Origin of the sequence: Campylobacter sp. 2014D-0258, assembly GCF_008000495.1 — a bacterium.
In the GTDB taxonomy this organism is placed as follows: Bacteria; Campylobacterota; Campylobacteria; order Campylobacterales; family Campylobacteraceae; genus Campylobacter_D; species Campylobacter_D jejuni.
Map to the genome: position 1 here is coordinate 1 of NZ_VOAR01000015.1, position 115,343 is coordinate 115,343.

Consider the following 115,343-nt stretch of genomic DNA (forward strand, 5'->3'; position numbering starts at 1 on the left):
TGATTTTAATAAAGCTGCAGGATTGCCTGAAGATTTTAAGATACATAAATCTACTTTGGATGAGATTAAAAAAGCTGCCGAAAATGATCCTGTTGTTTCAAGTACAAAAGAATACTTAGGAGTAAGCGAGTATTATACTAATATCGATATGGCTGAAACCATAAAACAATACTACAATCTTTTTTCTAATGCTTTAGGTCAAAGTTTTCCAAATAATAAAACAAGTTTTAGTGAAGCAGATATAAATTCTATGCCTAGTGGTTATGGTGTAAGTGGAACGCAATGGATGGACTTTAATGATCCAAGCAATAGAATGAATATTACAGGTTTAAAAGATTTTTCAAATTCTTTAATTTCAAATGTTTATAAAACCCCTGAACAAGCAAAAGAAGCTGATGAAATTTGGCTTGATTCAGGATGTATGATCAAAGGATTATCATCTGAGACTTTAGGTTTATCCTTAGAAGAAATCAAAAATGTTTCTAAAGGTGAAGATTGGCAGTTTAATCCTGATATGTCAGTTTATCCACAAAATGAAGATGGAAGCTATTCTAAAGAAACTTTGTTTATGAGTTTTTTAAAATCTCAAGGTGGACAACCTGTTGAGAGTCTAAAAACCACACTTAATCCAAAAGTAGAAGCTTATAATAGAGCTATGGCTAAAGAGAGTTTTAGTGGTCCTGCAATTAACATTGATAGTATTATGACAGGTAAAAGTGACTTTAAAAGCTTTTTTAGATACTGGGCAGAGCGTGGCATAGAAGAAGGTGATTTATATATGTATGAAAATAACATTCCTAAAGAATCTGCTATGGGTAATTGGGCTTTAGATGCTGAAATTAAACAAGCTCTTGCTAATGGCTGGAAAGCAAAACCTAGCACTATTGATTCCTACGCTGATTCTATAATGGATAGACTTAATAATCTTTTGGGACAAACTAGGGTTTAGAAGTTTTAATTTTTTAAGTTTGAAGCAAATTGCTAATAACAAAATAAGATAAAATTAGTATAATTTTTTTACAAAAAATTTTGAAAGGAAATTATGAAAAAAATTATTTTGATTTTTATCTCTTTTTTTGCTTTAAATTTGAGTGCAAAAGATTTGGTTGTAGGAATGGAGCTTGGATATCCGCCTTTTGAAATGAGCGATAAAACAGGCAAAGCAAGTGGAATTAGTGTGGATTTTTTAGAAGCTTTTGCAAAGAAAAACGGCTATAAACTTGTAGTAAAAAATATCGCTTGGGATGGTTTGATACCTGCTTTAAAAACAGCCAAGATAGATCTTATCATGTCTTCTATGACAATTACCGATGAGAGAAAGAAAGTGGTGGATTTTAGCATTCCTTATGCTAAGGCAAATTTGGCTATTTTAACTCCTTTAAACTCTGATATTACAAATATCAAAGATTTAGATAAAAAGGGTAAAGTTTTGGCTTTAAAGCGTGGTTCTACAGGGCATTTATATGCGGTTAAAAATTTAAAAAATGCAACTATTAATTTATTTGATAAAGAAAATGCTGCTATTTTGGAAGTGATTCAAGGCAAGGCTGATGGATTTTTTTATGATCAACTTACGATTTATCGCACTTGGCAAAAACATCAAGATACAACTAGAGCCATTTTGACACCTTTTCAAGAAAATCCTGAGTTTTGGGGTATAGCAGTGCAAAAAGGTAATGCAGAACTTAAAAAAGAGCTTGATGAATTTATTGCAGAAAGCAAAAAAGATGGGCTTTTTGATTCTTTAGGAGAAAAATATCTTAAAGATGTTAAAGATACTTTTAAAAAGAATAATTTAGAATTCTTTTTCTAAGAAGGATTTTCCTTCTTAGGTTACAAAGCTTTCCACAAGCCTTTGTACTAGCAAATTCCATCCATCCACTAATACAAAAATTAAGAGTTTAAAAGGTAAAGAGATCATAGTAGGAGGTAGCATCATCATACCCATAGCCATTAAAACTGAGCTTACAACCATATCTATGACTAAAAAGGGTAGGTAGATTAAAAACCCTATTTCAAAAGCAGTTTTAAGCTCTGAAATCATAAAAGCAGGAACTAAAACCGTAAGGGGAACATCATCTATGGTTTTGGGATTGGGTAGATTGCGTATGCGATAAAAAAGGGCTAAATCTTTTTCTCGAGTATTTTTAAGCATAAAATCTTTAAAAGGCTTTGCTCCTTTTATAAAAGCCTCTTCATAGCCTATTTTTTCTGCTAAATAAGGTTTTATACCTTCATTATAGGATTTTGTAGCTACAGGTTCCATGATAAAAAAAGTTAAAATTAAAGCCAAGGTTACTAAAATGGTATTAGGTGGCATACTTTGCGTCCCCATAGCTTGTCGCAAAAATGAAAATACCACAATAAGACGCAAGAAAGAAGTCATAACAAAAACTATACTTGGAGCGAGCGCAAGTATGGTTAAAACAATCACTATATTTAAAGTAGTAACAAGCTGATTAGGTGTATTGGGTGCACTTAAGCTTAAATTTACTGTAGGGATACTTGCTTCAGCAGCAAATAAGCTCATGCTTAAAAGTAAAAATAATAATATTTTTTTCAAAATTTAAAAACCTTTTTTTTGTTTTTTATTTAAGAAATTTAAATTTTATCTTTTGATGACTAAAAACTAGTTTAAGGGTATTAGGATTTTAACTTTAAACTGCTAAAATAGTCTTTTAGACTTCTTAATAACAAAGGTAAAAAATGAAAACTTCTATTTTGATTTTAGCGGCAGGATTAGGCACTAGAATGAAATCACAAAAGCCAAAGGTTTTGCAAGAGCTTTGTCAAAAAAGTATGATTTTACACATTTTAAAAAAGGCTTTTGCTTTAAGTGATGATGTAAGTGTAGTTTTATCGCATCAAAAAGAACGCGTTGAAAAAGAAATTTTAGAATATTTTCCAAAAACACAAATTTTAGAGCAAGACTTGCAAAATTATCCAGGAACTGCGGGAGCTTTAAGGGGGTTTGAGCCTAAAAATGAAAGAGTGTTGATTCTTTGTGGCGATATGCCTTTGGTTGAGCAAACAAGTTTGGAAGCTTTGTTGAGTAATAATGCAAAATTAAATCTAGCAGTTTTTAAAGCAAGAGATCCTAAAAGTTATGGCAGAGTGGTGATAAAAAACGATAGCGTTGAAAAAATTGTTGAATTTAAAGATGCAAATACACAAGAAAAAGAGATAAATACTTGCAATGCTGGGGTTTATGTGATTGACTCTAGGCTTTTAAAAGAGCTTTTACCTTTGATTGATAACAATAATGCGGCAAAAGAGTATTATTTAACCGACATTGTAAAACTAGCAAAAGAAAAAGATGTGATGATTAAAGCGGTTTTTGTAGATGAAGATGAATTTATGGGGATCAATGATAAATTTGAACTCAGTATAGCTGAAAATTTCATGCAAGAAAAAATTAAAAAATACTGGATGCAACAGGGTGTGATTTTTCATTTACCGCAAAGCACTTTTATAGGTACAGATGTTGAATTTATGGGTGAATGCGAAGTATATGAAAATGTAAGGATAGAGGGTAAAAGTAAGATTATAAACTCTATCATTAAAAGTTCAAGCGTGATAGAAAATTCCATTGTAGAAAATAGCGATGTGGGGCCTTTGGCACATTTGCGTCCAAATTGTGAGTTAAAAAACACTCATATAGGAAATTTTGTAGAATGCAAAAATGCAAAGTTAAATACCGTAAAAGCAGGGCATTTGAGCTATTTGGGAGATTGTGAGATAGATAGTGGAACCAATATAGGCTGTGGGACTATTACATGTAATTATGATGGGGTAAAAAAGCATAAAACCATCATAGGAAAAAATGTTTTTGTAGGTTCGGATACGCAATTTATCGCACCTGTAAAAATCGAAGATGAAGTGATCATAGCAGCAGGAAGCACAGTAAGTGTCAATGTAGAAAAAGGTGCTTTGTTTATCAATAGAGCAGAGCATAAGATGATAAAAGATTATTATTACAAGAAATTTCAAAAATGAAAACCATACTTTTAGCCATTAGTGGCAGTATAGCTTTTTATAAATCTTACGAGCTTATTTCTTTGTTTAAAAAAGAAGGCTTTAGGGTGAAAGTTTTGCTTTCTAATAGTTTGTTAAAATTTGCTAGCAAAATGAGTTTTGAAGCCTTGGCTGATGAGATTTTATGCGAGGAAAATGAAAGTTGGCAAAATTCAAACAATCACATAGCTTTTAGCAAGGATGTAGATCTTGTTTTATTTGCTCCTGCAAGTGTTAATTCTATCAATAAACTTGCTTTTGGTATAGCGGATAATCTTTTTATCCAAACCTTAATCGCAGCAAATAAACCTCTTATCATTGCTCCTGCGGCAAATACAAATATGTTTCATCATTTCAGCACGCAAAATTCTTTAAAGATACTTAAAGAAAATAAAGCTTTGATTATAGAACCTATTTGTAAAGTTTTAGCTTGTAAAGATGAAGGCGTAGGAGCCTTAGCTGAAGTTAAGGATATTTTTAATATCACCAAAAGAGAACTTTTAAAAGAAAAGTTTTGGTGCGATAAAAGTGTAGTTATCACAGGTGGCGGCACAAGGGAAAGAATCGATGATGTGCGTTGTGTGAGTAATTTTTCAAGTGGAAAAATGGCAAAGGCCATAGCTGATGCTTTTTATTTTTTAGGAGCTAGGGTAAAACTTTTAAGCTCTGTGGAATTTGATACGCCTTATGAGCTTTGCAAATTTGAAAGTTCTAAGGATCTAAAGGAGCTTTTGGATAAAAATTTAAGTCATGACTTTTTGATTATGACGGCTGCGGTGAGTGATTTTATCCCTCAAAGTGTAAAAGGAAAAATTAAAAAAAATGAGCATTTGCAGGGTTTAAATTTGTATCTATCTTTAAATGAAGATTTACTTAAAACTTGCAAATTTCAAGGTAAAAAGATAGGTTTTAAGATGGAATTTGATTTTCAAAATGCCTTAGAAAATGCGAAAAAATCTCTAAAAGATAAACAACTTGATATGGTTTGTCTTAATATCATTGATCAAAAAAATTATTTTGGAAGTGATCAAAATGAGCTTTATTTTATCACTTTAAACAATGAAAATAAAAGTACTTTGCAAAGCAAAGAAAAATTAGCATTTGAATTAGTAAAATGGTGTGAAAAATTATGAGTATGATTAATTCTACCCTGCCTATACAAATGAAAGTTTTGGCTAAATCAGGCTATGGACATTATACGCTTTTATTAAATCACAAAAAGATTCAAACCAAAAGCATGATAGAGCTTGAAATTGGCGCTGAATATTTAGCTGAACTTTATATGCAAAATGGTGGAGTTATACAATTTAAACATCTTTCAAAGCGTCCTAATTTTAAACCTTTTGAAGAGGGATTGGCTTTGATAATCGCTATTTTAGAGGATAAAATTTCTTATAAAAAATTCATCATACAAAATCTTTTAGATTGTAAAGATATAGAGCGTTATCAGATATTAAAAGAAATGCTTTTTGCAAGTTTTGAAAATATTTATCATATTCCTTTTATCTTTGAAAATAAATCTTGCTTGTTTCAAATGCGTAAAAGAGCAAAATATTTAGAAATTTACTTATATTTTAGTGTTTTTGGAGCTTTGAAAATTTTAATAGATTCACAAGGTGTTAGTGTTTTTACACCTTTTGCCAAGGTGCAAAAATTTTTAAATGAACATTTAGATTTTAATGTATCACAAGAAAACAAGATTGAACCTTTGTTTGTTTTTAAAAGGCTTTTTGATTTTAAAGGATGAAAAATGAATGAATTAAAACACCTTGCTGTTGTTATGGATGGCAATAGGCGCTGGGCTAGGGCTAAGGGTTTTTTGGCAAAACTTGGATATTCCCAAGGAGTCAAAACTATGCAAAAATTGATGGAAGTTTGCATGGAGGAAAATATTTCAAATTTAAGCCTTTTTGCTTTTAGTACGGAAAATTGGAAGCGCCCTAAAGATGAAATTGATTTTATTTTTGAACTTTTAGATCGTTGTTTAGATGAAGCTTTAGAAAAATTTGAAAAAAATAATGTGCGTTTAAGAGCTATAGGTGATTTATCGCGTTTGGAAGATAAAGTAAGAGAAAAAATTACCTTAGTTGAAGAAAAAACAAAGCATTGTGACGCACTTTGTGTTAATTTGGCTATAAGTTATGGTGCAAGAGATGAAATTATAAGAGCTGCTAAGCGTGTGATTGAAAAAAAACTTGAGCTAAATGAAGAAAATTTAACGCAAAATTTAGATTTACCTTTAGATGTGGATTTGATGCTTCGCGTTGGAAATGCTAAAAGACTTTCAAATTTCTTACTTTGGCAGTGTTCATATGCTGAAATTTATTTTAGTGAAACTTTATTTCCATCTCTTACCAAGAGAGAATTTAAAAGGATTATTAAAGAATTTAGAAATAGAGAAAGAACTTTTGGAAAATGATATTTTTCATAATAATTCTAGGGGCTTGTTTGGGTTCTTTTTGCACAAGTTTGGCAAGTAGGATAATTGAAAAAAAGCCCTTTTTTATCTCGCGCTCTTTTTGTTTTTCTTGTGATACAAAATTAAAATACTATGAAATTATTCCTATTTTTTCTTATATTTTTTTAAAGGCAAAATGTCAAACTTGCAAATGTCATTTGCCTATTTCTTTGTTAATCAATGAAATTTTAGGCATAATTTTGCTTATTTTGGTTTATTCTTTAAGTCAAAATTTTTATGATTTTTTATTTTTATCTCTATTTTTATTTAATCTTTTCTTACTTTCTTTAATTGATATTAAACTCAAAGCCGTGCCACAAATTTTACTTTGGAGTGCTTTTTTATTTGCTTTTTTTTACGCCTTTAGGGAAAGTGAAATTTTACATTTTTTGATTTTTAAAGAGTTTAGTGGAGGTTTTTTACTAAATGCTTTTAGTTTTGGAGGATTTGTTTTTTTATTAAAAAGTTTGGTTTTTTTTCTAATGAATTTCCGAAAAAAAGATGAAATTTTAGAAAATTTGGGTGATGCTGATATTATCATTATGTCTTGTATAGGTGGAATTTTAGGTTTTGAGTATGGATTTTTAGTATTACTTATAGCTTCTATTTTAACTTTGCCTTTTTTTATTTTTTTTAAAATTAAAGCAATAAAAGAGCAAGAACTTGCTATGATACCCTTTTTAAATATCGCTTTTGTGGCAGTTTTATTTTATAAAAACTTAGGATTATTCTAATGAAGCTTAGTTTAAGATATGTTTTAAATCAATTTTTAAGTACGAATTTGTCTATATTTTTCGTACTTTTTGCTATTGTATCTATGGTGTTTTTTATTCAACTTGCAAAACTTACTTCAAGCATAGAGATTAGTTTTTTGGATCTTTTAAAGCTTTATGGGTTTATGTTGCCTAGAATTTTAATTTTTACCTTGCCTATATCTTTTTTTATTTCTTTAACTTTGGCTTTGTTTAGGCTTTCTAAGGAAAATGAAAGCATAGTGCTTTTTACTTTGGGATTTTCACCAATGATTTTGGCAAAATTTTTCCTTAAAATTGCAAGCTTGATTAGTGCTTTTATGCTTGTTGTAGCTTTGGTAATGATACCTACAGTATTTGAACTTCAGGATAACTTTGTAAACTATAAAAGCACTCAAGTGAAATTTAACTACAAAACAGGAGAATTTGGACAAAAATTTTTAGACTGGATGATTTTTATAGAAAAACAAGATAGTGATAAGTATGAAAGCATAATTATGTATCGCCCTAAACATAAAGCAGATGATAAAGAACAACTTATCATAGCCAAAGAAGCGCATGTGCAAAGAAAAGATGATAGCTTTGCTTTTAGCTTAAATCAAGGCAAAATGTATAATTTTGAGCAAGGTCAAAGTATTTTTAGTGGAGAATTTGACACTTTAGTAGTAAATACTCAGTTTAATACAGACAATCTTCAAACAAAGAAATTTTATGAATACTGGAATGATTTAAACGAAAATCCACAAAGAGCAAGAGAATTTGTGATTTATACAACTATAGCCTTGTTTCCACTTGCTAGTACGCTTTTTGCGCTTTGTTTTGGTTTGGTTACTTATCGTTATGAAAAAGGCTATGTGTATTTAGGTATGTTTGGAGTGATTGCTATATATTTTGGACTTTTAAGTTCTTTTTCTCAACCTCCAATTTTGGCTTGTCTTGGAATTTTTTCTTTAAGTTTATTTGTTTCGGCTTATTGTTTTAAGAAAATGATTTTGAGTCGATATTGATGAAAATAAAAATTATATTTTCTTATGATGGCTCTGCTTTTTTAGGTTCTGCTACTCAGCCTCATAAAAAAGGTGTTCAAGATGCTTTAAGTGGGGCCTTATCGCATTTGGGTATTTTTTCACCTCTTTTGATGGCTTCTCGTACAGATAAAGGAGTACATGCAAGCTATGCTGTAGCTAGTGTGGAGTGTGGAGATTATTTTACAAATTTAGAATATCTTCAAAAACAACTTAATAAATTTTCCCATCCTTTTATCCATATCAAAAAAATTGAAAAAGTAAAAGATGATTTTGAAGTAAGATTTGATGTAAAAAGTAGAGAATACCGCTATATATTTTCTCACGCTTCTTATAGTCCTTTTATGGCTTCTTATGTACATTTTTATCCTAAATTTGACCTAGGTAAAGCTAATGAACTTTTGGGTTTTTTTGTAGGAAAAAAGGATTTAAAGTTTTTTTGCAAAAGTGGAGGGGATAATAAAACGACTTTAAGAGAAATTTTTATTGCTAGAGCTTATGCTTATAAAGATTTTAGCATTTTTCATTTTAAAGCTAATGGTTTTTTAAGAGGGCAAATTAGATTAAGCGTAGCAAGCGTTTTAAAAGTTTTAGAAGGAAAAATGAGTGAAAAAGAACTCAAAGAACAGATTGAGGCTAAAAAGCAATACAATCACTTTTTAGCACCGCCAAATGGGCTTTATTTAAGCCGTATATGTTATTAAAAACTTTCATAGAAATTAAAAGCCTTTTGGGTTAAAATTTTTCTTATTTCTTCTTGATGTTCTTTACCTTTGGTTTCTAGAGTAATTGAAATCATCGCATCGCCATAATCAAGCTTGGTAGAAAATCTATCATAGTCGATTTTTACTATATTTGCATTGGCTATTTTTAAGCTGTCTGTAAGGTGTAATAATGCCCCAGGTTTATCTACTAAAGTAACATAAATTTGCATTTTTCTGTAAGATTTAAATAAACCTTTTTCTATGATGATATTTAGCATTTGTGCATCGATATTGCCTCCGCTTAAAACTACGCCAATTTTTTTATGATTTTGTGTATTTATTTTTTGATGAAGCAGGGCGGCTACACTCGCAGCTCCCGCACCTTCGACTATGATTTTATGTTTTTCGAGTAAAAACAATACCGCATTAGCTATTTCTTCATCATCAACTTGGATAAAATCATCTACACATTCTAAGATAATGTTAAAATTTATAGGATTTGCATCACGCACAGCAATACCATCGGCTATAGTGCGTACGCTTTTCGCATTTTTGATTTTTTTAGCATGAAAACTTTCATACATTGCAGGAGCTCCTTTGGCTCCAACTCCGATGATTTTAATGTTAGGATTGATTTGTTTAGCTGTACTTGAGATACCGCTTATAAGTCCTCCGCCTCCAACAGGTGCAATAATCATATCAAGATCGCTTATTTCATCAAGCATTTCAAGCATTAAAGTTCCTTGTCCTGCCATTACAAATTCATCTTCAAAAGGATGGATAAAGCTAAGATTATTTTCTTTAGCATAAGAGGTTGCAAAAGCATAGGCTTCATCAAAATTATCTCCTCTGAGTATCACCTCTGCTCCTAAGGCTTTTGTAGCAGAAACTTTTAAGAGTGGAGTGGATTCTGGCATTACGATAACTGCTTTAATGCTAAATTTTTTTGCACTAATGGCCACGCCTTGAGCATGGTTTCCCGCACTTGCTGCAATGACTCCATGTTGTTTTTGTTCAGTGCTAAGATTGGCTATTTTATTGTAAGCTCCACGAATTTTATAAGCACCTGTAATTTGTAAATTTTCATTTTTAAGATAAATCTCACTTTGACAAATATCACTTAAAAAAGAAGAGTATATGAAAGGAGTTTTGTTTACAAACCCTGAAATTTGTTGTTTTGCTTTGTAAATTTTATTAAGCTCTAACACTATTTTTCCTTTGTTTTAAAATACGGATATTCTAGCATAATGCAACGATTTTGTATAAAATTTATATCTAATTTTTTACATTCTTCTTTGGCTGTTTCATTACTAATACCAAGTTGAAGCCATAGGTTTTTAATATTTTTTTCAACAAGCTTAGGAAGAATTTCTAGTGCCACTTCGCCTTTTCTAAAAAGTATAAGTGTATCGATTTTTTCTTCTATTTGATCTAAATTTCTATAAACTTTTTCATTTAAAATAAACTCTTCTTTAGGATAAATAGGAAAAATTTTATAATTTTTTCTTTGTAAAAATTCTGCTACCCTATAAGAAGCTTTTGTCTTATCTGGACTTAAAGCAAATATGGCAATATTTTTACTTGTATTTATAATATAAGAGATAGTTTCTTTTTCATTCATTGTTAACCTTTGTTTTGGTATTTTATCTTAAATGATTAAAAAATTAACTAAAGTGAATTTAAAAAATGAAAAAAGTGTTATAATATAGCAAATTCCGAAGTTTAATAAGGAGGGAAAAATGGAAGAATTTTATCCATATACTTTAACAATCCATCTTCTTTGTGCTATTTTGTTTATAGGTTATTTGTTTGTTGATGTATTTGTTTTGGGTGTAGTTAAAAAGAAAAATCCTAATTTTGACAAAAGTCTTTTTAGTGCTACTGGGGTTAAAATAATGCCTTTTGTGGTTCTTTTGCTTTTTTTAAGCGGAGGTGCTTTGGCAGGTTTTCATTTTAAACCTTTAAATTTACTTTTTGCTGTAAAAATTATTTTGGCTTTTGGAATTTTATCTTTAGTTGTTTTTTCTTTATTTTGTCATTTTATATTAAAGAAGAAAAATCCACTCGGTGTTTTTATCCACCCTTTTGTATTTGTGCTTTGTATCGCGATAGTAATACTGGCTAAATTAATGAATTATTTTTTTATACCTTGCTAAGAAATACTCCACATTCAAGATGTGGAGTATTGACAAATTGATCAAACAGAGCAAACTCTTCCGCTCTATGTGTTAGGCTTAATTCTTTTAAATTTTCTTTTAAAGTGATAGGATTGCAAGAAATATAAATAATATTTTCATATTTTTTTATTAAGTCAATTACGCTTTTATCAAGTCCTGCACGGGGTGGATCAACTAAAACATGAGAGAAATTAAAATCATCTAATCGAATATCTTTTAAACGAAAAAATTCTCTTTCTTTTTTGATAGCAAGACTTAATTCTTCGCTTGAAAGTCTTGCAAAGTGGATATTTGTTGTATTGTTAAGCTCGCAATTTTTTAAAGCAAAATTAATATTGCTTTTTGAAATTTCAGTGGCTAAAACTTTAAAAAAGAATGGTGCTAAAGCTAAAGTAAAATTTCCATATCCACAGTAAAGCTCAAGTAAATCCATTCTTTTTTGAGTGTTTAAAATTTCACACACCCAAGTAATCATTTTTTCATTTATAGTAGTGTTAGGTTGAATAAAACAATCGTTGTTAAATTCATAAAATATTTTTCTACCTTGAATATTTAAAGTTTGTCTTAGATTTTCTGTTTTAAAAATAAGCTTTTTGCCTTTACTTCTTGCTATAAGGTTGATATGAAGAATATTGCTTAAATTTTCTAAATTTGACTTTATATCTTCTATATTTTTATGATAGAGTAAAGTTACGCTAAGTTCTTGCTTTGTGGTTAAAAACTCCACGCCAAAAAGTTTTTCTTTTAATTTATTATCTTGACGCAAGTATTCTAGAAGTTTTGGCATAAAAGTACAAATTTTTTCATCAGCAAAATCTAAATATTTTATAATGTACTTTTTTTTGTTTTTTGGATCAAACATCGCATAAAAAAGCGTATCGTTTTCATGATAAAATGAAAGTTCAGCTCTTGTACGATAATGCTTATCTTTTGAAGCAAAAAGTTTAAAATCCTTTGTATAAAATTCTTTAAAATATTTTTTTATGAAAGAATGTTTTTCATCTAAAGTGAGAAAATTTCCAAAATTTTCAAGACTCATGGAACTTTCTTTCCGATGAGTCTTAGTAAAAGTGCAATAAGTATGAAATTTAAAGGCAAGACAAACCAAACGCTAAGTCCTAAAGATACAGGAATATATCCAGCGATTAAAGAAATGCCACAGATAAATAAAGCATAAGGAATTTGTGTTCTTACATGCTCCATATGATCGCATTTTGCACTCATAGATGAAAGGATTACATTGTCTGAAATTGGTGAACAATGGTTTCCAAAAATCGCACCTGTTAAAACGCAGCTTATATTAATAACCATATAATGATGCATAGCGTTTGCATCCATGCCATTGATTTTAGCGATTTCATGAGCTAAAGGCACAGCCAAAGGCATTAAAATCCCCATAGTTCCATAGCTTGTTCCTATGGCAAAAGAAATGGCTGAAGCAAAAGCAAAAATAGTAGCAGGCAAAATAAACTCAGGCAATTTGTCTGCAAGCAAACTAGTGATAAATAAAGAAGTTCCTAGATCTTTTACTATGCTTGAAAGTGACCAAGCAAATAAAAGCAATACTATGGTAAAAATCATGGTTTTCCAGCCATATATCCAAGTTTCTACCGCTTCTTTAAGATTGAAAATTTTACGACGCACCCCGATAAAAATCGCTACAATAGCAGCAAACAAAGCAGCTTGGAATAACACCACAGAAGAATCAGCATTTCCAAAAGCAGCTCTAAAAGTTTCAAAAGACAAAGGATTGACACTTGCTTTTGCAAGTTCTTCGCCTTCTAAAGTGCTAAGTCCATTAAAATAAAATCCTAATATAGCTAAAATGATTAAAGTAAAAATAGGAACAATAGCATCAAAAGCACGAATTTTAATACCTTCTTTTGGCGCTAAAAACTGATCTTCTAATTCAGCAGTATTTAGTGTGCCTGATTTAGGTAGAGGTGCAATTTGTCCTGTGGTTCTTGCACGCACTTCAGCCTTGTACATAGAACCAAACTCACGTCCCATGATTGCAGTCATGACTACAAAAAAAAGCATGAAAATATTATAAAAACGATAAGGTATGGTTTCGACAAAAATTCCAAAAGCACTAATATCGCTAATGCCTATGTGTTCATAAGCGGTTTTAATTAAAGAAACTTCTAAGCCTATCCAAGTAGAAATTACAGCTATTCCTGCTACAGGAGCTGCGGTAGAGTCGATAATAAAGGCAAATTTTTCACGAGAAATTTTAAATTTATCTGCCAAAGGACGCATAATTGGACCTACGATCAGTAAATTAGCATAATCATCAAAAAATATTAAAAGCCCTAAAAACCAAGTGTTAACTTGAGCTGATACAGCTGATTTGGCTCTTTTGGCAAATTTTAATGCTACAGCTTTTGCACCACCCATTTTTGTGATGAGTGCCACAAGACCACCTATACAAAGAATTTGTAAAATGATTCCTGCATTTACTGGATCTGAAGTTGAACCTAAGATATAGGAAATAATTTTTGAAAAAGATTCTACTGTAGTATTGTAATAATTTACAAAAGCTAAATGTTGTGCTTTGAAAATATTTGCAGAAAGACTGAGCAGAAAAGTTCCGCTTAAAACTCCAGCAAAGAGTGACAAAATAACATCTTTTGTGATAAAGGCTAAAGCAATAGCAACTAAAGGCGGTATAAGCGTAAAAGCTCCAAATAAATTAGCATTTGCAGCTGCTTCTGAGGAGTTTGCAAATGCAACTAAAGGTAAAAACAATAAAACTAAAAATTTATTCATTCATCTCTTTCTATATAAAATCCATTCCAAGTTTGTGTTACCGGCATAAGCTCGATTTCATTAACATTAATATGGCTTGGTAGGTTAATGATAGACATTACCACTTTGGCAATATCATTAGCACTGATAAATTGCGTATTTTCATACACTGCATCAGCTTTTTGGATATCTCCTTTAAAACGCACTTCACTAAATTCAGTTTTGCAAAGTCCTGGAGCAATGTTTGTTACTTTGATATTGCTTCCTCTAAGATCATTTCTTAAGGCCAATGAAAATTGTCCTACAAAGGCTTTGGTTCCACAATACACATTGCCTCCAAAATAAGGATTTCTTCCTGCAACCGAACCTAAGTTAAAAATATAAGCATTTTTTTGTTTGCGAAGTATAGGAATAATAGCTTTTGCAACATATAAAAATCCTTTGATGTTTGTATCTACCATAGTGTTAATATCTTCAAGGTTTAATTTATCAAATTCATCTACCCCTAAAGCTAAACCTGCATTATTAAAAAGCACATCAATTTCTTGAAATTCTTTGGGTAAATTTTCAATAGCCTCAAAGATTTCTTTTTGATTTCTTACATCTATGCAAAGCGTGTAAATCTTATCTTTGTAAGCATTTTTTAACTCTTCTAGACGCTCTTTGCGTCTAGCAAGGGCGATTGCTTTGTAGCCTTCTTGTATAAAAGCTTCAACGCAAGCTCTACCAAAACCTGAACTAGCTCCTGTAATAAATGCGGTTTTCATTCTAAACTACCTCCGTAAAATAGATTTTCGTTTGCTTTTAAACCCAAGCTTTTTAGATAATCAGCATTTTCTTTTTTACCTGCTGATAGCGCAAAGTCGAGTGCATTAAAACCAAGATCATCAACAGCATTAAAATTTGCTCCTTTTGAAATAAGAAGTTTTAAAATTTCAACATTTCCATAGGCTGCAGCATGCATTAAAACATTTTTTGAAGTGTGCTCTAGAGCACAAAATGTAATAAAATAAGGCGTATTTGAACCTATGTTCGCGCTTAATGCTAATTTTTCATTGTTATTAATATATTTTTGATTAACATTTGCTCCATTATCAAGAAGTAGTTTTATGATATCAAGACGATTAAACTCTATGGCATAAAAAAGTGGGGTTTTACCAAAGGCATTGGCTTGATTAACATTTGCTCCATTTTGGATTAAAAAGTTTGTATTTTCATAACTTTCCAATGCATAAAAAATAGCACTTTCATAACCTTCGTCAATCCTAGCGCCAAAACGAATCAAAAGTTCTAAAATTTCTTTTTCTCTTTGATTTAGAAGCGCTGCTTGCAAGGCTATAGTAAGGTCATCTTGGCTTGGATTATTTGAAAAAATAAAATCTTGTATATAAGATACTGAATAATTTTTATTTGACATGATTTTTACTAAAGGACTAATGTCTTTGTAAATTTTTGTTTCACCAACAGCCCAATTTAAAAATTCGTTTAAGGCATTGCTAGTATAGTAAATATTACTACCTTTGTCAAAATTAAAATTACTTTCAAAATACTTTTCTAAAGGTTCTATAGCATTGTTATATTCTTTCCAAAAAGCTTTGTAAAGTCTAAAATTTCCTATACTTTGATATGCCCAATATCTAAAATAAGATTTTAAAATATCATATTTTTTTTCTAAATTTTCGGGTGTATCTAAAGTTTTTTGATAAGCGATGGGATCGATAGCTATTTTTAATAATAAAAAATCAAATTGTTGTAATTTTGGCAAATAAGCCACACCATTACAAGAGCTATTGCTTCCGCGAATTTCATTGGAAATTGCATAGAGTTTTTTTGTAAAATCTTGATTTTTTAAAGATTCTTTACAGCTTGAAGTTATATTTAAATAATCTAAATTTGAACTTTCATTTAGCAATGTTTTATTATTTTTAATGTTGTCGCAGTTAATGGCATCGCTAGCCATTAAACTTGCAAAACAACAAAAGGAAGTGAATAATAACTTCAATATTTTTCCTTTGAAAATTTTAATTTTGTTATTTAATCCAAATAAGTATTAAATTTGAATTAATTTTCAAGTTTGAAATTTTCAATCTCATTAAAATTTAAATATCTATAGATATTTGCCTTATGCTCATCACTTAGTTTTTCGCTGACAATTTGTAAGTATTCTTCCTTGCTTGGAATTTTACCTAAAATCGCACAAACTGCCGCAAGTTCTGCACTGCCTAAATATACTTTAGCACCCATTCCCATACGGTTGTCAAAATTTCTTGTAGAAGTTGAGAAAACTACAGCTCCATCATTTACTCTAGCTTGATTACCCATACACAAAGAACAACCAGGAACTTCTATTCTAGCACCTGCTGCGCCAAAGATGCTGTAATAACCTTCATTGATAAGTTGTGCTTTATCCATTTTTGTTGGAGGCACTACCCAAAGTCTGGTTTTAAGTATGCCTTTATCTTTTAAAATTTCTCCCAAAGCTCTATAATGTCCTATGTTTGTCATACAAGAACCTACAAAAACTTCATCTATATTTTTTGGACGCTTATCATCGGCTAAAATTTCGCTTAAGGTTGCCACATCATCAGGGTCATTTGGACAAGCTAGGATTGGCTCTTTAATGTCATTAAGATTAATATCTATAATATAAGCGTATTTTGCATCTTTATCTGCTCTTAAAAGAGTAGGGTTTTTAAGCCATTCTCTCATTTTTTCAGCCCTTCTAGCAAGGGTAGCTTTATTCTCATATCCTACTTCTATCATAGCTTCAATTAAAGAAATATTGGATTTGATATATTCGCTTACACTTTCTATGCTTAAATCTACACTACAAGCAGCTGCAGATCTTTCAGCACTTGCATCACTAAGTTCAAAAGCTTGTTCGACTTTTAAGTTTGGCAAGCCTTCTATTTCTAAAATTTTTCCTGCAAAAATATTTTTCTTATTTTTCTTTTCAACGGTAAGTTGTCCTTGTTTGATTGCATAATAAGGTATAGCATTAACCAAATCTCTTAAGGTAACTCCAGCTTGTAATTCCCCGCTAAAACGCACTAAAACACTTTCAGGTACATTTAAAGGCATAGAACCAGTAACCGCAGCAAAAGCCACAAGTCCACTTCCTGCAGGGAAAGAAATTCCTATAGGAAAGCGTGTGTGAGAATCCCCACCCGTTCCTACGGTATCTGGCAATACAAAACGATTAAGCCAAGAGTGAATAACCCCATCACCTGGTTTTAAACTCACCCCACCACGACTTGTCATGAAATTGGGCAAGGTTTTATGTAAATTTGAATCGCTTACTTTTGGATAAGCAGCTGTATGGCAAAAGCTTTGCATCACAAAGTCTGCATTAAAACCTAGGCTTGCAAGTTCTTTAATTTCATCTCTAGTCATAGGACCTGTAGTATCTTGAGAGCCTACGGTTAAAGTCATAGGTTCTATATACATACCTGGACGCACACCTTCAACTCCACAGGCACGACCTAGCATTTTTTGAGCTAAGGTATAACCACCGCTTGAAGATTTAGGTTGTTCAGGTTTGGTAAAGATATTTTCACTTTCCATGCCTAAAAATTCTCTAGCCTTAGCACAAAGCCCACGACCTATGATAAGTGGGATTCTTCCTCCTGCTCTAACTTCATCTAAGAGAGTGTTTGGACTGAGTGTAAATTCTGCAATTGTAGAGCCATTTTTTATGATTTTTCCCTCATAAGGATGAATTTCAAACTCATCGCCCATTTCTAAGTTTGTTACATCACAGATGATAGGTAAAGCCCCGCTATCTTGAGCAGTGTTAAAGAAAATCGGTGCTATGGTTGAACCCATTACTATACCACCGCTGTGCTTGTTTGGTATCCCTTCTATTTCTTTTCCTAAGTGCCATTGTATGGAATTTATTGCCGATTTTCTACTTGAACCTGTTCCTACAACATCACCTACATAAACCACTTCACGACCGCTTTTTTTAAGCTCTTTGATTTTTTCTAAGGATCCTGTTTGTCTTACCTTTAGCATGGCATTTGCATGTAAAGGAATATCACTTCTTGTAAAAGCATCTCCTGCAGGGCTTAGATCATCGGTATTTGTTTCCCCTGCTACTTTAAAAACTATACATTTAATTACTTGTGGTAATTTTTCTTTTTTATTAAACCAATCTGCATTTGCCCAGCTTTGTAAAACTTCTTTAGCGTGTGGATTGTTTTTGCTAAGTTCAGCTATGGTATGAAAATTATCATGTACAAAAATAATATTTTTCAACACTTCTGCAGCATCTTTGGCTATGTTTTCATCTTTTAAGGCATCGATTAAAACTTTAACATTATATCCGCCTAGCATAGTTCCAAGCATTCTTAAGGCTCTTTTTTTGTCTATATTTGGAGTACTGATTTTGCTTTTAAGTATAGAATCTAAAAATTCACATTTTACTAAAGCTGCATCATCAACACCAGGATTTACTCTATTTTCTAAAAGATTTGCAAGCTCTTCATTATTTTCATTTTCAAGTAGTTTACAAAGTCCTTTAGTTTGATTTGCATTTAAAGGAAGGGGTGGTATACCCAAAGCGGCTCTTTCTTCAACAAGTTTATTGTATTCTTGCATAAAAGACATTTTCTACTCCTTAAATATTTTTTATTATAATTGTAGCTCTTTGAAGGATAAAAAATGTTTAAAGTTTATTATAAAATGCCTTTATGTTACCTATCTTTACATAGTGATGGAAAATTTTTAACTAGAGTTGATTTTTGTGATAATAAAAGATCAGAAAAAAATTGTAGTTTGCTTGACTTAGCAAAATATGAACTTGATTTATATTTTACTCATAAGCTTAGAAAATTTAGCATTCCTGTTTTGATACAAGGTACAGATTTTGAATCAAAGGTTTATAGGGCTTTAATGAAAATTCCTTATGGTAAAATAGCTACTTATAAAGATATAGCCCAAAAAATCAATCATCCCAAAGCTTTTAGAGCTGTCGGAAATGCAAATTCTAAAAATCAAATTCCTATTTTTATACCTTGTCATAGAGTTATTGCAAGCAATGGCATAGGAGGATATAATGGAGGGCTTGAAATAAAAAGATTTTTGCTTGAAAATGAAGGAGTGAATTTAAAATAAGCTTGGGGTTTGATTTTCTTTGTTTTCAAATTCTTGTTCAAAAATATCATAATTTTCAAGAATTAAACAATATTTAAAATTTTTTAATTTTCTTAAATCTGAAAGCTGATTATAGGAAAAATCGCAAAATAAAGAATTTTTAGAAGCAATTTTAAAGTCTTTTATGTTTTTAAATTTTTCTTTCCAGAATTCAAAGGTATTTTGGTTGTTGCTTACAATAAACGCTTGAGAGCTTGAACCAAAAGGAGTGATTTCAAATTTATCATCAATAAAATAAATTTTAAAATCATCAATCTTATTAAAGTCAAATATTATTTTTTGACTTTTTTCTTTTAAAAAAGAAATAATTTTTGCAAAACTATTTGCGTAAAAAAAAGGCAAATTAAGATTTTTAAAATATAAATTTTCACAAATCAAAGTTGTAAAAAAGAAGCTAGATCGCGATAATAAGGTAAAATTAGCATCTTTTAGACTATGAGAATAGGTGCAAAGTTTATTTAAGTAATTTTCTTCACAGTAGCAAAAAATTTCACCCTTTTTTGCTTTGATTAGTTTTTCAAAATCAGCAAAAATATTTCCTTTTAAAATGTTAAAATAAAAAGCCTTGCAAAGACTTAGTTCGTAAGATTTAAAAAGTAAAAATTCACATTCTTTATCTTCGCAAAAAAAGCGTAAAAATCTTACAAGAGCTCGTTCTAGATTTTCTACTCTAAAGTAAAAAATTTCTTTATCTTCAACAGCAATGTCATTTTCTGTAATTATAGCATAAGCGCCTTTTTCTATAGCTTGGGCAATTTCTTTTTTATCGTTATTAAAGAAGGCAAAGCCTGTTTTAAGTTCGTTTAAATTTATGGCAAAACCTTCCACGCTTAAAACACTACCTTCATGAATTAGTGTTGCGTTTAACAGTTCGCCTAAATTGCTAATTTGCATATTTTAACCCACTAAAGAGCCGTTTTGCACAAGTTGTTCAGGGGTGATTAAAACAAGTTTATCTCCGCTTTTTGCAGAAAGTATCATACCATCGCTTTCATGTCCAAAAATTTTAGCTTTTTTAAGATTGCTTATAACGCAAACTTGTTTACCGATTAAATCACTGGCCTTATAGTATTTTGCTATGCCTGAGAGTACTTGACGGATTTCTTTATCGTCAAGTTCGAGTTGAAATTTTAAAAGTTTTTCACTCCCTTCTATATTTTGACAATCAAGTACCTTAGCAACTTTGATTTCAATTTTTGCAAAATCATCGATTTTTATTTTAGGACTTTCTTCTTTTTTAGGTTCTTCTTTAATTTCTTGTTTTAAAAGAGCTTTTTCTACTTTTGGAAATAAAGCTTCGCAAGGATTTGCTTTAAAATCTAAAAGTTCATTATCAAGTATCATTTTTGCATAATTTGTAGATGAAATTTCAAAATTTAAAGCTAAGGCCACCTTTTGACAAGACTTTGGTAGAGTAGGGCTTAATAAAAGGCTTGTTTTGGCTAAAATATTTGCACAAAGTGCAACTAAAGCGTTAGCTTGTTCGTGTTTGTTTTCTTTGATTAAATTCCAAGGTTCGTATTTACTAATAGCTAAATTTGCTACACTTAAGGCTTTAAAAAGTTCTTCTAAATAACGATTACACTGTAAGTTTTCTAAAAATTCTACCGCTAAAATTAAGTGTTCTTTTGCTTGATTTAATTCAACATTGTGAAATTTTAAAACACCTTCTTTTGAAATATTTCCTTGAGAATATTTTGTACTCATACCTATAATGCGATTAAGTAAATTTCCAAATTCATTGCTAAGCTCTGCATTGATACGATTTATCAGCATATTTTCGCTAAAATCCCCATCGTTGCCAAAAGGCACTTCTCTAAGTAAAAAATATCTAAAAGCTTCGCTTCCATAGATATCAACCACTTCTTTAGGTTTTACAACATTGCCTTTAGATTTGCTCATTTTTTCACCTTCTTTAGTCCACCAGCCATGCGCACCTATGAATTTAGGTAAAGGTAAATCCACGCTCATTAAAAAAGCTGGCCAATAAATAGCATGAAAACGCAAGATATCTTTTCCTACTAAATGCACATGCGCGGGCCAAAATTTAGCATTTTCTCCCTTGCTTTGAAAATCAAGCGAACTTATATAGATAAAAAGTGCATCAAGCCATACATAAATAATATGTTTATCATCATTAATTTCTTGAGGCAGTTTAATCCCCCAATCAAAACTTGTTCTAGTAATAGAAAGATCTTTAAGGCCACTTTGGACAAAATTTATAAGTTCATTTTTTTTGTTTTTTGGCAAGATGGGATCTTTTTCTTCATACCATTGTAAAATTTTATCTTGGTATTTTGAAAGTTTGAAAAAATAGCTTTCTTCTTTTAAAATTCTAGTTTGTTTGCCGCAATCTGGACAAGAACAATCGTTAATAAGCTGACTTTGAGTAAAAAAGCTTTCACAAGAAATACAATAGTGTCCTTCGTATTCATCTTTATAAATATCGCCTTTTTGCCACATTTTTAAAAACATAGTTTTAACAAATTCAATATGCCTTATATCAGTTGTTCTTGCGTAAATATCATAGGTGATTTCAAATTCATCCCATAATTTTTTAAATTCAAAACTGATTTTATCAGCATATTCTTGAGGAGTGGAATTTCTTAGTTTGGCAGCTTCTTCGATTTTTTGTCCATGCTCATCTGTTCCTGTTAGAAATCTTGTTTCATGTCCTTGCAAACGATAAAATCTTGCTAAAGTATCGGCTATGATGGTAGTATAAGCATGACCTAAATGAGGTACATCATTTACATAATAAATTGGTGTTGTAATATAACGCATTTTTTTCCTTTAAAAGTCAAATCCGCCTTCGGTTTTACCCTTAGACATACTATTATAGACTGCATCAACATAATTTTTTCTAGTTTGGCAGTTAAAAATTTCATCGCAATTATAACAAGAGTTTAGTTTTTTTGAGTTTTGACATGAGAGTAAAACTTCTTTTTTTTTATCCATATCAAGCTCAAATTCATCTCTAGGTTCATTCATTGTAAGCCTTTAAAAGTTTTGAAATTTCATATTCTGAGCCAAAAAAACAAGGAGTTGTCGCATGGATTTTATCAAATTCAAGTTCAAGTAAGGAATGGTTTTTTCCATTTGTAGTTTTTCCGCCTGCTTTTTCTATGATAAAGGCTAGAGGAAAGACTTCAAAAAAGGCGCGAAGTTTACCATTAGGTGCATCTTGTGTTGCAGGATAACTAAAAATCCCACCCCCTTTTAATAAAATTTGATTGATATCGCTTACCATGGCTCCAGAATATCTTAAGCGATATCCTTCATCAAAAAGACTTTTGATAAATTTAGCGTGTTTTTCTTCCCAAAATTTTTGCGTCCCGCCTGTAGCATTAATCTTGCCTTTTTCATTCATTTTAAGATCTTTTATAAAAATAAATTCATTATTTGCATTTAAGCGATAAAGTTTTGGCTGATCTTTGCAAATCACAAGTTCTAAGCGCGCTCCATACATACTATAAAGTGCAGCTCTTAAATTTTTAGCATTTGCTTTTTCTTCATAGATAGCAAAAATAGAACCTATGGCAAAATTAACATCCATTAAGCTAGAACCATCTAAAGGATCATAAGCTACGATAAAATTTGCCCTCTCGTTAAGCGTTAAAATTTCGTCTTTTTCTTCACTTATGATGGCTTTAATGCTTGAACATTGACTTAGGGTTTTTGTGATGATTTCATCACTTAAAACATCAAATTTGAGTTGGGTATCGCCTGTAAAATTTTGATTTTGACTGTAGCTTGTATCGGGAAATTTTAAAGCGTTAGAAATTTCTAAAACCGCTTTTTGTATATAAGAAATCACTTCTTGCATTTTATAATTCTCCTTGTAAATTTTTAGCATTTTTAAGTATGTATTGGCAAATAGCTTGTATATCGTTTAAATCAAGCCAAGTAAGATAAGGGTGAGAAATTTTTTCATAGCTTGCAATGGCGTTTGAAAAAGTAAAATAGCTTTCATCAATTTCTTTACAAAATACGCTAATGCGTGGTAAATCAAGAGTTTTTAATCCTTCAACCAAACAAATGTCAAAATTGGGTGCTAATTTTAAAGCTTTTAAAATATCTCTATTTTCATGAGAAAAAAAAGTTGTTCTCGTAGGGCTTAAAACCATGACTTCAGCCCCACTTTGAAAAAATTTAAAACTATCTTTACCGTTAAAATCAAATTGAGCTTTATCGGCAGGATCATGTTTAATGATTAAAACTTTTAAATTTTGTTGCAAAAAATTATTAGCTATTTTAGTGATGAGTGTAGTTTTTCCTGAATTTGAAGGCCCGCTAAAAGCCATGATAAGTTGTTTCATAAAATATACTCTTAATTTTTTTGTAAAATTATATCTTTTTAAACCAAAAAATAGGGTTAAAAGGCTACAATAATACTAAAAAATATGGAAAAAGAATGAAAATTTATAGTGTAATTTTAGGTGCTTTTTTGCTTGGAGCTTGTTCTTTAAAAGATCAGGCGATTGTGGATACAAATTTAAAATCTCAAACTTTAATGTTTACTCAAAAATACAAAATCACACAAGATAAGATTAATGCCATTATAACTATGTCTTATTTAAACCCAATTCTAGATAAGACAAGTAAAGATGATGTATTGGCCTTGTCTTTTACTCCAAATACATTAAAAATTCAAAATTTAGAAGTTTTTATCAATAATAAAAAAGCCAATATTGAAAAATTGGATGATGAGTATTTAAAATATATAATACAAAACAACTATACTGATTATTTTAAAGTATCTCTTCCTAGTGTCAAGGAAGAGACTAAGCTTGTAGCTAAGATTTGTTTAGATCATTTGCCTTGTTTTGAATTAAATTTTCAAAAATATCCGAAATCTTTATACTATCGTTCAGAAGATGTCGATACACAATATAATTAGCTAGAACTTTTTTTCCGTAAATTCGGCTTTCTTGATAAGGAACTAGCTCCATAGACAAGAAAGGTTCAAATTTGCCTGTCTTAAACATATCATTTCTTGCAAGCATACGGTTAGTAAATCCTATACCGCCATTATAAGCATAAGCGACAAAAAGTGGAGATTTTAAACGCGATTCAAGGTAATTTAGATGATAGTTTCCAAAGTAATATGCTATTTCAGGTTTAAACATAAAATCTTGATCGAAATTTGGAATTTTTAATTCTTTTTCCCCTATGTGATTGGCTAAAAATGGCATAAATTGCATCATGCCTAAAGCATAAGAAACTGAAATAGCAGTTGGAATAAAACGACTTTCTTGTCTGGCAATAGCCAAAATTAAAGCTTGTCTTGTTTTGTTATAGTCTTTTATATTGTCATAATAAGGCATTATAAAATAATGTTTTTTAAAATTATTTTTGCGTTCTAATATGTAAGCATAAATAGGCAAGGTTTCTTGTGTGTCAAATTCTTTTGCCAAGACATCTAGTTGACTTGCGTTAGCATCGCGAATTTGTTTGTTTATTTTTTGCCAAGCAAAAGGATCTTGCATGTTAAAATTATTTTTTTTCTTGCTTGGATTAAGGCTTTCTATCTTTGGAAAAGGTGTGCTAGTAAGTTCTTTTGCGTAAAGACTATAAATATTTAAAGAAGAACTTTGTGATAAAGTTTTTAAATCTTCTTCATTGTTTTTAATCAACCACATCCAAAATATAGCATTGTCTTTATTGCTTTGCGATTTAAAACTTTGTGCCGCCTTTTTAAAAAAGTCATAAGCAAGCTCTGTTTTATCATAAGTTAAGGCATTGACTCCTAAATAGAAAGCAGAATCTTCACTTACATTTTCAGGATTTATTTCTAGTATAGAATGTCTAAATTTTGGATTTTCTTTTTTAATAATAATATTTTGTGCAAAATCTTTAAAACCAATGTGATTTGGTAGTTTATTGACTAAACTTGTATTTAAATCTAAGTCGTATTTTTTAGAATAATTATAAAGTTTAAAAAAACCATTAATATCTTCTTTTTGTACTATATAGCTCATAGGATCAGAAGTATTAAAAGCTAGCAATAAATTTGTCAAATCAGGTCTTTGATTTTTAAAGGTTTGAGCTAAAGTCGTTCGGTCTTTGGAATTTAAACTCACTATAAAAACTAATGAATTTAAGCGCACACTTTGACAAGTTAAATTTGCATCTAAGATAGTATTTGCTGTATAGGTATAGCATTTAGCATATTTTGGGTTGATATAAGGCTTTAAAGGGATGATTTTTTCAAGTTCGGATTTAATTTTTCCTATATAGCGAAAAATATGAGAATTTAAATCCTGTGCATCTTTTTTACTGATTTTATTTTTTTCTAAAAGCCTATAAATATAATAATCCTTAGCAAGTGAATTTTCTTCCTTTTTGAGTTTTTCTATGCTATATTGTGTAGCATTTAAACTTGAAAAAATAAATAAAAAAACGAGTATTTTTTTTATCACAATATACTCCTTAAGATATTCCCAAGAAAAATGCCAAGAAACTGCAATGCTAAGACTATAATCAAAGGTGCAAGATCAATATTACCAATGCGTGTTGGAATTTTTCTAACTAAGGCGTAAGCAGGATAACTTAATTTATATAAAATTTGCACTATGGGATTATAAGGATCAGGGTTTACCCAGCTTAAAAGTGCTGTGATGATAATAATCCAAGTATAAATGTTAATGACAATTTGTAGTACTTGAAAAATAGAAATAATAAAAAAGTCTATAACCATAATTAAATCCTTGCTAATTCGTGAATAAAATTTTTAATATAAGGATAAAGATCGCTAAGCTCAGGTCCGTGGATATTTCCTGTTAAAATTATCCTTAAAGGCATGAAAAATTTTTTACCTTTTAAGTCGCTTTTGCTTAAAAGTTCATTTTTAAAATCTTCATAGTTTTCAAAAAGTTCAATATCTTTTAAGAGTTCTTTTAAAATTTTACATTCTGTTTCAAACTCGCCAAAATCTTTTGTGCTAAAAATAGCTTGCATTTTTTCTTTAAGTTCTTTTATGGTGCTTGCTTCTTGAGTGTAAAATTTAGCAAGCTGTGCAAGATCTTTGTTTAAATCTAAAATTTTATTAAGCTCATCATCTTTGATCATTTTGATATGTTCACGATTGATTTGTAAGAGTTTTTTAAGATCAAATCTTGCGGGAGCTTTTGAAACTTTAGAAATATCAAACCATTTTATAGCCTCTTCTAAGGTAAAAATTTCACAAGGAGTTTTATTGCCTAGCATGATCAGATAATTTGCGATTGTGCTAGGTAAAATTCCACTTTCAAGTAGCCATTTTACAGAAGAATGTGCTTCTCTTTTACTCATTTTAACACCTTCTTCGTTTAAAATGATAGGCAAGTGTGCATAAGTCATGGCTTTATTATAACCTAAGCTTGCGCGGATATGTTCTTGTTTTGGAGTGTTTGAAACATGATCTTCTCCGCGTATAATACAAGTGACATTTTCAAGCATATCATCAACCGCACAAGCAAAATTATAAGTTGGAGTTTTATCCGTTCTCATAATCACAAAAGAGTCTATGTTTTCAGGCTCAAAACTAAGCTCGCCTTTGATAAAATCAGTAAATTTCATAGTATGAGTAGGTTTTTTAAGACGGATAACAAAGGGTTTTTCACATTCTAAAACATCAATATCGGCTAGTTTTTCACAAGTGCCATCGTAGCGATAAGCTTTACCTTGTTTTTTAGCCAGCTCTTTTTTTGCTTCAAGTTCTTCTTCGGTGCAAAAACAAGCAAAAGCTTTTTTTTCGCTTACAAGTTTTAAAGCCATTTGGCGATGGAATTTTAAATTTTCACTTTGTATATAGTAATGCTGCCATGAAATACCAAAAAGATTTAAAATTTCTTTGATTTCTTCTTCTTTTCCTGCTATATTTCTAGCCTTATCAGTATCTTCAATGCGTAAGATAAAATCCATATTTTTTTGTCTTGCACAGATATAATTAAAAATTGCTGCGCGTAAATTTCCTATGTGCATATCACCTGTGGGAGAAGGTGCAAAACGGTACATCTTATAGCCTTTAAAATTATTTAAAAGCTTATTATAACAGAAAAATTTATACGGATATTTAATTTTACTTGGTTATAATACTTTTATGATATTTTTAATTTTTTCTTTCATTGTGTTATTGATTTTTGGCTTAGCAAATGTTTATATTTATAAAAGATTAATCAAGAAAATTACTCTTTTTAAGTATTTTTATAAAATTTTTTCCTTTATTTTTATTGTGCTTTTTTTAGCTCAAGCTGTGTTTTTAATATTTCGTAGAGATGAATATTTAAGTGATACTTGGTATGAAATTTTAGCCATGTTTTATGCGCCGACTTATTGTTTGTTTTTTATGACTTTAGCTTGGGATTTTGTTAAATTGATTTTAGCTCTTATGGGTAAAAGAGATAAAACATATAATCTTATTTTGCGTTTGATTTTTGAACTTTCTCTTATAGTTTTAAGTGTGTTTTTAATTTATGCAAGTATAAATAATGCTCTAAAAACACCTGAAGTAAAGAGTGTTGATGTTGAAATACCAAATCTTAAACAAGATTTAAAAATTGCCATGCTTACTGATATACATTTGGGTAAAAATTTGCATGAAAATTTTTTAGACAAGCTCATCACTAAAGTGAATTTGCAAAGTCCTGATATGGTTGTAATAGTAGGGGATCTGATTGATACTAATCCTAAAGATTTAAAAAATTACATCTCAAAACTTAATGATTTTAACTCCACTTACGGAACTTTTTATGCTTTGGGAAATCATGAGTATTATCATGGTATCAATGAAGTTTTGGATTTACTTAGAAAACATACTAATATGAAAATTTTAGTCAATCAAAATTTAGATTTGGGTTTTATAAATATTGCTGGACTTGGAGATTTAGCCGGACTTGATAGGGGTTTATATGCTCCTGATTTAGCAAGAATAAAAGTGGATTTAAATACAAGTAAAGCTAGTATTTTACTCACACATCAACCTAAAACAGCTTTGCTTTATGATTTAAGTGATTTTGATCTTGTTTTAAGTGGGCATACACATGGAGGGCAAATTTTCCCTTTTATGTTTTTAGTTAAACTTCAGCAAGGTTTTGTTCATGGGCTTTATGATTTAGGAGAAAAAACTAAGCTTTATGTGAGTAGTGGAGCAGGATTTTGGGGGCCAAGTCTTAGAGTTTTTGCTCCGAGTGAAATAGTGATTTTAAATTTAAAAGGAAAAAAATGAGTTTTTCAAAAGAAAGTTCGAGACTTTTTGGTTTTGTAGCGGGGATTAAATTTCCTAAAATGATACAAAAAGTTATTAATGAAAATTATGTTAAGTATTTTAATATCAATATGAGTGAATTTAAAGCTCCTTGTGAATATGAGAGTTTAAATGCTCTTTTTACAAGAACTTTACAATTTCCAAGAAAATTTGAAGAAGGTTTTATCAGTCCAAGTGATGGTAAAATTTTAGAGTGTGGAAGTACTTTTTTAGCAAATGAAGAACATTTTGCTTTTTCTATAAAAGGACATGCTTATAGCGTTGAGGAGCTTTTAAAAGATAGCTTTGAAAAAGATGAACTTAAAAATGGGCTTGATTATGTCAATATTTATCTTTCTCCAAAAGATTATCATCGTTATCACAGCCCTTGTGATATGCAAATTTTAAGTGCAACTTACACAAGTGGAGTGCTTTATAGCGTAAATGAAAAACATTTAGAACGCATTAGTAATTTATATGTAAAAAATGAAAGAGTGAGCTTGAAATGTCAAAATGAAAAAGGTATTTTTTGGCTTGTTTTTGTAGGAGCGCAAAATGTAGGAAAAATGCGTTTTAATTTTGATGCAAGCATACAAACCAATGCTAAAATTTCTCATAATTTTACTAGAAAATATGAAAATTTAAATTTCAAAAAAGGCGAAGAACTAGGAAATTTTGAGCTAGGTTCTACTATAGTTTTAATCTCTCAAAAAGGACTTTTAACTTTTAATTTAAAAGTAGGGCAGGGTATTAAATTTGGAGAAAAAATAGCGGATTAGTTTTTAGGAGTTTTATTTGCCATTTGATAGATAAAGGCAAAAACTTCAGCTACAGCTTTATACATATTAGGTGGAATTTCATCACCTAAGTCAAGCTTGCTTAAAATTTCTATTAAATCTTCATCTTCTTTAATAGGAACTCCGTGTTCCTTGGCTAAAGAAATAATTTTAGCAGCACTTTCTCCTTTGCCACTTGCAAGCACTTTTGGTGCAGAGTTTTTTTCTTTTTGATAGCCTAGAGCTACAGCTTTTTTAATCGATCTTTTGATTTTGCTCATACTTTTTTATCCATACCCATTTCAAGATCTAAATTTTTCATATTTCTAGTATCAAATTTACTTCTTATGATATCACCTACAAAGAAATTTGCACTTAAAAGTCCTGCTTTATTGATATTTCTTTTAAGCTCATGGGCATTTTCATAGATGGTTTTTCTAAATTCAATATTTTCTGCCATAATATTAATATCTATATATTTTTCATTATTTAAAGAAATAAGAATTTCTAAATCCCCAAGTTTTGCAAATTCGAGTTTAATCTGAGCAAAAAATTTGTCCTTTTTTCCGCGTCTAAACATAATTTTAGAATCATTTAAATCATCCCAAGAAAAAGGCAGATAAGTATTGATAGAATCATTAGCTAAAGACATAAGCTGATTGATTTCAATTTGCGCTAAAAGACGATTAGCTTGATTGTATACAGCTTCATTGCCTTCATTTTTAGCTAAATTTGAAATTTGCAAAAGTGTTGATTTTACATCATGATGTAAAGATTCAGCTATATCTTGTTCTGTTTTTGGTTTAATTTGCGCTAGATCTTTGATAGAAAGATTGAGTTTGTGTTCGAGATTTTTAAGTTCTGCTTGATTAAGCTTGGCATTTTGAGTATAGGGTTCAAGTTCTTTTAAGCTTTCATTAAGTCTACGAGAAAGATTGCTTAAATTTTTACTTAAATCTTGCACTTGTTCTAGATCTAAATTTTCTACATTAAATGCTAAATTTTTTACAATATTTTGTTTTATAAATTCCTGATTTTTAAAAATATTTTGCATAGTTTGGTTATTGTTAGATTGAATATTTTGAGTATTATTTAAATTTTGCGTATTGTTTGTGTTAGGATTTGAAGTGTTGGTATTTGTATTGATTGAAGTTTTGTTTTCTGTTTTTGTTTCATAAAATTTTGGATTTTCTTTGATATTTTCTTTTGATTTTTCTTGTTTTTCATCTTTAATTTTTTCTTGGTTTGGAGTAGAATTTTTTATATCATTGTCTGGCTTATTTTCTGTTTCATTATTTTGAATATCATTTTTTGTATCTTGGGTATCTTCTTCATGGGTTTTTACACCAGAATCTAAATTTTCATCTTCTTTTGATGCTTTTATATGTTTTTCTTCATCTTGGTTTTTTGTATTATGATTAAGTTTTTCTTCCTTGATATTTTCTTTGTTACTTAAAATATTTTCTAAAATATTTTCTTTATCTTGTATTTTAGAAGCTTGATTGCCTAGTATATTTTTTAAAGTATTTTCAAGTTTTTCAAAGGCGGTAGCAGTTTGCTTAAGGATGTTTGGATCTTTTATCATTAAATTTTCTGGCTTATTAAGAGCTTTGAAAAAATCATTTTTGATGGAATTTAATTCTTTTAAAATTTTATTAGCTATAGGGGTGATTTTTTCTTGAGCATGACTGGGATTTTTACTTATATAATTTTTAAAATTTTCCAATTTAGAACTTAAATTTAAAAGTGCTTTAAAAGAACTTTGATTTAAAATTTGCTTATTTTCATTTTTGCTAGAATTAATAATATTTTTTAATTCTTTTAAAGTGTCTTTTGGGCTTAAATTTGTATTTGCAAGCTGGGCTATCTGAACGCTTAGTTTTTCGCTACTAAGACCTTTGATTGTACTTAAAAGAGAGTGAAAACTTTTGGGTAGTAATTCTTCGTTTAGGGCATCTTTTAATTTAGCTTCTAAAAATACGCCTGAATTTTTAAACAAAGGAGCTAAGTTATTGTTTTTTATTTCACTGGCAGGTTTTAAAATTTGATTTAATCTGTCTAAAACTTGTGTAAAAGTATCACTTTTTGCAAGTTCTGTACTTAAGATTTTTAATTCATTAGCAAAATTAGGAGCTAAATTTAAATTTTTTCCTTGTTTAAGCACAGGGGAATCGGGATTTTTTTGAGCATTGATTTGATCTAAAAGTTTATTAACAAGTTCTTTTAATTTGGTACCTGTTTCATTTTGAACAAATTTTGCTAGTATTTCCTCACTACTAGCGTCCTTGCTTAAACCTAAATTTTGCTTTAAAGCTTGTGCAAGTGCTTCTTTTGGATTGTCTTTTAAATTTGTTTTATCTTTTGAAGCAGAGTTATCTACTTTTAAATCATTTTTTTGCGTATTGGCAATTTGACTTGCTAGTTGAGTATTAATCATCAAATATCACCATATTTCCAGGCTTTTTCTTAAATTTTTTATTTAAAATATTTGGTTTATTGATAGCAAAAAGAATTAAAAATGCTAAAGAAACTATATAAAACCATATAAAACCTTTGATTTCAAAATATTGCATTAAAAAACCTAAAATTAAAGGGCCAAACAAAGAGCCTAAAGAATAGCAAAAAAGAACACCACGACCTAACTCTACGCCTTTATTTTTGCTTATTAAAACATCATTTGCTCTAGCAAGTGCTAAAGCATATAAACAAAATATTCCTATACCAAGAGTAATTCCTAAAAAATATTGCATATATAAATGAAGTTTAAAAAAGATAAATATAAGCATAGTGATAAATCCTATACTTGCACAAGTGATAATGGCAAATTTGCGACCAAGTTTGTCTGAAATAGTTCCTATGATGGTTTGTGCAATAAAACCACCTAAAACCCCACAAAATATAAAATAAGAAACCGCTTTTGTATCAAAACCTTGCAAAAGTATAAATAAAGATGCCATAGAAAAAAAGCCATTTATAAGCATTCCAGCTATAAAGCTTGTGACGATAGCTAAAGGAGCTATATCAAAAATTTTAGGTATAGAAATAGGACTTGATGCGGGTAAAACAGGTTCTTTGATTTTAATTAGATTTAAAGGTAAAGATGAAAGTAAAATTAAAGTTGCACTGAGAATAAATACACTATGTTTGCTCAAATTTAACGCTATGATTAAAACTCCAATACCAAACGCAAGATAAAAAACAATTTCATAAAAACCTAAAATTCTAGATCGAATGGCATTTTTGCTTTTTTCATTAAGCCATGATTCTATGACCATTAAAAGTCCATAGTAGCAAATTCCTATGAAAAATCTTAAAATAGCCCAAAAAATAAGATTTTCGCTTACTGTATGAAGCATAGCTGAAATTCCAAAAATAGCACCAAATAGCCCAAAAGAGCGTATATGACCTATACGAGAAATAATTTTATGAGCACTGATAGTTCCAACAAGAGCACCTACAAAAAAACAAGAACTTACTACTCCAACAGCTAAAGAACTTTCTCCGTTTTCTTTTAATATAACACCTATAGAGCTTACTATCAAGGCATTACCTGCAAATAAAAATGCCATACCAGCAAAAAGTGCCGTCATTGATTTAATAATTTTTTTTGGACTCATACTTTTTTATATATAAAATAAAAATAAACACACAAACTAGCAAGGATGAAATTCCACAAATATAAGCAAAGATATCTAATTTATCTTGGCGATGTAAAAATAAAAATCCAGCAACCAATATTACATAAGCCATCAATTTAAAGAGAGTAAAAAACATAGCAAAAAAATGGATTTTCTCTTTAACATTTGGCTTTAAATCGTCTTTTAGAACTTTAAAATGAATAATTTTTGATAAATTTTGTTTTTTTTTGATAAAAAGTGATGAAATGAAATTAAAATCTTTTTCATAATTTTTTGATTTTTTTATAATGACTTTTTTATAATTTAAATAAGAAGCAAAAATAATCAATAAAACACTAAAAAAAGCTATTTCATAGCTTAAAAATGTATCTAATTTAAAATGATTTAACGATGAAAATATGATCCAAAAAAATAAATGAATAATGGCAAAAATACAAAATAGAGCTTTTTTATGTTCCATTATTTGTTCTTTTCTTTTTGAATTTTTTCTTTGATCAACTCATCTCTTTCTTTAAATTCTTCATAGCTTTTTACTTGAACTTTATAAGCTTTGCAAACATTAAGTATAGCAGCACTGATCCCCCAAAAAACTCCAAGCCAAAAAAGCCAAGGATAAGGAGTAAATTTTTTAAGCAAATATCCTATTCCCACACCTATAAATACAGCAACAACCATAGAGATGCCAAGACTTAAACCATCCGCAGCTTCAAGAGTTTTGCGAATGATTTTTTGTCTTTTGCTGTTGGAATTTTCTAAGTGATTTTTTTCTTCTTTTAAAATATTGCTCATATTCTTTTAAAGCTTTCCCTAACAGCCTCTAGTGTTGTATCTATAATTTTATCATCCATTTTTGAACATATAAAGCCTGTTTCAAATTGAGAAGGTGCTAAATAAATTCCATTTTCAAGCATATTTTTGTGAAATTTTGAAAATAATGCTAGATCAGATTTTAATGCATCTTGGTAGTTTGATACAGGATCTTTGGTGAAAAAGTATCCAAACATAGAACCTACATGACAAGCTTGCAGCGGAAGTCCTTTTTCATCTGCTAATTTTTTCATTCCCTGGGTAAGTTTTTTTGCTAATTTTCCAAGTTTGTCATAAAGCTTGGTTTTCTTTTTGGCTTTTGTAAGACTTGCTATACCTGCAGCCATTGCCAAAGGATTTCCACTTAAAGTTCCTGCTTGATAAACTCCACCCAAAGGACTTAAAATATCCATAATTTCAGCTCTAGAAGCAAATGCTGCTGCAGGTAGACCGCCTCCTATTACCTTACCAAAAGTAATTATATCTGCTTGGATATGATTGATTCCATAGGAACCAAGGTAAGATGCTCTATATCCACTCATTACTTCATCAAAAATCAGCAGAGTTTGATTGTTTTTACAGATCTTAGCAAGTTCTTCTAAAAAATCTTGTTTAGCTGGAACTAACCCCATATTTCCAGCAATAGGCTCAATGATAACACATGCAATATCTTTATTTTTTTCAAAAAGCTCTTTAACGCTGTTTATATCATTATATTTTGCTACTAAAGTGTGTTTAGCTATATCTTTTAAAACACCCAAAGAACTAGGAGAGTTAAAAGTAGCAGCACCACTTCCTGCGCTCACTAATAATGAATCAGAATGTCCGTGATAACATCCTTCAAATTTTAAAATTTTATCTTTTTTAGTGAAGCCACGGGCAAGACGAATAGCACTCATAGTTGCTTCTGTTCCACTGCTTACAAAGCGGATTTTTTCTAAATGAGGAAAATCAGATAAAATAAGCTTAGCAAGTTCAGTTTCTAATAAAGTTGGAGCTCCAAAACTTGAACCTTTGTGAAGTGCTTTTTGGCAAGCTTTTTGTATATCTTTATCGCAATGTCCAAAAAGTAAAGGCCCCCAGCTTTGAACATAGTCTATATAAGAATTTCCATCTATATCGAAAATATAAGCACCTTTTCCATGGGAAATAAATTTTGGCTCACTTTGAACATTTGCAAAAGCACGAACTGGGGAATTTACACCACCTGCGATGAATTTACACGCTTCTTTAAAAGCTTTTTTGTTTGTCATTTTTCTTCCTTGCTAAATTGCTTGATGTAATTATATAAAGTTACAATTTCATCATTTGTTAAAGAGTAATTTGGCATGATTGATTTTGCGTCTTTACTCTGATTAAGAGAATTTTTAAAATTCTCAAAACTAAGATTTTGTATACTTGGAACTTTATAAGCTATTTTAATACCATTTTTCATATAATATCCTAAAATTTGTTCGCTTCCATCTGCTCCATGACATTCTTTACAACTAATGCCCCTTGGATTTTCATAAAGCATTTTAGAGTATTCTTTAAGAGTGATAAAATCAGCACCAAAAAGACTGATACTAAATAAAAAAAACATTAAAACAATTTTCAAAGTTTCACCTTGTTAATGAAGTTTTAATATGATACAATTTTTACTTTAAAAAAGTGATTAAATTTACAGAAGGAAAATAATGACTTTGCTTGATGGTAAAGCTTTAAGTGCAAAAATCAAAGAAGAATTAAAAGAAAAAAATCAATTTTTGAAAAGTAAAGGGATTGAAAGTTGTTTAGCTGTTATTTTGGTTGGAGATAATCCTGCAAGTCAAACTTATGTAAAATCTAAAGCCAAAGCCTGTGAAGAATGTGGAATTAAATCTTTAGTTTATCATCTTAATGAAAATACTACACAAAATGAACTTTTGGCATTGATTAATACCTTGAATCACGATGATAGTGTTCATGGAATTTTGGTTCAGCTTCCTTTACCTGATCATATTTGTAAAGATTTAATACTTGAAAGCATTATAAGTAGTAAAGATGTTGATGGCTTTCATCCTATTAATGTAGGATATTTAAATTTGGGCTTAGAAAGTGGGTTTTTGCCTTGTACTCCACTTGGAGTTATGAAGCTTTTAAAGGCTTATAAAATTGATTTAGAAGGAAAAGACGCTGTTATTATAGGTGCTTCAAATATAGTAGGTCGTCCTATGGCTACTATGCTTTTAAATGCTGGAGCTACAGTAAGCGTTTGTCATATTAAAACCAAAGATTTGAGCCTTTATACTAGGCAAGCTGATTTGATTATAGTAGCAGCAGGTTATGTGAATTTACTTCGATCGGATATGGTAAAAGAAGGAGTAATTGTTGTTGATGTTGGAATTAATCGTCTTGAAAGTGGAAAGATAGTTGGAGATGTGGATTTTGAAGAGGTATCTAAAAAATCTAGTTATATAACTCCTGTTCCAGGTGGAGTAGGTCCTATGACTATAGCTATGCTTTTAGAAAACACAGTTAAATCTGCTAAAAATAGACTTAATTAAGGAAAATCTATGGAAATTTTAAAGAAATTATATAAATTTTCACAATCTTGGACTGGAACTGTAGTTATTGTTCTTTTGGTGATTTTTTTCTTTATACAAGCTTTTGTTATTCCTTCTGGTTCTATGAAAAACACCTTATTAGTGGGGGATTTTTTATTTGTTAAAAAATTTAGCTATGGTATCCCAACTCCTCATATTCCTTGGTTGGAAATTCCTGTTTTGCCAGATTTTAATAAAGATGGACATTTGATAAAAGCACAAGGGCCACAAAGAGGAGATATAGTTGTTTTTAGAAATCCTAGAAATGAAAAAGAACACTTTGTAAAGCGTTGTGTAGGTACAGGAGGAGATAGGATAGTTTATGCAAATAAAACACTTTATGTAAGAATGCATGAAGGCGATGCTTTTATGAGAGAACATTATCCGAATGATCTTGTTACTCTTGGAGGGCAAATTTATGTAAAAGAACCTTATAAACAAAAAGGTATTCATTATGATCCAAAAAAAGATATAGAAAGTGATATTTTACGCTTTCTTAGTATAGGTGATTTTGCTATGTCTCCAACTTATATTAAAGAACTTGGAAATCATATAGGTTTTAGCGGCGGAAATGCTTATGTTTTTGATGTACCTGAAAATGAGTATTTCATGATGGGCGATAATCGTGATTATTCTTATGATAGTCGTTTTTGGGGTTCTGTTCCCTATAGATTGATAGTAGGTAAACCTTGGTTTGTATATTTCTCTTGGGATAAAGATAAAAATGTTCGCTGGGAAAGGATAGGGCGTTTTGTTGATACCTTAGAAAATGATGAGCAATATATCCATGATCATGATGATGAGGATAAATTAAGCTAATGTTTGTGAAAAACACAAACATTATATTTTTAAAAGCGTGACTTCATCACCTTTTTTTAATTCACTTGTATTTTCTTCACTTATAAGTAAAAACTCACTTTTAACAAGTGGAAGTATCATACCAGAGCCAAATTTATTTTCATTAAATGGTGTAAAAATATCTTTTTCTAAATTTCCTAAGATGAGATTATTTCTTCCACTTTTAAGCTTTAAATCCATACCCATTGTGGCATGAAATTTTAAAGCATTTTCTAAATTTCCGCTTAATAAAGCAACAATTTTTTTAGCAAAAATAAAACAAGAAAGATAAGCTGCCATAGGATTTCCTGGTAAAATCAATACGAAATTTTCACCTTTTCTATAAAGCTTAGTAGGTCTTGCAGGGCGTGCTTTTAGTCCTTTAAAAAGCGGAGTAAAGCCTAATTCATCTAAAGCTTTTTCCATAAAATCAGCCTCGCCAACACTTGCACCTCCTGAAGTGATTAAAAGATCAAAATTTGTATTTTCTAAAGCCTCTTTAGTGCTTTTAAAATCATCTTTGATAATACCTAAATAAGAAGCATTTTGAAACATGGTTAGCAAAGGTAAAGCATTGGCATTATAAATACTTTCTTCATCGCATTCTTGCCAAGGTTCTTTAAGCTCATTTCCGCTTGAAAAAATTCCTATGCGAATTTTTCTTATGACTTCTATTTTATAAAGCCCTTGAGAAGCAAGTAGGGCGATATGTTTATCATTAAGTTTAGTGCCTTTTTGAAGCAAAAGTTCGCCTTTTTTTAATTCTTCGCCTTTGTAGCGATAGGCATTGTATTGTTTAGGGGCTTTTTTAATGATGAGTTTATTTTCTTCTATATACTCATCTTCTAGCATTAAGATAGTATCAGCATTTTTGGGCATTTTAGCCCCTGTCATAATTTTATAGCATTCATTTTTAGCAATTGTATAAAAATTTTTATCTCCTGTGAAAATAGTCCCTTTAATCTCCAAAGCCTCATTGATATCAGTATAATTAAAAGCATAGCCATCAAGAGCAGCATTGTCAAAACTAGGTAGATTTTTTCTAGCGTATAAATCTTTAGCTAAAATTCTATCTTTTGCTTTTTCAAGGTTAATAAGCTCACTTTCATCTAAATATGAAATTTGATCCTCTAAGTCTTTTAAGGTTTCAAAGATATTTTTCATTCTTCAAGCCTTGCGATTTTCACACCTAAACTTTTAAATTTTTCTTCCAAATTTTCATAACCCCTATCAAGATGATAAATTCTATGTACTTTGCTTGTACCTTTAGCTGCAAGAGCTGCTAGGATAAGTGCTGAAGAAGCACGCAAATCTGTAGCCATAACATCAGCAGCATTAAGTTCTTTTCCGCCTACTATAGTAGCAATATGACCATTTAGCTTAATATCTGCACCCATTCTTAAAAGTTCACTTACATGCATAAAACGATTTTCAAATAGTCTTTCATCGATAATGCTAGTTCCATTAGCCTTTAAAGCTAGCGCCATAAACTGTGCTTGCATATCGGTTGGAAAGCCTGGATATTCGCTTGTCATGATTTCTATGGGTTTAATTTCTTTAGCAGGAAGTAGAGTGATACTATTTTCTGTATTCAAAGTTTCAAAACCCATTTGATGAAGTTTTGCTAAAACTGCGTTTAAATGTGAAGCATTAACTTTATCTAAAGTGATTTTAGAATTTGTAATGGCTCCAGCACAAAGATAAGTTCCTGCTTCAATTCTATCAGGTATAACACTAAATTCTTTAAATTCTAAAAGTTCTCCATCAGTGCCATAAATTTCAAGCTCATCTGTACCTATGCCTTTGATTTCAAGTCCTGCGTCTTTTAAAACTTCGCAAAGTTGAACAACTTCGGGTTCTTTTGCAACATTTAAGAGTTTGGTTTTGCCCTTAGCTAAAGCCGCTGCCATGATGATGTTTTCACTACCTGTAACCGTGATTTTATCAAAAAGAATTTCATTGCCTTTTAAATTTCCGCTAGCTACAACATAGCCTTGCTTGATTTGTATATTTGCCCCCATTTTTTCTAAGGCTAAAAGATGTAAATCAATAGGCCTTTGTCCTATAGCACATCCTCCAGGCAAAGATACTTCACAATGCCCAAAACGAGCAAGTAAAGGCCCTAGGGTAAGTATGGAAGCACGCATTTTGCGTACAATGTCATATTTGGCTATGGTTTGATTAAGGATGTTTGTGTTTAATAAAGCACTATTATTTTGAAAATTGACTTTAGCTCCTAAATTTTCTAGCAAAGATATAAGAGTTTTTATATCAGCAACATTAGGAACATTGTTGATTTTTACTTCGTTTTTAGCAAGTATGCTTGAAACGATCAAGGGTAGGGCGGCATTTTTTGCCCCGCTTATTGCAACATTTCCGCTTAAATGATTTGTGCCTTCGATTTCTAGATAAGTCATAAAACAGCCTTGATTTTAAATTTTTTAGAATATTATACACTTTTTAAGCTTTGCAAAAGTTTATTGATCTCGATTTTATAATTCTTAGATATATGTTTTGATAATATTTTGTTTAGGACGCAAAGCCATAATGGCTTTGCTAGGAGAATTCTACTTTATAGGATTAGAATTGGTATTTAAGTCCGATGTTTCCACTTAAATAAGTTTCGCTTTCGTCATTTACTTTACCACTTAAAAGATGTTTAACACCTGCTGAGAAAGTAAATGCCCATTGATTTTTTATATTAACATCTCCACCAACTATAAATGAGCCATAAGTTTTTTTCTTATCACTTCCATTGATAGTAAATGAAGTAGGGCTTCCTAAAAATCTAGCTGTGTAATCATCTCCTGAAGTGATTATATATTGCTCGATTTTTGGTGTAGCATAAATATAGCTTTCTTTTGATAGATATTTTCTAAATTCAGCACCTGCTTCTATACTAGTGTCAAAACTAGATTGTGATTGAACATGTTGAGCGTATGCACCATTTTCATTGTAATCAGGTGTAAAAGAATAATAAAGATTAAGCCCTGCTAAAGGTTTAATATAAAAATCATTTCCCATATCAAATACATAACCATAAGTTCCACTAGCACCTAAGAATTTTCTAGTAAAATCAGATGAATTGACCGTTCCAGCTATAAATCTATCTTGATCAGTCCAGCCAAATTGTGCATAGCCTTTAAAGTCAAATTCGCTATTTCCATAAAGTGTTCTTGAGTATAAACCAAGTTGCAAATTATCACTTTCTTGATTTACCATGCTAGTTTTAATTTTTGAATCAGCATAAGTTAAATAAGCACCAAGAATAGTATCTTCACCTACTAAGCGATCATAACCCACGCTTACACCATATAAAGCACCGCTTTTACTATCGATGATATTGGCACCACCGATTACATTTGCCCATACATTATTATCATAGCTTCTTGCTCCATAAGCGTATTGAGAATCGCTAGCGATTCCATTTCCTGCTGCAAATTTTAAGCCTTCTAAAGAAGCTACATTTACAGTTGAATAAGGATTGCTAAATTTAGCTAAACGATTTGATATAGCCATATCGTTTGACATATTGATAGCACCAATAGGAGCATTTAGAGCTGAATTTCCTGCATTTGATTGCGCTGCTCTTTCTACATCGTTGATTACTTTACCATTAGCAAAGATATAATCAGCTGTTCCAGCTAATTTACCACCTACATTAGATTCAGCTAAAGAAGCAAAAATTTGTCCTTTTTGTCCTGCTCTGATGTCGAATTTGGCATTATTGATTTTATCATTTAGATTGGCTGTTTTGTTTTTAATGTCTTCGATAAGTGCATTGTATTCTGCTAAACGGTTGTTAAGTTCGCTTAGAGTTTTTTTATCGTCTTCAAGTTTTTTTACAGCTGCATCATAAGCTTTTTGAGCTGTTTTAATTGCTTCTTGTTCACCTTTTTTATTGGCTTCATCAAGTTGAGTTTTAGCGGTATCAACAGCTTTTTGAGATGTTTCAATAGTACCATCTTTTCTATTGTATTCAGTTATTTGATCATTAACTGCTTTTTTATTTGTTGCAAAAGTTCCAGTTTCAGATCCTTTTTCATTTTTGTAAAGAGCTTCTAAAGCTGTTTTTTGCTTTGTAAATTCTGCTTTGATAGCTGTGTTTAATGCATCAAAATCAACTCTATTGCCTCTGGTGGTAGCAAGATTTCCATTTACATAAAGACTATTGCCTTTTTGAACAAGTTCTGTTGCATAAAGACTGCTTAGATCGGTTGTTGGTGCAATTTGATCAAAATTAGTTATAGTGCCTACTCCACCTGCGTAATCTTGATTCATAAGATTAGAAGAAATATTTACTAATGGATTGTGAAAAACTAAAGCTCCTTTGTTACCACTGCTAACATCTGTAAAGCTTTTATCTGAACTTGCTGCATTTTCAAAACCCTTAGTAGCACTCATGATATAAAAACCATTGCTAGTTACACGACTTAAATCCAATGCTTCAGCTTCAAATGTTGTTTTTTGAGCACTTACTTTTCCATTAACATTAAAATTAGCTTGTCCAAAGTTTGTAACACTACTATCAGTAAGTTTTAAATCTCCATTGATGGTTAAAGAGCCATTAAAGCTTTGATTAAAGAAAGTTCCATTACCTACTTGTATATGTCCTTTGTTTAATTCTACGCCATTTTTAGCATTGATAGTGCTTGCGCCATTAGTGGCAATAATATTTGCATCACCTATAGCATCTCCTGTAAATTTTAAGCTGTCTGCCGTAAGATCAAAACTATAGCCATTACCCAAAGATGCTTCTTGACTAGTAGCTCCTTTAAATTCTAATCCACCACTTTGATCTTTTCCTGCTTTTATAGTAAGATGTTTGATTCTATTTTCATCATTTGTAAGTTTAGTTTTGCCAAGTTCTGTTTTAACAACATCACCTGTGCTAAATTCATAGGTGTAATGACTCTTATTGTCTTTATTTTGCGTTAGCTTAGTATCGTTATTGATATCTTGCGCATAAAGCCCCCCCCCCGTGGGCAACTATAAAACTTGCTGCGATTGCAGAAAGCATGATTGATTTATGATGTCTCATAAATAAACTCCTTTGTAAAATTTAAATTTGCAATCGTATAATATCATATTATTAAAAGAAAAACAAGGTTTATTCATATAAAATAAACATTTATTTGTCGGTGTTTGTCATTTTTTGAGTAAGTTTTGCAATTTTAGCTAAAATTTCAGCTAATTTTGCTATTAAAGCCTCTAATGCGGGATTTACGCCACCTTTGCTACTTTGAATGGAATTTTGGTCTTTGTGGTTTTCTATTTTTTCTTGACTTATTTTGATTTCATATTCTTTTTCATTTTTTGAATTTGCTTGACTTAAATTTCTTGCTTCATCTGAAAAATTTGAATTTTAACCACATTGTCACTATGAACATTACTTGCTAAATCATTGTTTTTGTTTATTTGTGTTTGATAATTGCTAAAATTTTTTGTCAAAGTATCTATTTTCATCTTAAATCTTTTTAAATTAATTTATATTATTATCGGTTAAATTTATATTAATGATAATTATTTTAAGGATATTTTATTTTAGATTTTCATATTTATATTTTAAATGCAAAAAAGACTAAAGTTTCATAAAGTTTTTAAGTATTTTTTTACCTTTTTGAGTTAAAACCGCTTCAGGGTGAAATTGCAATCCATAAATAGGATATTTTTTATGTTTAATTGCCATAATAATATTTTCTGAATTATGAGCTAAAATTTTGCATTTTTTAGGCATAGAGCTAATATGTAAAGAATGATATAAACAAATTTCAATTTCTTTTTTAATACCTTTAAAAATAGGATCTTTTTTAAAATAAAGTTTAGAAATTTTACCATGCATGGGATTTTGCATTTTAGAAACCCTACCGCCAAAAATTTCAGCTATACACTGATGCCCTAAACATATACCTAAAATTTTTTTATTTTTTTTAAAATATTTGATTGCTTTTAAGCTTAATTTAGATTCCTTAGGAGAATGAGGCCCAGGAGAGATGATAAGATGAGTAAAATCAAATTTTTCTAATTCTTTGGCTTTTTTAAAGGCATCATTTTTTATCACTTTACATTCAAAACCAAGTTCTTTAAGATAATAGATGATGGTATAACTAAAAGAATCATAATTATCTATAAATAAAATTTTCTTCATTGTAATTTTACCTTTTTTAAACCACGCACGGAATTAATGCAATAAATATTTTCTGCTTCAAATAAATCTTGTTTAAATAATGCTTTTTCTTTTATCAAACCAAGATTGACTAAGAAATTTCTATATACGCCATTTAACATACCACTTTGAATTTGTGGAGTATAAAATTGAGCGTTTTTTTCTAAGATGAGATTGGTTCTTGAGCCTTCGCAAAGTTCATCTTTTTCGTTAAAAAAAGCTATGTCATAACACAAGTTTTGCTGCCATTTGTATGAGTGTTGATTATAAAAAGTACGCAAAGAGCTTTTGTGATAGAGATTGTCACTTTTTGAGTTAATTTTATCATCACTTAAAAGCAAAATATCGTTTGAATTTTGTTTTGAGGCACTTTGTTGAAATTCGTATCTTCCGTCTTTGTATAAAATAAGCTTTAAAATTCCTTCTTTATGTGGATTTTTAAAGGGTAGGGGAAAATTATAAAATAAAGAATGTTTTTTGTGGAAAATTTTCTCATCGAGTTTAAAAAGTGTAAAATTTTGATATTCTTTATAAGAACTTTTTTGGTTTAAAATATTATAAAAATCTTTAAAGAGCTTGTGAGTATTAAAATTAAATTTAAGAGCTGAATTTATAAGCCTTAATAAATGTTCTTTTAAAAATAAAATTTGAGAATTTTTAAAATACATGGTTTCAAAAAGATGAAAATCACAAGGATTTAAGATCGCGCTTTTAAGTTTTAATTCTTCAAATTCATCTTTGAATTTTGAGTCCCAAACCAAGCCACTACCCGTGCTATAAGTATAAATTTCATCTTGTTTTTCTAAGGTGCGTATGGCTACGCTAAATTTATTTTTATTTTTGTGTATTAAACCTATAGTTCCGCAATAAATACCACGATCTCTTTGTTCTAATTCTTCAATAAATTTAATGCTTTCAAGCTTTGGAGCACCTGTAATAGAACCGCAAGGAAAGAGAGCTTTAAAAATTTGATATAAAGAAATATTTTTTTTAAGTTTTCCTTGTACGCTTGAAGTCATTTGATGTAAAGTAGGGTGACTTTGAATTTCAAAAAGTTTGGTTTTTAAGCTTTTTTTTGTGATGATTTTTGAAAGATCGTTGCGTAAAAGATCGCAAATCATAACATTTTCACTTAGATTTTTTGTATCATTTTGCAAGAAAATTTTATTTTCTTCATCTTTTATAGGATCTTTATCACGCTTAATTGTGCCTTTCATAGGTTTTGTAAATATTTTTCTTTTTTTGGTCTTGAAGAAAAGTTCAGGAGAGAAGGACAAAATTTCTCTTGTTTCATCTTTTATAAAAGCTTTAAATTCAGTATCTTGTCTAGAAAGCAAAAGTTTAAAAAGTTCAAAAGAATCCATTTTGCTATGAAATTTAAAATTTTGAGTGAGATTGATTTGATAAACTCTTCCTTTGGAGATTGCCTCTTTAACCTTGATGAAATTTTCTTTGTAATTATCTTGATCTAAAAAATTTATAAATTCAGGAATAAATTTTTCTTCATCAATATCTTCTTTTTGAAATTTTTTTCTTTTTTTAAAAGTAAAAACGGACAAACAAGCTTTTTTACTTGTGAAATTTTCATCTTGAAAATATCTATATAGCTCATAATCAGCAAGCATTAAAATATAAAAATCATTTTTATATTTTTCTATAAATTTAAAGCATTTTTTACTTTCTTTGTGGTTAAAGGCTTTTAAAGTATGTTTTAAATCATAGTAAAAATATTTACCAAAAATAGCATAGTTTTCAAGAGTCACTTAATTCCTTTGCAACCTGTGCGGCAAGTTTTAATTTATCATTATCAAAATGAGTGTAAATTCTTGAAGTGTTTAAACTTGCATGCCCTAAAGCTTCTTGAACTAAAACTAAATCTTTTTGCTTTTTATAAAGTAGGGTGGCAAAAGTATGACGCAACATGTGAGCACCATTTTTTTGCTTGCGAATTCCTGCACGAAATAAAAGCTGTTCTACTATGCGACTGACATAAGATTGAGTCAGTGGAGTGCCTTTTTTATTGACAAAAAGTAGGGCGTCTTTACTCATATAATTAATACTTACATTTTTAAGCAAATCGTAAATAAGTTCTTTTTTTATCATTACAACACGATATTTATTGCCTTTAGCTCTTATTCTTATGATATAAAGATCGTTTTCTTCGCTAATATCACCCATTTTGATATTGATAGCTTCGCTTACCCGTATGCCTGTAAAAATGATGATTTTAATAATAAGTTTATTGCGTATAGTATTGTTTCTAAAATCTGCATTTTCAATAGCATCAAGAAATTTTTTAAGTTCTTCTTCACTCATAAATTCAGGTAATTTTACCCCTTTAGAACCCGCTATACCTGCCCAGTTTTTAAGATTGATATCGAAAATATGTGCTTTTTCATCTTCTTCATTTTGCTTGTCTAAAAAATCAAAAAAATTAATCACAGCAATACGGTAATTTTTTTTACTTGCATCTGATAAAGCACCTGTTATACTTGCCAAAACTTCTACAATGAGTTCTTCATCAATCTGTTTTAAAGAATAAAGCTTGTAAAAATTTAAATATTCAAATACTTTTTTTAAGGGGTTAAAATAAGTATTAACTCCACTTAAACCAGCATTTCTTGCTTTTTTTGCTAGAGCATCAAGTTCATCAATATTTTTTACACCTTTTGTAAGAGCAAAATTAACTTCTGCTAAAGCTTGTGGATTTTTTAGCTCTTTGTTAGATAGCGAATTGAGTTTAAATTTTACATATTTTGCTAGCCAAAATAAGAATGATTTTTCAAAATTTTCTTCACAATCTAAAGGGTATTTCATAAAAACTTTTCCTAAAATCTAAAATTTTTAGCTTTTTAACTATAAAAGGTATTTTAGTATTAACTTAGTAAAAAAAAGCTTTTTTAGGAAAAAGTTTGTTTTTATATGCAAGGCAAAAAGATTGAAATATTTTTATTAAATAAATCTTATATCAATCATAAAAAGATATGATAAAAGGTAAAAATATGTAAAATTTATAATTTTGTATTGAAAACTGTAATTTTCAAACTTTTTTATATACACCTAGATTATTCTACTTTGATATAGATTAAGCTACTATTTTTACATACTTTTATGATTTTACCTTTTGAGTGAAATAAACTTATCCATAAAATATAATGTAAAAAATTGATAATTTTATTTTGTAAATTAAAATTATATTTTACTTTTCTTGAAAACTATAAAGAATATTTAAAAATTAAATTATTTTATATTATTATCAAAATATACATAAAAATGATAACTTGTGCATTAAATTTTTTAATCCCCTATTCTTGATTTTTAGTTAAAGTAAATATTCTTAGTTATAAAATTTTTTAAGAATATTTTTATTTTAATAGTTTTATAATGGTTATTACATAAAAACTTAATAAAAAGTTTTATCAAAACCAAATTTCAAGGAGAAGGTAATGAAATTTCCAGTAAAATTAGCAAGATCTATTGTTGTATGTGCTTTTTTAGCAGGTATAAGTGCTAGTGCATTAAGTGAAGGTAAAGAATATGTAATTCTTAAAAATCCTATTGCTAATGCTGATAATTCATTGATTGAAATTTTTTCTTATCGCTGTACTCATTGTTATGATCATCACAAATTTAATACCATGGGTAAAGTTAAAGAAAAATTACCTAATTTAACTTACAAATTTTATCCTGTAAGTTCTATGGGAGATTATGGAAGGCAAGCTAATGAAATTTTTGCTTTTGCGGCATTTAAGGATGGTGTAAATAAAATTGATCCTACGGATAAAAATAGCTTAACTCATAAAGTTGCTGAAGCTTATTTTAATGCATATTTTAAGAAAAAACAAAGATGGGAAAATGGTAAAAATCCTGAAGCTTTTTATAGTGTCGGTTTAAAAGCAATGAATGTGAGTAAGGCTGATTTGGAAAATTTCTTAAAAACTCCAGAGGCTGCAGAGCTTTTAAAAAGTTATGAAATTGCCAATCCTATTTCGCAAAATTATGGCACCCCTGCTTTTGTTGTTAATAGAAAGTATCAAATCATTCCAAGTGCAATCAACTCTCCAGAGGCTTTGATTGAAATTACTAAAGAACTTAGCAAGCAAAAATGAGTTGTATAAAAATGAAAGATAATTGCAGAAATTTTTCACTTTCCAAATGGCAAGATACGCGTGAACCTTGGTTAATTTTGATTATAGTTGCTATAGGGCTTACTTGTATAGCACATTTTTTATTTCAAGAATATCTTTTTATGGAACCTTGCGAACAATGTGTGTATATAAGATTTGATATGCTTGTTATGGCTATAGGCGGTATGATTGCATTAATCAACCCTGCAAATAATATTATAAAAATTTTTTCTTATAGTTTAGCTTTTTATGGAATTTGGCTTGGCTTGGAGCATTGTCTAACTTTAAATCATATTCATGAAGTGGTTCATTCTGAAAATCCTTTTGCAGGTGTAGATGGATGTCGTGAAATTCCTATTTATCCATTTAATTTACCTTTGCATGAGTGGGCTCCTAGTTGGTTTTTGCCAACAGGAAAATGTGGGATGGATACCCCTGTAGTTCCAGAAAATGCTTATAATCATCTCAATGCTTTTCAAAAATTTTTTATAGGAACTCCACCTGATTTTGAAAATGGGCTTTATAGCAATGGTTGGTATTTGATTCCTAGTTTAAAGTTTATGAATATGGCAATTTGCTGTCTTATAGCATTTTTATGTTGTTTTATTGTACTTTTTGCAATGTTTATAGCCTATGTTTTAGATAAAAATAAATCTAATGCTAAAATTTTTGCATTGGCGATTGTTATTTTGGTTTTGGTGCTTAAATTTATAGGCGAACCAAAAAATCCAAATCAAAATATAGCTAGTTTAAATCATTTAAATCAAGTTGTTTTAAGATACTCTTAAAATACGCAACAAATTATTTTTGTTGTGTATTATTAAAATTTTATTAAGCTATCTTAGGATGGCTTAAATAATTTTAAAGGATTGATCATGAGACTTAGCAAAACTCTTTGCATGGCACTTTTGGCGGGTTTTACCCTACTTGCACCTAATGCTTTAATGGCCATGGGTGGTCCTAGTGGAGTGAAAATAGATTGGCAAATTCAAGGACAAATAGGTGCGATTAAAATGAATCCTTATGGATTGTCTCCTTTGACCGCTATTATTATGGATAATGGTTATGTCTTAAGTGATATAAAAGTAACCATTATTCCTAAACCAAATGGCCAAACTATCTCTTATAATGTGAATTCTAAAATGGCTAAGACTTATGGTGGAATTCCTATTTTTGGACTTTATCCTTCTTATTTAAATACAGTAAAGGTAAGCTATACTAAAACTGCAAATGGTAAAAGTCAAAAAGTCATTGATGAGATTTATAAAATTACAACTCCAGGGGTTAGCATAGAACCAAGTGGAAGTACTGATCAAAGAGGAACTCCTTTTGAAAATGTGAAAGTATTAAAAATGGATCCAAAATTTTCAGATAGGTTATATTTAGTAAATAATGCTCCTGGAAAACAATCTGGCAAAGGCTCACAATCTGTATGGAATAATCCTGTAGGTGGTGCTATGGAATGGGATGAAAATTCAAATGTCTTTATCATAGATACTAAGGGTGAAATCAGATGGTATTTTGATAACGATAAACTAATGAACTGGGATAATATTTACAATCGTGGAATTATGATGGGTTTTCATCAAAACAAAGATGGAGCTTTAACTTAGGGATTTGGTCAAAGATATGTAAAATACGATATCTTAGGAAGAGAAATTTTCAATCGCAAATTACCTGCTGCCTATATAGATTTTTCTCATGCTATGGACAATATGCAAAATGGGCATTATTTATTAAGAGTAGCTTCAGCAAATACTTTGCGTCCAGATGGTAAGCATGTACGCACAGTGCGTGATACTATTGTAGAAGTAGATGAGAATGGTAATGTTGTTGATGATTAGAGATTGTATGAGATTTTAGATCCTTATAGAAGTACCATTATCAAAGCTTTAGATCAAGGTGCAGTGTGTTTAAATATAGATGCAAGCAAAGCGGGTAAAACTTTAAGCGATGAAGAGCTTGTCAAAATGGATGAAAGCGACAAATTTGGAGATATAGCAGGTACAGGTATAGGTAGGAATTGGGCTCATGTAAATAGTGTTGATTATGATCCAAGTGATGATAGTATTATTATTTCTAGTCGCCATCAAAGTGCTGTTGTTAAAATTGGTCGTGATAAAAAAATAAAATGGATTTTAGGGGCACATAAAGGATGGAATAAAGAATTTCAAAAATATTTATTGCAACCTGTAGATAAAAATGGCAAAAAAAATGTTTGCGATGATGATTATAGCAAATGCCCAGGTTATGAAAATGAAAATGGTGGATTTGATTTCACTTGGACGCAACATACAGGCTGGAGAATTGATAGTAAATCAAACAAGCGTTATATTTATATAAGTGTTTTTGATAATGGTGATGCAAGAGGAGCTGAACAACCTGCGTTTGCAAGTCAAAAATATTCTCGTGCTGTAATTTATAAAATCGATCAGCAAAATAAAACTGTGGAGCAAATTTGGGAATATGGTAAAAATCGTGGAAATGAATGGTTTTCTCCTGTAACTTCTCTAACTCAATATGAACCAGATAAAGATTCTATTATGGTTTATAGCGCAACAGCTGGAATGGCTTTTGATCTTAGCAAAGGTGTAAGTCTTGGGGAACCAAAACCTGAAATTGATGAATTTAACTGGGGTGCTAAGGAGCCTTCGGTTCAAATTCAATTTAGCGGTTCAGGCACGGGTTATCAAGCAATGCCTTTTAGTGTTGATCAAGCATTCAATCCTAAAAAATAACAATAAGCCCAAAAATAAATTTGGGCTTATTTATTTTTTTTAAATAAAATTATCTTTGAAAATTTTATTTAACCAAGGATATAATATGCGTAAATTTTTTTGCAAATTTGTTTTAGCTCTTGTATTTTATTCAAGTTTTGCATTAGCAAATAATAGTTTTATTACTCTTAATCCAAGTTTACCCAACTCTGAAAATAGTGTAATAGAAGCATTTTCTTATAAATGTATACATTGTTATAATCATCATAAATTTGGAACTCTTGAAAAACTGAGAGAAGCTTTTCCAAATTTACATTTTAAACTCTATCCTGTAAGTTTAATGAATGGGGGATTTTCCAAAGAAATGAATGAGCTTTTTGCCTTTGCTCAATACAAAGATGAGCAAAATGGTAAAGATGCGAGTTATTCTGATAGTTTATCTCATAAACTTGCTGATGTTTATTTTGTTTCTTATTTTTTAAACAAGCAAAGAAATTTTTCAAATTTAGATGAATTTTACGACATAGGTTTAAAGGCTATGAATGTAAATAAAAATGAAGTATTAAATTTTTTAAATACCCCAAAAGCTAAAGAAATTTTAAGCGAGTTTCAAAGAGCTAATGATATAGCTAAAACCTATGGCACCCCTGCTTTTGTTGTTAATGGAAAATATCAAATTAACCCAAGCGCAATCAATTCAATGCAAGATTTAGAAGATCTAGTTAAAAAATTAAGCAATATGAAATAATAAATTTTTAAGGCAATAAAAATTGCCTTAAAATTATTTTTTGATCATATTTGTATAAGGTCCATAGCGATGTTGGGTTGTAGAAAAGCTATCATCATAAGGTTCTACATCCATATCTAAAGGCTTAACTTTTCTATCTGGAAAGTCTTTATCTCTATTTGCTTTAATAGGGCGAGCTTGTGAATTCATGTAAGCTGCTACATCATAAGCATCTTCAAGACTTAAGTCAGGCGCACCTTGAGGCATATTTTCTTTAATATAAGAAGCAGCTTTGATAAGACGATACATTCCAGCTCCTGTATTATAACTATCATCACCCCAAAGTGGTGGATAAAGATAATACGCCCCTGTGCTATCCTCATTTTTAAGCCCTAATCCATTTTCTTGATGACAAACGGCACATTTATCCATATAAATTGCCTTACCTTTTTTAGGATCAGCTGCTCTTAAGATGAAATCTATCTTCTTAAGTCCCTGTCCTTCTATCTTAGCTCCTACTGGAACTCCTTGAGATAACCATTGCATATAAGTTAGCATAGCTTTCATTTCAGGTGTATCACTAGGCATTCTTTTGTCATTCATAGAGCGTTCAAAACAGCCATTAATCCTATCTGCTAAGGTAATTACTTTATTTCCTCTTGCATTATATTGTGGAAATCTTGCCTAAATTCCTACAAAACCCGATTGATTTTGCACACTTCCACCATTAGCATGACAGCTTGAACAAGAAAGATTATTTCCCGCAAATCTTTTTTTAGGATCTTTGGCTTGTGGACCCACATACTTGCTTGTTTCATTAAGAATTTTATTTCCCAAAATAACCATTTTGCTATATTCTGAATTTTTTGGCATTTTAGTTTCATCTATAGTGCCATCTTCATTTAATTCCTTAGGTAAATTCCATTTGGCAGTAGGCAGATCAATACCTGTTGCACTCTTAGTTTTTTTCCAAATTTGGATCTAAGGCTAAAGCACAACTTTCACATAACAACAAAGTTAAAATTATAGAAAATTTATTCATCAATTTTCCTCCTTATTTTGCGTAATTTAAATTCAGTATAAGACTTTATTTAGAAAAAGTCAATAAAACCTAATTACATTTTAAGAAAAAAGCTTTAAACCTTAAAATAATATTCGTTTATATTTAAAATAGAACTTATATATTTAAAGCAAAAATAAAGTTTTTTCGCTATAATAAAATCTTGCAATATTTTTAAAGGTTGGGTTAATGAAAAATTTAAGCATTCAAGAAAAAAAAGACTTAGACAACTGCGTTTTTCAAAATCTTGGAAGGCAAGATACTTTTACTTTAAGTGTGGTTTTTAAAAATTTTTATTTAAAAATTAAAGCATTTATTTATTCTAAATAATACCACTTAAAATCCTTTTTTGTGTAGGAAAGATCTTTAAAAGAAGGTGATTGGATAAATAGTTTGCACTCTTTATCCAAATTTTCTATCCCGTATATTTTCATAGCCATTCTTGAGTTATGTCTTGTAAGTTCTATTCCAACGCAAGCTTGATTGTTGATTTTGTAAAGTAAAGTGCCACCATCTTTTTCATCTATATTTAAAATATCCAAATTCTTATTTTTACTCATATCTTTTACATCTTTACTAAAAGAATATCGGAGTTTATAATATATCATAATATCCTGCATGGTATTTTTCAAATTTTGTAAATTTTCATTAATCAAATATCCATTATTTTTATAAAGTTTTAAAAAATCTTCATTAAGAAATTTTTGAAAACTTTCATCTTTAGATAATTTTTGACAAGAATTATAGCTATTTAAAATTCTAACTTGACCAGCTTCTATTAAAAGTTCAAGGCAATCTTTATTTTCTTGTGAAAATTGCACTAATTTAACTTCTTGAATCTTAAAATCTTTATTTGGTTTTTTTTCATAAGCAAAATCATTTAATTTTTCATAAATATTAGCAAAACTTAAAGAATATAAACTAAAAAAAATTAAAATACACTTTTTCATTGAAAAAAATCTTTGTATTTATTTTTTAGAAATTCCACCACTTCTAAAATTTCATCAACCCCTTCTTTGTTGGAATTTTCGAGTACATTATCTATATTATCAATATAAGCTTCTATTGCATTTTCTAATTTTTCTCTTTTAACTCCAGCGTATAAAAGCATAGCTTCTAAAACTATGCTAAGCTCATATTGTAAATCTTCTAATTCATTTTTTAAGGTTTTATTATTGTTTTGATTCATTGTTTTCCTTTTTAAGTTCTTTGCTTTTAATTAAATCAATAATTTGAGCCTTAATATAATTATAATTTGCTCCATCTTTAAATGTCGCAAAAAGTCCACCACTAGCATTTTTATGTCCGCCACCACCTACTAAATTTTTAGCCATTAAACTTACATCTATTTTTCCATTTGCACGAAAACTTAAGGTTTTTCTAGAACTAACATCAATAAAAAAGTCATAATCAGGATTTTTTACTAAAAAATCATTTCCAATAACAGAAGTATTGCCTATATTTGAAGTTAAGATGCCTTTATGGCCTTCATATTCTATGCTGAAATTTTCTTTTAGCTCACTTAGTTTTTCAACTACAAAATAAGAAATTAAATTAGAAAGAGTATCATCATTTTTTCTGGCAAAATAATCCTTTTTTATAAAATGAGTAGCATTATCGAGTAAAATATTCGCATTTTCTTTTCCTATAAATTTCCAAGCCTTATCAAGCAAGAAAAACATATAATCGATTTGAGATTCTTTAAACATCACGCGATTTATTTCTTTTGCATTGGCAATCAAGCCTAAAAAAACCTTTCCAAGTTCAAAATTTTCATCCTCGCTTAGCCAAATATCAACAGCATTAACCACATCAACAAATTTTGAAAGTTCTAAAACAGGAGTGCAGATTTTAGAGAAAAAATCATAAACGATTTTAGTTGCACATCTTTTAGAATCAAGTAAATACCAAGAATATTTTTGAGCACATTCTTCGCCACTTTGATGATGATCAAGAAGAAAAATTTTAATATTTTTCTCTTTGCAAATTTTTTCAAATTCTTCACATTGATTTAAATTTAAATTTAAATCTGTTATTAGAATAATAGCTTTTCCGAAATTTTCATCTTTTTCTATATCGCCTATAATAGAGTTAAAATTTTCATTAATTTCTTTACCATAATTAGAATTATAAAATTTCACATTTTTAAAATAAAAATTTACTATAAATTGACAAGCATAGCCATCAAGATCTGTATGTGAAAGATGATAAATTTTCATTATATTCCTTAAAGTTCTATCCTAATAATACCCTCGGTATTAAAATTTGTATTTTCTGCAATTTCTGCAAAACTTAACACTACTATATTAATGCTAAAATTATAACAAATATCAGCAATGAATTTTCTAAGCTGCGGTTCAACGCAAAGTATAAAAGGCTTGATACGACCATTTGCTACTGCGGCAACTTCAGCCCTTAGAGTATCTACTAAAGTACCTGTTTGAGCTACACTTAAAGGCAAGTGATAACTTCCATCTCTAAATTGTACATTTTCCATTAAAACCGCAGAACTAGCAGAGTCTAAGATAAAAATATCCAAATTTCCTTTATCATCTAAATACATATTTGTAATCATCCTAGCTAAGGACGCCCTTACATGTTCAATAATCATATCAAAACTCTTGCTTACTTCTGCTATATCGCTTACAGATTCTAAAATAGTAAGCATATCTTTAATTGGTATGTGATGCTTAAGCAAGTCTTTGAGAATTTTTTGAATAAGACTTACAGGTGCAACACCTAAAGCACCTTCTACGATGATTGGATAATCATTTTTAACCTTATCAAGAAGATTTTGTACCTCTTGGCGTGTGAGAAGTTCGCTTGCGTGCGCTTTGATAAGTTCGCTCATATGTGTTGAAATAACACTTGCAGGATCTATTACTATATAGCCATTTAATGTTGCTTCATCTTTTAAATTCGCATCAATCCAAAGTGCATCAGAGTTAAAAGCGGGTTCTTTTGTAGCAATCCCTTCTATCTCTTCTGTGATAAAACCACTATCCATGGCTAAATATTTATCCGGATAAATTTCAGCACTTGCTATAGACACGCCCTTGAGTTTAAAACTATACTCATTTGGTTTAAGTCTTAAATTATCTCTTATTCTTATTTTTGGCATTAAAAATCCTAAACTTTCAGCAATACTTCTTCTCATTGAGCGAATTCTTTCTGTAAGTTCGTTTTCAGCAAGCTTAATAAGTCCGTATCCAAGTTCAAGTTCTAAAATTTCAACTTTGAGTATATCGTTAATCTTGTACTCTTCTTCTTTGAGAATTTCTTCTTCGCTTTTCTTAGCAGGCGCTGCCGTTGTCCCACCTGCTCCACTTTGAGATGCAGCTGCGGCACTTGGTTTGCTTTTTTTAACTGTAGTTATATCAATTTTACCTTCCTTAACCTGCTTGGTAAGATAGCCAAGGCTTAAAAATACTAAAGCCATAAAGCCCAAGGATAAAGTTGGCAAACCAGGCACTAACGCAAAGATAAAAAGTACAAAACCTACTATTAAAAGCGTGCGATATTCGCTTAAAAGTTGAGTTAAAGTTCCTTCTGCAAAATTTTCCTCATCTTTGCTTGCACGAGTGATAATTATAGCGGTTGCAGTAGAAGTAATAAGCCCTGGAATTTGAGATACAAGTCCATCACCTATGGTTAAAATAGTATAGGTAGAAGCAGCATCGCTTAAAGCCATATCGTGCTGAAAAGATCCTATTAAAAAACCACCTATGATATTTATAATAGTTATGATAATTCCTGCAACAGCATCTCCTTTGATAAATTTAGAAGAACCATCCATTGCACCATAGAAGTTTGCCTCAGCAATAACTTCTTGACGTCTTGCTCTAGCGGTTTGTTCATCAATAAGTCCTGCATTTAAATCCGCATCAATAGCCATTTGTTTACCCGGCATCGCATCAAGTGTAAATCTTGCTTGTACTTCAGAAACCCTTGTACTACCTTTTGTTACAACCATGAAATTAATCAATACTAAAATACAAAATACAATCACGCCAATGACCATATTTCCACCAACAACAAATTCTCCAAATGCTGCTATAATCTCACTCACAGCTTCAGGGCCGTTTTGCCCTTCGCTTAAAATCATCCTTGTGGTAGCTATATTTAATGAAAGCCTAAATAAAGTGATAATCAAGATTAAAGTTGGAAAAGTTGTTAAATCTGTCGGTTTGGGTATATAAATAGAAATTAAAATAATTAATACCGATAAAGCTATACTTAAAGCCAAGAAAAAGTCCAAAATAGGACTTGGTAAAGGAACTATAATAATAGCTAAAATACAAACTAAAAAACCAACAATAGTCAAGCTTTTAGCTTTTAAAACAGGAGCGATTAAAGGCCCCAAGAAAGGAAAAACTAAATCGACTATTTTATTTTTTGCCATTATTTTTCATAATATCTTCTAAAGTAATAGAATCTAAAAATTCATCTACTTTATTTTGTAAATTTACTAACATAGGCATTAAGGTGCAATTTTCTTCTTTATTATTTGGACAAGTGCCACCACTGCATTCAAATACACTGATATCCTTTTTTTCAGCACTATTAACAATTTCTTTTATAGTATATTGACTTGGTTCTTTGATTAAAACAAAACCGCCTTTTGCCCCTTTAAAGGATTTTAACAAGCCATCTTTAGCTAAAGTTTGTAAAATTTTAGCTAAAAAACTTTTAGGAATATCAAGCTCTAAAGCTAAAGAATCTACATCTTGAGGTGTTTCTTTTTGAGAAATATAAATTAAAGAAAGTAAAGCGTATTCGCTAGCTTTGGTAAATAGCACAGATTCTCCTTATTATAACTACAGAAATAGCTGTAATTATAATAAATAATTCTTAGAAAAAGACTTAAATTTTAACAAAACCTTCTAAAAAAGATAAATTCAGTTTATTTTTTGCTTTTTAAGGTAAAATTATAGTTCTTTAATTTTATTATTTTACCAATCAGGAGGTCTATCATGGCTTTGGATTCGGCCAAAAAAGCAGAAATAGTTGCGAAATTCGCTAAAAAACCAGGTGATACTGGTTCAACAGAAGTTCAAGTAGCTCTTTTAACTGCAAGAATTGCAGAACTTACAGAACATTTAAAAATCTACAAAAAAGACTTTTCATCAAGATTAGGACTTTTAAAACTTGTAGGTCAAAGAAAAAGACTTTTATCTTATCTTAAAAGAAAAGATTATAATTCTTATAGTAAGTTAATTACCGAATTAAATCTTAGAGATAAATAATTTTAAGCCCTTTTTATGGGGCTTTTATCTTTATAAATTTCTTCTTTTGTAATTAGTTTTTATATTAAAATAAAAAGAAAATCTTATAAAATTTCCCTTTGTCCTTTGGCATCAGGTTCACTTAAAACTCCATTTTGCGTAAGTTGTTCAATAATATTTGCAGAGCGGTTATAGCCGATTTTTAAACGGCGTTGCAAATAAGAAATGCTTGTTTTTCCATCTTCTAAGATTACTCTTTTAGCTTCTTCATAAAGCTCATCTACTTCCCCATCAAAGCTTTCATTTGTTGTAACACCTACGCTTTGTTGATCCTTTAAAAAGCTTTCATCATATTCTACGCTTTGTTGATCCTTTAGAAAATCCACGATTTTTTCTATTTCAAATTCGCTTGCAAAAGGCGCATGCAAACGCACTATAGAGCTTGTTCCAGGAGGAGTAAATAAACAATCCCCTCTTCCAAGTAAACTTTCAGCACCCATAGCATCTAAAATAACTTTAGAGTCAATTTTTTGCCCTACTTTATAAGAAATTCTACTTGGCAAATTCGCTTTAATTAGTCCTGTTACAACATCAACAGAAGGTCGTTGTGTAGCTACAATCAAGTGGATTCCACTTGCTCTTGCCATTTGCGCAAGTCTTCCTATATAAAATTCTACATCTTTACCCGCAGTCATCATCAAATCAGCAAGTTCATCGATAATTACTACAATAAAAGGAAGTTCTTCTCCGCCTAATTCTTTCATTTTTTCATTGTAATTTTCTATATTTTTGGTTTTTGCATCAGCCATTAAGCGATAGCGTCTTTCCATTTCAGCTACCATATTTGAAAGTGCATTGACTGCTTTTTTTGGATCTGTGATAACAGGAGTTAAAAGATGAGGAATGTCATTATAAATGCTAAATTCAAGCATCTTAGGATCTATCATCATCAAACGCAAGGTTTTTGGAGAGTTGCGATATAAAAGACTTAAAAGCATAGAATTTATCCCCACACTTTTACCACTACCTGTCGTTCCTGCGATGAGTAAATGCGGAAGTTTTTTAAGATCGGTTACAAAAGCATTGCCTACTATATCTTTACCTAAAGCTATGGTTAAAGGACTTTTAGCGTTTTTAAAAACTTCACTTTGTAAAATTTCTCTTAAATAAATGGTTTGAATTTCATCATTTGGAACTTCTATACCTACAACATCTTTTCCTGGTATTGGAGCTTGAATACGGATTGATTTTGCCATTAAAGCCATAGTTAAATCATCTTGTAAATTTAAAATACGACTTACTTTCACATCTGCACTAGGACGAAATTCAAAAGTAGTTACCACAGGACCAACATAAGTGCTTATAACATCGCCGCCTATTTTAAAACGACGCAATTTTTCAAGAAGATTATAAATTTTTTTATCTATTTCACTTTCATTGATTTCTTGTTTGTGTTCTTTTGGATTAGCTAAAAAATCTAATGGCGGCAAGGTGAAATCTTTTGGTTTTTCTACTTCGCCCTGCTCTATTTCACGCAATAAAGCTTGGTTAATAGCAATTTCTTTGGCTAAAACTGCTTTTTGAAGTTTAATTTCTTGATCATTTGTTTTTTCATTATCGATTTTAGTTTCTGTATTTTGGATAAAATCGAGTGTATTTTTTTCTTCTATAACTATTTCATTTATATTTTTTATAGGAGTAGGTTCTATATAAGGATGATTTAACTCTTCTACAATGGGAGCAAATTCAAAGATATTGTCTGCTTTATCTAGATTTTTATTTTCATTTATTTTGTCTGATTCTTCTGTTTCTGTTTTAATTGTTTTTGGGCTATTAAAACTATATTTATTCCCTTCTATAATATCGCTTGAATTTATCGCATCATATTCTTCTAATTTTTTAATTTCTTGTTTTACTTTATTTTCTAAAATTTCATTTTGATAGGCTTTGTATTCTTGTTCTAGTTTTTCTTTTTTTATCAAATTCTCTCTAAGTTCAAGCTCTTTTGTAAAAATTTTTGGTTTAACTTCTTGATTAGAAACTGGAATTTCAATATTTTTACGTTTATAACTTGGCTCATCTAAATTTTTATTTGTATCTATTTGCTTTATATCTTCAAGTTTTTTAGGTTTTAAAAAACGTTCAGGAATCATATCTACCTCTTCTTCTGAAATAAAATTAAAATCTTCATCAAGACTAATGCTCATTTTACTAGCCTTTTGTGCGAAATTTCGCACTTGTTGAGAATGCTCATGAACAAAACTTCTTGATTCTTTTAAACTTTGTTTATCAATCTCTATGGTTTCATCTAAAATTTGATTTTTTAGTTTTTCAAAATTTTCCTTGGCCGTGGTAATTGAATTTTTACTTGCATTGATATTGCTATCTTTAATTATCTGTCCTAAATTATTGGTTTCCCCTTTTTTGTTTATTTGTAAATTTCCATAAATACTATCTTGCAAAATATTTAATTTTGGAGCTATAGGTTCTGATTTACCTACATCTTCTTTCTCGTTTTCTCCACCAAATACACGCATAAGTAAAGATTTAAAAGCTTGCTCTACTTTTAATAAATAAGTAAAATCTAATTCTATTTTTAAAATTTCTTTTGCAAATTTTGGAAACAATAAAACCAAAGAAAATAGCAAAAGCAAAAGAGCAAAAATTCCACTCCCTGTACGCCCTAAGATTATAGAAAAAAATCCATATACAATTTCTAAAATATACCCAAACTCTCTATAAAAGACAGAAAATAAAAGCAAGGTAGAAAAAAAGGCCAAAGAAAAACCAAAAAGCTCCCTACGCTTAAAATTTTCTATTTTATATTTTTTTTTATAGTAGAGATAATTTAATATAAGCAAAGAAAATGGATAATAATACCCAAATTCTCCAAATAAAAATAAATTAGCCTTGTAAACCCATTCTCCCATGCCAGGTGCTAGCATACAAAGACAAAGATAAAAAATAACAAGCGTGGAGCTGGTAAAAATGGCTTCTTTTTTAATATTCTTTCCTTGAAAATAAAATCAAAGCCAAATTATACCATAAAAAATTTTACATATAATTTAATAAGCTAAGTTGAGAAATTGTTGTGCTAGCTTTAAGAGAAGCTTGATATGCAAGTTGAACTTGCATTAAATTCATCATTGCCTCACCATAATCTACATCAATCACATTTGATTTTATACTTTGGACATTAACGCTTAAAAAGGATGTGCGTGTATTAACACCTTCGATAGTATTATGATATGCTCCCATAGTTGTATTAAGCTTGTTAACATGATCTGCTAAATGATCAAGTCTTTCTAAAGCTCCTTGCATACCTGTATTTCTAGGGTTTTCACTTTCGGAGTCTGCTCTCATATTGCCTTTTAAAACAGCATCAATCATTGAATCTAAATCTTTAATAATATCCACATTTGGCTCATCTATAGTTAAAGAATTATTCGCGCTAAAACTAAAATTTGGACCATTTTGTACAGTAGAAGTTGTGGTAAAAGGAGGTGCTGGAAATTGGCCACTTTGAGAATCACTAAGAGAAATTTCTATATTAGTGCCTGAAGAAAGTTTATCAGTAACACTAATACGACCTTTATAATCCATACTTACATCAACAGTAGCTTGTGAATCTTTCATGAGTTGTTGTATTTGGGTATAATCTGCATTATTAATTTGACCATTATTGGCTTGTATGGTTGTTGTAGGAATTTTATCTGCAGCAAACATACCTATAATATCATTAATTTGACCATAAGTAATATCATTTGATCCTGTAACAACCCCACTATTTCCAGTTGCAGGATTAGTATGCATAATAGGAAAGCTTATGGTTTGACCTGGATTATTAGGATCAAGATAGCTTACAGTTGAAGTTTGTAAATTTATAGTAACATCGTAAGAATTTCCACCTTTGGAATTGACTTTTAAATTTAAAGTAGTACCATTTAGGCTATCTCCTGCCATTACCTCGCTAAGTTTGGTTGAATCAGTGGCATAAGCATTGCTTCCTTTGATAACTTGAGAAACATTACCATAAACAGTATTGCCATTTTTTTCAAAATACACATTATCGTAATCAGCTCCATTAGCAGCATTTCCATCTGTATCTGTCATTTTACTTTTGATAAAATCAGTTTGTTTTAAATCGATTGTGAATTGTTGATTGTTGATTGTTACAGTTACAGGGTTGTTTAATTTTGTTATATCTCCATTACTAGGAGCAGCCGTAGCAGCTTGCATAACCCTATTTGTAACTTCATTCATTGAAATACCCTCTTGATTAGCAGCTTCAATAATATTTTTAAGTTCATCTTTGGTATCAGCTTGTGGTGTGAAAGCTACAGCATGAAAATCGAGTTTATTATTACCTTGCTTTAGATCTGTAATTTGAATTTGACCACTATCATTCATACTTACTTCTACTACTTTATTATTTGGAGTATTACCATAAAGAGCTCCAATATTTTCCATTACATCTTCTAAAGTATCTTCGGGTTTGACGAGTACAGCACTTTTAAAACTTGTTCCATCAGGCTTGGTTCCTTGAACATAAAGAGTTGTTGGAGGAAAATCTAGTTTACTATCATCATATTCGAAGTCTTTGTCAGCATCTAAGCTATTATCTTTTACATAACCTTGTCCGATAAGCTGTTGCCATTTAGAATCTCCTGTGAGATATTTAGTTTTATCAGGATTTTGAGTAAGATCCCAACGATTATCTGTAAAACTAACATTGGTGCTTATTTGTTTTTTATAATCTCCATCCGCTTTAAAAAATAAATCCCAGCCTGGTATATTGTACGGGCTTTCAGTTCCAGCTCCAGTTACTACATTAATATTATTTTTATCTCCATAATAATTTCCGTTAGAATCAAAAGGTTTGTTTGCAACTTGAGAACCTGCAAAAAGATACTGACCATTAACACTGGTATTTGCAAGCTGAACTATACTTTCTTTTATGCGTTCTAGTTCTTTTGCTATAGCCTCTCTTGAGGTTTGAGAATTGCTATCGCTTGCAGCTTGAGTTACTTTAACTTTAAAATCTTCAAGAAGTTTAACCATGTCTTGTAAAGCTTTCATGCTATTTTGAGTCATTTCTTGAGCTCTACTAGTTGATTCTTTTACTTGCTCTAATGTTTTAATTTCATATTCAAGACGCGTATTATCTATATAAGTGCTTGCATCTTCATATGAATTTTGAATTTTTAAACCTGAAGCAAGTTGTTGAGATATCTGATATAAAGCGCTTTGACCGCCCATAGAATTATTCACACTATTTGTGAAGTTAAGTTTATTTGTAATTCTCATTTTTTTCCTCTAAAGTATTAAAGTTAAAATCTTTTCAAATATTGCTAATAAACAAAAGCAATAACTGTTCCAAAAATTTAAATTATATAATTTTATATCGTCTTTTTGAAAATACTTTTTATTTTTAAAGTATTTTTTAGCCTAAAAAAGTATAATTTTAGCTTTAAATCTTAAAAATGAGCCCGAGTGGTGAAACTGGTAGACGCGCCAGACTCAAAATCTGGTAAGGGCAACCTTGTGTCGGTTCGAGTCCGACCTCGGGCACCACTTATTTTTTGCGGGAATAGCTCAGGGGTAGAGCACAACCTTGCCAAGGTTGGGGTCGCGAGTTCGAATCTCGTTTCCCGCTCCATAGAGTAAAAAAATATAAAATCTTTTTAATTATAAATTCTCGCTTTTCTCTAATACTAAAAAATACTCATTTTCTAGAATTTCAAGTTCTTTTTGCATTACTTCAAGTTCTTGATAAAGCTTGTTAATACCTATTTCTTGATATACATTTGGATCGGATAAATCTTGATTTAATTTAGCTATCTTTTGCTCTAAAAAATCTATTTTTTCAGGATAGTTTTTTAATATCTCATTTTCTTTGTAGCTTAATTTTTTAGAGCTTTTTTCTTTTTGGTTATTATTTTGCTCTTGAGTTTGAAGCTCTAAAGCAAAATTATCCAATTCTTCAATTTCTTTTTCATTTTCAAGATATTCAGTGTAAAGAGTGTGTAAAATATTTATATATCCATTTCCCTCAAAAGCATAAAGTTTTGTTGCGATTTTATCAACAAAGTATCTATCGTGCGATACTAGCAAAATAGCCCCTTCAAAACTGAGTAAATATTCTTCTAATATATTAATCGTAGCTATATCAAGATCATTAGTTGGCTCATCTAAAATCAAAACATCATATTCTTTAGTAAAAAGCAAGGCTAAAGCAACGCGATTTTTCTCTCCGCCACTTAAAAGAGCCACGCTTTTATCTAAAAATTCCTTAGGAAATAGAAAATTTTTCAAATATCCATAAACATGCATATTTTTACCACGAACTTCAACCCTATCTCCACCATTGGGACAAAAAATTTCAAGCAAGCTTTTATCAGAATTTACCAAGCTTCTAGCCTGATCAAAATATCCTATCTTAAGCTCTCCGCGTTTTATTTCGCCGCTATCTTGTTTTATTTGCCCTAGAAGAATTTTTAACAATGTTGATTTCCCACAACCATTTCTTCCTACGATAGCTATGCGTTCACCTTGTAAAATACGCGTTGAAAAATCTTTAAAAAGATTTTTATCGTTTATATTTTTGCTTATATTTTTAAGCTCAAAAAGCATTTTTTTACGATTGATCGTTTTTTCTCCATTAAAATTTAAAGCCGCTCTTGAAATTTCAAGTTTTAAACGTTTAATTGCTCCGGGATTTTTTTTCGCTTCTTCACGCATTTTGAAAATACGTTCTTTTCGTCCTTCATTTCTTTTAAGTCTTGCTTTAACCCCTCTTCTAAGCCATTCTTCTTCGCTTTTTAATTGCTTTAAAAGAGTTTCATGGCTCTTAGCAAGGCTTTGTAAAATTTGTGTTTTTTTCTCTAAATAGTTTGCATATCCGCCTTTAAAAATACTAAGTTTACCCTGCTCTACTTCTACACACTTGTGTGCTATAGCGTCAATAAAATATCTATCATGGGAAATAAAAATCACACACATCTTTGAATTTTTTAGCAATTCTTCCAAAAAGCTTGTCATATATACATCTAAATGATTAGTTGGTTCATCAAGCAATAAAATATCAGGATTTTTTAGTAAAAGTATGCAAAGCCCAACACGGCGTATCTCTCCACCACTTAAAGTAGATATAATGCGATTTTCATACTCAAGCAAACTAAATTCTTTTAAAACGCGTATTATTTTAGATTCTATATTCCAAGCATCTTTACTATCAATCAAAGTCATAAGTATATCTATTTTTTTAAGATAATCTTTATTACTAGGATCTTCTTCTAATTTTTTATGCAGTATTTCATATTCTTCTAAGGCATTGTAAATTTCTGCAAGCTCTTGCTTGATAGCTTCTTTTACACTTAAATTTGCATTAAAATCAACGGTTTGTGAAAGCATGGCTATGCTTTTTCCATTTTGTCTTATTACTCTACCGCTATCTAAAGGAAGTGTGCCTAAAAGCGTTTTTAAAAAAGTAGATTTTCCTTCTCCATTTTTGCCTATAATAGCAATCTTTTCTCCCTCGTTTGCACTAAAATTTGCTTCATTTAAAACTATTTTGTCTCCAAATTTTTTTGAAGCTTCGATTAAATCTATAAGAGCCATTTTTTATCCTTGACTGAGTTTAAAGCTAAAACTAGAACCATAGCCTAAAGTGCTAGAAATTTCAAGATAACTTTTATGTATATTTAAAATTTTCTTTACTAAAAAAAGTCCTAAACCAAAAGAATTATCACTTTTTACATCAATTTTATAAAATTTTTTTGTAATCAATTTTATTTTATCTTCTTCTATGCCTTTTCCAAAATCTTGCACTATTATCTTTTGATCTCTTGCTGTTAAAATGACTTCTTTTTGACTATATTTTAAAGCATTAGAAAGCAAATTTATAATCACTTGCTCGATTAAAAATTCATCAGCCTTAACTTTCGTGCTTTTACCTTGCAATACAACTCTTTCAAAGCCTGGGTTTTTAGTGATTTTTTCACATAGAAAAAAAAGATCAAATTCTTGCATTTGCAAGGCTTCACTATTAAGATTAAAAACAAAATTAAGCTTATGGGTCAAAGCATTAAGCTTAATGCTTTGACGCGAAATTTTTTCTAGCAATTCCTTTTTTAATTTTTTATCTTCCAATTTCTCATCTTTTAACATTTCTAAACTAAGATCAATCACGCTTAATGGATTTTTAAGCTCATGAGAAATAGCAGAAATCACACTAGCAAGCTGAGTATTTTTTAAAGTAATTTTATCGCTTTGTTTTTTATTTTTTTGGGTATTCTTTAGAATTTTATCCTTAGTTTTTAAAAGTTTCTCATTTAGTAAATTAAATTCTTTAAACATTCCTTTTTCTAATATAACAACTTTATGATCCCCTATAGAATCCAAAAAATCCAAAATTTTGTTAAAATTTTTCTCTATTTTTCTACCTAGCAACAACATTAAAATAAAAACAAACAGCAAGCATACTCCAAAACCGATTGCTATTTTTGTCCAAAAAAGTTCTAAATCTAAAAAACGAGGATAAACAATAATAATATATTTATATCCTTTGTAAATAAAGCTTTTAGTAAGAATTTTTTTTGAATTGAAATTTAAAATTTCTCCTTCTTTAAGATTAGAAAAAAAATCAGGATTTTTTACAGAACTTATTTTCATATCATTGTTTAGGATAATAAAATCAGCCCTAGTATCTTTAGCAAAATCCTTGATATTAGCATCATTTAAATGCTCTAAGAGAGAAAATTTTAAAACATCATCAAGGCTTTTGATTTTTTGTTCATATTGTTTTATAAGCAAGAAATTAAGATAAGAATTAGTAAAAGTATAAAAAATAAACCCAAAAATCAAAGCCAATACAACAAAAAAAACTATAAAAATATTTTTAGTTTTTAGCATAATTTATAGCCAACACCCCTAACACTTATAATATGATCTTTTAGTTTTGGAAATTTATTTCTAAGTCTTGTTAGAGCTATATTGATCGTTTTATCACTTGTAGTATCATCTTTCCAAACACTTTCGCTTAAAAATTGTCTAGTAAGCAAGGTATTTGGATTTTCAAAAAAACATTTTAAAAGCTCATAGTCAAGATTTGAGATTTCTAATTTTTGATTTTTGTAAAAGAATTCATAATTAGCCAAATCTAAAATAAAATCACCAAAAGATAGCTTTTCTTCTTCTTTCTTATGGCGTTTTAAAATTGCTTTAATGCGAAGCAAAAGCTCATTAAAATCAAAAGGTTTACAAACATAATCATCACAACCACTTTCAAAGCCTTCGAGTAAATCTTGATGTAAAGCCTTGGCCGTAAGAAAAATAACTGCTTCTTTATATCCTTGCTCTCTTAAATCTTGAATTTTTTCTAAAGAATCTCCACTGGGCAAATTTCTATCGACTATTAAAAGATCGATTTGCTCATTATCGAGCAAATCTTCAACTCCAAAAAAATCCACTAAAGATATAACTTCATAACCACTAGATTTCAACTTTAAAACAAGCAGTTCGTTTAAATCTATATCATCTTCTATAATTAAAATTTTAAATTTCAACATATTGGACAAATACACACGCCTCTAATTGTTTTAGTTCATCTAATACTTCTTTTTGAACTTTTTCATCAATCAAAACAACAGCCAAAGCATACCCAAAACCATCTCTACCAAGCCTAAAATCAGCTATGTTGATATTTTTAGCTGCCAAAACGGAACTGATTTTAGCTATAACTCCTGGTATGTCTTTGTTTTTGAAAATAATCATTTTTCCCTTTGGCTTAAAATCAGTTTTAAAGCCATTTAATCCAACTATGCGTTGTTCATTTTCATTAAATACTGTTCCTGAAACACTGATATTTGAATTTTCGGTGATAATTTTAACGCTAAGTTTATTATTATAACCACTATTTGGAAGAGTTTCGCAAGATAACTCAACTCCTTTTTCTTTGGCTACAAATTCTGCATTAACATAATTAATTTTCTCTCCTAAAATTCCACCTAAAGCACCAACAGCTGCAAAGGTTAGCATAGAATTTGCATACTCGCCAATAATTCCTTCAGCCTCTAATTTAATACTTTTTATCGGATTTTTATCAATTTGAACAGCTAAAAAAGCCATTTTAGAAACAAGTTCTATATAAGGAGCTACAAAAGGTGGCAAATCTTCAGTTTTAATTGGTAAATTTAAGGCATTAGGATAAGCCACGCCTCGTGCTGCGCTTAATGCTTGCTCACAAGCTTCTCTTGCGATATTGTCTTGACTTTCTAAAGTATTTGCTCCTAGGTGAGAAGTAACTGAAATATTTTCAAAGTCTAAAAGAGGATGATTAGTCGCGGGTTCTTTATCGAACACATCTATACCAAGCCAAGCTATTTTACCACTTTTTAAACCTTCATATAAAGCCTCTTCTGTATACAATCCTCCACGAGCACAATTTATTAATCTTATTCCATCTTTCATTTTTGCAATTTCTTGCTTTCCTATCATACCATTGGTTTCTTTGGTTTTTGGTGTGTGAATGGTAATAAAATCACTTTTTTCTAAAATTTCATCTAAATTTTTTGCTTGCTCCATATCTAAATCTGTAATCTTAGAAGCAGAAATATACGGATCATAGGCTAAAATTTTCATACCAAATGCTTTAGCGCGGATAGCTACTCTTGAACCTATATTTCCAAAACCTATAACCCCTAGCGTTTTGTTCATCAATTCAATGCCATACCATTTTTCTCTTTCCCATTTTCTTTCAATTTTTAAAAAATTATGAGCATTGACAAAGCTTCTAGCTGATGTTAAAAGATGTGCCATTGTTAGTTCAACTGCGGCAATGGTATTTGCAGTTGGGACATTCATCACAATCACTCCTCTTTTAGAACACTCTGGAATATCAACATTATCTACGCCCACCCCAGCACGCACAAGCGCTTTTAATTTTTTGGCATGATTTAAGAAATTTACATCTACATCTGTAGAACTTCTAGTAATAGCAACTTCAACATCGCTTAGCATTTGCATAAGTTCATCTTTTGGAACTTTTGCAGCTTCTATAAGCTCAATATCTTCAGCTTTTCTTAGAATATCGACACCTTTATCCAAAATAGCATCACATACTATAATCTTTTTTTTCATAACCAAATTTCCTTTACTTCTGTATTTATTTTATATTTTTTTAATTCTTTGATAATATCATCTATAAGTTTTTCATTACCTGTATCCAAAAAGATTTCTGGACTATCACCTGATTTAAGAAGAAAATACTTCACATTAAAAGAATTTAAAGTCTGTCTTAAGCAAAACATAGAATAAATATCATATTTTCCAACTATAAGTTGATAATATTTATTTTTCTCCTTAAGCTCGCTAGTATCCGCATCAAAATATAAGGTAAATTTTTCTGCTGCTGGGGTAAAATCTCTTGTAGGCCATTTTGCTAATTCTTCTTGCCATGAAAGATCTTGATTTTGGGTTTGAATGCTTGGCTGTGTATTTGTATCTTTAGCAAATTGTGGAATGAAATTTACATTAGCTTTAAATTGCCAAAGCAATGTAAAAACAACAGCAAGCAAAATGAGTAATAAAATACTCAAAATGCTTATTGTAATGTATTTTTTCATTAAGCTAGCTGATCTTTAATGATATCACCTAAAGTCACTTTATCATCATTATTGATTTCATTAAGAACTTCTCTTTCTTTCATTCTAACAAGATTTTTAACACTTAGGCGAATTCTATTTTTCTTTTCATCAATAAAAACTATAGCAGCTTCAATATCGTCGCCAATTTTTAAATTTTCAAGCATAGAAGTGCTTATATCTTCTTTATGAATTAAAGCATCAACATTTTTACTTAGCTCTACAAAAACACCAAAATCTTTAATATCACGGATAGTGCCTTTTACAATATCGCCGACTTTATGAATTTTGGCATATTCTTGAACTGGAGAGCTGCTTAATTCTTTTGTGCTTAATGATATTTTTTGGTTTTCTTCGTCTATTTTGATAATTTTTACCTTGATTTTATCCCCTTGAGAGAATTTGTCTTTGCATTTATCGTTTCTATCCCAAGAAGCATCTTCATTATGCAATAAACCTTCAATACCACCAAGTTTAACAAATGCACCAAAAGAAGTTACTGAGGTAATTTCTCCTTCAACCACATCTGTAATTTTGTAAGATTTCATAAATTCATCAAAAGGTCTAGAAAGTAAATTTCTTAAAGATACTCTTAAGCGTCTTTCATTTGGATTGATTTCAATTACTTCAACATCAATTTCTTGACCTTTGTTGATATAATCTTTTGGATTTTTAATATTTTTATCCCAAGAAATTTCACTGATATGTAAAAATCCTTCTATATCATTTCCTAAATCTACAAAAGCACCATAAGGTTCTATATTTGATACTATTACTTTAATGGTATCACCTACATCAAGAGTATCTTTTATCTCGCTCCATGGATCAGGTAAAGCCGCTTTTATAGATAAGGATAAATGTTTACGTTCTTTATCATACTTTATAACTTTAACTGGAACTTTATCGCCCTCTTTATAAAGTGTTCCAGGATTTACAGGTCCTTTGTAAGAAATTTCGCTGTAATGAACAAGACCATCAACACCTCCTACATCTACAAACATACCATAAGTGGTAATTTTTTTTACAATACCTTCAATTAAATCTTCTTGTTGCGCTACATTATTGATCAATTCTTTGCGTTTTCTTCTCTCATCATCTAAAGTTTTTTTACGAGAAACAATGATACTTTGCTCATCTTTGTCGATTTTAATAATTTTAACTTTAAATGTTTTACCTATAATATTATTTGTTTCTTTGAAGCCATATTGAGATTTTGGTAAGAAAAATTCAACATCATTTTCATCAACAACTATCAATCCGCCTTTATTTTTTCCAACTACTTTTACGGTAAAAATATCATCTTGATTTTCTTGATAGTTTTTAATAAATTCAATAACTTTTTCTTTTCTCAAAGCTTTTTTATGAGAAAGTAAAGATCTGCCACCACGAGAACCCATAACAGCAACTTTAATACTATCGCCTACATTAAATAATAGCTTAGAATTATCATCTTGTATTTCGCTAAGAGCTAAAATACCTTCAGATTTTTTACCTATATCTACATAAACTTCATCATTTTTGATCTCTACAATCACACCCTCTGTTGTAGCCTCTTCTCTTGATTTATCGAAAGCTTCTAAAAGCTGTCCAAAATCTTCTTCCTCAAGATAATCATCTACGCCGCCTTGAACTTTTTTGTTCACCTCGCTCATTATGGTCCTTTAAAATAATTTTTAGAAATTGATTGATTTTACCTTATTTTTCTTTAATTAGTGTTAAGTTTTTTTATTTTTGTTAATTTTTTTTAAATTTTTGACTTTTTTATTCTATTTGAAAACATTTTTTAATTAATTTTAAAATTTTCTATTTTGGCGATAACTTTTTGTATGATCCAATCAGGAGTACTAGCACCTGCACTAATGCCACAATGTTTTTTATCCAAAAACCATTCTTTTTTTAACTCTTCTTCGGTTTCAATTAGATAGCTATCTTCACAATTGGTTTTTGCAATCAAAAAAAGTTGTTTTGTATTGGCTGAGTTTTTACCCCCTACAACAACCATAACATCACTTTTAAGCGAGAGTTCTTTAATGGCATCTTGATTTTTAAAGGTTGCATCGCATATAGTATTAAAAACCCTTACTTCTTTGGTTTTAAGTATTAAAAAATTTACTATCTCCATAAAATGCTCAGGCTTCTTAGTTGTTTGGCTTACTACAGCTATTTTATTAGGAAGTTTTATATTTTGAAGTTCTTTTTTATCCAAAACCACATAAGCTTTTGTACTTACATAACTTTTTACTCCTTTAACTTCGGGATGATTTTCATCTCCAAAAATAACAACTTCATAACCCTCCTTGCTCATTTGCTCGCAAATTTGTTGTGGTTTTGTAACAAAAGGACAAGTGGCATCAAAAATTTCTATATCTTTTTTTCTCAATTCCTCTAAATCTTGCTTTGTAATACCATGAGTTCTTATAATAGCCTTTTTTTCATTGCTTAAAGCTTGTATATTTTCCAAAGTTTTGACATTAAAATTTTTTTGCAAACGAGAAATTTCTTCGTTATTATGAATAAGAGGGCCTATAGTTGCGGCATCTTTTATTTGTTCTGCTTTTTTAATAGCTCTTTTAACACCAAAACAAAAACCATAGTTTTTTGCTAATTCAATAATCAATCCTAGCTCCTAAATTTGATAAAATCTCTATAAAATTTGGAAAAGAAGTTTTTATACAATCACTATCATCAATCTCAATTCCACAAAGCAAACCTAAAATAGCAAAACTCATAGCAATACGGTGATCTCCATAGCTTTTAATTTTTGAAGATTTTAGTTCGCATCCACCTTCTATTTCAAAACCATCATCAAGTTCTCTAGCTTTAACACCACAAAGCTTTAGATTTTCAACCATCACAGCAATCCTATCGCTTTCTTTAACGCGTAATTCTTTAGCATTTATTAAACTAGATTTACCCTTAGCCAAAGCAAAAGCTATAGCCAAAGCAGGCGCTTCATCTATCAACCAAGCAATATTATCTTTAACTTCTATGCCATTAAGCTTGCTAGACTCCACCCTGATCTCACCAATAGTTTCAAAATCATTTTGAGTTATTGTCATTTCAAGTTTTGCACCCATTTTTTGCAAAATTTTATACGCCTCTATACGAGTAGGATTAAGTAAAATATTTTTTAAAATAATTTGAGATTTAGGCAAAATAATAGCTGCTAAAGCAAAATAAAAAGCCGAAGAAGGGTCATTAGGAATGATTATATTTTGAACTTTTAAAGGTTTTTTTAAAGGACTTATTTCAAGACTTAAGCCATCATTGCTAACCCTTATTGGAGCTTTCATAGCCTTTAACATGTTTTCACTATGATTTCGACTAAGAGAAATTTCACTAAAAATGCATACATTATCAGCTCTAAAAGCAGATAAAATCATAGCTGTTTTAACTTGAGCCGAAGAAATTTCGCTTTTATAGTTAAAAGCTTTTAAATTTTGACCTTCTATGCAAAGTGGAGCTAAATTTGCCTCATTTCTTCCATAAATTCTAGCGCCTATTTGAGTAAGTGGTTTGCTTATCCTTCTCATAGGACGATTGTTTAAATACTTATCTCCACTTAAAACAAAAAAACCAGAAATTCCTGCTAAAAATCCTATCATCAAACGCATAGCAGTTCCTGAATTTCCACAGTCTAAAATACAATTTGGAGATAAAATTTCTTTAGGGGGTATAATTTTGACGCAAGAATCTTTTTGTTCAATTTTAGCTCCAAGATTTTTTATAATTTCAAGAGTGTTTAAAGTATCTTGAGCTAAGAGATAATTTTGAGCCTTATTTTCTTCTTGTGTTAAAAGCGAAAATATAGCAAAACGATGAGATATGCTTTTATCTGCTGCTATATTTTCAAGTATGGCATTTACAGGGGTTTGCAATTTGTAAATTTTCATCTTAAATCAAGACCCAAATTTTTAAGAGTATTTAAAATTTTATCCATACATTCATTGACTTGATTATCCTCTAGAGTTTTATTTATATCCCTAAAAGAAAAACTTATAGTAATGCTATAAAATTCTTTAAGGTTTTCATCACTATAAATATCAACTAAACGAAAATTTTCAAGTATTTCTAAATTCAATTCTTCGATACAATTTTTAATCTGATTGTATTCAAAACCTTTAGGTATTAACACGCTAAGATCTCTAGTGATAGCTGGGAATTTGGAGTAAGGCTTAGCTATTTTAAAATCTTGCCTGATTAAATCTAAATCAAGTTCGCAAATATATGTTTTTGGTAAATCTCTCTCATTTTCTATTTTTAAATGCAAACGGCCTATAAAACCTACTTTAATATCCGATAGATAAATATCTGCTTGTTCATAAAGGCTTAAAATATTATATTTTGATGATTTTAGTTTAAAATCACCTATAATATTTTTAATGTCTAAAAGAAAATCATAAAATTGCACCGATTCAGGTTTGGCCTTATTAGAAATTTTAGCTTCTTCTTTTAAGCCAGAATGGATAAATGCGATACGATTTAATTCTTGATTATTAACATTGAAAACAGCCCCTAGTTCAAAAAGTTTAATAATTTTTTTAGAATTTTTTGCATTTAAACTTGCTGCATTTAACAAATGATTTAAAAGGGTTGTTCTTAAAGTATTAAGTTCTGCTGTAATTGGATTAATTAGTTTTAATTTAACAGAGTCAAAACCCAATCTTTTAAGTTCTTCTTCATTATCCAAAACATAATGTAAGCTTTCAAAATAACCACTAGCTACTGCTCTTTTCCTTAAATTCAAAAACTCAATATAATTTTTATATGCAGAATTTAAACGATTTTTTTCTATAAATTCTAAACCCTTAGAAGCAATATTATCAATACCTATAATTCTTACAACTTCCTCGCAAATATCTGATAAATTTTTAATATCAGGACGATGTAAAGGTGCTTTAACATTTATAAGCCCTTCACCTGAAAGTATGAGTTCAAAACCTAATTTTTTCAATATTTTTAATACTTCATCTTTATCAACATTTTGCCCTATTATATCGCCAATACTTTCAATACTTATTGGTATGATTGGTAATTCTTTGTCAGTTAAAATTTGTTGAGAAGAACTATAAATAACAAGATTTGGAATCTGCTCAAAAATACTAAGCAAAAAATCCATTCCTAAATTTAATTTAGGTTCACTTCCCCTAAAACTTCTATAAAGCATTTTTTCATCTTGATCTTTATGATATATTTTAGCATCTGCAATTACCAATGGATCGGTATAATTAGCCTCAATAATAATTATTTTAGAATCATCTTTACATCTACTTTCATTATTTTGGAAAATTCCGCTAAAGCTTAAAAGTTTATCTTTGCAAGATACTTTTGTTTCTCCATGCACTTGCTTGCTTAAATTAATGGTAAATTCTTCATCTTTTTCAGAAAAACTACTTAAATCATAAGCATTAAAAAGAACACCAGTTGAATGTGTTGCATAATTTAATAAATTTTCTATGGAATTTTTTCCCAAACCTTCAATTTGAGCAAGTCTTAAACTAAGTAATAAGTTTGTTTGAATTTCTTCTTTTAACTCTATGGCTCGATAATTATAAAGTCCATTAAGTTCTTTCTCAGCTGCTAAGCGCAAAATTCTACCGATACCTAAAACATTTTCACTTTCTTTGAATGGTTTTGGTTCTTTTAAATTTAAATTTAAAGCTGTAGCCAAATCACGAGCAATACCATAAATACTTAAACAATCACCCCTATTAGGAGTAAGTTCTACTTCTATTAGCTCATCATTAAAAATTTCATAAGTATTTAAAGCTCTCCCAAGTTCTAATTTCCCTATACTCTCATCTAAAAGCATAATTCCTTCATTGATTTTTTCAAAACCCAGTTCTAAACTAGAACAAAGCATACCACAAGAATCCACTCCTCGTAATTTTGCTTCTTTTATTTCCATACCGTTTGGCATGATAGCACCTTTAGTTGCAACAGCTACAAATTGTCCTGCATCAACATTCGCAGCACCGCAGACAATTTGCAAGGTTTCACTTCCGATATCAACTTGACAAATGCTTAATTTATCTGAATTTTCATGTTTAATTTTTTCCTTAACATAGCCTACAACAACTTTATCTGGAGCCTTTAAAGCGCCAACCCTATCAACTTCTATACCTATAGAGTTTAAAGTTTTAGCTATTTTATCCAAACTTATTTCTTCAAGTTCTAACCAATCATTCAACCAACTTTTAGTAATTATCATCTAAACTGCTCCAATAATCTCAAATCACCTTCAAATAAAGATCTTAAATCTGGAATTTGATGCAAAAGCATTGCAAAACGCTCTACTCCCAATCCAAAGGCATAACCACTTACATTTTCATAACCAACAAAATTATAAACATTAGGATCAACTATTCCACATCCTAAAACTTCAAGCCAACCTGTATGTTTGCAAACTCTACAACCCTTTCCTTTGCAAAATACACAAGAAATATCAACTTCAGCAGAAGGTTCTGTAAATGGAAAAAAACTTGGACGAAAACGAACTTTCACATCTCCAAACATATAACGCAAAAAATCTTCCAATACACTTTTTAAATTTGCAAAGCTAACCTTTTGCCCTTCTTCCACCACAAGGCCTTCAACTTGATGAAACATAGGAGTATGCGTAATATCAAAATCTCTTCTAAATACAGCACCAGGGGCTATCATCCTAATAGGAGGTTTTTGTGCAAGCATTGTCCGTATTTGCACTGGCGAAGTTTGTGTTCTTAAAAGCCTTTTATCATCAAAATAAAAGGTATCTTGCATATCTCTTGCAGGGTGAGATTTAGGTAAATTTAACGCTTCAAAATTATGAAAGTCATCTTCTATTAAAGGCCCTTTTTCTATGCTAAAATTCAAAGCTATAAAATACTCTATGATTTTATCCATGGTGCTCATAACAGGATGCAAGGCACCTGTTGTAATACTTTCATCAAAATAGTTAAAATTTAAAGCATCTTGTTTCATTCTTTCTTCTAAAGCAAGATTTTCCAAATCTTTAAATTTGGCTAAATAAGCCTCATTAAATATTTCTTTTTGTGCATTTAGTTTAGCAGCAAATTCTTTTTTCGCCTCATCTTCTAACTCTTTAAGCTTTGTAAAGCCTTCTGTTAAAATACCTTTTTTTCCAAGAACGGAAATCCTAATGGCTTCCAAATCATTTAAATTCTCACATTTTTGAATCTGTTCTATAAAATTTTGCAATTTTCTTACCTTAAATAAAATATTTCAAGTTCTAATTCTATTAAAAACTATTTTAAATTCAGCATAAAAACCAAACTTTAAAGATATAATTGTATCAAACCAACAATAAAAAAGGATAAATAATGCAAGAAAAAACAATTTTTGAACTCATAGTTGAAGGTAAACTTCCATGCAATAAAGTGCTTGAAAGTGACGATTTTCTAGCATTTCATGATATTGCACCCAAAGCACCTATACATATACTTATAATTCCTAAAAAACATTTTAAAGACTTTCAAGAATTTGATCCTGAAGTTATGGCCAAAATGACAAGTTTCATACAAGAATTAGCTGTTCTTTTAGGTGTAGATAAAAGTGGATATCGCTTGGTAACAAACTGTGGAAAAAATAGTGGACAAGAAGTTTTTCATTTGCATTTTCATATGCTTGGAGGTTTTGAACTGCCTAAGGAAAAAACAAAAAAAGAAAATCCTCAAGCTTTATTTTAGTTTAAATGGTAGAAAAACTACCATTTAAACTATTTTGTCAAAGGTAGCAACATTCCCTCATATAATTTTTGATAAATTTCATCACCGCATAACTTTTTAGCTAGCTCTAAACCAAAAAGAATTGCCGTAGCTGGACCTGCTGAAGTTATAACATTTTTATTTACAACTACAGCCTTGTTAACACGATTTCCATTAAGTCCAACTTCACAACTAGGATAGCAAGCAAACTCGCCCTCTAAAACACCTGCTTCATTTAAGACTATAGGAGAAGCACAGATTGCGGCAACAATTTTATTTTTACTATGAAGTTGTTTAATGATATTTAAAATAACATTTGAATTCTTAAGATTCATCATACCTTCAAAGCCACCCGCCAAAGCAATGGCATCTAAATTTTCTATATCAACATCCTCTATAGAACAATCTGCTTTTATACTAATGTCATTAGCACCTTTTACTAATAACTCACTGTTTAACGAAGCTATAACAACTTCCAAATCTGGATTTAATTCTCTTGCTCGTTTTAAAACATCCGCAATTCCTATAAATTCAGCTTCTTCAAAACCTTGAGCTAATGGAATTAATACTTTTTTACTCATTTTGTTCTCCTTTTTTATATTTTTTAAATCTTTCTTCTCTTTCTTTGTTTTTTTGCATCATTTGACGATTAAAACCTATGACCAAAACAATCATTAAAAACACAAAAATAACTATTAGAATGAAATCTAAAATTTCCATAAACACAACCTTATTTTTGGGAAATTCTAACACATTTTTTTAAATCTTTAGAGAAAATTCAAAGATATTTCTATAAAATCTTTTTTTTAAATAATTTCTCTGAAAAGGTTTGCAAATTGAATCAGAAAAATATAAGAATTTTTGTTTTTTTTGTTATTATTATTTTATGGGGCTATTTTTCTTTCCCGATAGAAATATTAAAAATTCAAGATCCTAGTGGAGTTGTAAGCTATGGCTATACAGAAAATGCAAAAGCTTATTTAAAAAGCTATCTTATTACGCTTTTATTAACTGCTTGTGCTGTTATTATCGGAGTGATTATTGGTTTTAGCTTGGCTATTTTACGCTTCTCTAAATTTAAAACACTTAATTTTATTATAGATGAATATATAGACATTATACGAGGAACACCGGTAATTTTACAATTGATGATTTTTGCTTTTGTAATTTTTACTTTTATAGACAACCTTTATGCAGCCATTCTTGCACTAGGACTTAATAGCTCGGCTTATATAGCAGAAATTGTAAGAAGTGGCATTAATAGTGTAGATAAAGGACAAATGGAAGCTGCAAGAGCAATGGGACTTGATTACAAAACTTCAATGAAAGAAATTATTCTTCCTCAGGCTACTAAAAACATTCTACCTGCATTAGCTAATGAATTTATTTCTTTATTTAAGGAAACTTCTGTTGTAGGATTTATTAGTGTTATTGATATTACCATGCAAAGTCAAAGCTTGCAAGCCGTACTTTACAATCCAAAACCTATTATTTTCACTGGACTTGTTTATTACGTAAGTGTAAAAATTTTTAGTTATTTTGCAAAAAAACTTGAACTTAGGATGAATAAAAATGATTGAAGTTAAAAATTTACAAAAAAAATATGGAGAATTAGAAGTTTTAAAAAATATTAACACTACAATCTCAAAAGGCGATGTAATAGCTATCATAGGTCCAAGTGGAGGAGGAAAAAGTACATTTTTACGCTGCATCAATCGCTTAGAACTAGCTGATAGTGGGGAAATTTTAATCAATAAGCAAAACATACTTGATAAAGAAATTGATATTAATAAGATCAGGCAAAAAGTTAGCATGGTGTTTCAGCATTTTAATCTTTTTGCTAATAAAAATGTTATGGAAAATTTATGTTTAACACCCATTAAAACAGGAATTTTAAGTCAAGAAGAAGCCATAAAAAAAGCAAAAATACTTCTTACTAAGGTGGGTTTAGCAGACAAAGAAAATATAATGCCCCATAAGCTCTCTGGCGGACAAAAACAACGCATAGCTATTGCTAGAAGCTTGATGATGAATCCTGATGTTATTTTATTTGATGAGCCTACTTCAGCTCTAGATCCTGAAATGATAGGCGAGGTTCTAAGCATTATGAAAGATGTTGCAAAAGAAGGTTTAACTATGCTTGTAGTAACTCATGAAATGGGCTTTGCTAGAAATGTTGCCAATCGTATATTTTTTATGGATAAAGGAAAAATTGCTGTTGATGCAAGCCCTAAAGAAGTATTTGAAAATCCTAGCAATGAAAGATTGAGAGAATTTTTAAATAAGGTTTTAAATCATTAATTCATAAGCCATTAAGGCTTATGAATTTTAATCCCAACATTCAGCGTTTTTAATTCCAAGTTTGCTAGCGTTAAATTTAGGATCTATACCAGATTTTTGTTGCGTATTAAAATCTTTTAAAACTTTATTTACTATACCACCTAAAAGCAATAAAGATATAATATTTGTCGTTGCCATGAAAGCCATAGTCAAATCAGCCAAATTCCAAGCAAGTTTTAAATTCATTTGCGAGCCTATAAAAATCATAGCTACAGCTGTAATTCTAAACAAATTCATTACAAATTTGGAATTTGTTAAATATTTAACATTAGCTTGAGCATAATAATAATTTCCTATTAAAGAAGTTATTGCAAAAAGAACAATAGCTATAGTAATAAAATGGATTCCAAAGCTACCATAATACTCACGCATAGCTTCTTGAACTAAAGGCATTCCACCATCAATTTTACTTTCTCCAAGTCCTAAATATGCCATAGAAAAAAGAACTAAAAATCCAGAACTTGTACAAACAACAACATCAATTAAAACTGAAAAGGCTTGTATAACACCTTGTTTAGCTGGATGACTTGTCAAAGCTGCTGCAGCTGCATTAGGTGCCGAGCCCATACCTGCTTCATTTGAAAAAAGTCCTCTTTTAATCCCTATAACTAAAGCAGAACCAGCAAAACCACCAAAAATCGCTTTAAAATCAAAAGCACTTTGTAAAATCATATGAACCACAGAAGGAATTTTATCAAAATTCATTAAAACAGCAATCACAGCAAGTAAAACATAAGCTAAAGCCATAAAAGGAACAATTAAAGAACTAATTTTACCTATTTTAGTATGGTGAGAAAAAAACATCCATGCACCAAAAATAGTTAAAACAATACCAATAATCATTGGCCAAGAACTTGATGCAAAATCTACAGCAGCATTTGGATTAAACATATCATAATAAACTTTAAAAGACGAAGTCATTGTTTGACTTTGAAGTCCGTTAAATCCATAAGCATAAGTAATAATAAGAATAAAAGCAAAAAAAGCTCCAAAAAAATGTGAGCCTAAGGCTTTTTTTATATAATAAGCTGGCCCACCTTTAAATCCACCTGTATCATCTTTTGATTTGTAAACTTGAGCTAAGGTACTTTCAGCAAATGCTGAAGCACCACCAAAAAATGCCATAACCCACATCCAAAATAAAGCACCAGCTCCACCTGTAGCCAATGCCAAAGAAATTCCAGCGATATTTCCTATACCAACTCTAGAAGCAGTTGAGATCATCAATGCCTGAAAAGGTGAAATATGTTCTTTAGTGTGTCCTTCGTTTTTTTCTGTAAGAATTTTAAATACAGAACTCAACATACGAAACTGAACAAAGCGAGTTAAAAAACTATAATAAAGCCCACAAACAATAAGTAAAACTACCATAATAATGTCTGTATTTGGGACAATCTTATTAGCTATAATATCAGACGCTTTATTGGCAAAATCTAGCATAATATCTAAATTCATCCAAACTCCTCAAAAAATAATCTAAATTTTACTTTAACATAATTTTTATAAAAAGGACTTTATGATTTTATTTGTTTTAAGTTATTGTGTAAATTTGAAACTTTTAAGAAACAAAATTGCTAAAATTTTGTCTTAAAGCTTCATAAGAGATTATACCAACGCTTGTAGCTAAATTTAAACTTCTTCCATAAGATTTCATAGGTATAGTTATAGCATTTTCCCAATTTAATTGCATTAATTCCATAGGTAAGCCATAACTCTCACTTCCAAAGAATAAGAAATCATTTTTTTGAAATTTTGCATCAAAATAAGCTTTTTGACTCTTAGTTGTTGCGAAAAAAAAGCGATTTTTATAAATCATATTTTCATTTAAAAATTCTTCAAGATTCTCCCAAATAATGGGTTCTAATTTATCCCAGTAATCAAGCCCTGCCCTTCTAACAGCCTTTTGAGAAATATCAAAAACAGTTGGTTTAATGATATGAAGTTTAAAACCAGCATTAAAACACATTCTACCTATACTACCTGTATTTTGCGGTATTCTAGGGTGAACTAAAACTATATTAAACATATTTATACTAGAACTCTTTGAATGTTAGGATTTAATTTTACTAAAATTTCATAGTTAATAGTATGAAAAAAATCAGCCCAAATATCAGCATCTTTAAACACGCAAATTTCCTCACCAGAATTTTCACAAGAAAAACTATCCATTGACATCTTTCCAAGCATTACTTTTCCATTTCCAAGCACCAACTCCCCTTTTCCATTGTAACGGAAAAGACCATCAGCATAACCCAAATCATAAGTTGCTACTTCCATATCCTTTGCAGCAGTAAAAATGCCTCCATATCCTATACTCTGTCCTTTTTGCAAAATCCTTTGACTTAATCTATGAGCATACAAGCTTAAAACTCTTTTTAAATTTGAATCCCCATATCCAAATTGAACAAGCCCAACTCTACAATATTCATCTTCAGGAATTTTCCCTCTAAATAATGCTGCAGAATTATGCGAATGAAATAATAAATTTGAAAAATATTTTTTTACTATCTTTTTAGCTTTTTGAAAATTTTCTTTTTGAACAAAAAAACTTCCATCCATTTCATCTGCACTAGCAAAATGTGTAAACATTCCAGTAAGTTTTAAATCACTACTTTGAATAAGATCTATAGCATGTTCTAAATTTTCTACACAAATTCCATTGCGATGCATGCCTGTATCTATTTTTAGATGTATTTTTATATCTTGCTTGTATTTTTTTACTTGGGAAATATCATTTAAAGCATAAATAAATCGAGAATTTTCATTACCATGAGGACGATGTGATAGTATTAATATATTCTCAAAAAATTCTTCGATTTCTTGAGCTTCTTCTTCACTCTTAACAGCAACAAAAGAAACTCCTAAATTTTTGGCTAATGGAGCTAAAAGCTTAGCTCCATGTCCATATGCATTATCTTTAAAAACGCAAATTAATCTTTGAAAACTCCCTATTTTTTTAGCAATATGTCTTAAATTATATTCATAAGCTTTTTGATCAATTTTTATTAAAGACATTTATTGCTCTGCTAAAATTTTCATTTTACCTTTACTATCTATCTTAACGTATAAAATTTTATCGCCTCTAAACTGATAGTTTTTAGTGTAATAATCCTCATAAAATGAAATTCTATACATAGTTTCATTTTCTAAATTCGGATAAGGGCTGATATTAATATCTGAAAATTTAATCTTTTTATCTTCTTTACGAGAAAAAATAGATTTTTTCATGGAAGCAAACTGTTCAAATTTCATTTTATCAAAACGTTTAAATTCTTGCTCATCATAAAAACTTAAATAGGTATTAGTGTCACTATTTGTCCAAGCTAGTTTCCATGTAAAAAGATCAGCTAATAAACTAGCTATTTGATCCTTTTTAGCTCTAATTTTTTCTTTTTCTTCTGTCATAACAAAAACTTTTTTATCTTGTACAACTTGTGCAAATTTCTCCAAATTATTATTAAATAAAGCAATACATCCTCTTGTTTTAAATTCATCAAGTCTAGAACCATCTAAAGGATAGCCATGGATCCAAATACCACCACCTGTTTTTCCTTGTACTTTATCAAGTAAATTTGGATAAGTTGTAGCAAAAGCAAAGGGACCATAATAAGGATCACCTGGATTAAACTTACGGCCTAACTCATAAAAACCTACTGGCGTTTTCAAATCTCCTTCTATTTTTTTATCACCCATTAATCCAGTTATTATTTCTTTTTGTTCAAAATCTTTTCTTATTTTTCCGTCCTCATAAGAATAAACACGGAGAATTTTATCTGTTTTATTTGTAAGCACGATAGCAACATTATCATCATAGTATCCAAGTGAAATATTTTTATCTCCTATTTCACTTAACCAAAAATCCTTTTGAGTTAATTCTTTTTCAATTGCTACACCAACAGCATCTAATCCTTGATTAAGATAAATTTTAACAAGATCTGAGGCATGCAACATCAATGAAGAAAGTGTAATTAATAAAGCAAGTCGTTTTAACAATGTTTTTCCTTAGGTATTTCAAAATTTTTTAAGTCAAAAATGTTTGTGATTATAATATTTTTTTTCTTAAAAAATATTAATTATATTAACAATGCGGCCTTATTTATGATATAATTTTTATAAATCATAAAGGCTTGTTTTAAAAGGTTGTCTATAATGATAAGAAATTTTTTTATAGGAATGTCTTTTTTAGGCATTTTGTTTTTAGCTTTTTATGCATTATATGATAAAAAGAAAGAAAGTGTATTTAGCTTAAATACATGCCAACCTCTAACTTGTGACTTAAATTTACAAGATTGTGTTTTTTCTTTTAATAAAAAAAATATTGAAGTTTCAGCCTACCCAAAACCTATAAAAATTTTCAATAAAACTACTATAAAAATTAAAAATTTTCCTCATTATTCTAATTTAAAGATTAAAATTTATAGTTTAAATTCCTATATAGGTGATATCATTCCTAAATTTAATATAGTTAATGGTGATATTCTTATAAATTTTATAGGTAGAAGCATTACCGATGATTCTAGATTTAGGGTTGAATTTTTAAACAATAATGCTCCAACTGGTTTTTTCTTTGATTTTGATGTTACTATGCAAAAAATTTTCAAACAGGTAACACACATTGAAAAATTTTCAAAATTTTATATTCAAATAAAAATATTTTTTGATATAATGAACAAATATTTAATATTATAAAAATAAGGATACAATATAAAAAAAATTCTTCTCTTAGGTGCTCTTTTTGCTGTAAATCTTTGGGCTGTTAATGATATAGAGGTAAAAAATGCCTTTGTAAAACAAACTCCACCTCATGCGCAAAATAGTGCTATTTTTCTTACCATTTTTAATAATACTGATAAGGATATTGCTCTAATAAGTGCCAAAAGCGATATCAGTGAAGTCAGTGAACTGCATACACATATACATAAAGATGGAAAAATGATGATGCAAAAAATTCCTGAAATTATTATAAAAGCTCATTCAAGCACAGAGCTTAAATCAGGAGGTTACCATATAATGCTTTTAAAACTAAAAAAACCTATTATTAAAGACACGAAGGTAAATTTAGATTTAAAATTTAATAATCATAAAATCATAGAGTTAAAAAATATTGATTCTAAAGAATTTTAATTAATGAGAAAAATTATTTTTATCCTAGCTTTTGCTTTTGTTATTGTTGTTTTATATATTATTTTTGATTTTTATATAATAAAAGATTCTAAAAAAATAACAAAAGCTGATTTTTCTACCCCATTGACTTGCGATCTTAATGTTAAAGACTGTACATATAGTTTTAATAATAAAGAAGTCTTAATTTCCCTAAATCCCAAACCCTTACAATCTTTAGATGTTACAAATCTAAAGATTGTAAATCTAGGAAATTATAACAACTTAGGAATTAAAATTTATGGATTAAATATGTATATGGGTGAAATTAAACCTAAAATACATCGATTAAATTCAACAGACTATGAAAGTAAAATAGTTCTTGCTGCTTGCGTTTTAGATACTATGCGTTTTAGGGTAGAATTTATGGATAATAATAAACCCATAGGGTTTTATTTTGATTTTGAGCTAAAAAAATGAAAAAAAATATTATTTTGTTTATAGTTATAGTTGCCATTATTTTAGGTGTAATATTTTTTATTAAAAATCATCAAAATTCTTATGATTTTATCTTAAAATCAGACTTAAAAGAGGAAACCACCCTAAAAGATTTTAAAGGAGATAAGCTTATTATCTATTTTGGATACACTTATTGCCCTGATGTTTGTCCAGCAACTCTTAGTTTAGTAGGCAAAGCCTTAAAGCAAATCAATAATCCTAAGGCTCACCTTCTTTTTATTTCTTTAGATCCAAATAGAGATAACAACTTAAGCAATACAAACGAATGGTTACGATACTTTTACCCAAAAGCAGATGCTTTAATTACAAAAGATGAAAAAACTCTTCAAAAAATAACAAAACAATATAATGTTCAATATCAAAAAATAGATCTAAATGATTCTTTTATGGGTTATTCTATAGCACATAGCAATATGCTTTATCTTATTGATGAAAAAGGTCATTTTTATAAAGAAATTAGCGATTTAAATCCACAAGAAATTTTAAGAGAACTTAGAATTTTTCTAAATTCTCAATAATTATACTTAAGCAAAAAGATCAGTTGAGAGGTATCTTTCAGCCGTATCGTTTAGCATAGTTAAAATTCTTTTATCTGGAAATTTCTTTGCTAGCATACTTGCGGCAAATACATTTGCTCCACTTGATATACCTACCATTAAACCACTTTTGGCAAGTTCTTTGGCTGTATTTATAGCATCTTCATTACTTACCGTGATCACTTCATCTATAACTTCTTTATTTAAAATAGCAGGTATAAAATTTGCCCCTATTCCTTGTATTTTATGGCTTCCCGCTTCACCTTTGCTAAGCAATGGAGAATTTAGAGGCTCGACTCCAACAATATGCACTTTTTCTAATTTTTCTTTTAGTATTTCCCCAATTCCACTAATAGTACCGCCAGTTCCAAAACCAGCTACAAAAATATCAAGTTTATTATCCAAATCTCTTAAAATTTCTAAAGCCGTATTCTTACGATGCGCATTTTTATTTGAAATATTTTCAAATTGAGAAATCATAAAAGAATTTGGAGTATTTAACAATATTTCATTTGCTTTATCAACCGCTCCTTTCATTCCTAAATTTGCAGGAGTTAATTCTAACCTAGCGCCAAAGAGTGTTATCATTTTTCTTCTTTCTAAACTCATAGATTCAGGCATTACAGCAATAAATTTAAGTCCCAAATCTGCACAAATCATAGCCAAAGAAATTCCAGTATTTCCACTAGTTGCTTCAACTATTGTAGTATCTTGATTAATTTTTTTACTATCTAAAGCATCTTTAATCATTTCAAAAGCTGCTCTATCTTTTATAGAATGACTAGGATTTAAAAATTCACATTTAGCAAAAACATTGATACCAAATTTTTTCAAATGTATAATAGGAGTATTTCCTATAAGCTCACTTACTTTTTCATGTACTTTCATAATTTTAATATCCTTTTTTGTTTAATAATGATAGTTTTATAAAAGTTTAAAAAAATAAAGTAAATAAAAGATACAAAATATCTGAATTAATTAAAAAAGAAGGCTAGAATTTATCTAGCCGAAGTTTTATTTTTTCTTTTTGCCGCTTGCTTTTGCAACAGCTTCTTTAAGGTTTTTACCTACCTTAAATTTTGCAACTCTTGTAGCAGGAACTTTGATTGTTTTTCCTGTGCTTGGTACTCTAGCTTCTCTAGCAGCTCTTTCTTGAGTTGAAAAAGTACCAAAACCAATAAAACTGATGCTATCACCTTTAGCTAAAACATCAGTAATAGTAGAAATAACTGCATCAGTAGCAGTAGTAGCGTCTTTTTTTGTTAGCCCAGCTGTTTGAGCAACTAATGAAATGAAATCTGCTTTAGTCATAAAAGCTCCTTTGTTTTAATTGAAACGCCTAATTTTAGCATATTTAAAAAACAATATCAAGTAAAAAACAGCTTTTTTTAAGTTTTTTTCAAAAAACTTTATTATTTTTTCTTATATCTTTCAAATTCTCCGCTATTATCAATTTCATTGCCAATTTTCTCGTATAAATCATAATAAAATTTAACAAATTCTTTACACTTAGGCATAATAGGAAGAAAAATATTATCTTCAATTTCACAAAATCTACTTAAAAACTCTTTTGCATCAAGTCTTAAAGCATAGTGTTTTGCTAATTCATGATAATTTTTTAAAGTTAGTTCTTTAAATTTTTCATAATGCCCTAAATCAAAATTTATCTTCAAATTATTATTTTCAAAAATCAATACTTCACTTTCAAAAAGCAAACTAAGATGAATAAGTCCTTCTGTATAATAAGGTCTAACTTCATCAACCCTTTGCCAAGAAATAAGTCCAATAGCTCTTTTTATAAGTTCATGAAAAACAGGCATTATCAAGTCATCTTGTTCATGATAAAAGAAATTTATAAGTCCACCTGTAGTAGCTTTATATTCTTCTATATTTTTAAAAAAACCACTCTGATTCATTGTTTTTTCAGTATCATTAGCAATAAAAAATATATGACCAAATTCATGGCCTATAGTTGATACTTCATAAACCCTTTTCCAAATTTTTTCCTGATAAAATAAAATATTTCTTCCAAAATCCAAAAATTCTTTATCAAAAACCTCGCTAGAAATTTTCATAAAAGGCTTTGTTTTAGCATTTTCATATACAAAATTTATAAAGGCAAATATTTTTTTGCCCGCCTTAGAACTTACAAACTCATCATTTGGAACGACTTGAGCTGAGAATAAACCTTTAAGTTCAGCACCATAAAATATCATCGGAGTGCAAATATAAAGTTGAGTTTTTTCTATATTAGATAAAACTTCTTTTTCTAATTCACAATCTTCAAGTCCTATATTTTTATAAACATGTTCAAAACTTTCCTTAATTTCACTACCAAATTTCAAAACATCAAAATCATTTTCATCTTCTATTCTTATATCCCATTCTAATGCCACCGCATGAGTATAATTATCTTCATAATATTCTAAAGGATGTCCCACTTGTAAAGGTGATTTTACTTTCATCCAAGCAAATTCAGCTTCTTGCCAAGCTTTTATAACCCTATCTTCATCTTTTTCACAAAACGCCAATTTTAATTTTTCAAAATATTCTATATAAGCTTTTTCCTCTTCGCTGCTAGCAAATATTTTAAGCTGATCAATCATATTTTCAAAAGCAAATTCTAATTTTAAAATTTCATTCTCGAAAAATCTCGCATAAGGAACAAATTTCCATAAATTTCCTATTCTAACTAAAACACCATAGCTTCGCTCACAAATTTCTCCTTCTGGAGTTTTTTGATATAAATGATTTTTACGTAAAAATTCCATTGCATCATCTAAATTTGGAAATTGAGTAGATAAAATTTTATTATTTTTTTCTATAATTTCTTTAGTCCAAGAAATTTCAAAAATATTCATAATTAAACCTATATTATGCACTCCTTGTATTAAAGACAGATAAAAATTATTTAAAAGTTTTTTCTCTTTTATTTCATTAATTAAATTTTGATGTTCTTTTTCATAAAACTTTCTAACCTCTTCATAGAACTTATGTTTTAACTCTATAATCTTATCTTCCTTAAAGTTGTTTTTTTTCCACTCTTGAACTAAATTTTCTTCCTTTAAATCAACCAAACGCCTAAGTATGGCTAGCATAGTTGTTGTATCTTGTTTTAACTCACTTAAAGAAATCAAAGATCTAAAATACTCGCCCACATCTTCTTTGTCTAAAAACTCATATAACGCATTATTTCTTTCTTTGTATTTTCTAACCAATTTAGCTATTTCTTTAAAATTATTCATACTTTTATTCTCCTTTTTAACTTTTTTAATTATAATTCATTTTTTAAAATAAGGAGTAAAAATGAGAGATATGGGAGAACCAAAATTAAAAATTGTAGCTATGCCAAGTGACACAAATCCAGCGGGAAATATTTTTGGCGGATGGATACTTTCACAAATCGATTTAGCAGGAGCTATCGCAGCAAGAGAACTTTCTCCTGAACGCGTTGTAACCATCTCTATGGATAAAGTAGTTTTTAAAGAACCTGTTTTTATAGGCGATATAATTTCTTGTTACTCTAAAGTTGTAAATGTGGGCAATACTTCAATCAGCGTTGAAGTAGAAGTCACAGCTCAAAGAGTGGATTCTCAAGGTTGTACTTCTTGCATTAATGTAACTTCGGCTTTAGTAACTTATGTAAGTGTTACAAGAGATGGAAAGAAAAAGCCTATTAGTGAAGAACTTAAAAGAATTCATGGCTTTTTAAATGCTTAAAGCTTATTTTGTATGATAAAACTTTATCCTTTAAGCTTATCAGCATTTATTTAAACCGCCACTATTATATTTTTTATCTAGACATTCTTTGAAAAATTCCCCTCTGGTTTTTGGAATTTTTCCTGGATGTTTTTGTTTCATGTGTTCTAAATACTTATCATAACTAGAAAGTCCCACCAAGGGATGAAAAAACCTTTCGGCTTTTTCATAATAATACTTAATTTTTTTGAAATTCATCAATCTTAATATACTTAGTTTCTTTAAGAGGAATTTTAATTTTACCTAAGCAAATTCCTATACAAGAAATTATAACAAGCAAGGTAGCTATCATAAAGAACACACAAAGAGTTGCATTAAGTAAATTTCCAACTTTATTTTGAGTGGCTATTGAAATTTCTTTTTTAATTGTAGAAATTTCTTTTTCATCTTTAGTATTATTTAATTTAAATTCTAAATCTTTAATTTTTTGACTTTGTATGCTAACGGCGGCTACATGACTTACCGCATTTGCTACTTTATTGCCTTCTTCATAAGGCATAATTTTTTGAATTCCTCCATACAGAGTTGCCACTAAGACAAATACCGCAGGTACTAAAGTAACCCAAGTATATCTTGCCTTGCCCATTTTTACAAGTATAGTTGTAGCAAGAAGCAAAGCCATACCCGCAAGCATTTGATTACTCACGCCAAAAAGAGGCCAAAGCGTATAAATTCCTCCCTTAGGATCAATGGCACCTTGATAAAGAAAATATCCCCAACCTGCAACACTTAAAGCCGTAGCCAAAAGTCCAGCTGGATAATTATGAATATCTCCTAAAGGTTTATAAACATTACCCAATATATCTTGCACCATAAAACGACAAGCCCTTGTCCCAGCATCCACCGCTGTTAAAATAAATAAAGCTTCAAACAATATAGCAAAATGATACCAAAAAGCCATCAAATCCACGCCGCCAAAAAGTTCATGCAAGATCAAAGCTACACCTATAGCAAAAGTTGGAGCTCCACCTGTTCTTGAAAGTATAGTATGCTCTCCTATATTTGTGGTTAAAGTAGTAATTTCTTCAGGAGTAATACTAAATCCCCAACTTGAAATGGTTTGTGCTACATTTACAACATCTGTTCCTATCAAAGCAGAGCTTGAGTTTATAGCAAAATAAAGACCTGGATGTAAAATACAAGCACAAATTAAAGCCATAATCGCCACAGCGCTTTCAGCAAGCATAGAGCCATATCCAACAGCCAAAGCATGAGTTTCGTTTTCAAGCATTTTAGGAGTAGTTCCACTAGAAATCAAAGCATGAAAACCGCTGATCGCACCACAAGCAATGGTAATAAATAAAAATGGAAACACTCCACCTGCAAATACTGGACCTGTTCCATCAAAATACTGAATATTTGCTTTTGGCATTTGTAAATCAGGAGCAACCAAAACAATAGCTACAGCCATTACCACAATAACACCAATTTTCAAAAAAGTTGAAAGATAATCTCTTGGAGCAAGTAAAAACCACACAGGTAAAACAGAAGCAATAAAACCATAAGCCATCATAACAATTGCCAAAGTTGGAGCTTCTAAAGTAAATATTTTAGCCCAATAAGGATCAGCAGCTATAACGCTACCATAATGAATAGCCAAAATTAAAAGTACAAAACCTATTATAGAAGCCTCCCCTACTCTACCTGGACGGATAAAACGCATATAAATTCCCATAAATATTGCTATAGGAATAGTCATTGCGATAGTAAATAAACCCCATGGAGATTCTGCTAAAGCTTTTACAACCACCATAGCTAAAATGGCAATAATAATAAGCATAATACCAAAAATCGCCACCATAGCAACTCCACCTGTAAATTTACCCATCTCATCCTTAATCATCTCGCCAAGACTTCTACCTTTTCTACGAGTAGATATAAAAAGAACAACAAAATCATGCACAGCACCCGCTAAAACTCCTCCTACTAAAATCCAAAGCATAGAAGGCAAATATCCCATTTGAGCGGCCAAGATAGGTCCTACTAATGGACCTGCTCCTGCAATAGCAGCAAAATGATGTCCAAATAATACAGCTTTATTTGTAGGCACAAAATCACGCCCATCATTTTCTACAAGTGCTGGTGTTGCACGATTTTTATCAAGTTCTAAAACCTTATAAGCTACAAAACGCCCATAAAATCTATATCCTATCATATAAATACATACAGCAGCAACCACCAAATAAATCGCTGATACACTTTCGCCATTTTGTAAAGCTAAATAACCAAAACAAATAGCGCCTAAAGTTGCAACAAACAACCATAAAATTTTAGTACTTAACTGAGTCATATTTCTCCTAAGAAAATAAAATATTTTCAAAGAATAGCAGATTTATAGATTAAATTGTATAGAAAGATGTTTAGTTTTTTCACATTTTTAAAAAAATATATGTTTTTTGTTTCTTTAAGTAGCATAAAAATGAAAAGCTTAAAAATAATCTTTAAGCTTTTTTAATCTAAATAAAGAGAGAATTTACACTTTCGTTATGATAAACACGACGTATTACTTCAGCAAAAACAGGTGTAACGCTTAATACTTTAATATTTGGTAATTGCTCTTTTAAAGGTATAGTATCTGTTACCACAAGCTCATCTAAAGCTCCACTTGCTATTCTCTCATAGGCTTTTCCACTTAAAACTGCATGAGTACAGCAAGCCATAACAGATTTTGCACCTTTTTCTTTTAAAGCTTCCGCGGCTTTAACTATAGTGCCAGCAGTATCAATAATATCATCCACTAAGATAACTTCTTTATCTTTTACATCTCCAATAATATTCATTACTTCACTTTCATTGGCTTTTTCACGACGCTTATCAACTATAACTATATCAAGTCCTAAATGCTTTGCAACACTCCTAGCTCTTGCAACACCCCCTATATCTGGACTTCCTATAATAGCATTTTTAAAATGTTTGGCTTTAATATAATCATTAAAAACTATACTTCCATAAAGATTATCTACTGGAATATCAAAAAAACCCTGAATTTGTCCTGCATGCAAATCTATCGTAGCTACGCGATCAATCCCAGCTGCTTGAATCAAATTAGCCACAAGTTTAGCAGTAATTGGCACTCTAGGATTTGCTTTTCTATCTTGTCTCGCATAGCCAAAATATGGGATAATAGCCGTAATTGAATTTGCACTTGAGCGACGTAAAGCATCTGTAAGAATTAAAAGTTCCATTAAATTATCGTTTGTAGGAGCGCAAGTACTTTGAATAATAAAAACATCCTTTCCGCGTACACTCTCATCAATTTGAACGCTAATCTCTCCATCACTAAACCGCTTTACTCCAGCATCACTTAAAGGCAGGGAGAGATATTTAGAAACTTGCCTTGCAAATTCGACATTAGCTGAGCCTGAAAAAATTTTATAACCTCGCATAAAAAACCTTAATCAATAAAATTATGAATTAATATAAAAGATTTTAATAAAAAAAATGTTAAAAACTGCTGTAAATTTAAAAAGCTTATATAAAAATATAAGCTTTTTTAAGAAATGTAAGCTGTCTTTTTGGCATAATATCTTACCAACATAGAAAGTGAAAAACATATTATAAAATAAATTCCCGCAACAACACCTATCATCGCTAAAATTTCTTCAAAACTTGTTAGTTTTGCCAATATAGTTTTTGAATTATAAGTAAGTTCAGCTATACCTAAACCCGCTAAATAAGCTGTATCCTTTACAGTGGTTACAATTTGAGATAATAAAGCAGGTATTATTTTTCTAAAAGTTTGTGGTAAAATAATATAAAAAAGAGTAAAAAATTTACCAAAACCTTGAGAATAAGCTGCTTCAAACTGACCTTTTGGTATAGAATTTAATCCACCTCTAATAATTTCAGCCATAACCGAACTCGTATAAAGTGAAAATCCTATAGTACCCCAAAAAGCTTGAGGAAATTGTCCAAAAAATACAGGTAGAACAAAACAAGCTGCAAGCATCCATAATAATAAAGGAGTATTTCTAAAAATATCTATATAGCAAGCTGCTAAAAATTTACTTAATCTATCCCCATAATTTTTAGTTATAGCTAAAAAAGTTCCAAAAACAATCGAAATAATACAAGTTGCTAAGGCTATTTTTAATGTCAGAAATAAACCTTGCATTAAAAATTCAATATTTTGTGCATTAAAAACATTTTCCATTAATAACCCTTTATCTCGTTAAATGTGCTTTTTTTAATTTATTTTCATAAGCCTTTGCAAAATAAGCCAAAGGATAACAAATTATAAAATATAAAACCGCTGCAAATATATAAGCTGGCGCATAATTTCCATAATCAGCTGCATAGCTATCAGCAGAATGCATTAACTCAGCTCCACCTACAATAAGCAATACAGAGGTATTTTTGATTAAATTTACCATTTGATTTGTCATCGGTGGTAAAATAATTCTAATGGTTTGAGGTACTATAATATAACGCATTTGTTGAATATAAGTAAACCCTTGAGAAGCAGAAGCTTCAAACTGACCTCTTGGCACAGCCAAAATTCCACTTCTAACCACCTCGCTTACATAAGCTCCGTGATAAGCTCCAACACCCAATACACCAATAGTAAATATATCAAGTCTTATACCTAAAACAGGCAAGGCATAAAACAAAAAGAAAATTTGTATTACCAAAGGAACATTTTGAAAAAGCTCTACGTAAATTCTAGTGTAGGCTCTGATAATTTTAAATCTACTTGTAGCCATAACTCCGCCTATAGTTCCAAAAATTGTAGCTATAAGCAAAGCAAGAATGCTTACTTCTAAAGTATAAATAAAACCATTAATAAAAGCATCTTTATTATCCAAAGCATCTAAAAATTTCCATACCGCAAAAGGGCTTATACTATTTTCATCATATAAACCCCAAGAAGTAAGAATTTGTCTTAAATGTTCAACAAAACCTACACTTTCATTCATATTATAAACCCCATTTTTTCGCTAAAGCATCAATTTCATTTTTATGTTCTTTTACAAAATCATCAACATATTTTGCAAAAGCTGGATCATCTTTTTTGGTTACAATACCATAACTTTGTGGTTCAAAACTATCTGGCAAAATTTCACTTTTATCATCCACATAGCCTAACAATATCGATTTGTCTACAGAAAACGCATCAACTCTTTTAGCATCTAAAGCAGCTTTTATACTTGGATAATCAGGAAATTCACTAAATTTAACATCAATACCAATTTTTTTAGCAGCTTCACCTATAGCTTTTTTTGTAGTTGCAGCTTGAGCCACTCCAATATTTGCACCTTTCATATCAGCTAAAGATTTATAATTTTTTTCTTTTAAGACTAAAAGCCCTATAGCATCTTGATAATAAGGCTCTGAGAAATTATAAATTCTTTTTCTCTCTGGAGTAATAGTAAAAGTTGCTATCACTGCATCTACACTACCATTATCAAGCAAAGGGCCTCTTGTTTTAGCATTAACTGCAACTAGTTTTATTTTTTTATCATCACCCAATATACTTTTAGCTAGCAATTTGGCAACATCTACTTCAAAACCTTTAATTTCACCTGTTGCTTGATCAAGTAAAGCATAATGCGGAACATCATTTTTAACACCAACTATTAATTGTCCTTTAGATTTAATAGACTCAAGTTTACCTTCTGCTGCATTAGCATTGCTAAATGCAACACAAGCACCTAGAGCAAAAACTGCCAACTTTAATAAAGATTTTCTAAAAACCATTTTTTCTCCTTTCAATTTTGGTTAATTTTTAAGAATTTTCCCTAAAAAGAGTCGCGCTCTTTCAGTTTTTGGATTTGAGAAAAATTCACTAGGAATATTTTCTTCCACAATAGCACCATCTTCCATAAAAATAATCCTATCTGCCACTTCTTTTGCAAAACCCATTTCGTGTGTAACAACCACCATGGTAGTATTGCTTTGATGTGAAATTTCTTTCATTACATCTAAAACCTCTTGTATGGTTTCTGGATCAAGGGCTGAAGTAGGTTCATCAAATAAAATATAGGGTTTTTTAGTACAAAGTGATCTTGCTATAGCAACGCGTTGTTGTTGTCCGCCTGAAAGGGTTGCTGGATAAACATTTGCTTTATCCACTAAACCTACGACTTTTAAATACTTAAAAGCTGTTTCTTCAGCTTCTTTTTTAGATTTTTTTTGAAGTTTCATTGGAGCTAAGGTCAAATTTTGCAAAACCGTCATATGTGGATATAAATTAAAATGCTGAAAAACCATTGCACAATATTTTCGACAAATTTCAATTTTATTTTTATGATTTAAAACAAGATTGTTAACTACGACCTCGCCTGAACTAACTTCTTCAAGCCCATTCATGCAACGGATAGTTGTACTTTTTCCACTTCCACTTGGACCTATAATAACAAGCTTCTCACCTTCTTTAACAGAAAGATTAATATTCTTTAGAACATGATGAGTTCCGTAGTATTTGTTTACATTTTTTAATTCAATCAAGTTTTTTCCTTTATTTTTAACTAAATATAAAATTAATTAAAATTATTTTATCATTAAATAAAGAAAACTACTTCAAAATGTAACTTATTTTTACTAATAAATTTCTAAAGTGTAACTTTTAGTAATTTTTAGAATTTATACTTTTTCATAGTAAACACCTCTTGGAGAGAAAATCTTTTTAAAATAAATAGTCTCTGGAATTAAATCAGCATTGCCAACATAAAGCCTTCCTTTATCATTTAAAATTCTATGAAATCTCTCCATAAGTTTTAGTTTTGATTCATGATCAAAATAAATAATCATATTTCTAGAAGCTATAATATCAAATTTTCCCAATCTTGAAAATTTTTCTTCAAAAACATTGCAAAGTTCAAATTTACAAGTACAAAGCTCATTTTTATTAATAGTATAAAATTTATCTTCGCTTTCTAAAAAAAACCTTCTTTTTTCACTCTCGCTCAATCGCTGTAAAGTTCTTCCTTGATATTTTCCAAGTTTTGCTTTTTCAATCACGCTTGAATTAATATCAATGCCTAAAATATACATATCTTTAATAAAATTCTGTGCAGCCAATAATGCCAAAGAATATACCTCTTCTCCACTTGAACAAGGGGCGCTTAGGATATTTACTCTCTTTTCTAAGCTTTTGGCATAATAAATTATCTCTTTCAATTGAGCCAATTCTCTTAAAAAATAAGTTTCACCTATGGTTACAAAATCTAAAGTTTCTTGTTTAAGTTGTCTATTGCTTTTTAATTTTCCCAAAAATTCGGAAAAATTTTTAGTATTAGTTCCTTCAAGAAATTTATTCAACTTTAAAGCTAGTATATTTTTTTTATCGGTTAAATCAATACCGCTCATTTCGTTGATAATTTTTATAAATTCATTAAGTTCTAATTCGCTAGGAGTTATTTTTTTTTCCATGCAATTTTCCTTTTATTAATCCTGATCAATAAAATTTACAATTTCTTTTTTAATTTCTTTTAAGCTCATAGGTTTTAAATGCGGATTCATATCTTTTGCTCTTTTTGGCATACCATAAACGACGCTATCTGCTTCATTCTCGCATAAACATCTAACTCCTGTTTTATAAAGCTCAAATAAACCTTTTGCGCCATCATCTCCCATGCCCGTTAAAATAATAGCAAGTATTTTATTTGTTTTTGCCAAAGAAACAGCGGAATGAAAAAGTAAATCCACACTCGGTTTAAAGCTTGAAGCCACATCTTGCCAAGCGGCTACAATATTTAAATTTCCAGATAAAATAGTATTTTTAGGGCAAATATAAATTTTATTGCTTAATATCTCTTTATCATTCAATAAGCACACTTCACTAAAAGCTTCTTTATTAAATTGCCCCACAAAAGATGGAATAAAACTGGCACTCATGTGTTGAGCTATAACTACACAAGTATTTTTTATATCAATATCCTTTAAAAGAAATTTAAGCTGATTAGGACCACCTGTTGAAGATCCTATGAGTATGAGCTTCATTTTCTTCTCCCCTTAATTTATTGAAATTTTATTTTTCTTGTCACGTAATTCTAACATATATAAAGAAAAATAAAGCTTATTTTTAAAAAAAGAAAAGCTGTTTTTATGATTTAATATGATAAGATTAGGTTTTTATCTTATTTTATATAGTAATTAGGAAACCAATGCTTAGGGAAAAAATTTATATTGCTAGTGATCATGCTGGTTTTGAATTAAAAGAAAAAATTTGCGTATTTTTAAAAGAAAAAAATATAATTTTTAACGATTTAGGAACAAACACTTGCGCAAGCTGCGATTATCCTGATTATGCACATTTACTTGCCGAAAAAATAGACGAACGAAGCTTTGGCATTCTTATTTGTGGAAGTGGAATTGGAATTTCTATTGCAGCAAATCGTCATAAAAACATTCGTTGTGCATTATGTCATGAAAGCTTAAGTGCAGAACTTGCAAGAAGGCATAATGATGCCAATGTTTTGGCATTAGGCGGAAGATTAATCGGGGTTGAATTAGCTATAGATATTATAGAAAAATTCATTCAAACTCCTTTTGAAGAAGGGAGACATATGCAAAGAATTCAAAAAATTGAGGTAAAAATATAATGTTTACAAACTGGCTTGTTTTAACTATATTGATTTGTGCAACTATCTATCTTATTGTAATGTTGTTTTACTATAAAACTCTACTTAATAAAGAAAAAACATCGAAAGATTTTATCAAAAACAATCTTGATGATACTGAGATTGTCATTAGAAAACTACAAATTCAACTTCAAAGAAGTCTTGGAAATATAGATATACTCACAGAAGAACTTAATAAAATCAAAGCAGACCTTACATCTTTAAGAACTAGAAATTCTCAATATCGTTTGGAAAATGACAAACTAAGACAAAGAATTAAAGAATTAGAAGCAAAAATCGAGGCATTATTATGATAAAACTAACACAAGAAGAACAAAAATATCTGCTTGATAGCATTAGGATTATTCCTGATTTTCCAAAAAAAGGAATTATTTTTAGAGATATTACCACTCTACTAAATAACAAAGAGGCTTTAAATTTTCTACTTAAACATTTAAAAGAACGCTACAAAGATTACAATCTAGACTTCATAGCAGGAACAGAAAGCAGAGGATTTATCTTTGCATCTATGATTTGTGCAAAACTTAATCTTCCTTTTGTGCCTATTAGAAAACCTGGGAAACTCCCTTTTGAAACCTTTAGCTGCGAATACGATCTTGAATATGGCAGCGATAAAGTAGAACTTCATAAAGATGCATTTAAAAATATTCAAAATGCAAGAGTTTTACTTGTAGATGATTTAATAGCAACTGGCGGAACAGCTATAGCTTCATATGAACTCATTCAAAAAGCTGGAGCAAAATGTGTTGAAGCTTGTTTTTTAATGAATCTTAAAGATTTAAATGGAGCAAATAAACTTGAAAAACTTACTTCAGTTTATAGTGTTTTAGAAATTTAAAACTATAGAAAGGTACAAATGGAAGAATTTTTAAAAAATTTACTTTACCAATACAAAGATCTAGCTTATATTATTATTTTTTTATGGTGCATTTTAGAAGGAGAGTTAGCTTTAATTTTAGCAGGTATTTTTGCCCATCAAGGACATGTAAATTTAGGCTTTGTTATATTTATAGCAGGTCTTGGCGGTTTTGTAGGCGATCAAATTTATTTCTATATAGGAAGATATAATAAACACTACATACAAAAAAAATTAAAAACTCAAAGGCGTAAATTTGCAGTAGCACACCTACTTTTACAACGTTTTGGTTGGCCTATTATTTTTATACAACGCTATATGTATGGCTTTAGAACCATTATACCTATGAGTATAGGAATCACGCGTTATAGTGCAAAAAAATTTGCTATTATCAATCTTTTTAGTGCTTGGGTTTGGGCATCAATCACTATACTTTTAGCTTGGTATTTTGGAGAACAAATTTGGAAGATGGTAACTTGGGCTGAAGAACATTGGTATTATGCAGCCATTATTATTATAGCTTTTTTATCCCTTTTATTATTTGGTTTTAAACAAATGGAAAAAGCTATACTTAAAGACAAAAGGAAAAAATCATGAAATTTGAATTAAACGATAAAAAACTAGATGCTATAAAAGCAGACTTTGAACTTGTTTTTATACAGGATAAAAATTTAAAAATTTTTAACAAAGAAAAAGATTTTTTTAAACTTAATAATTACAAAGGCGAAGGTGCATTATTAGACTTAAACAATAAAAAGCTTTATTTAGAGCTTAAAAGTCTTGCTTATGAGGATATAAGATTAAGTCTTTGCACAGCATATAAAACTCTTGAGAAACTTAATATTAAAAGCGTAAAACTTCCTAGCATAATAGGAGATTGTGTAGTTAGAAGTTTTGCATCTTTAGTTGAAGGCGTACTTTTTGGAGCTTATAAATTTGACAAATATAAAAGTGAGAAAAAAACAAGTACTTTAGAAAGATTTATTATTTCAAGCGAAGAATTAAATGGTAAGAAATTTAATAAAGATGAAGCTAAGATAGGTTTAGAGCGTGGAGAAATTTTAGCTAATGCCACAAATTTTACTAAAAATATAGTCAATGAAATTCCTGAAATTTACACCCCTTTGAAAATGGCAGAAGATGCACAAAATTTAGCTAAAGAAAATAAAAACATCACTTGTAAAATTTATGATGAAAAATTTTTAGCCAAAGAAAAAATGAATGCCTTTTTAGCGGTAAATCGTGCCTCGGTACACCCACCACGCCTCATTCATCTAAGCTATAAAGTCAAAAATGCAAAAAAACGTGTTGTATTTGTTGGAAAAGGCTTAACTTACGATAGCGGTGGATTAAGCTTAAAACCAGCTGATTTTATGCTTACAATGAAAGCTGATAAAAGCGGTGCAGCAGCAGCAATGGGAATCATAAAAGCCGTAGCTGAACTTGCTTTAGATTTAGAAGTGCATTGTATTTTGGGCGCAACTGAAAATATGATAGGTGGCAATGCTTACAAGCCTGATGATGTGTTAATCAGTCGTGAAGGTGTAAGCATAGAGGTAAGAAATACAGATGCAGAAGGACGCTTAGTTTTAGCTGATTGCCTTTCTTTTGCACAGGATTTAAAACCTGATTTACTTATCGATATGGCAACTCTTACTGGAGCTTGTGTTGTAGGACTTGGTGAATTTACAAGCGCTATTATGGGAAATAATGAAGATTTGCAAAATGATTTTTATCTAAGCTCTAAAAAAAGCGGGGAATATACCACAATCTTACATTTCAACCCTCACTTAAGAGAACTTATAAAATCAAATATTGCCGATGTTAGCAACACTGCCTCTAGTCGCTACGGAGGTGCAATTACCGCAGGATTATTTTTAGATAAATTTATTCGTAAAGAATATAAAGACAAATGGCTACATCTTGACATAGCAGGACCTGCTTATACAGAAAAATCTTGGGGATATTCTAGTTTTGGCGCAGGTGGAGCTGGAGTTAGAATGTGCGTTAATTATTTAATTCAAATTTTAAGGAAAGCTAAATGAGTTTAAGTGTAGGTATAGTAGGACTTCCAAATGTTGGCAAATCAACAACTTTTAATGCTTTAACTAAAGCACAAAATGCCCAAAGCGCAAACTATCCTTTCTGCACCATAGAGCCTAATAAAGCCATGGTTGAAGTTCCTGATTTAAGACTTAATGAACTTGCTAAAATAGTAAAACCTGAAAGAATTATGCATTCTTTAATAGAATTTGTAGATATCGCTGGGCTTGTTAAAGGTGCAAGTAAAGGCGAAGGCTTGGGAAATAAATTTCTTTCAAATATACGTGAAACTGAGGTTATTTTGCATATAGTACGTTGTTTTGATGAAGAAAATATTACCCATGTTGAAGGTGGAGTTGATCCTTTACGTGATGTAGAAATTATCAATACAGAGCTTATTTTAGCAGATATTGAGCAACTGAGTAAAAAAATAGAAAAACTCACCAAAGAAGCCAAAGCCAATCAAAAGGGCGCTAAAGAAAGTCTCGAACTTGCAAATTCCTTACTTGATCATTTAAACAAAGGCTTAGCCGCAAGCTCTTACCTTGAAAAAGAAAGTGAAATTTATCAAGCCTTAATCAAAGAATTAAGACTGCTTTCTGCTAAAGAAGTGATTTATGGTGCAAATGTTGATGAAAATGGTATTAGTGAAGATAATGATTATGTAAAAGCTTTAAAAGAATATGCTAAAAAAAATGATCATGAAGTTATCAAGCTTTGTGCAAAAATCGAAGAAGAATTAGTAGGATTAAGTGATGAAGAAAGTCATGAATTTTTAAGCTCTCTAGGAGTTAACGAAAGCGGTCTTGATCAAATCATACGCACTGCTTTTGCTAAGCTTGGACTGATCAGTTATTTTACCGCTGGTGTAGTTGAAGTGCGTTCTTGGACAATCAAAAAAGGCTGGAAAGCACCAAAAGCAGCGAGCGTGATTCATAATGACTTTGAAAAAGGCTTTATAAAAGCTGAAGTTATTTCCTATGAAGACTATATCCAATACAAAGGCGAAAATGGCGCCAAAGAAGCAGGAAAGCTACGCCTTGAAGGAAAAGACTATATCGTTTTAGACGGCGATGTAATGCACTTTAGATTCAATGTTTAGGCAAAATAGCCTAAACAATATTTATAAATTTTGAATAAAACCTTCCAAAATTTGAATTTGCTTTTCTACGCTTGCAATAGAACTTGAGCCTTCACTTTGCTTAGAATTTAAAGAAAATTCAAAATTTAAAAGTTCCATAGCTTTTTCATCAAATACAGGATCTATTTTTGAAAGATCTTTAATTTCACTTATATCAATACCTTGTGCTTCAGCTTGTGCAACAACATTTCCCACTATAAAATGTGCTTTTCTAAAAGGAATATTTTTTTCACGCACCAAATAATCTGCCAAATCGGTAGCCAACAAATGACCTTTTTTACAAGCATTAAGCATATTTTCTTTGTTGATTTGTATTTCTTTTAACATTGCATTTAAGATAATTAAGCTATCTTTAGCCGTTTTTACACTATCAAAAAGCCCCTCTTTATCTTCTTGCATATCTTTATTATAAGCTAAAGGTAAAGCTTTCATTATAGTTAAAAGAGAAATTAAATTTCCATAAACACGCCCTGTTTTTCCACGTATAAGCTCACAAACATCGGGATTTTTTTTCTGAGGCATAATAGAACTTCCCGTTGAAAAACTATCACTTATGGTTATAAAAGAAAATTCTGAGCTTGAAAATAAAATCATTTCCTCGCAAAGTCTTGAAGTGTGTGTAAAAATAACTGCTATATCATAAAGCAAATCAAGAGCAAAATCCCTATCACTCACTCCATCCATAGCATTTGGCATAATATCTTTAAATCCTAAAATTTTAGCATTCAACTCACGATTGGTTTTATAGCTTGTTCCTGCACATGCACAAGATCCAAGTGGCAAAAAGTCTGCAAGTTCTAGGCTATTTTGCAAACGCTTAACATCTCGCATTAACATAAAAGCATAAGCTAAGATATAAAAAGAAAAACTCACAGGCTGAGCGTGTTGTAAATGTGTAAAACTTGGCATAATAGTTTTTTTATGCACTTTAGCATGTTCGAGCATGGTTTGAATCAATTCTTTTAAAAGTTTTAAAAGTTCTATGTGAGATTTTTTTACAAAAAGTTTAAAATCAGTAGCCACTTGGTCATTTCTACTTCTTGCAGTATGTAGTCTTCCACCAATTTCACTGCCTATAATCTCGCTTAAACGCTTTTCTATGGCCATATGTATATCTTCATCTTTGATATCAAAAACAAATTTACCTTGCTCTATTTCACTTTTAACTTGTTCTAAGCCTTTTATAATAGCATCTAATTCTTCTTTTTTTAAAATACCACAACTTTCAAGCATTGTAGCATGCGCTATAGATCCTTGTATATCTTCATTAAACAAAGTTTTATCTACATTTAAACTCGCATTAAATTCTTTTAAAAGCTCATCGCTTGCACCGCTAAAGCGTCCTGACCACATTTCATTTTTCATTTAAATACCTTAAATTTTTGGTCCAAATTTGCTAAATTCAATACCTTCTTTGACATCTTCATAGCGTTTGAAATTTTGCACAAACATATGTGCTAGCTTATCTCTTGTTTCAGTATAGGCATTTTTATCTAACCAAGTATTTATAGGATTTAAAAGCGTGCTTTCTACACCTTCTAAAGCTTTTGGAATAGCTAAATTAAACACTTCAAAATTTTCAAATTCGCATTTTGCAATACTCCCATCTAAAATAGCATTAATGCAAGCCCTAGTAGCCTTAATACTCATTCTTTTACCTACACCGTAACTTCCACCGCTCCAACCCGTATTAACAAGATAAACATTAACTTCATGTTTTTCAATCTTTTCACCAAGCAATCTCGCATAAACCGTTGGATGTAAAGGCATAAAAGGTTCTCCAAAGCAAGCTGAAAAAGTTGCTTGAGGCTCTGTTATACCACGCTCAGTTCCAGCTACTTTTGCTGTATAACCGCTTAAAAAATAATACATAGCTTGCTCTTTGCTTAATTTACTCACCGGAGGCAAAATTCCAAAAGCATCTGCACTTAAAAATATAATATTTTTTGGATGCCCTGCTTTTAAGCTAGGCTCATGATTTTCAATATGCTCTATAGGATAAGAAACTCTCGTATTTTCTGTTTTTGAAGCATCAGCATAATCAACACTCTTATCAGCTCTTAAAACTACATTTTCTAAAAGTGCATTTCTTTTAATCGCGCCATAAATTTCAGGCTCATGCTCAGGATCAAGATTGATTGTTTTTGCATAACAACCGCCCTCAAAATTAAACACACCTTCATCATCCCAGCCATGCTCATCATCACCTATGAGTCTTCTTTTTGGATCGGTTGAAAGCGTAGTTTTTCCTGTACCGCTAAGTCCAAAGAAAAGTGCCACATCGTCTTTTTCTCCGACATTTGCACTACAATGCATAGAAAGTTTATTTTCTAGTGGCAACCAATAATTCATCATAGAAAAAATACCTTTTTTCATTTCTCCACCATACCAAGTTCCACCAATAACCGCTATATTTTCTTCAACATTAAAGATCACAAAAACCTCTGAATTTAAACCATCTTGTTTATAATCTTCATTAATACATTTGCAAGCATTATAAACAATAAAATCTGCTTTAAAATTCTCAAGTTCCTCTTGACTTGGGCGAATAAACATATTTTTAACAAAATGCGCTTGCCATGCAATTTCAGTAACAAATCTTACTGCTTTGCGACTTTGCAAAGAAGCACCGCAAAAAGCATCTTGAACATAAATTTTCTTTCCACTTAACTCTTGCTTTGCTTTAGTTAAAAGTTTATCAAATAATTCTTTTGTAATAGGCTGGTTTATCTTTCCCCAAGCTATATATTTACTAGATGGATCTTGTTTTACAAAATATTTATCTTTAGGACTTCTACCTGTAAAAATCCCTGTATCTACACAAAAAGTATCATTATCCGTGCTTAAACCTTCATTATTTGCTTTTTCATGAGCATTTAATTCATCATAACTTAAATTATGAAAAATTTCCTTTATGTTATCTAAACCTAAATTATCAAATTTTTTCATTTTTCCCTCACTTTAATTCTTGTAAATAGCTAATACTTCGCCTTCATTAACAGTATCGCCTATTTTAATACAAAGCTCTGAAATAATTCCATCTTTTGGAGCATTAACCTCAATCTCCATTTTCATTGCTTCTAAAACCATGATAGCTTGACCTGATTTTACTTCTTCGCCTTCGTTAACATAAATTTTAAAAACATTACCCGAAATACCTGCTAAAACTTCATTTTCAGCATCTACAGAACTTGTCGAATTTGAAGAAATAATATTTTTATTTTCTTCTACTTTTTTTACACTCTTAACATTAACATCTTTATCAAAGCCATAGCTTACTTCTACATGATATTTATTACCATTTACAGCTACGGTAAATTTGTTTTCATCTACACTCATAGGTTTTGGCATACTGGCTAATTTGCGTATATTTACCTTTGCCTCTCCTTTTAAAAATGCTATACCTTTTTCTTTACAAGCTGCTGCAATAAATATATTTTCTTCACTCGTTTCTATACCCTCTTTTTCAAGTAAGGTTTTGGTATAAGCTATACTTTTACTCTCATCTTTATCAGCTATATTTATAGCAAGCTCTGTAGTAGGTTCTAAATTAAGTTGTTTTGAAGCAAGTTCAACAATATTTGCATCGGGTGCAACAGGAGTTTTTCCAAAATAACCAAGCACCATTTTTCCATAACCTTCTGCGATTTTTTTCCAAGGCCCAAACATAACATTATTAAATGCTTGTTGAAAATAAAATTGAGAAACTGGAGTAACCGAAGTACCAAATCCACCTTTTTCTACAACTTCTCTCATAGCATGAATGACCTGTGGAAATTTATCTAAAATATTATTATCCCTCATCATTTGTGTATTTGCCGTTAAAGCTCCTCCTGGCATAGGAGAAAAAGGAATAAGTGGATTTACCATAGTAGCTTCAGGGGGTAAAAAATACTCTTTTAAACAATCTTTTAAAACTTCTTCGTATTTTAGAATTTTTTCTTCTTCAAGTCCACCTAAATCATAATCTTTACCTTTTAAGGCATGCATCATGGTTAAAATATCAGGCTGAGAAGTTCCACCACTTACAGGAGCTGCAGCCAAATCGATACCATCAACACCTGCTTCAAGTGCTGCAAGATAGCAGGCTATACTCACCCCTGCGGTTTCATGCGTATGAAGTCTAATATGTGTATCTTGAGGTAAAATTTTTCTAGCCATTTTAATGGTTTCATAAATTTTATTTGGATTAGAAGTTCCACTTGCATCTTTAAAACAAATGCTATGAAAAGGAATTTCTGCTGTTAAAATTTCTTTTAAAATTTTTTCATAAAAAGGCACATCATGAGCACCTTTGCAATTTGACGGTAAATCCATTAAAGTAATAGTAATTTCATGCTTTAACCCATATTTTACTATACATTCGCCACTAAATTTTAAATTATTTACATCATTAAGGGCATCAAAATTTCTTATCGTTGTAGTACCATGTTTTGCAAAAAGTTTTGCATGTAAATCAATAAGCTCACTACTTCCAGTATCTAAAGTAACAGTATTAACCCCTCTTGCTAAAGTTTGAAGATTGGCATCTTTTCCTACAATAGCTCTAAATCTATCCATCATGGTAAAAGCATCTTCATTAAGATAAAAATACAAGCTTTGAAATCTAGCACCACCACCAAATTCAAAATGAGTAATGCCTGCTTCTTTTGCTGCTTCTACTGCAGGAAAAAAATCATCCATTAAAACCCTAGCTCCATAAACAGACTGAAAACCGTCCCTAAAGCTTGTATCCATTACATCGATGAATTTTTTAGCCATTATTTTTCCTTAAAAAAATATTTTTTCATTATTATACAAAAATTTGATAACACATTACCAAAATTATTGCTATAGGCGATATAAAACGAATAAAAAACAACCAAATTAAGAAAATTTTTCGACTTATAAATTTAGAAAAAATTTTATAAATTTGTTTTTTATTCATAAAAAAACCTACAAATATAGAGCATACTATAGCACCAAGTGGAAGTAAAAAATTTGAAGTTAATTTATCTAATAAAGTAAAAAAATCTTTGCCAAAAAAACTAAACATAGAAAAAAAATTTAAATTTAATGACAAGATGCAACAAATTCCAAAAACAAAAACAAATAAACCTATTAAAAATAGAGCTTTAACACGAGAAATTTGATAGTTATTAATCATATAAAAAGTTAAAGGCTCTATCATTGAAACAGCTGAAGTAATACCAGCAAAAAAAAGTGCTAAGAAAAAACAAAATGCAAAAATATAGCCTAAAGCTCCAAGTTGATTAAACAAACTCATCAAAGATACAAAAACAATTCCTGCTCCTTGAGTATGCGGATCGGCTCCAAATTCAAAGATAAAAGTAAAAACAATAAGTCCCATGATAAAAGAAATCAATAAGTTAATCAAAACAATATACACTGAACTTTTTATAAAATTTGTTTTTTTATCCAAGGCTGATGAATATGTAACTATACAACCTATTCCCAAGCATAAGGTAAAAAATGCAAGCCCTAAAGCTTCGGCAATAGAGCTAAATTTAAAATGTGAAAAATCAGGATAAAATAAATAAGAAAAAGCATTTGCAAAACCTTGCTTAAATCCCATACAATAAAACAACATAAAAACAAGCATTAAAAATAAGCTAGGCATTATAACAACGTTTAATTTTTCAATCCCTTTGATTAAACCTTTAGATACTATTAATAAAGTAAGAAAAAAAGATAAAGTGAAGAAAAAAACAGAACTTGTCAAATTTGTAGTAATTAAATTCTGAAAATTACTTGCTGCTTCATCTAAGGTTTTAGGAAGATAATAAAGACTAACTACAGTATATTTTAAAACCCATCCCATAATAACTAGATAAAAAGAGAGAACAAAAATACCACCTAACATAAAAACGCCGCCATATCGCCATCTATTGCCATATTTTATGGCAAGATTTGAATAAGCATTTGCAAGATCACTTTTACTTAAACGTCCCATAGCCACTTCAGCCAAAAAAATACTAAATCCTATGGTTAAAGTAAAAAACAAATATAAAAGCACAAAAACAAAACCACCATTTTCTGCACTTAAAGTTGGAAATTTCCAAGCATTACCTAAACCAACGGCTCCACCAGCAACAGCCAATACAAAACCGATTTTTGAAAAATATGTTCTCATTATTTTTCAAACTCACTTTAAAAAAGCGGCTATCATAACTATAACAACAGCCAAAGGGGAAATAAATCTCAAAAACACATACCAAAGTTCAAAAAATATACCCCTCATATAAGGTTCAAATAAAATTTTTAAAGCTTCTTTTTTCATCACAAATCCCACAAAAATAGCTGCCAAAATTCCACCTAAAGGCATAATAACCTTACTTGAAATACTATCAAGCAAATCAAAAAAACTCATTCCAAAAAATCCAAACTGAGTACTTTTTAAAGAAGATAAAATACACAACATTCCTAAAATATAAACAACAATTCCTATTAAAATCAAAGCTTTTTTACGGCTCATGCCAAAAGTATTAATAAGATAAAAAGCAAAAGGCTCTATCATTGAAACAGCTGAAGTAATACCAGCAAAGATTAAAGAAATAAAAAATGCTGCTCCAAAAATACAACCAATCACTCCAATCTTTTCAAATAAAGTAGCTAAGGAAATAAAAACAAGTCCTGGTCCTTGCTGATTAGGATTGTAGCCAAATTCAAAGATAAAAGTAAAAACAACCAAACCCATTAATAAACCAACTAAAAGATTGATAAAAATAATATTTAAAGTACTGGTAATAAAATTAGTTTTATCAGGCAGACTAGCAGAATAAGTAATAATCGTTCCAACGCCCAAAGAAAGACTAAAAAAAGCAAGTCCTAAAGCTTCAAGAACATTTGAAGTGTTGATTTTGGAAAAATCAGGCACAAAAAGAAATTTAACCGCCATCATAAAACCATCTTTACTAATAGCATAAACAAGCATCAAGATTAGTAAAATAAATAATGAAGGCATCATCCAAACATTTAACTTTTCAATCCCATTCTTAACACCTTTAGAAACAATATAAAAAACACATAAAAAAACCAAAGTAAAACAAATAAACTGACTTAAAAAATCCTCACTTGTAAAAAATCCAAACTGTGCTTTACTTACTTCTAGATCCATAGGCAAATTTCCAGTGATACTTAAAAACACATATTTAACTATCCAGCCAATCACCAAGGTATAAAAAGAAACTATTAAAATCGCCCCCACCATAGTAAAACCAACATAAGACCAAGCTTTTTTATTTGAAGGTGCTAACTTTTCATAGGCATTAACCGGATCTTTTTCACTAATTTTTCCTATGCTAAGCTCAGCTAAAAATATCACAAAACCTACACCCAAAGTAAGAATTATATAAAGCAAGATAAAAGCAGATCCACCACTTTGACCTACTAGTGTTGGAAATTTCCAAGCATTACCCAAGCCCACTGCTGAACCTGCTACCGCTAAAATGAAACCTATTTTTGAAAATTTAGAACTCAATGTTACAACCTTAACTTAAAAATTATTTTAAAATATTATTAAAGCAAAAAAACTTTTAAGCTTTATTGAAAACAATCAAATTTAAATCAAAAATGTGAATTTTTGTAAATTTCAATAAAAATAAAGATACTTTTGGTTATAATTCGGCTTTATTTTTAAGTCTTAAGTAGGGATACGCAAGCCGAACTGATTTAAAAATTGAAAAAATTTTTTTATAGAAAGGTTAAGATAATGAAAAAAGTTCTTTTTTTATTATTAGCATGTGCAGCAGTAGCTTTTGCAGCTGAAACTAATGCTCCAGTAGAGCAAGAAGCTATTAATGTATGGATTAAAGCATTTTCAGTTCTTGCAGCAGGCTTAGGTCTTGGTGTTGCAGCACTTGGTGGTGCTATCGGTATGGGTAATACTGCAGCGGCAACAATTGCAGGAACAGCTAGAAACCCTGGTCTTGGGCCAAAATTAATGACAACCATGTTTATCGCTTTAGCGATGATTGAAGCACAAGTTATCTATGCTCTTGTTATCGCGCTAATAGCACTTTATGCAAATCCTTTTATAGTTTTACAATAAAACTTATTAAAGCCCTTTTTTGGGCTTTTTTCTATGCGGTTATGGTGGAATTGGTAGACACGCCATCTTGAGGGGGTGGTGCGCTCCGCGTGTGCGAGTTCAAATCTCGCTAACCGCACCATTTATACTGCTAACTACATAAATTAACATAAATATAAAACTTAAAAAATATCTATAAAATAGGACTTTAAAACTATCTAAAATCTAAATTAAATTTTTCCGTTAAAATCATTTTAAAAATTTTTCCCTAACTTTTCTCCTAACTTTTTATTTTTTGTTTTAAAAAGTTAGGAGAAATTAGCTTAAGGAGTTTATTTTAAATGCTTACACAAAAAGACACAATAAAAAAGATAAAAACTATTTTTATAAGAAGTTTTTTGTATTTGATTGTAAAGATATCCAAAAATAAGAAAATTAACAAGAGAATAAAAGTATTAAGGTACATTGATTTGCGGAAAGGAAATTCTATCACACAAATAATCAATAAGATGATAAAACATTTATTCAAAAATACTATAATTAAAGCATATTAGGCATGGCTACTCTTTCGGTTACAAGAAAGAGACGTGGCTTTCGGTTATGAGAAATTCATAGCAAAAATACTTTTACAAAAAATTAGAAAAGCAAAAAAAACAAGATTCGCTATAATAAAAAATCCACCTTGAGTTTTCACTCTTGGCGGAAATTTATCAATCAAGGCTAACTATGAAACGACATAGTAAGCGTTTTGTGAGATTATATCTAAACTTTAGGTTTTTTAAGTTTAAAATGGAAGTATTTTTAACAAAACCGCAGTGGCAGAGAAGCCCCTTGCCTTTGTTAGTACATAAAACTACAAATTCTTATTCATTTTTTCAAGTCAAATAAAAAAGAAATCCGTTTCAAAACACAGCTCAATAATCCCAGTCTTAATACTTTTAATTAAATATACAAAGAGAGTAAGATTAAAAGAATTGCGATCGGTTTATAAGTGATACTTAATAAAAAGTGTGTATAATACATACTCATAAGGATATTATAGTGAGTAAAAAAGATAAAATTATTAAAGATTTGAAAAATAATCCTAACAATGTGCGCTTTGAAACGCTTAAGATTTTATTAGAAAGCGAAGGTTATGAATGTTTTAATAAAGGCGGATCACATTATCAATTCAGAAAAGAAGAATGTGATCTTATTACTATTCCATTTAAACGCCCTATAAAAGCTATATATGTCAAAATGGTTTTAAAAGCTATAACAGGAGAATGAATGATGAAAGACTTAGATTACTATCTTAATCTACCTTATGAAATTATTATAAAAAAACTTGATGAAAAAGATGGCGGAGGATATTTTGCAAGATATAAAGATTTCCCTTATATTATGGGAGATGGTGAAAATGAAATAGAAGCCTTAAAAGATCTCAAAGAAGCATTTAAAGGAGCATTAGAAGTTATGCTTGAAAAAGGTGATTATATTAAAGAACCTATTGATAATGAAGCAAAAATTAGAATTAATATTACCTTGCCTAAAAGCTTAGTAGAGGCAATAGATACAATAAGCGATAATAGAAGTAAATTCTTAGCTGATCTTGCAAATAGCGCTATAAAGTCTTATAAAATAAGCACTTAAAAATTGACATAGTTAAATAAAAAAAAGAAATCCGTTTCAAACCACTAAAAAATAGGCATTTTATAGCAAAAATACTTTCAAAATTTATTAAAATATGGTATAATTTTATTAAAAATATGAATAAGTTATTAGTCAAGGAGTAATATTATGCTTTCCACATACTTAGTTGTTAGCTTTTTAATATTTATTGTGTTGTTTTTTTCAATTTTAAGTTTTTATATGGTTTTTCTAAAAAACAGAAATACAGAAAAAAGGGAAACTAAAATAATTAATAAAATTTTATTTCTCTTATGTTTTCTCTTGCTAATTTCAATTTCGATTTTAATTGGAGTTTATTTAGGAGTATTAACAACTGTTAAATCTGTCGTAATTGCTTTTATTGCATTAGTTTTTATATTATCGTTGTTTTTTATAGCTTTTTCTGTAAATTGTGCTATTTTAGATTCTATTTTATCTTTAAACAAAAGGCTATAAAGCCTTTTGTTTAAATAGAAGGAGTATCTTTTCCAATAGGATTCCAATTTTTAGAAGTTTCCCTAATAGCATTACTTCCTTTTTTATTATCTTGAGCTATTTGCGAGTGAGTTGCTCCGCTTTTAACTTCTTGACTATCTGGCATTGTTGTAGTGTTGCTTGTTCTTTTGCTACTTTGATTTACTTGATCTTGATTTAAATTAGATTGAGTTAAAACACTTCTTTCTGATCCATCAATGGTTTTAAAATTCATACCTGCAGCGTGTGGCATAGTAGTGTTATTTGGACTAACAATGCTTTGAGCGCCATATTGACTATTATATTGTGCAAGTTGTGCAGGATCATTCTTAACCATATCGGATACATAATTATCTGCTTTTGCAAAGTATTCATTTTGTTGAGCTGTATTAAGATTGCTAAAGTCTTTATTATCTCCAGCAACAAGATCTCTTGCAACCACATTAAGTGTATTGTCAATATTATTAGTACTAACAGATTGAATACCTTGTTCTGTTTGGGTATAGCTTTGAGCATATCCAACCATTTTTGAATAAGCTGTAGAATCGCCACCTGAAAGCGTATTACTCCAAGAAGAATCCATACCTTTTGTGGTAGATAGAGTTTTAAGAGAAGCTCTTTCCATTATTTCATTATATGCAGCTTTTTGAGCTTCTGAAAAAGTTTCAACATTTCCTATACCTCTTTTTGAACTTGCACTTGATTGAATTTCAGCACCATTTCCAAGAACGCTAAAACCTGCATGAGCAGAAGCTGCTAATGCAATTTTAGCCTTTTCTTCGCTAGTTAAATCAGTTCTATTTTGAATCTCTTGTCCAATATTATTTGCAAAAGCCTTCTTAAATGCTTCATCTCCTTTCTCCATAAATCCTTTAGCTTCATTTAAATGCACTTGCTCTACCGCTTTGACTCATATGTGAATATTGATCATTAAAGTTTTTATTCCAAGCATCAGAATTTGCTTGAGATACGCTATTAACAGTTGTCATAGTTCCTGCGCTAAGTTTGGCGCCTGACATCATACCATCAACATTTGTTCCTGTCATATTTGCATTAGAGATTTCAGAATTCTTTGTATTATCACCCATAACTGATTGAGTATTAAATTTAGTAACCACACCATCTATATTTCTTGCATATTGAAGCGATGCTACCCCTGCATTCATCGACCAAACTTCATCTCCTCTAGGAGCAGCAATGCTAGTTTGTGTAGATAGAGCTTGCTGATTTGCAAAGCTTCCAGCAGCTCTTGAAGCACCTGTTAGAGCTTGAGATAATCCAGAAGCAAAAGTTACAAATCCTTACTCGCTTGCTTTAGCTATAGCATAAGCTAAAACAGGAGTACTCATTACAAGATAATTCATGAAATTTGATCTATTTACTACTTCTTTAAAGATAAGCATATTATCCTCCTAAGCTTAAAGCTGCTTTTCCACCTGTTATTACTTGTGCAACTTTCATAAGATTGTAATCATTTAGATAATTAATAATACAAAGTATAGGAGTCCAAAGCACTATCCAAATACATAGAGTAAAAAACATCTTAATATGAGCATAAGAGCCAACCACAATAGAAAGCAAAGCAACAAGCCAAGACAAACCTATGATAATGGCTGTTAAATAAGCTTTAGCTAAAGGCAAATAAGTTTGTGCCAAGTGTCCTTGTGCTTGCATACTTGCGTAAAATTGCTGATCCGCATAAGCAGTATTTGCAGCCACAGAAGCAGGATTTAATCCTGCTGATTTAGCGGTATTAATGATTGCATCTTGAGAAGCAAGCATTATCATGGATTGTTGCAAATAAGATCTAGCACTTACAGCTTGTTCGTTATAGATTTGTGCAGCGCCTAAGAACTTTTGCTCATAATTTGTCATATCATCTACCATACCAAGCAAAGCAGCATGAATTTTCATAGCTTCATCTGTATCTTTTTTAATCATTTCAACGATTTGAGGACCTGCATCAGAACAAGGCACAACACTTTGTTCTTCAATATTATTGTTATTTGTGAACAAAGGAGTGAGCTGAGAGCCATTGCCTATGTTTGTAAAAAGATCTTGCATTAAATTATCAGAGTTTTGAAAAAGATTTCTACCTTGTTGATTAAGCAAGATACCTACTGAAACGCAGTTTCTAAAGTAAAAATCAATATTTTTTTGTAAAGTTGCATCAATAGCCGAAAGCTTTACACTTGGCAAAGTACTCATTACTTGAAGTGAAAAACCTAAACCTGCATTAGAGAAATTTGTAGATTGTGGAGTTGAAAAATGTTTTTCCATAGCTTCTAGGATAACCTTCTCAAATTGTGTCATTAATGCAAAGCTTTTTCCTATACCTATAGGAATTTGAGAAATGACATAATCTTTGCTAGTGACTTCATCGTGAATCATGAAGCGGTGATTATTGTCATTTGGTGCTTTTAAAAACATGTACCACACTACAGCAAAAAGTACAAACATTTTTCCAAATTCAAACACAGGGTTTGTTTGTCCATCCATTGCTTTTTTAATACTAAAAAGTAATAATGAAATAGCTAAGGCTGCATTAACGATATAACTTGTTTCAGTGGTTATTCCTTTAACCGCTTGCATGATTTCATTCATCACATCGCCATAACCCCAAGTATAAATTAAATTGCTATTAGCTATTTCAGTTGCACCAAATAAAAATGAAGGTGCAAAAAACAAAGTGCTAAGGAATAACAAGTAAAATCTTTTCATGGACTGTTTTAAGAAGTTAAAGAGTTTGTTTAGTATAATTGCATTAAGGGTTTTGCCACAAGGCTGCAACCCTGTGGCATAATCACACCCTAGAAAGGGGGTGAAACTATGTTTCGTTTCGTACTTATAATTATACTAATTTGTATAATTACTGTCAAGGCTTATTAGCCTTGCCCCTTTTCTTAAGGGGCGAAACTCCCTTGTGGCTTACCAAACAAACTTTTAACTAAGCTTCTCTCCTTTCTAATAATTTATTTTCTTTTTTAATTTGTAGGTTTTTTCGTTGCATTCTCGATATTGTTTTGAATCTTTTCTTGTATTTTCACAGAATCAGCTTGTATTTTTCCTGTGTCAAAACTTCCTACAATATCAGCAATGAATTCACTTAAATCAATTTCGCTAAAATCTAATTTTTGAAATTCTTCAGGAGTGAAGCCTTTGCATTGCGGACCTTCCGCACTACTCCACCCTTTTCCAAGCTGAGGGCGTCCTTGTTCATTGAAAATTCTTCCTAATTTAGAATTGAAGCAACAAAAACTTTTCTTTTTTCAACGCAAATTTTAGTAAAACCTAAACTAACCTTTTTGGAACAATAAGTTCCTACTTCATGACATTTTCCTGCATCGTTTAATTTAGCAAGCTTTTTCTCATCTTCTTTACAAGGTACAAATCCTAAAAATACATTATCCTTATCACAACATCCACCACCAAGTAAACCGCCAAACATATCCCAATTTTTACAACGATTATCTTGTCCATTGAATATTTATAGATACTGAACTATTTGAAACCTTATTATTAAAAAATACAAAATCAGTGCAAATGTGAAAAAACCGCTATATAACCTTAAAGAAATTGAAAAAAATAATTTCAAATTCAAATGATGCACAGTGAAAATAAGAAAAGCAATAAGATAAACTTTCAAAATAAATCTGTGTTATTGCGTGAATATTAAAAATAAAAATAACTAAAGTAGATGATCTCCGCCTAAATAAGTTTAAAAATATTCAAAAATTAAAAACAAAAGCTATATTAACTTATTGTTTTTATATCATTCTAAATACAATATATAATATTTTAATTAAGATTAAACCGCACCATTATTTAAAAATTATAATCATTCAACTTAAAATACTAACTATTTAAAATCAAATTTCAACTTACAATTTCTTAAAGTTACAAAAAATAAAAAATATTAGTTTTTTTAAAAAACTTAAAAAATATTAAGATTTTTTTTAACTATAAAGAATATAATTCTATCCGTTTTCAAAAACCATCCCTTAAAAAGGATTATTCAATGTTTGTTTTTATACCATTATTTACAATTTTTATTTTACTTGCAG

110 protein-coding genes, 3 tRNA genes and 5 pseudogenes (1 of these 118 running past the window's edge) are annotated in these 115,343 nt (G+C 30.0%); 43 read left to right on the plus strand and 75 right to left on the minus strand.

Annotated elements, in window-relative coordinates:
* The coding region (locus tag SR62_RS02030; protein ID WP_147502240.1) for a Cj0814 family flagellar-dependent secreted protein at positions 1–949 on the plus strand (949 nt) is incomplete at its 5' end.
* Between the two features lie 93 nt (positions 950–1,042).
* Positions 1,043–1,813, plus strand: a complete 771-nt coding sequence (locus tag SR62_RS02035; RefSeq protein ID WP_002892489.1) for a transporter substrate-binding domain-containing protein — start codon at positions 1,043–1,045, stop codon at positions 1,811–1,813.
* A gap of 15 nt (positions 1,814–1,828) precedes the next feature.
* On the opposite strand, the gene fliP is transcribed toward SR62_RS02035, so the two are convergent.
* Positions 1,829–2,563, minus strand: coding sequence for a flagellar type III secretion system pore protein FliP (gene fliP, locus SR62_RS02040; protein WP_002892492.1), 735 nt, complete (start codon positions 2,561–2,563; stop codon positions 1,829–1,831).
* Positions 2,564–2,706: 143 nt separating this feature from the next.
* Between fliP and glmU the strand changes: the two genes are divergently transcribed.
* Genes glmU through truA form a run of 7 tightly spaced genes read left to right on the plus strand, consistent with a single transcriptional unit; the run spans position 2,707 to position 8,953 of the window.
* Positions 2,707–3,996 carry a bifunctional UDP-N-acetylglucosamine diphosphorylase/glucosamine-1-phosphate N-acetyltransferase GlmU gene (glmU, locus tag SR62_RS02045; RefSeq protein ID WP_002866966.1) on the plus strand — a complete coding sequence of 430 codons (1,290 nt, stop codon included), beginning with the start codon at positions 2,707–2,709 and terminating at the stop codon, positions 3,994–3,996.
* Positions 3,993–5,147, plus strand: a complete 1,155-nt coding sequence (gene coaBC, locus SR62_RS02050) for a bifunctional phosphopantothenoylcysteine decarboxylase/phosphopantothenate--cysteine ligase CoaBC (protein WP_002892495.1) — start codon at positions 3,993–3,995, stop codon at positions 5,145–5,147. The genes glmU and coaBC overlap by 4 nt, the downstream gene beginning before the upstream one ends.
* Positions 5,144–5,761 (plus strand): hypothetical protein, encoded by a 618-nt coding sequence (locus tag SR62_RS02055; RefSeq protein WP_002892499.1) that lies wholly within the window; start codon positions 5,144–5,146, stop codon positions 5,759–5,761. The genes coaBC and SR62_RS02055 overlap by 4 nt, the downstream gene beginning before the upstream one ends.
* Before the next feature lie 3 nt (positions 5,762–5,764).
* Positions 5,765–6,433, plus strand: coding sequence for a polyprenyl diphosphate synthase (gene uppS, locus SR62_RS02060; protein WP_002852565.1), 669 nt, complete (start codon positions 5,765–5,767; stop codon positions 6,431–6,433).
* Positions 6,430–7,206: an A24 family peptidase gene (locus SR62_RS02065; protein WP_032604003.1), complete on the plus strand. Its 777-nt coding sequence runs from the start codon at positions 6,430–6,432 to the stop codon at positions 7,204–7,206. The genes uppS and SR62_RS02065 overlap by 4 nt, the downstream gene beginning before the upstream one ends.
* Complete coding sequence (locus SR62_RS02070; protein ID WP_147502241.1) at positions 7,206–8,231, plus strand: LptF/LptG family permease; 1,026 nt, start codon at positions 7,206–7,208, stop codon at positions 8,229–8,231. Before SR62_RS02065 ends, SR62_RS02070 begins: the two co-directional genes overlap by 1 nt.
* Complete coding sequence (gene truA / locus SR62_RS02075; RefSeq protein WP_002852636.1) at positions 8,228–8,953, plus strand: tRNA pseudouridine(38-40) synthase TruA; 726 nt, start codon at positions 8,228–8,230, stop codon at positions 8,951–8,953. Before SR62_RS02070 ends, truA begins: the two co-directional genes overlap by 4 nt.
* Here the strand turns inward: truA and ilvA are convergent.
* A complete protein-coding gene (ilvA, locus tag SR62_RS02080) occupies positions 8,950–10,161 on the minus strand; it encodes a threonine ammonia-lyase (protein WP_002858758.1) in 1,212 nt (403 codons plus the stop codon). The two genes, truA and ilvA, sit on opposite strands and share 4 nt — an antisense overlap.
* Positions 10,161–10,574, minus strand: a complete 414-nt coding sequence (locus SR62_RS02085) for a CoA-binding protein (RefSeq protein ID WP_002859511.1) — start codon at positions 10,572–10,574, stop codon at positions 10,161–10,163. Before SR62_RS02085 ends, ilvA begins: the two co-directional genes overlap by 1 nt.
* 118 nt (positions 10,575–10,692) lie before the next feature.
* On the opposite strand from SR62_RS02085, the gene SR62_RS02090 reads away from it, so the two are divergent.
* Entirely contained in the window at positions 10,693–11,109 is a 417-nt protein-coding gene (locus tag SR62_RS02090) for a membrane protein (RefSeq protein WP_002852650.1), read from the plus strand.
* On the opposite strand, the gene trmA is transcribed toward SR62_RS02090, so the two are convergent.
* Genes trmA through SR62_RS02115 form a run of 5 tightly spaced genes read right to left on the minus strand, consistent with a single transcriptional unit; the run spans position 11,096 to position 18,486 of the window.
* Positions 11,096–12,169, minus strand: coding sequence for a tRNA (uridine(54)-C5)-methyltransferase TrmA (gene trmA, locus SR62_RS02095; protein ID WP_038401254.1), 1,074 nt, complete (start codon positions 12,167–12,169; stop codon positions 11,096–11,098). The genes SR62_RS02090 and trmA overlap by 14 nt on opposite strands.
* A complete protein-coding gene (locus SR62_RS02100; RefSeq protein ID WP_002896124.1) occupies positions 12,166–13,899 on the minus strand; it encodes a Na+/H+ antiporter NhaC family protein in 1,734 nt (577 codons plus the stop codon). Before SR62_RS02100 ends, trmA begins: the two co-directional genes overlap by 4 nt.
* Complete coding sequence (locus SR62_RS02105) at positions 13,896–14,645, minus strand: SDR family NAD(P)-dependent oxidoreductase (protein WP_002852646.1); 750 nt, start codon at positions 14,643–14,645, stop codon at positions 13,896–13,898. The genes SR62_RS02100 and SR62_RS02105 overlap by 4 nt, the downstream gene beginning before the upstream one ends.
* Entirely contained in the window at positions 14,642–15,880 is a 1,239-nt protein-coding gene (locus SR62_RS02110) for an ankyrin repeat domain-containing protein (RefSeq protein ID WP_100609421.1), read from the minus strand. Before SR62_RS02110 ends, SR62_RS02105 begins: the two co-directional genes overlap by 4 nt.
* Positions 15,881–15,939: 59 nt before the next feature.
* Positions 15,940–18,486 carry a bifunctional aconitate hydratase 2/2-methylisocitrate dehydratase gene (locus tag SR62_RS02115; RefSeq protein ID WP_100609423.1) on the minus strand — a complete coding sequence of 849 codons (2,547 nt, stop codon included), beginning with the start codon at positions 18,484–18,486 and terminating at the stop codon, positions 15,940–15,942.
* Positions 18,487–18,540: 54 nt separating this feature from the next.
* On the opposite strand from SR62_RS02115, the gene SR62_RS02120 reads away from it, so the two are divergent.
* Positions 18,541–18,993: a methylated-DNA--[protein]-cysteine S-methyltransferase gene (locus tag SR62_RS02120; protein ID WP_147502242.1), complete on the plus strand. Its 453-nt coding sequence runs from the start codon at positions 18,541–18,543 to the stop codon at positions 18,991–18,993.
* Here the strand turns inward: SR62_RS02120 and SR62_RS02125 are convergent.
* Genes SR62_RS02125 through mobB form a run of 5 tightly spaced genes read right to left on the minus strand, consistent with a single transcriptional unit; the run spans position 18,985 to position 23,351 of the window.
* Positions 18,985–19,926, minus strand: a complete 942-nt coding sequence (locus tag SR62_RS02125) for a hypothetical protein (RefSeq protein ID WP_057096157.1) — start codon at positions 19,924–19,926, stop codon at positions 18,985–18,987. The genes SR62_RS02120 and SR62_RS02125 overlap by 9 nt on opposite strands.
* Positions 19,927–19,929: 3 nt before the next feature.
* Positions 19,930–21,816 (minus strand): methionine--tRNA ligase, encoded by a 1,887-nt coding sequence (gene metG / locus SR62_RS02130; RefSeq protein ID WP_147502243.1) that lies wholly within the window; start codon positions 21,814–21,816, stop codon positions 19,930–19,932.
* A gap of 9 nt (positions 21,817–21,825) precedes the next feature.
* Positions 21,826–22,023 carry a hypothetical protein gene (locus SR62_RS02135; RefSeq protein ID WP_100609427.1) on the minus strand — a complete coding sequence of 66 codons (198 nt, stop codon included), beginning with the start codon at positions 22,021–22,023 and terminating at the stop codon, positions 21,826–21,828.
* On the minus strand, positions 22,016–22,858 hold the full coding sequence (locus tag SR62_RS02140) for a class 1 fructose-bisphosphatase (protein WP_002871826.1): 843 nt from the start codon (positions 22,856–22,858) through the stop codon (positions 22,016–22,018). The genes SR62_RS02135 and SR62_RS02140 overlap by 8 nt, the downstream gene beginning before the upstream one ends.
* Before the next feature lies 1 nt (position 22,859).
* Positions 22,860–23,351, minus strand: coding sequence for a molybdopterin-guanine dinucleotide biosynthesis protein B (mobB, locus tag SR62_RS02145; RefSeq protein ID WP_002873510.1), 492 nt, complete (start codon positions 23,349–23,351; stop codon positions 22,860–22,862).
* 95 nt (positions 23,352–23,446) lie between these two features.
* Here mobB and SR62_RS02150 point away from each other — a divergent pair, with 95 nt between their 5' ends.
* Complete coding sequence (locus SR62_RS02150) at positions 23,447–23,932, plus strand: hypothetical protein (protein ID WP_020246976.1); 486 nt, start codon at positions 23,447–23,449, stop codon at positions 23,930–23,932.
* Here the strand turns inward: SR62_RS02150 and SR62_RS02155 are convergent.
* Genes SR62_RS02155 through gltX form a run of 3 tightly spaced genes read right to left on the minus strand, consistent with a single transcriptional unit; the run spans position 23,829 to position 27,030 of the window.
* Positions 23,829–25,454, minus strand: coding sequence for a lytic transglycosylase domain-containing protein (locus SR62_RS02155; protein ID WP_079461865.1), 1,626 nt, complete (start codon positions 25,452–25,454; stop codon positions 23,829–23,831). The genes SR62_RS02150 and SR62_RS02155 overlap by 104 nt on opposite strands.
* Positions 25,451–25,732 (minus strand): YggT family protein, encoded by a 282-nt coding sequence (locus SR62_RS02160; RefSeq protein ID WP_070290439.1) that lies wholly within the window; start codon positions 25,730–25,732, stop codon positions 25,451–25,453. The genes SR62_RS02155 and SR62_RS02160 overlap by 4 nt, the downstream gene beginning before the upstream one ends.
* 2 nt (positions 25,733–25,734) lie before the next feature.
* The gene (gene gltX, locus SR62_RS02165; protein ID WP_052795077.1) at positions 25,735–27,030 is read right to left on the minus strand and encodes a glutamate--tRNA ligase; all 1,296 of its coding nucleotides are present in this window, start codon (positions 27,028–27,030) and stop codon (positions 25,735–25,737) included.
* Between the two features lie 85 nt (positions 27,031–27,115).
* On the opposite strand from gltX, the gene SR62_RS02170 reads away from it, so the two are divergent.
* Together SR62_RS02170 and SR62_RS02175 are read left to right on the plus strand one after the other, a co-directional pair.
* The gene (locus SR62_RS02170; protein WP_147502244.1) at positions 27,116–28,240 is read left to right on the plus strand and encodes a metallophosphoesterase; all 1,125 of its coding nucleotides are present in this window, start codon (positions 27,116–27,118) and stop codon (positions 28,238–28,240) included.
* Entirely contained in the window at positions 28,237–29,037 is an 801-nt protein-coding gene (locus tag SR62_RS02175) for a phosphatidylserine decarboxylase (RefSeq protein ID WP_002873516.1), read from the plus strand. Before SR62_RS02170 ends, SR62_RS02175 begins: the two co-directional genes overlap by 4 nt.
* On the opposite strand, the gene SR62_RS02180 is transcribed toward SR62_RS02175, so the two are convergent.
* Genes SR62_RS02180 through SR62_RS02210 form a run of 7 tightly spaced genes read right to left on the minus strand, consistent with a single transcriptional unit; the run spans position 29,034 to position 35,076 of the window.
* Positions 29,034–29,315, minus strand: a complete 282-nt coding sequence (locus tag SR62_RS02180) for a FlhB-like flagellar biosynthesis protein (RefSeq protein ID WP_002852641.1) — start codon at positions 29,313–29,315, stop codon at positions 29,034–29,036. The genes SR62_RS02175 and SR62_RS02180 overlap by 4 nt on opposite strands.
* Entirely contained in the window at positions 29,312–31,471 is a 2,160-nt protein-coding gene (locus SR62_RS02185; RefSeq protein WP_147502245.1) for a flagellar hook-length control protein FliK, read from the minus strand. The genes SR62_RS02180 and SR62_RS02185 overlap by 4 nt, the downstream gene beginning before the upstream one ends.
* Entirely contained in the window at positions 31,464–32,651 is a 1,188-nt protein-coding gene (locus SR62_RS02190; protein ID WP_070290445.1) for an MFS transporter, read from the minus strand. Before SR62_RS02190 ends, SR62_RS02185 begins: the two co-directional genes overlap by 8 nt.
* On the minus strand, positions 32,629–33,132 hold the full coding sequence (locus tag SR62_RS02195; protein ID WP_002860510.1) for a membrane protein: 504 nt from the start codon (positions 33,130–33,132) through the stop codon (positions 32,629–32,631). Before SR62_RS02195 ends, SR62_RS02190 begins: the two co-directional genes overlap by 23 nt.
* Entirely contained in the window at positions 33,132–33,461 is a 330-nt protein-coding gene (locus SR62_RS02200) for an AtpZ/AtpI family protein (protein ID WP_002899571.1), read from the minus strand. The genes SR62_RS02195 and SR62_RS02200 overlap by 1 nt, the downstream gene beginning before the upstream one ends.
* Positions 33,458–34,732, minus strand: coding sequence for a glutamate-1-semialdehyde 2,1-aminomutase (gene hemL / locus SR62_RS02205; protein ID WP_147502246.1), 1,275 nt, complete (start codon positions 34,730–34,732; stop codon positions 33,458–33,460). Before hemL ends, SR62_RS02200 begins: the two co-directional genes overlap by 4 nt.
* On the minus strand, positions 34,729–35,076 hold the full coding sequence (locus tag SR62_RS02210) for a c-type cytochrome (protein ID WP_002892545.1): 348 nt from the start codon (positions 35,074–35,076) through the stop codon (positions 34,729–34,731). The genes hemL and SR62_RS02210 overlap by 4 nt, the downstream gene beginning before the upstream one ends.
* Before the next feature lie 79 nt (positions 35,077–35,155).
* Here SR62_RS02210 and folD point away from each other — a divergent pair, with 79 nt between their 5' ends.
* Both folD and lepB read left to right on the plus strand, forming a co-directional pair.
* The gene (folD, locus tag SR62_RS02215; protein ID WP_002892547.1) at positions 35,156–36,004 is read left to right on the plus strand and encodes a bifunctional methylenetetrahydrofolate dehydrogenase/methenyltetrahydrofolate cyclohydrolase FolD; all 849 of its coding nucleotides are present in this window, start codon (positions 35,156–35,158) and stop codon (positions 36,002–36,004) included.
* 9 nt (positions 36,005–36,013) lie between these two features.
* The gene (gene lepB / locus SR62_RS02220; RefSeq protein WP_002892548.1) at positions 36,014–36,862 is read left to right on the plus strand and encodes a signal peptidase I; all 849 of its coding nucleotides are present in this window, start codon (positions 36,014–36,016) and stop codon (positions 36,860–36,862) included.
* Positions 36,863–36,883: 21 nt separating this feature from the next.
* Here the strand turns inward: lepB and SR62_RS02225 are convergent, their stop codons facing one another.
* The 7 genes and pseudogenes from SR62_RS02225 to SR62_RS02255 form a co-directional block, all read right to left on the minus strand.
* Positions 36,884–38,044: a molybdopterin molybdotransferase MoeA gene (locus SR62_RS02225; RefSeq protein WP_002892549.1), complete on the minus strand. Its 1,161-nt coding sequence runs from the start codon at positions 38,042–38,044 to the stop codon at positions 36,884–36,886.
* Entirely contained in the window at positions 38,041–39,297 is a 1,257-nt protein-coding gene (murA, locus tag SR62_RS02230; RefSeq protein ID WP_002892550.1) for a UDP-N-acetylglucosamine 1-carboxyvinyltransferase, read from the minus strand. The genes SR62_RS02225 and murA overlap by 4 nt, the downstream gene beginning before the upstream one ends.
* Positions 39,298–39,460: 163 nt before the next feature.
* A complete protein-coding gene (locus SR62_RS02235) occupies positions 39,461–41,869 on the minus strand; it encodes an autotransporter domain-containing protein (RefSeq protein ID WP_002892551.1) in 2,409 nt (802 codons plus the stop codon).
* Between the two features lie 142 nt (positions 41,870–42,011).
* Positions 42,012–42,346, minus strand: a pseudogene (locus SR62_RS02240) (hypothetical protein).
* A gap of 115 nt (positions 42,347–42,461) precedes the next feature.
* Positions 42,462–43,028, minus strand: a complete 567-nt coding sequence (locus SR62_RS02245) for an anthranilate synthase component II (RefSeq protein WP_002871815.1) — start codon at positions 43,026–43,028, stop codon at positions 42,462–42,464.
* Positions 43,025–44,809 (minus strand): bifunctional chorismate-binding protein/class IV aminotransferase, encoded by a 1,785-nt coding sequence (locus tag SR62_RS02250; protein WP_002892553.1) that lies wholly within the window; start codon positions 44,807–44,809, stop codon positions 43,025–43,027. Before SR62_RS02250 ends, SR62_RS02245 begins: the two co-directional genes overlap by 4 nt.
* Positions 44,799–45,863, minus strand: a complete 1,065-nt coding sequence (locus SR62_RS02255) for a tyrosine-type recombinase/integrase (RefSeq protein ID WP_002892554.1) — start codon at positions 45,861–45,863, stop codon at positions 44,799–44,801. Before SR62_RS02255 ends, SR62_RS02250 begins: the two co-directional genes overlap by 11 nt.
* A gap of 629 nt (positions 45,864–46,492) precedes the next feature.
* On the opposite strand from SR62_RS02255, the gene SR62_RS02260 reads away from it, so the two are divergent.
* From SR62_RS02260 to SR62_RS02275, 4 genes and pseudogenes are all read left to right on the plus strand, one after another.
* Positions 46,493–47,155, plus strand: a complete 663-nt coding sequence (locus tag SR62_RS02260; protein WP_147502247.1) for a thiol:disulfide interchange protein DsbA/DsbL — start codon at positions 46,493–46,495, stop codon at positions 47,153–47,155.
* On the plus strand, positions 47,152–47,961 hold the full coding sequence (dsbI, locus tag SR62_RS02265) for a protein-disulfide oxidoreductase DsbI (RefSeq protein WP_147502248.1): 810 nt from the start codon (positions 47,152–47,154) through the stop codon (positions 47,959–47,961). Before SR62_RS02260 ends, dsbI begins: the two co-directional genes overlap by 4 nt.
* Before the next feature lie 87 nt (positions 47,962–48,048).
* Positions 48,049–49,911 (plus strand): annotated as a pseudogene (locus SR62_RS02270) (aryl-sulfate sulfotransferase).
* 85 nt (positions 49,912–49,996) lie between these two features.
* The gene (locus SR62_RS02275) at positions 49,997–50,638 is read left to right on the plus strand and encodes a thiol:disulfide interchange protein DsbA/DsbL (protein ID WP_070306579.1); all 642 of its coding nucleotides are present in this window, start codon (positions 49,997–49,999) and stop codon (positions 50,636–50,638) included.
* A gap of 33 nt (positions 50,639–50,671) precedes the next feature.
* Here the strand turns inward: SR62_RS02275 and SR62_RS09300 are convergent, their stop codons facing one another.
* Together SR62_RS09300 and SR62_RS09305 are read right to left on the minus strand one after the other, a co-directional pair.
* A complete protein-coding gene (locus SR62_RS09300) occupies positions 50,672–51,262 on the minus strand; it encodes a c-type cytochrome (RefSeq protein WP_349824319.1) in 591 nt (196 codons plus the stop codon).
* Positions 51,263–51,301: 39 nt separating this feature from the next.
* The gene (locus SR62_RS09305; RefSeq protein WP_240380719.1) at positions 51,302–51,490 is read right to left on the minus strand and encodes a hypothetical protein; all 189 of its coding nucleotides are present in this window, start codon (positions 51,488–51,490) and stop codon (positions 51,302–51,304) included.
* Between the two features lie 376 nt (positions 51,491–51,866).
* Here SR62_RS09305 and SR62_RS09135 point away from each other — a divergent pair, with 376 nt between their 5' ends.
* Positions 51,867–52,007 (plus strand): hypothetical protein, encoded by a 141-nt coding sequence (locus tag SR62_RS09135; RefSeq protein WP_002852524.1) that lies wholly within the window; start codon positions 51,867–51,869, stop codon positions 52,005–52,007.
* On the opposite strand, the gene SR62_RS02295 is transcribed toward SR62_RS09135, so the two are convergent.
* From SR62_RS02295 to SR62_RS02315, 5 genes are read right to left on the minus strand one after another with little or no spacing between them, the layout of a single operon-like run.
* A complete protein-coding gene (locus SR62_RS02295) occupies positions 51,995–52,627 on the minus strand; it encodes a hypothetical protein (RefSeq protein WP_002893311.1) in 633 nt (210 codons plus the stop codon). The two genes, SR62_RS09135 and SR62_RS02295, sit on opposite strands and share 13 nt — an antisense overlap.
* Entirely contained in the window at positions 52,624–52,866 is a 243-nt protein-coding gene (locus tag SR62_RS02300) for a hypothetical protein (protein ID WP_002852415.1), read from the minus strand. The genes SR62_RS02295 and SR62_RS02300 overlap by 4 nt, the downstream gene beginning before the upstream one ends.
* Entirely contained in the window at positions 52,850–53,896 is a 1,047-nt protein-coding gene (locus SR62_RS02305; RefSeq protein ID WP_002893313.1) for a DHH family phosphoesterase, read from the minus strand. The genes SR62_RS02300 and SR62_RS02305 overlap by 17 nt, the downstream gene beginning before the upstream one ends.
* A gap of 8 nt (positions 53,897–53,904) precedes the next feature.
* Positions 53,905–56,079 carry a flagellar biosynthesis protein FlhA gene (flhA, locus tag SR62_RS02310; RefSeq protein ID WP_002890378.1) on the minus strand — a complete coding sequence of 725 codons (2,175 nt, stop codon included), beginning with the start codon at positions 56,077–56,079 and terminating at the stop codon, positions 53,905–53,907.
* Positions 56,066–56,476, minus strand: coding sequence for an Rrf2 family transcriptional regulator (locus SR62_RS02315; protein WP_002852609.1), 411 nt, complete (start codon positions 56,474–56,476; stop codon positions 56,066–56,068). Before SR62_RS02315 ends, flhA begins: the two co-directional genes overlap by 14 nt.
* A gap of 174 nt (positions 56,477–56,650) precedes the next feature.
* Between SR62_RS02315 and rpsO the strand changes: the two genes are divergently transcribed.
* Positions 56,651–56,923, plus strand: a complete 273-nt coding sequence (rpsO, locus tag SR62_RS02320; protein ID WP_002852579.1) for a 30S ribosomal protein S15 — start codon at positions 56,651–56,653, stop codon at positions 56,921–56,923.
* A gap of 83 nt (positions 56,924–57,006) precedes the next feature.
* On the opposite strand, the gene SR62_RS02325 is transcribed toward rpsO, so the two are convergent.
* A complete protein-coding gene (locus tag SR62_RS02325; protein WP_147502249.1) occupies positions 57,007–59,847 on the minus strand; it encodes a DNA translocase FtsK in 2,841 nt (946 codons plus the stop codon).
* Between the two features lie 109 nt (positions 59,848–59,956).
* Positions 59,957–62,209, minus strand: a complete 2,253-nt coding sequence (gene flgL / locus SR62_RS02330; RefSeq protein WP_002856750.1) for a flagellar hook-associated protein FlgL — start codon at positions 62,207–62,209, stop codon at positions 59,957–59,959.
* A gap of 180 nt (positions 62,210–62,389) precedes the next feature.
* On the opposite strand from flgL, the gene SR62_RS02335 reads away from it, so the two are divergent.
* Together SR62_RS02335 and SR62_RS02340 are read left to right on the plus strand one after the other, a co-directional pair.
* Positions 62,390–62,476, plus strand: a tRNA-Leu gene (locus SR62_RS02335).
* A gap of 10 nt (positions 62,477–62,486) precedes the next feature.
* A tRNA-Gly gene (locus tag SR62_RS02340) sits at positions 62,487–62,561 on the plus strand.
* Between the two features lie 29 nt (positions 62,562–62,590).
* Here the strand turns inward: SR62_RS02340 and abc-f are convergent.
* The 10 genes from abc-f to pheS all read right to left on the minus strand — a co-directional run bounded on the left by abc-f (position 62,591) and on the right by pheS (position 75,744).
* Positions 62,591–64,522, minus strand: coding sequence for a ribosomal protection-like ABC-F family protein (abc-f, locus tag SR62_RS02345; protein ID WP_147502250.1), 1,932 nt, complete (start codon positions 64,520–64,522; stop codon positions 62,591–62,593).
* 3 nt (positions 64,523–64,525) lie between these two features.
* Positions 64,526–65,815 carry a sensor histidine kinase gene (locus SR62_RS02350; RefSeq protein WP_070306585.1) on the minus strand — a complete coding sequence of 430 codons (1,290 nt, stop codon included), beginning with the start codon at positions 65,813–65,815 and terminating at the stop codon, positions 64,526–64,528.
* On the minus strand, positions 65,809–66,471 hold the full coding sequence (locus SR62_RS02355) for a response regulator transcription factor (RefSeq protein WP_002865921.1): 663 nt from the start codon (positions 66,469–66,471) through the stop codon (positions 65,809–65,811). Before SR62_RS02355 ends, SR62_RS02350 begins: the two co-directional genes overlap by 7 nt.
* Positions 66,458–68,041 (minus strand): phosphoglycerate dehydrogenase, encoded by a 1,584-nt coding sequence (gene serA, locus SR62_RS02360; RefSeq protein ID WP_002891958.1) that lies wholly within the window; start codon positions 68,039–68,041, stop codon positions 66,458–66,460. Before serA ends, SR62_RS02355 begins: the two co-directional genes overlap by 14 nt.
* A complete protein-coding gene (locus SR62_RS02365; RefSeq protein WP_002856886.1) occupies positions 68,038–68,526 on the minus strand; it encodes a hypothetical protein in 489 nt (162 codons plus the stop codon). The genes serA and SR62_RS02365 overlap by 4 nt, the downstream gene beginning before the upstream one ends.
* On the minus strand, positions 68,526–70,196 hold the full coding sequence (locus SR62_RS02370) for a 30S ribosomal protein S1 (RefSeq protein ID WP_002891956.1): 1,671 nt from the start codon (positions 70,194–70,196) through the stop codon (positions 68,526–68,528). Before SR62_RS02370 ends, SR62_RS02365 begins: the two co-directional genes overlap by 1 nt.
* Before the next feature lie 131 nt (positions 70,197–70,327).
* The gene (locus SR62_RS02375; protein ID WP_002857098.1) at positions 70,328–71,161 is read right to left on the minus strand and encodes a 4-hydroxy-3-methylbut-2-enyl diphosphate reductase; all 834 of its coding nucleotides are present in this window, start codon (positions 71,159–71,161) and stop codon (positions 70,328–70,330) included.
* Positions 71,151–72,437 (minus strand): 3-phosphoshikimate 1-carboxyvinyltransferase, encoded by a 1,287-nt coding sequence (gene aroA, locus SR62_RS02380; RefSeq protein ID WP_147502251.1) that lies wholly within the window; start codon positions 72,435–72,437, stop codon positions 71,151–71,153. Before aroA ends, SR62_RS02375 begins: the two co-directional genes overlap by 11 nt.
* Positions 72,434–74,755: a phenylalanine--tRNA ligase subunit beta gene (gene pheT, locus SR62_RS02385; RefSeq protein ID WP_147502252.1), complete on the minus strand. Its 2,322-nt coding sequence runs from the start codon at positions 74,753–74,755 to the stop codon at positions 72,434–72,436. Before pheT ends, aroA begins: the two co-directional genes overlap by 4 nt.
* Positions 74,752–75,744, minus strand: coding sequence for a phenylalanine--tRNA ligase subunit alpha (gene pheS / locus SR62_RS02390; protein ID WP_002852567.1), 993 nt, complete (start codon positions 75,742–75,744; stop codon positions 74,752–74,754). Before pheS ends, pheT begins: the two co-directional genes overlap by 4 nt.
* A gap of 122 nt (positions 75,745–75,866) precedes the next feature.
* On the opposite strand from pheS, the gene SR62_RS02395 reads away from it, so the two are divergent.
* Positions 75,867–76,232: a histidine triad nucleotide-binding protein gene (locus SR62_RS02395; protein WP_147502253.1), complete on the plus strand. Its 366-nt coding sequence runs from the start codon at positions 75,867–75,869 to the stop codon at positions 76,230–76,232.
* A gap of 29 nt (positions 76,233–76,261) precedes the next feature.
* On the opposite strand, the gene SR62_RS02400 is transcribed toward SR62_RS02395, so the two are convergent.
* Positions 76,262–76,831, minus strand: a complete 570-nt coding sequence (locus tag SR62_RS02400; RefSeq protein WP_002865916.1) for a DJ-1 family glyoxalase III — start codon at positions 76,829–76,831, stop codon at positions 76,262–76,264.
* Complete coding sequence (locus SR62_RS02405; RefSeq protein ID WP_011812746.1) at positions 76,824–77,003, minus strand: hypothetical protein; 180 nt, start codon at positions 77,001–77,003, stop codon at positions 76,824–76,826. The genes SR62_RS02400 and SR62_RS02405 overlap by 8 nt, the downstream gene beginning before the upstream one ends.
* Before the next feature lie 83 nt (positions 77,004–77,086).
* On the opposite strand from SR62_RS02405, the gene SR62_RS02410 reads away from it, so the two are divergent.
* Both SR62_RS02410 and SR62_RS02415 read left to right on the plus strand, forming a co-directional pair.
* Positions 77,087–77,830 (plus strand): amino acid ABC transporter permease, encoded by a 744-nt coding sequence (locus SR62_RS02410; RefSeq protein WP_002865915.1) that lies wholly within the window; start codon positions 77,087–77,089, stop codon positions 77,828–77,830.
* Positions 77,823–78,551, plus strand: coding sequence for an amino acid ABC transporter ATP-binding protein (locus SR62_RS02415; RefSeq protein WP_002921723.1), 729 nt, complete (start codon positions 77,823–77,825; stop codon positions 78,549–78,551). Before SR62_RS02410 ends, SR62_RS02415 begins: the two co-directional genes overlap by 8 nt.
* A gap of 27 nt (positions 78,552–78,578) precedes the next feature.
* Here the strand turns inward: SR62_RS02415 and SR62_RS02420 are convergent, their stop codons facing one another.
* The 4 genes from SR62_RS02420 to SR62_RS02435 form a co-directional block, all read right to left on the minus strand.
* Entirely contained in the window at positions 78,579–80,045 is a 1,467-nt protein-coding gene (locus SR62_RS02420) for an alanine/glycine:cation symporter family protein (protein WP_002865337.1), read from the minus strand.
* 103 nt (positions 80,046–80,148) lie between these two features.
* A complete protein-coding gene (locus tag SR62_RS02425) occupies positions 80,149–80,616 on the minus strand; it encodes a tRNA (cytidine(34)-2'-O)-methyltransferase (RefSeq protein WP_002865338.1) in 468 nt (155 codons plus the stop codon).
* Between the two features lie 2 nt (positions 80,617–80,618).
* On the minus strand, positions 80,619–81,605 hold the full coding sequence (locus tag SR62_RS02430; RefSeq protein WP_002891947.1) for an alanine racemase: 987 nt from the start codon (positions 81,603–81,605) through the stop codon (positions 80,619–80,621).
* A complete protein-coding gene (locus SR62_RS02435; protein ID WP_002856863.1) occupies positions 81,606–82,583 on the minus strand; it encodes a murein L,D-transpeptidase family protein in 978 nt (325 codons plus the stop codon).
* A 156-nt stretch (positions 82,584–82,739) separates the two neighbouring features.
* On the opposite strand from SR62_RS02435, the pseudogene SR62_RS02440 reads away from it, so the two are divergent.
* The 4 genes and pseudogenes from SR62_RS02440 to SR62_RS02455 all read left to right on the plus strand — a co-directional run bounded on the left by SR62_RS02440 (position 82,740) and on the right by SR62_RS02455 (position 84,727).
* Positions 82,740–83,209 (plus strand): annotated as a pseudogene (locus tag SR62_RS02440) (hypothetical protein).
* An 85-nt stretch (positions 83,210–83,294) separates the two neighbouring features.
* A complete protein-coding gene (locus SR62_RS02445) occupies positions 83,295–83,714 on the plus strand; it encodes a copper chaperone PCu(A)C (protein ID WP_002856967.1) in 420 nt (139 codons plus the stop codon).
* Between the two features lie 3 nt (positions 83,715–83,717).
* Entirely contained in the window at positions 83,718–84,170 is a 453-nt protein-coding gene (locus tag SR62_RS02450) for a hypothetical protein (protein WP_002891945.1), read from the plus strand.
* Positions 84,167–84,727 (plus strand): SCO family protein, encoded by a 561-nt coding sequence (locus SR62_RS02455; protein ID WP_002891943.1) that lies wholly within the window; start codon positions 84,167–84,169, stop codon positions 84,725–84,727. The genes SR62_RS02450 and SR62_RS02455 overlap by 4 nt, the downstream gene beginning before the upstream one ends.
* Before the next feature lie 6 nt (positions 84,728–84,733).
* Here SR62_RS02455 and cysM read toward each other — a convergent pair whose 3' ends face one another.
* The 3 genes from cysM to ciaB all read right to left on the minus strand — a co-directional run bounded on the left by cysM (position 84,734) and on the right by ciaB (position 87,990).
* On the minus strand, positions 84,734–85,633 hold the full coding sequence (cysM, locus tag SR62_RS02460; protein ID WP_002891941.1) for a cysteine synthase B: 900 nt from the start codon (positions 85,631–85,633) through the stop codon (positions 84,734–84,736).
* Positions 85,634–85,759: 126 nt separating this feature from the next.
* A complete protein-coding gene (locus SR62_RS02465) occupies positions 85,760–86,056 on the minus strand; it encodes an HU family DNA-binding protein (protein ID WP_002859562.1) in 297 nt (98 codons plus the stop codon).
* Between the two features lie 101 nt (positions 86,057–86,157).
* Entirely contained in the window at positions 86,158–87,990 is a 1,833-nt protein-coding gene (gene ciaB, locus SR62_RS02470) for an invasion protein CiaB (protein WP_002891937.1), read from the minus strand.
* A 61-nt stretch (positions 87,991–88,051) separates the two neighbouring features.
* On the opposite strand from ciaB, the gene SR62_RS02475 reads away from it, so the two are divergent.
* Positions 88,052–88,465: an acyl-CoA thioesterase gene (locus SR62_RS02475; protein WP_002853544.1), complete on the plus strand. Its 414-nt coding sequence runs from the start codon at positions 88,052–88,054 to the stop codon at positions 88,463–88,465.
* Between the two features lie 39 nt (positions 88,466–88,504).
* On the opposite strand, the gene kcuS is transcribed toward SR62_RS02475, so the two are convergent.
* The 9 genes from kcuS to SR62_RS02520 form a co-directional block, all read right to left on the minus strand.
* Entirely contained in the window at positions 88,505–88,702 is a 198-nt protein-coding gene (kcuS, locus tag SR62_RS02480) for a KCU-star family selenoprotein (protein WP_002891935.1), read from the minus strand.
* Positions 88,683–90,794 carry a carbon starvation CstA family protein gene (locus SR62_RS02485; RefSeq protein WP_002891933.1) on the minus strand — a complete coding sequence of 704 codons (2,112 nt, stop codon included), beginning with the start codon at positions 90,792–90,794 and terminating at the stop codon, positions 88,683–88,685. Before SR62_RS02485 ends, kcuS begins: the two co-directional genes overlap by 20 nt.
* A 166-nt stretch (positions 90,795–90,960) precedes the next feature.
* The gene (locus SR62_RS02490) at positions 90,961–91,890 is read right to left on the minus strand and encodes a ribose-phosphate pyrophosphokinase (protein WP_002856539.1); all 930 of its coding nucleotides are present in this window, start codon (positions 91,888–91,890) and stop codon (positions 90,961–90,963) included.
* A gap of 107 nt (positions 91,891–91,997) precedes the next feature.
* Complete coding sequence (locus SR62_RS02495; protein WP_002853290.1) at positions 91,998–92,657, minus strand: amino acid ABC transporter permease; 660 nt, start codon at positions 92,655–92,657, stop codon at positions 91,998–92,000.
* 10 nt (positions 92,658–92,667) lie between these two features.
* Positions 92,668–93,420 carry an amino acid ABC transporter permease gene (locus SR62_RS02500; RefSeq protein ID WP_002853332.1) on the minus strand — a complete coding sequence of 251 codons (753 nt, stop codon included), beginning with the start codon at positions 93,418–93,420 and terminating at the stop codon, positions 92,668–92,670.
* Between the two features lies 1 nt (position 93,421).
* Positions 93,422–94,201, minus strand: coding sequence for a bifunctional adhesin/ABC transporter aspartate/glutamate-binding protein PEB1a (gene peb1A, locus SR62_RS02505; RefSeq protein WP_002865903.1), 780 nt, complete (start codon positions 94,199–94,201; stop codon positions 93,422–93,424).
* A 21-nt stretch (positions 94,202–94,222) separates the two neighbouring features.
* On the minus strand, positions 94,223–94,951 hold the full coding sequence (locus SR62_RS02510; RefSeq protein WP_002865902.1) for an amino acid ABC transporter ATP-binding protein: 729 nt from the start codon (positions 94,949–94,951) through the stop codon (positions 94,223–94,225).
* Positions 94,952–95,086: 135 nt separating this feature from the next.
* On the minus strand, positions 95,087–95,875 hold the full coding sequence (locus tag SR62_RS02515; RefSeq protein WP_002865901.1) for a CheR family methyltransferase: 789 nt from the start codon (positions 95,873–95,875) through the stop codon (positions 95,087–95,089).
* A gap of 15 nt (positions 95,876–95,890) precedes the next feature.
* Positions 95,891–96,445 (minus strand): CheB methylesterase domain-containing protein, encoded by a 555-nt coding sequence (locus tag SR62_RS02520; RefSeq protein ID WP_002855874.1) that lies wholly within the window; start codon positions 96,443–96,445, stop codon positions 95,891–95,893.
* A 164-nt stretch (positions 96,446–96,609) separates the two neighbouring features.
* Between SR62_RS02520 and rpiB the strand changes: the two genes are divergently transcribed.
* The 6 genes from rpiB to ychF are packed head-to-tail and all read left to right on the plus strand — an operon-like array spanning position 96,610 to position 101,087.
* On the plus strand, positions 96,610–97,047 hold the full coding sequence (rpiB, locus tag SR62_RS02525) for a ribose 5-phosphate isomerase B (protein ID WP_002856024.1): 438 nt from the start codon (positions 96,610–96,612) through the stop codon (positions 97,045–97,047).
* Entirely contained in the window at positions 97,047–97,379 is a 333-nt protein-coding gene (locus SR62_RS02530) for a membrane protein (RefSeq protein ID WP_002853247.1), read from the plus strand. The genes rpiB and SR62_RS02530 overlap by 1 nt, the downstream gene beginning before the upstream one ends.
* A complete protein-coding gene (gene apt / locus SR62_RS02535; RefSeq protein WP_002865899.1) occupies positions 97,376–97,924 on the plus strand; it encodes an adenine phosphoribosyltransferase in 549 nt (182 codons plus the stop codon). Before SR62_RS02530 ends, apt begins: the two co-directional genes overlap by 4 nt.
* Before the next feature lie 18 nt (positions 97,925–97,942).
* A complete protein-coding gene (locus tag SR62_RS02540; RefSeq protein ID WP_002891930.1) occupies positions 97,943–98,539 on the plus strand; it encodes a DedA family protein in 597 nt (198 codons plus the stop codon).
* A complete protein-coding gene (locus tag SR62_RS02545) occupies positions 98,536–99,987 on the plus strand; it encodes a leucyl aminopeptidase (protein ID WP_002891928.1) in 1,452 nt (483 codons plus the stop codon). The genes SR62_RS02540 and SR62_RS02545 overlap by 4 nt, the downstream gene beginning before the upstream one ends.
* Positions 99,984–101,087, plus strand: a complete 1,104-nt coding sequence (ychF, locus tag SR62_RS02550; RefSeq protein WP_002891926.1) for a redox-regulated ATPase YchF — start codon at positions 99,984–99,986, stop codon at positions 101,085–101,087. Before SR62_RS02545 ends, ychF begins: the two co-directional genes overlap by 4 nt.
* A 21-nt stretch (positions 101,088–101,108) precedes the next feature.
* Here ychF and argH read toward each other — a convergent pair whose 3' ends face one another.
* From argH to SR62_RS02575, 5 genes are read right to left on the minus strand one after another with little or no spacing between them, the layout of a single operon-like run.
* A complete protein-coding gene (gene argH, locus SR62_RS02555) occupies positions 101,109–102,491 on the minus strand; it encodes an argininosuccinate lyase (protein WP_002891924.1) in 1,383 nt (460 codons plus the stop codon).
* A 9-nt stretch (positions 102,492–102,500) separates the two neighbouring features.
* On the minus strand, positions 102,501–104,075 hold the full coding sequence (gene pckA / locus SR62_RS02560) for a phosphoenolpyruvate carboxykinase (ATP) (protein WP_002866012.1): 1,575 nt from the start codon (positions 104,073–104,075) through the stop codon (positions 102,501–102,503).
* A gap of 12 nt (positions 104,076–104,087) precedes the next feature.
* Positions 104,088–105,887 carry a biotin/lipoyl-containing protein gene (locus SR62_RS02565; protein ID WP_002891922.1) on the minus strand — a complete coding sequence of 600 codons (1,800 nt, stop codon included), beginning with the start codon at positions 105,885–105,887 and terminating at the stop codon, positions 104,088–104,090.
* A gap of 31 nt (positions 105,888–105,918) precedes the next feature.
* Complete coding sequence (locus tag SR62_RS02570) at positions 105,919–107,259, minus strand: sodium-dependent transporter (RefSeq protein WP_002853706.1); 1,341 nt, start codon at positions 107,257–107,259, stop codon at positions 105,919–105,921.
* A gap of 12 nt (positions 107,260–107,271) precedes the next feature.
* Positions 107,272–108,606: a sodium-dependent transporter gene (locus SR62_RS02575; RefSeq protein WP_012006702.1), complete on the minus strand. Its 1,335-nt coding sequence runs from the start codon at positions 108,604–108,606 to the stop codon at positions 107,272–107,274.
* Positions 108,607–108,837: 231 nt separating this feature from the next.
* On the opposite strand from SR62_RS02575, the gene SR62_RS02580 reads away from it, so the two are divergent.
* From SR62_RS02580 to SR62_RS02600, 4 genes are all read left to right on the plus strand, one after another.
* Entirely contained in the window at positions 108,838–109,176 is a 339-nt protein-coding gene (locus SR62_RS02580) for a F0F1 ATP synthase subunit C (RefSeq protein ID WP_002853683.1), read from the plus strand.
* Between the two features lie 35 nt (positions 109,177–109,211).
* Positions 109,212–109,297, plus strand: a tRNA-Leu gene (locus SR62_RS02585).
* 899 nt (positions 109,298–110,196) lie between these two features.
* Entirely contained in the window at positions 110,197–110,424 is a 228-nt protein-coding gene (locus tag SR62_RS02595; protein ID WP_002854037.1) for a type II toxin-antitoxin system HicA family toxin, read from the plus strand.
* A gap of 3 nt (positions 110,425–110,427) precedes the next feature.
* Positions 110,428–110,787: a type II toxin-antitoxin system HicB family antitoxin gene (locus SR62_RS02600; protein WP_002779573.1), complete on the plus strand. Its 360-nt coding sequence runs from the start codon at positions 110,428–110,430 to the stop codon at positions 110,785–110,787.
* Positions 110,788–111,119: 332 nt separating this feature from the next.
* Here SR62_RS02600 and SR62_RS09310 read toward each other — a convergent pair whose 3' ends face one another.
* The 3 genes and pseudogenes from SR62_RS09310 to traN form a co-directional block, all read right to left on the minus strand.
* Positions 111,120–111,251, minus strand: a complete 132-nt coding sequence (locus tag SR62_RS09310) for a hypothetical protein (protein ID WP_002853808.1) — start codon at positions 111,249–111,251, stop codon at positions 111,120–111,122.
* 20 nt (positions 111,252–111,271) lie between these two features.
* A pseudogene (locus SR62_RS09470) lies at positions 111,272–114,000 on the minus strand (conjugal transfer protein TraG N-terminal domain-containing protein).
* Positions 114,001–114,263: 263 nt separating this feature from the next.
* A pseudogene (traN, locus tag SR62_RS09445) lies at positions 114,264–114,766 on the minus strand (conjugal transfer protein TraN); the annotation flags it as partial.
* Between the two features lie 531 nt (positions 114,767–115,297).
* On the opposite strand from traN, the gene SR62_RS02620 reads away from it, so the two are divergent.
* On the plus strand, positions 115,298–115,343 hold the 5' end (the start) of the coding sequence (locus tag SR62_RS02620) for an AEC family transporter (protein ID WP_002893409.1). 866 nt of this gene lie beyond the right edge of the window; only the first 46 of its 912 coding nucleotides appear in the window; the start codon lies at positions 115,298–115,300; its stop codon lies beyond the right edge, outside the window.

Bases quoted from the DNA above. Each gene is read 5' to 3' on its own strand.
- SR62_RS02035 (WP_002892489.1), top strand. From the start codon at position 1,043: ATGAAAAAAATTATTTTGATTTTTATCTCTTTTTTTGCTTTAAATTTG.
- glmU (WP_002866966.1), top strand. From the start codon at position 2,707: ATGAAAACTTCTATTTTGATTTTAGCGGCAGGATTAGGCACTAGAATG.
- coaBC (WP_002892495.1), top strand. From the start codon at position 3,993: ATGAAAACCATACTTTTAGCCATTAGTGGCAGTATAGCTTTTTATAAA.
- SR62_RS02055 (WP_002892499.1), top strand. From the start codon at position 5,144: ATGAGTATGATTAATTCTACCCTGCCTATACAAATGAAAGTTTTGGCT.
- uppS (WP_002852565.1), top strand. From the start codon at position 5,765: ATGAATGAATTAAAACACCTTGCTGTTGTTATGGATGGCAATAGGCGC.
- SR62_RS02065 (WP_032604003.1), top strand. From the start codon at position 6,430: ATGATATTTTTCATAATAATTCTAGGGGCTTGTTTGGGTTCTTTTTGC.
- SR62_RS02070 (WP_147502241.1), top strand. From the start codon at position 7,206: ATGAAGCTTAGTTTAAGATATGTTTTAAATCAATTTTTAAGTACGAAT.
- SR62_RS02085 (WP_002859511.1), bottom strand. From the start codon at position 10,574: ATGAATGAAAAAGAAACTATCTCTTATATTATAAATACAAGTAAAAAT.
- SR62_RS02090 (WP_002852650.1), top strand. From the start codon at position 10,693: ATGGAAGAATTTTATCCATATACTTTAACAATCCATCTTCTTTGTGCT.
- trmA (WP_038401254.1), bottom strand. From the start codon at position 12,169: ATGAGTCTTGAAAATTTTGGAAATTTTCTCACTTTAGATGAAAAACAT.
- SR62_RS02100 (WP_002896124.1), bottom strand. From the start codon at position 13,899: ATGAATAAATTTTTAGTTTTATTGTTTTTACCTTTAGTTGCATTTGCA.
- SR62_RS02105 (WP_002852646.1), bottom strand. From the start codon at position 14,645: ATGAAAACCGCATTTATTACAGGAGCTAGTTCAGGTTTTGGTAGAGCT.
- SR62_RS02115 (WP_100609423.1), bottom strand. From the start codon at position 18,486: ATGTCTTTTATGCAAGAATACAATAAACTTGTTGAAGAAAGAGCCGCT.
- SR62_RS02120 (WP_147502242.1), top strand. From the start codon at position 18,541: ATGTTTAAAGTTTATTATAAAATGCCTTTATGTTACCTATCTTTACAT.
- SR62_RS02125 (WP_057096157.1), bottom strand. From the start codon at position 19,926: ATGCAAATTAGCAATTTAGGCGAACTGTTAAACGCAACACTAATTCAT.
- metG (WP_147502243.1), bottom strand. From the start codon at position 21,816: ATGCGTTATATTACAACACCAATTTATTATGTAAATGATGTACCTCAT.
- SR62_RS02135 (WP_100609427.1), bottom strand. From the start codon at position 22,023: ATGAATGAACCTAGAGATGAATTTGAGCTTGATATGGATAAAAAAAAA.
- SR62_RS02140 (WP_002871826.1), bottom strand. From the start codon at position 22,858: ATGCAAGAAGTGATTTCTTATATACAAAAAGCGGTTTTAGAAATTTCT.
- mobB (WP_002873510.1), bottom strand. From the start codon at position 23,351: ATGAAACAACTTATCATGGCTTTTAGCGGGCCTTCAAATTCAGGAAAA.
- SR62_RS02150 (WP_020246976.1), top strand. From the start codon at position 23,447: ATGAAAATTTATAGTGTAATTTTAGGTGCTTTTTTGCTTGGAGCTTGT.
- SR62_RS02160 (WP_070290439.1), bottom strand. From the start codon at position 25,732: ATGGTTATAGACTTTTTTATTATTTCTATTTTTCAAGTACTACAAATT.
- gltX (WP_052795077.1), bottom strand. From the start codon at position 27,030: ATGTACCGTTTTGCACCTTCTCCCACAGGTGATATGCACATAGGAAAT.
- SR62_RS02170 (WP_147502244.1), top strand. From the start codon at position 27,116: ATGATATTTTTAATTTTTTCTTTCATTGTGTTATTGATTTTTGGCTTA.
- SR62_RS02175 (WP_002873516.1), top strand. From the start codon at position 28,237: ATGAGTTTTTCAAAAGAAAGTTCGAGACTTTTTGGTTTTGTAGCGGGG.
- SR62_RS02180 (WP_002852641.1), bottom strand. From the start codon at position 29,315: ATGAGCAAAATCAAAAGATCGATTAAAAAAGCTGTAGCTCTAGGCTAT.
- SR62_RS02185 (WP_147502245.1), bottom strand. From the start codon at position 31,471: ATGATTAATACTCAACTAGCAAGTCAAATTGCCAATACGCAAAAAAAT.
- SR62_RS02190 (WP_070290445.1), bottom strand. From the start codon at position 32,651: ATGAGTCCAAAAAAAATTATTAAATCAATGACGGCACTTTTTGCTGGT.
- SR62_RS02195 (WP_002860510.1), bottom strand. From the start codon at position 33,132: ATGGAACATAAAAAAGCTCTATTTTGTATTTTTGCCATTATTCATTTA.
- SR62_RS02200 (WP_002899571.1), bottom strand. From the start codon at position 33,461: ATGAGCAATATTTTAAAAGAAGAAAAAAATCACTTAGAAAATTCCAAC.
- hemL (WP_147502246.1), bottom strand. From the start codon at position 34,732: ATGACAAACAAAAAAGCTTTTAAAGAAGCGTGTAAATTCATCGCAGGT.
- folD (WP_002892547.1), top strand. From the start codon at position 35,156: ATGACTTTGCTTGATGGTAAAGCTTTAAGTGCAAAAATCAAAGAAGAA.
- lepB (WP_002892548.1), top strand. From the start codon at position 36,014: ATGGAAATTTTAAAGAAATTATATAAATTTTCACAATCTTGGACTGGA.
- SR62_RS02225 (WP_002892549.1), bottom strand. From the start codon at position 38,044: ATGAAAAATATCTTTGAAACCTTAAAAGACTTAGAGGATCAAATTTCA.
- murA (WP_002892550.1), bottom strand. From the start codon at position 39,297: ATGACTTATCTAGAAATCGAAGGCACAAATCATTTAAGCGGAAATGTT.
- SR62_RS02245 (WP_002871815.1), bottom strand. From the start codon at position 43,028: ATGAAGAAAATTTTATTTATAGATAATTATGATTCTTTTAGTTATACC.
- SR62_RS02255 (WP_002892554.1), bottom strand. From the start codon at position 45,863: ATGAAATACCCTTTAGATTGTGAAGAAAATTTTGAAAAATCATTCTTA.
- SR62_RS02260 (WP_147502247.1), top strand. From the start codon at position 46,493: ATGAAATTTCCAGTAAAATTAGCAAGATCTATTGTTGTATGTGCTTTT.
- dsbI (WP_147502248.1), top strand. From the start codon at position 47,152: ATGAGTTGTATAAAAATGAAAGATAATTGCAGAAATTTTTCACTTTCC.
- SR62_RS02275 (WP_070306579.1), top strand. From the start codon at position 49,997: ATGCGTAAATTTTTTTGCAAATTTGTTTTAGCTCTTGTATTTTATTCA.
- SR62_RS09305 (WP_240380719.1), bottom strand. From the start codon at position 51,490: ATGCCAAAAAATTCAGAATATAGCAAAATGGTTATTTTGGGAAATAAA.
- SR62_RS09135 (WP_002852524.1), top strand. From the start codon at position 51,867: ATGAAAAATTTAAGCATTCAAGAAAAAAAAGACTTAGACAACTGCGTT.
- SR62_RS02295 (WP_002893311.1), bottom strand. From the start codon at position 52,627: ATGAAAAAGTGTATTTTAATTTTTTTTAGTTTATATTCTTTAAGTTTT.
- SR62_RS02300 (WP_002852415.1), bottom strand. From the start codon at position 52,866: ATGAATCAAAACAATAATAAAACCTTAAAAAATGAATTAGAAGATTTA.
- SR62_RS02305 (WP_002893313.1), bottom strand. From the start codon at position 53,896: ATGAAAATTTATCATCTTTCACATACAGATCTTGATGGCTATGCTTGT.
- flhA (WP_002890378.1), bottom strand. From the start codon at position 56,079: ATGGCAAAAAATAAAATAGTCGATTTAGTTTTTCCTTTCTTGGGGCCT.
- rpsO (WP_002852579.1), top strand. From the start codon at position 56,651: ATGGCTTTGGATTCGGCCAAAAAAGCAGAAATAGTTGCGAAATTCGCT.
- SR62_RS02325 (WP_147502249.1), bottom strand. From the start codon at position 59,847: ATGCTAGCACCTGGCATGGGAGAATGGGTTTACAAGGCTAATTTATTT.
- flgL (WP_002856750.1), bottom strand. From the start codon at position 62,209: ATGAGAATTACAAATAAACTTAACTTCACAAATAGTGTGAATAATTCT.
- abc-f (WP_147502250.1), bottom strand. From the start codon at position 64,522: ATGGCTCTTATAGATTTAATCGAAGCTTCAAAAAAATTTGGAGACAAA.
- SR62_RS02350 (WP_070306585.1), bottom strand. From the start codon at position 65,815: ATGCTAAAAACTAAAAATATTTTTATAGTTTTTTTTGTTGTATTGGCT.
- SR62_RS02355 (WP_002865921.1), bottom strand. From the start codon at position 66,471: ATGTTGAAATTTAAAATTTTAATTATAGAAGATGATATAGATTTAAAC.
- serA (WP_002891958.1), bottom strand. From the start codon at position 68,041: ATGAAAAAAAAGATTATAGTATGTGATGCTATTTTGGATAAAGGTGTC.
- SR62_RS02365 (WP_002856886.1), bottom strand. From the start codon at position 68,526: ATGAAAAAATACATTACAATAAGCATTTTGAGTATTTTATTACTCATT.
- SR62_RS02370 (WP_002891956.1), bottom strand. From the start codon at position 70,196: ATGAGCGAGGTGAACAAAAAAGTTCAAGGCGGCGTAGATGATTATCTT.
- aroA (WP_147502251.1), bottom strand. From the start codon at position 72,437: ATGAAAATTTACAAATTGCAAACCCCTGTAAATGCCATACTTGAAAAT.
- pheT (WP_147502252.1), bottom strand. From the start codon at position 74,755: ATGATAATTACTAAAAGTTGGTTGAATGATTGGTTAGAACTTGAAGAA.
- SR62_RS02395 (WP_147502253.1), top strand. From the start codon at position 75,867: ATGCAAGAAAAAACAATTTTTGAACTCATAGTTGAAGGTAAACTTCCA.
- SR62_RS02400 (WP_002865916.1), bottom strand. From the start codon at position 76,831: ATGAGTAAAAAAGTATTAATTCCATTAGCTCAAGGTTTTGAAGAAGCT.
- SR62_RS02415 (WP_002921723.1), top strand. From the start codon at position 77,823: ATGATTGAAGTTAAAAATTTACAAAAAAAATATGGAGAATTAGAAGTT.
- SR62_RS02420 (WP_002865337.1), bottom strand. From the start codon at position 80,045: ATGAATTTAGATATTATGCTAGATTTTGCCAATAAAGCGTCTGATATT.
- SR62_RS02425 (WP_002865338.1), bottom strand. From the start codon at position 80,616: ATGTTTAATATAGTTTTAGTTCACCCTAGAATACCGCAAAATACAGGT.
- SR62_RS02430 (WP_002891947.1), bottom strand. From the start codon at position 81,605: ATGTCTTTAATAAAAATTGATCAAAAAGCTTATGAATATAATTTAAGA.
- SR62_RS02450 (WP_002891945.1), top strand. From the start codon at position 83,718: ATGAGAAAAATTATTTTTATCCTAGCTTTTGCTTTTGTTATTGTTGTT.
- SR62_RS02455 (WP_002891943.1), top strand. From the start codon at position 84,167: ATGAAAAAAAATATTATTTTGTTTATAGTTATAGTTGCCATTATTTTA.
- cysM (WP_002891941.1), bottom strand. From the start codon at position 85,633: ATGAAAGTACATGAAAAAGTAAGTGAGCTTATAGGAAATACTCCTATT.
- SR62_RS02465 (WP_002859562.1), bottom strand. From the start codon at position 86,056: ATGACTAAAGCAGATTTCATTTCATTAGTTGCTCAAACAGCTGGGCTA.
- ciaB (WP_002891937.1), bottom strand. From the start codon at position 87,990: ATGAATAATTTTAAAGAAATAGCTAAATTGGTTAGAAAATACAAAGAA.
- SR62_RS02475 (WP_002853544.1), top strand. From the start codon at position 88,052: ATGAGAGATATGGGAGAACCAAAATTAAAAATTGTAGCTATGCCAAGT.
- kcuS (WP_002891935.1), bottom strand. From the start codon at position 88,702: ATGAATTTCAAAAAAATTAAGTATTATTATGAAAAAGCCGAAAGGTTT.
- SR62_RS02485 (WP_002891933.1), bottom strand. From the start codon at position 90,794: ATGACTCAGTTAAGTACTAAAATTTTATGGTTGTTTGTTGCAACTTTA.
- SR62_RS02490 (WP_002856539.1), bottom strand. From the start codon at position 91,890: ATGCGAGGTTATAAAATTTTTTCAGGCTCAGCTAATGTCGAATTTGCA.
- SR62_RS02495 (WP_002853290.1), bottom strand. From the start codon at position 92,657: ATGGAAAATGTTTTTAATGCACAAAATATTGAATTTTTAATGCAAGGT.
- SR62_RS02500 (WP_002853332.1), bottom strand. From the start codon at position 93,420: ATGAATGAAAGTGTAGGTTTTGTTGAACATTTAAGACAAATTCTTACT.
- peb1A (WP_002865903.1), bottom strand. From the start codon at position 94,201: ATGGTTTTTAGAAAATCTTTATTAAAGTTGGCAGTTTTTGCTCTAGGT.
- SR62_RS02515 (WP_002865901.1), bottom strand. From the start codon at position 95,875: ATGGAAAAAAAAATAACTCCTAGCGAATTAGAACTTAATGAATTTATA.
- SR62_RS02520 (WP_002855874.1), bottom strand. From the start codon at position 96,445: ATGAAGCTCATACTCATAGGATCTTCAACAGGTGGTCCTAATCAGCTT.
- rpiB (WP_002856024.1), top strand. From the start codon at position 96,610: ATGCTTAGGGAAAAAATTTATATTGCTAGTGATCATGCTGGTTTTGAA.
- SR62_RS02530 (WP_002853247.1), top strand. From the start codon at position 97,047: ATGTTTACAAACTGGCTTGTTTTAACTATATTGATTTGTGCAACTATC.
- apt (WP_002865899.1), top strand. From the start codon at position 97,376: ATGATAAAACTAACACAAGAAGAACAAAAATATCTGCTTGATAGCATT.
- SR62_RS02540 (WP_002891930.1), top strand. From the start codon at position 97,943: ATGGAAGAATTTTTAAAAAATTTACTTTACCAATACAAAGATCTAGCT.
- SR62_RS02545 (WP_002891928.1), top strand. From the start codon at position 98,536: ATGAAATTTGAATTAAACGATAAAAAACTAGATGCTATAAAAGCAGAC.
- ychF (WP_002891926.1), top strand. From the start codon at position 99,984: ATGAGTTTAAGTGTAGGTATAGTAGGACTTCCAAATGTTGGCAAATCA.
- argH (WP_002891924.1), bottom strand. From the start codon at position 102,491: ATGAAAAATGAAATGTGGTCAGGACGCTTTAGCGGTGCAAGCGATGAG.
- pckA (WP_002866012.1), bottom strand. From the start codon at position 104,075: ATGAAAAAATTTGATAATTTAGGTTTAGATAACATAAAGGAAATTTTT.
- SR62_RS02565 (WP_002891922.1), bottom strand. From the start codon at position 105,887: ATGGCTAAAAAATTCATCGATGTAATGGATACAAGCTTTAGGGACGGT.
- SR62_RS02570 (WP_002853706.1), bottom strand. From the start codon at position 107,259: ATGAGAACATATTTTTCAAAAATCGGTTTTGTATTGGCTGTTGCTGGT.
- SR62_RS02580 (WP_002853683.1), top strand. From the start codon at position 108,838: ATGAAAAAAGTTCTTTTTTTATTATTAGCATGTGCAGCAGTAGCTTTT.
- SR62_RS02600 (WP_002779573.1), top strand. From the start codon at position 110,428: ATGAAAGACTTAGATTACTATCTTAATCTACCTTATGAAATTATTATA.